At 58.7% G+C, this 115,343-nt stretch carries 79 protein-coding genes and 2 pseudogenes (1 of these 81 running past the window's edge); 34 read left to right on the top strand and 47 right to left on the bottom strand.

Annotated features, from left to right (window positions below; genetic code table 11):
* From HY011_32435 to HY011_32395, 9 genes are all read left to right on the top strand, one after another.
* Nucleotides 1-155 carry the 3' portion of an efflux RND transporter periplasmic adaptor subunit gene (locus HY011_32435; GenBank protein MBI3427655.1) on the top strand. The gene continues 1,141 nt to the left of window position 1, outside the view, so 155 of the gene's 1,296 nt are visible here — the last part of the coding sequence; its start codon lies beyond the left edge, outside the window; the stop codon is at nucleotides 153-155.
* Nucleotides 156-449: 294 nt separating this feature from the next.
* On the top strand, nucleotides 450-3,629 hold the full coding sequence (locus tag HY011_32430) for a multidrug efflux RND transporter permease subunit (GenBank protein MBI3427654.1): 3,180 nt from the start codon (nucleotides 450-452) through the stop codon (nucleotides 3,627-3,629).
* Complete coding sequence (locus HY011_32425; GenBank protein MBI3427653.1) at nucleotides 3,630-5,033, top strand: efflux transporter outer membrane subunit; 1,404 nt, start codon at nucleotides 3,630-3,632, stop codon at nucleotides 5,031-5,033.
* Between the two features lie 230 nt (nucleotides 5,034-5,263).
* Complete coding sequence (locus HY011_32420; protein MBI3427652.1) at nucleotides 5,264-6,295, top strand: alcohol dehydrogenase catalytic domain-containing protein; 1,032 nt, start codon at nucleotides 5,264-5,266, stop codon at nucleotides 6,293-6,295.
* 160 nt (nucleotides 6,296-6,455) lie between these two features.
* A complete protein-coding gene (locus tag HY011_32415; protein MBI3427651.1) occupies nucleotides 6,456-7,208 on the top strand; it encodes a 3-oxoacyl-ACP reductase FabG in 753 nt (250 codons plus the stop codon).
* A gap of 67 nt (nucleotides 7,209-7,275) precedes the next feature.
* A complete protein-coding gene (locus HY011_32410; GenBank protein MBI3427650.1) occupies nucleotides 7,276-7,836 on the top strand; it encodes an NAD(P)H-dependent oxidoreductase in 561 nt (186 codons plus the stop codon).
* A 32-nt stretch (nucleotides 7,837-7,868) separates the two neighbouring features.
* Entirely contained in the window at nucleotides 7,869-8,030 is a 162-nt protein-coding gene (locus HY011_32405; protein MBI3427649.1) for a hypothetical protein, read from the top strand.
* Between the two features lie 86 nt (nucleotides 8,031-8,116).
* Entirely contained in the window at nucleotides 8,117-8,593 is a 477-nt protein-coding gene (locus HY011_32400) for a MaoC family dehydratase (protein MBI3427648.1), read from the top strand.
* Nucleotides 8,594-8,842: 249 nt separating this feature from the next.
* Nucleotides 8,843-9,577: an ankyrin repeat domain-containing protein gene (locus HY011_32395; GenBank protein ID MBI3427647.1), complete on the top strand. Its 735-nt coding sequence runs from the start codon at nucleotides 8,843-8,845 to the stop codon at nucleotides 9,575-9,577.
* 67 nt (nucleotides 9,578-9,644) lie between these two features.
* Here the strand turns inward: HY011_32395 and HY011_32390 are convergent, their stop codons facing one another.
* Together HY011_32390 and HY011_32385 are read right to left on the bottom strand one after the other, a co-directional pair.
* Nucleotides 9,645-11,513 (bottom strand): phospholipid carrier-dependent glycosyltransferase, encoded by a 1,869-nt coding sequence (locus tag HY011_32390; GenBank protein MBI3427646.1) that lies wholly within the window; start codon nucleotides 11,511-11,513, stop codon nucleotides 9,645-9,647.
* A gap of 72 nt (nucleotides 11,514-11,585) precedes the next feature.
* Nucleotides 11,586-12,260 carry a TIGR04283 family arsenosugar biosynthesis glycosyltransferase gene (locus tag HY011_32385; protein ID MBI3427645.1) on the bottom strand — a complete coding sequence of 225 codons (675 nt, stop codon included), beginning with the start codon at nucleotides 12,258-12,260 and terminating at the stop codon, nucleotides 11,586-11,588.
* 88 nt (nucleotides 12,261-12,348) lie between these two features.
* Between HY011_32385 and HY011_32380 the strand changes: the two genes are divergently transcribed.
* The 3 genes from HY011_32380 (at nucleotide 12,349) to HY011_32370 (ending at nucleotide 20,829) form a co-directional block, all read left to right on the top strand.
* Nucleotides 12,349-13,128 (top strand): DUF547 domain-containing protein, encoded by a 780-nt coding sequence (locus tag HY011_32380; protein MBI3427644.1) that lies wholly within the window; start codon nucleotides 12,349-12,351, stop codon nucleotides 13,126-13,128.
* Nucleotides 13,129-13,474: 346 nt separating this feature from the next.
* Nucleotides 13,475-19,762, top strand: a complete 6,288-nt coding sequence (locus HY011_32375) for a hypothetical protein (GenBank protein ID MBI3427643.1) — start codon at nucleotides 13,475-13,477, stop codon at nucleotides 19,760-19,762.
* A 476-nt stretch (nucleotides 19,763-20,238) separates the two neighbouring features.
* Nucleotides 20,239-20,829: a sigma-70 family RNA polymerase sigma factor gene (locus HY011_32370; GenBank protein MBI3427642.1), complete on the top strand. Its 591-nt coding sequence runs from the start codon at nucleotides 20,239-20,241 to the stop codon at nucleotides 20,827-20,829.
* A 57-nt stretch (nucleotides 20,830-20,886) separates the two neighbouring features.
* Here the strand turns inward: HY011_32370 and HY011_32365 are convergent, their stop codons facing one another.
* Nucleotides 20,887-21,081, bottom strand: a complete 195-nt coding sequence (locus HY011_32365; GenBank protein ID MBI3427641.1) for a hypothetical protein — start codon at nucleotides 21,079-21,081, stop codon at nucleotides 20,887-20,889.
* A gap of 423 nt (nucleotides 21,082-21,504) precedes the next feature.
* Here HY011_32365 and HY011_32360 point away from each other — a divergent pair, with 423 nt between their 5' ends.
* From HY011_32360 to HY011_32335, 6 genes are all read left to right on the top strand, one after another.
* A complete protein-coding gene (locus HY011_32360) occupies nucleotides 21,505-24,492 on the top strand; it encodes a CHAT domain-containing protein (protein MBI3427640.1) in 2,988 nt (995 codons plus the stop codon).
* A 222-nt stretch (nucleotides 24,493-24,714) separates the two neighbouring features.
* On the top strand, nucleotides 24,715-25,596 hold the full coding sequence (locus HY011_32355; protein MBI3427639.1) for a hypothetical protein: 882 nt from the start codon (nucleotides 24,715-24,717) through the stop codon (nucleotides 25,594-25,596).
* 87 nt (nucleotides 25,597-25,683) lie between these two features.
* A complete protein-coding gene (locus HY011_32350; GenBank protein MBI3427638.1) occupies nucleotides 25,684-26,952 on the top strand; it encodes a hypothetical protein in 1,269 nt (422 codons plus the stop codon).
* Between the two features lie 89 nt (nucleotides 26,953-27,041).
* A complete protein-coding gene (locus HY011_32345) occupies nucleotides 27,042-27,866 on the top strand; it encodes a hypothetical protein (GenBank protein ID MBI3427637.1) in 825 nt (274 codons plus the stop codon).
* Nucleotides 27,867-27,988: 122 nt separating this feature from the next.
* Nucleotides 27,989-28,549: a hypothetical protein gene (locus tag HY011_32340; GenBank protein ID MBI3427636.1), complete on the top strand. Its 561-nt coding sequence runs from the start codon at nucleotides 27,989-27,991 to the stop codon at nucleotides 28,547-28,549.
* 464 nt (nucleotides 28,550-29,013) lie between these two features.
* Nucleotides 29,014-36,045, top strand: a complete 7,032-nt coding sequence (locus HY011_32335) for a putative Ig domain-containing protein (protein MBI3427635.1) — start codon at nucleotides 29,014-29,016, stop codon at nucleotides 36,043-36,045.
* Between the two features lie 236 nt (nucleotides 36,046-36,281).
* Here HY011_32335 and HY011_32330 read toward each other — a convergent pair whose 3' ends face one another.
* Together HY011_32330 and HY011_32325 are read right to left on the bottom strand one after the other, a co-directional pair.
* Nucleotides 36,282-36,545 carry an integration host factor subunit beta gene (locus tag HY011_32330; GenBank protein MBI3427634.1) on the bottom strand — a complete coding sequence of 88 codons (264 nt, stop codon included), beginning with the start codon at nucleotides 36,543-36,545 and terminating at the stop codon, nucleotides 36,282-36,284.
* A gap of 367 nt (nucleotides 36,546-36,912) precedes the next feature.
* A complete protein-coding gene (locus HY011_32325) occupies nucleotides 36,913-37,719 on the bottom strand; it encodes a carbohydrate-binding family 9-like protein (GenBank protein ID MBI3427633.1) in 807 nt (268 codons plus the stop codon).
* 152 nt (nucleotides 37,720-37,871) lie between these two features.
* Here HY011_32325 and HY011_32320 point away from each other — a divergent pair, with 152 nt between their 5' ends.
* On the top strand, nucleotides 37,872-38,462 hold the full coding sequence (locus HY011_32320) for a dCTP deaminase (GenBank protein MBI3427632.1): 591 nt from the start codon (nucleotides 37,872-37,874) through the stop codon (nucleotides 38,460-38,462).
* 19 nt (nucleotides 38,463-38,481) lie between these two features.
* Here the strand turns inward: HY011_32320 and HY011_32315 are convergent, their stop codons facing one another.
* The 30 genes and pseudogenes from HY011_32315 to HY011_32170 all read right to left on the bottom strand — a co-directional run bounded on the left by HY011_32315 (nucleotide 38,482) and on the right by HY011_32170 (nucleotide 78,583).
* Nucleotides 38,482-40,191, bottom strand: a complete 1,710-nt coding sequence (locus HY011_32315; GenBank protein MBI3427631.1) for a carboxypeptidase regulatory-like domain-containing protein — start codon at nucleotides 40,189-40,191, stop codon at nucleotides 38,482-38,484.
* A gap of 22 nt (nucleotides 40,192-40,213) precedes the next feature.
* Nucleotides 40,214-41,851 carry a carboxypeptidase regulatory-like domain-containing protein gene (locus tag HY011_32310; GenBank protein ID MBI3427630.1) on the bottom strand — a complete coding sequence of 546 codons (1,638 nt, stop codon included), beginning with the start codon at nucleotides 41,849-41,851 and terminating at the stop codon, nucleotides 40,214-40,216.
* Nucleotides 41,852-42,068: 217 nt separating this feature from the next.
* On the bottom strand, nucleotides 42,069-45,314 hold the full coding sequence (locus tag HY011_32305; protein MBI3427629.1) for a hypothetical protein: 3,246 nt from the start codon (nucleotides 45,312-45,314) through the stop codon (nucleotides 42,069-42,071).
* Nucleotides 45,315-45,506: 192 nt separating this feature from the next.
* On the bottom strand, nucleotides 45,507-46,052 hold the full coding sequence (locus HY011_32300) for a class I SAM-dependent methyltransferase (GenBank protein MBI3427628.1): 546 nt from the start codon (nucleotides 46,050-46,052) through the stop codon (nucleotides 45,507-45,509).
* Nucleotides 46,053-46,294: 242 nt separating this feature from the next.
* Complete coding sequence (gene iolG / locus HY011_32295; protein ID MBI3427627.1) at nucleotides 46,295-47,299, bottom strand: inositol 2-dehydrogenase; 1,005 nt, start codon at nucleotides 47,297-47,299, stop codon at nucleotides 46,295-46,297.
* Between the two features lie 156 nt (nucleotides 47,300-47,455).
* Nucleotides 47,456-48,307, bottom strand: a complete 852-nt coding sequence (locus HY011_32290; GenBank protein MBI3427626.1) for a sugar ABC transporter substrate-binding protein — start codon at nucleotides 48,305-48,307, stop codon at nucleotides 47,456-47,458.
* A gap of 123 nt (nucleotides 48,308-48,430) precedes the next feature.
* Entirely contained in the window at nucleotides 48,431-49,378 is a 948-nt protein-coding gene (locus HY011_32285) for a ribose ABC transporter permease (protein MBI3427625.1), read from the bottom strand.
* A gap of 1 nt (nucleotide 49,379) precedes the next feature.
* Entirely contained in the window at nucleotides 49,380-50,876 is a 1,497-nt protein-coding gene (locus HY011_32280) for a sugar ABC transporter ATP-binding protein (GenBank protein MBI3427624.1), read from the bottom strand.
* A gap of 147 nt (nucleotides 50,877-51,023) precedes the next feature.
* Complete coding sequence (locus tag HY011_32275) at nucleotides 51,024-51,917, bottom strand: TIM barrel protein (protein MBI3427623.1); 894 nt, start codon at nucleotides 51,915-51,917, stop codon at nucleotides 51,024-51,026.
* A gap of 18 nt (nucleotides 51,918-51,935) precedes the next feature.
* Nucleotides 51,936-52,952, bottom strand: coding sequence for an alcohol dehydrogenase catalytic domain-containing protein (locus tag HY011_32270; protein MBI3427622.1), 1,017 nt, complete (start codon nucleotides 52,950-52,952; stop codon nucleotides 51,936-51,938).
* Between the two features lie 115 nt (nucleotides 52,953-53,067).
* Nucleotides 53,068-53,853 carry a TIM barrel protein gene (locus tag HY011_32265; GenBank protein ID MBI3427621.1) on the bottom strand — a complete coding sequence of 262 codons (786 nt, stop codon included), beginning with the start codon at nucleotides 53,851-53,853 and terminating at the stop codon, nucleotides 53,068-53,070.
* A gap of 6 nt (nucleotides 53,854-53,859) precedes the next feature.
* Complete coding sequence (locus HY011_32260) at nucleotides 53,860-54,642, bottom strand: hypothetical protein (GenBank protein ID MBI3427620.1); 783 nt, start codon at nucleotides 54,640-54,642, stop codon at nucleotides 53,860-53,862.
* A 136-nt stretch (nucleotides 54,643-54,778) separates the two neighbouring features.
* Nucleotides 54,779-58,063 carry a TonB-dependent receptor gene (locus HY011_32255; GenBank protein MBI3427619.1) on the bottom strand — a complete coding sequence of 1,095 codons (3,285 nt, stop codon included), beginning with the start codon at nucleotides 58,061-58,063 and terminating at the stop codon, nucleotides 54,779-54,781.
* Between the two features lie 356 nt (nucleotides 58,064-58,419).
* On the bottom strand, nucleotides 58,420-60,282 hold the full coding sequence (iolD, locus tag HY011_32250; GenBank protein ID MBI3427618.1) for a 3D-(3,5/4)-trihydroxycyclohexane-1,2-dione acylhydrolase (decyclizing): 1,863 nt from the start codon (nucleotides 60,280-60,282) through the stop codon (nucleotides 58,420-58,422).
* Between the two features lie 298 nt (nucleotides 60,283-60,580).
* A complete protein-coding gene (locus HY011_32245; GenBank protein ID MBI3427617.1) occupies nucleotides 60,581-61,597 on the bottom strand; it encodes a deoxyribose-phosphate aldolase in 1,017 nt (338 codons plus the stop codon).
* The gene (gene iolC, locus HY011_32240) at nucleotides 61,598-62,608 is read right to left on the bottom strand and encodes a 5-dehydro-2-deoxygluconokinase (protein ID MBI3427616.1); all 1,011 of its coding nucleotides are present in this window, start codon (nucleotides 62,606-62,608) and stop codon (nucleotides 61,598-61,600) included.
* Nucleotides 62,605-64,347, bottom strand: a complete 1,743-nt coding sequence (locus tag HY011_32235) for a DUF885 domain-containing protein (protein MBI3427615.1) — start codon at nucleotides 64,345-64,347, stop codon at nucleotides 62,605-62,607. Before HY011_32235 ends, iolC begins: the two co-directional genes overlap by 4 nt.
* Nucleotides 64,348-64,349: 2 nt before the next feature.
* Complete coding sequence (iolB, locus tag HY011_32230; protein MBI3427614.1) at nucleotides 64,350-65,189, bottom strand: 5-deoxy-glucuronate isomerase; 840 nt, start codon at nucleotides 65,187-65,189, stop codon at nucleotides 64,350-64,352.
* Between the two features lie 142 nt (nucleotides 65,190-65,331).
* Nucleotides 65,332-66,276, bottom strand: a complete 945-nt coding sequence (locus tag HY011_32225; protein ID MBI3427613.1) for an MBL fold metallo-hydrolase — start codon at nucleotides 66,274-66,276, stop codon at nucleotides 65,332-65,334.
* 2 nt (nucleotides 66,277-66,278) lie between these two features.
* On the bottom strand, nucleotides 66,279-67,115 hold the full coding sequence (locus HY011_32220; GenBank protein ID MBI3427612.1) for an amidohydrolase: 837 nt from the start codon (nucleotides 67,113-67,115) through the stop codon (nucleotides 66,279-66,281).
* Between the two features lie 118 nt (nucleotides 67,116-67,233).
* On the bottom strand, nucleotides 67,234-69,006 hold the full coding sequence (locus tag HY011_32215) for an acyl-CoA dehydrogenase family protein (protein ID MBI3427611.1): 1,773 nt from the start codon (nucleotides 69,004-69,006) through the stop codon (nucleotides 67,234-67,236).
* 118 nt (nucleotides 69,007-69,124) lie between these two features.
* Entirely contained in the window at nucleotides 69,125-70,321 is a 1,197-nt protein-coding gene (locus HY011_32210) for an acetyl-CoA C-acyltransferase (GenBank protein MBI3427610.1), read from the bottom strand.
* A 32-nt stretch (nucleotides 70,322-70,353) separates the two neighbouring features.
* Complete coding sequence (locus tag HY011_32205) at nucleotides 70,354-70,635, bottom strand: hypothetical protein (GenBank protein ID MBI3427609.1); 282 nt, start codon at nucleotides 70,633-70,635, stop codon at nucleotides 70,354-70,356.
* A gap of 492 nt (nucleotides 70,636-71,127) precedes the next feature.
* On the bottom strand, nucleotides 71,128-71,427 hold the full coding sequence (locus HY011_32200; GenBank protein ID MBI3427608.1) for a DUF2442 domain-containing protein: 300 nt from the start codon (nucleotides 71,425-71,427) through the stop codon (nucleotides 71,128-71,130).
* Nucleotides 71,408-71,642, bottom strand: a pseudogene (locus HY011_32195) (DUF4160 domain-containing protein). Before HY011_32195 ends, HY011_32200 begins: the two are co-directional and overlap by 20 nt.
* Nucleotides 71,643-71,644: 2 nt before the next feature.
* Nucleotides 71,645-74,035: a 3-hydroxyacyl-CoA dehydrogenase/enoyl-CoA hydratase family protein gene (locus HY011_32190; protein ID MBI3427607.1), complete on the bottom strand. Its 2,391-nt coding sequence runs from the start codon at nucleotides 74,033-74,035 to the stop codon at nucleotides 71,645-71,647.
* 39 nt (nucleotides 74,036-74,074) lie between these two features.
* Entirely contained in the window at nucleotides 74,075-74,965 is an 891-nt protein-coding gene (locus tag HY011_32185; GenBank protein ID MBI3427606.1) for an Rpn family recombination-promoting nuclease/putative transposase, read from the bottom strand.
* Between the two features lie 6 nt (nucleotides 74,966-74,971).
* Nucleotides 74,972-75,670 (bottom strand): hypothetical protein, encoded by a 699-nt coding sequence (locus tag HY011_32180; GenBank protein ID MBI3427605.1) that lies wholly within the window; start codon nucleotides 75,668-75,670, stop codon nucleotides 74,972-74,974.
* A 227-nt stretch (nucleotides 75,671-75,897) separates the two neighbouring features.
* Nucleotides 75,898-77,733 carry a long-chain fatty acid--CoA ligase gene (locus HY011_32175; GenBank protein MBI3427604.1) on the bottom strand — a complete coding sequence of 612 codons (1,836 nt, stop codon included), beginning with the start codon at nucleotides 77,731-77,733 and terminating at the stop codon, nucleotides 75,898-75,900.
* Nucleotides 77,734-77,878: 145 nt separating this feature from the next.
* Entirely contained in the window at nucleotides 77,879-78,583 is a 705-nt protein-coding gene (locus HY011_32170; protein ID MBI3427603.1) for a TetR/AcrR family transcriptional regulator, read from the bottom strand.
* Between the two features lie 749 nt (nucleotides 78,584-79,332).
* Here HY011_32170 and HY011_32165 point away from each other — a divergent pair.
* The 5 genes from HY011_32165 (at nucleotide 79,333) to HY011_32145 (ending at nucleotide 86,424) form a co-directional block, all read left to right on the top strand.
* Nucleotides 79,333-80,088 carry a Crp/Fnr family transcriptional regulator gene (locus tag HY011_32165; protein ID MBI3427602.1) on the top strand — a complete coding sequence of 252 codons (756 nt, stop codon included), beginning with the start codon at nucleotides 79,333-79,335 and terminating at the stop codon, nucleotides 80,086-80,088.
* Nucleotides 80,089-80,095: 7 nt separating this feature from the next.
* Entirely contained in the window at nucleotides 80,096-80,314 is a 219-nt protein-coding gene (locus HY011_32160; protein ID MBI3427601.1) for a hypothetical protein, read from the top strand.
* A complete protein-coding gene (locus HY011_32155) occupies nucleotides 80,304-81,434 on the top strand; it encodes an ATP-dependent 6-phosphofructokinase (GenBank protein MBI3427600.1) in 1,131 nt (376 codons plus the stop codon). Before HY011_32160 ends, HY011_32155 begins: the two co-directional genes overlap by 11 nt.
* A 213-nt stretch (nucleotides 81,435-81,647) precedes the next feature.
* Nucleotides 81,648-84,773, top strand: coding sequence for a TIR domain-containing protein (locus HY011_32150; GenBank protein ID MBI3427599.1), 3,126 nt, complete (start codon nucleotides 81,648-81,650; stop codon nucleotides 84,771-84,773).
* Between the two features lie 346 nt (nucleotides 84,774-85,119).
* Nucleotides 85,120-86,424: a hypothetical protein gene (locus HY011_32145; protein MBI3427598.1), complete on the top strand. Its 1,305-nt coding sequence runs from the start codon at nucleotides 85,120-85,122 to the stop codon at nucleotides 86,422-86,424.
* Nucleotides 86,425-86,550: 126 nt separating this feature from the next.
* Here HY011_32145 and HY011_32140 read toward each other — a convergent pair whose 3' ends face one another.
* The gene (locus HY011_32140; GenBank protein MBI3427597.1) at nucleotides 86,551-89,802 is read right to left on the bottom strand and encodes a TonB-dependent receptor; all 3,252 of its coding nucleotides are present in this window, start codon (nucleotides 89,800-89,802) and stop codon (nucleotides 86,551-86,553) included.
* A 470-nt stretch (nucleotides 89,803-90,272) separates the two neighbouring features.
* Here HY011_32140 and HY011_32135 point away from each other — a divergent pair, with 470 nt between their 5' ends.
* The 5 genes from HY011_32135 to HY011_32115 all read left to right on the top strand — a co-directional run bounded on the left by HY011_32135 (nucleotide 90,273) and on the right by HY011_32115 (nucleotide 100,436).
* On the top strand, nucleotides 90,273-92,123 hold the full coding sequence (locus HY011_32135; protein MBI3427596.1) for a bifunctional homocysteine S-methyltransferase/methylenetetrahydrofolate reductase: 1,851 nt from the start codon (nucleotides 90,273-90,275) through the stop codon (nucleotides 92,121-92,123).
* Between the two features lie 4 nt (nucleotides 92,124-92,127).
* Complete coding sequence (locus HY011_32130; protein ID MBI3427595.1) at nucleotides 92,128-92,373, top strand: hypothetical protein; 246 nt, start codon at nucleotides 92,128-92,130, stop codon at nucleotides 92,371-92,373.
* A 922-nt stretch (nucleotides 92,374-93,295) separates the two neighbouring features.
* Nucleotides 93,296-96,664 (top strand): DUF1553 domain-containing protein, encoded by a 3,369-nt coding sequence (locus HY011_32125; GenBank protein ID MBI3427594.1) that lies wholly within the window; start codon nucleotides 93,296-93,298, stop codon nucleotides 96,662-96,664.
* Between the two features lie 147 nt (nucleotides 96,665-96,811).
* Nucleotides 96,812-98,248, top strand: a complete 1,437-nt coding sequence (locus HY011_32120) for a DUF1501 domain-containing protein (GenBank protein MBI3427593.1) — start codon at nucleotides 96,812-96,814, stop codon at nucleotides 98,246-98,248.
* 250 nt (nucleotides 98,249-98,498) lie between these two features.
* Nucleotides 98,499-100,436 (top strand): hypothetical protein, encoded by a 1,938-nt coding sequence (locus tag HY011_32115; protein ID MBI3427592.1) that lies wholly within the window; start codon nucleotides 98,499-98,501, stop codon nucleotides 100,434-100,436.
* 14 nt (nucleotides 100,437-100,450) lie between these two features.
* On the opposite strand, the gene HY011_32110 is transcribed toward HY011_32115, so the two are convergent.
* The 5 genes from HY011_32110 to HY011_32090 form a co-directional block, all read right to left on the bottom strand.
* Nucleotides 100,451-101,113, bottom strand: coding sequence for a hypothetical protein (locus HY011_32110; GenBank protein ID MBI3427591.1), 663 nt, complete (start codon nucleotides 101,111-101,113; stop codon nucleotides 100,451-100,453).
* Nucleotides 101,114-101,117: 4 nt separating this feature from the next.
* Nucleotides 101,118-102,446: a sulfatase-like hydrolase/transferase gene (locus tag HY011_32105; protein MBI3427590.1), complete on the bottom strand. Its 1,329-nt coding sequence runs from the start codon at nucleotides 102,444-102,446 to the stop codon at nucleotides 101,118-101,120.
* A gap of 2 nt (nucleotides 102,447-102,448) precedes the next feature.
* Nucleotides 102,449-103,855: a sulfatase gene (locus HY011_32100; protein ID MBI3427589.1), complete on the bottom strand. Its 1,407-nt coding sequence runs from the start codon at nucleotides 103,853-103,855 to the stop codon at nucleotides 102,449-102,451.
* A 136-nt stretch (nucleotides 103,856-103,991) separates the two neighbouring features.
* Entirely contained in the window at nucleotides 103,992-104,174 is a 183-nt protein-coding gene (locus tag HY011_32095) for a hypothetical protein (GenBank protein MBI3427588.1), read from the bottom strand.
* A gap of 128 nt (nucleotides 104,175-104,302) precedes the next feature.
* Nucleotides 104,303-104,560 (bottom strand): hypothetical protein, encoded by a 258-nt coding sequence (locus tag HY011_32090; protein MBI3427587.1) that lies wholly within the window; start codon nucleotides 104,558-104,560, stop codon nucleotides 104,303-104,305.
* Between the two features lie 230 nt (nucleotides 104,561-104,790).
* On the opposite strand from HY011_32090, the gene HY011_32085 reads away from it, so the two are divergent.
* Nucleotides 104,791-106,317 carry a hypothetical protein gene (locus HY011_32085; protein MBI3427586.1) on the top strand — a complete coding sequence of 509 codons (1,527 nt, stop codon included), beginning with the start codon at nucleotides 104,791-104,793 and terminating at the stop codon, nucleotides 106,315-106,317.
* 28 nt (nucleotides 106,318-106,345) lie between these two features.
* Here HY011_32085 and vsr read toward each other — a convergent pair whose 3' ends face one another.
* The 5 genes and pseudogenes from vsr to HY011_32060 all read right to left on the bottom strand — a co-directional run bounded on the left by vsr (nucleotide 106,346) and on the right by HY011_32060 (nucleotide 110,297).
* On the bottom strand, nucleotides 106,346-106,768 hold the full coding sequence (vsr, locus tag HY011_32080) for a DNA mismatch endonuclease Vsr (protein MBI3427585.1): 423 nt from the start codon (nucleotides 106,766-106,768) through the stop codon (nucleotides 106,346-106,348).
* Nucleotides 106,769-106,789: 21 nt separating this feature from the next.
* On the bottom strand, nucleotides 106,790-107,452 hold the full coding sequence (locus HY011_32075) for a hypothetical protein (GenBank protein MBI3427584.1): 663 nt from the start codon (nucleotides 107,450-107,452) through the stop codon (nucleotides 106,790-106,792).
* Nucleotide 107,453: 1 nt separating this feature from the next.
* The gene (locus HY011_32070) at nucleotides 107,454-108,542 is read right to left on the bottom strand and encodes a DUF262 domain-containing protein (GenBank protein MBI3427583.1); all 1,089 of its coding nucleotides are present in this window, start codon (nucleotides 108,540-108,542) and stop codon (nucleotides 107,454-107,456) included.
* 31 nt (nucleotides 108,543-108,573) lie between these two features.
* Entirely contained in the window at nucleotides 108,574-109,623 is a 1,050-nt protein-coding gene (locus HY011_32065; GenBank protein ID MBI3427582.1) for a DNA cytosine methyltransferase, read from the bottom strand.
* A gap of 107 nt (nucleotides 109,624-109,730) precedes the next feature.
* Nucleotides 109,731-110,297: pseudogene (locus HY011_32060) on the bottom strand (Fic family protein).
* Nucleotides 110,298-110,492: 195 nt separating this feature from the next.
* Between HY011_32060 and HY011_32055 the strand changes: the two are divergent.
* Complete coding sequence (locus HY011_32055; GenBank protein ID MBI3427581.1) at nucleotides 110,493-111,158, top strand: hypothetical protein; 666 nt, start codon at nucleotides 110,493-110,495, stop codon at nucleotides 111,156-111,158.
* 105 nt (nucleotides 111,159-111,263) lie between these two features.
* Complete coding sequence (locus HY011_32050) at nucleotides 111,264-111,464, top strand: hypothetical protein (protein MBI3427580.1); 201 nt, start codon at nucleotides 111,264-111,266, stop codon at nucleotides 111,462-111,464.
* A 13-nt stretch (nucleotides 111,465-111,477) separates the two neighbouring features.
* On the opposite strand, the gene HY011_32045 is transcribed toward HY011_32050, so the two are convergent.
* On the bottom strand, nucleotides 111,478-111,678 hold the full coding sequence (locus HY011_32045) for a hypothetical protein (protein ID MBI3427579.1): 201 nt from the start codon (nucleotides 111,676-111,678) through the stop codon (nucleotides 111,478-111,480).
* A gap of 129 nt (nucleotides 111,679-111,807) precedes the next feature.
* On the opposite strand from HY011_32045, the gene HY011_32040 reads away from it, so the two are divergent.
* A complete protein-coding gene (locus HY011_32040) occupies nucleotides 111,808-114,087 on the top strand; it encodes a PQQ-binding-like beta-propeller repeat protein (protein MBI3427578.1) in 2,280 nt (759 codons plus the stop codon).
* Between the two features lie 99 nt (nucleotides 114,088-114,186).
* Complete coding sequence (locus tag HY011_32035; protein ID MBI3427577.1) at nucleotides 114,187-115,149, top strand: amidohydrolase family protein; 963 nt, start codon at nucleotides 114,187-114,189, stop codon at nucleotides 115,147-115,149.
* The last annotated feature ends 194 nt before the right edge of the window (nucleotides 115,150-115,343 follow it).

Genomic DNA, 115,343 nt, shown 5'->3' with positions numbered 1-115,343 from the left:
CGCGCAGTGTCGTCACGGGCGAGCGCGTGGGCGAGCGGCGCATCATCATGCAGGGACTCAAACCCGGCGACCGCGTGATTGTCGAAGGCTTGCAGAAAGCGCGGCCCGGCGCAGTCGTACAGCCGAAACCGTATCAGGCGTCCGCGCCGCAATAGCCCCAGCGGAACAGACGAGATTAACTGGATGTTCAGAACTGACAGGATGCGGCAAAAGTTAAAACGCGAATGACGATTGACTAGAGCGATTTGCAGTTGCGTATCTGGTAGGGCGTGCGGGTGCTGGTACGGTACCGCGCGCGTCAGCAAGCGGGGACGCCGCTGTTGTACCAGTCCGCCTTAGTTGACGCGCCGCTTGCTGACGCGCGCGGTACTGTACTTCCCGTATACCGTGGTGAAAACCGATCTAATCCTGTCAATCCTGAAAATCCTGTCCGATTCAGCGAGTGAATTATGGCGAAGTTTTTCATCCACCATCCCGTGTTTGCGATGGTCATCGCCGCCGTCGTCGTTATCATCGGCGGCGTGGCGATTCCGAGTTTGCCCATCGCGTCGTATCCGCCCGTTGTGCCGCCCGTCGTGCAGATCATCGCCAGCTATCGCGGCGGCAACGCGCTTGATTTGGAAAAGACCGTGGCGCAACCCATCGAGCAGCAGTTGGTCGGCCTCGACGGCATGCTCTATTTCTTTTCGCGCAGCTCGAACGACGGCGTGCTGACGATTGACGTGACCTACCAACTCGGCACCGACATAGACCTGGCCGTCGTCAAAACGCAGAACAAGGTCAGCCTGGCCGCGCCATCGCTGCCGCCCGAAGTCACACGTGAGGGCGTGACAGTCAAAAAAGTCTCTTCGGTCTTTTTGCAGGCCGTGTTGTTGACGGCGTCGGACGGGCGCTACGACGATTTGTTTTTGAACAACTACGCGACGATCAATTTGCTCGATGCGATGGGCAGCCTGCCTGGCGTGGGCGATGTGCGACTGGTGGCGCGCAAAGATTACGGCATGCGCATCTGGATCAACCCGGACAAGATGGCGAAGCTGGGCTTGACGGCGACCGATATGGCAACTGCCATCAGCGCGCAGAACCGGCAGAACCCGGCGGGTTCCATCGGCCAGCCGCCGATGCCCGCGGGCGTGGACTTTCAGTACCCGGTCAATGCCAGCGGTCGTTTGCTGGAACCGGAACAGTTCGGCGACATCGTGGTGCGCGCGCAACCAGACAGTTCGCTGCTGCGCGTCAAAGACGTGGCGCGCGTCGAGTTGGGCGCGCAGGATTACAAATCGTTCAGCCGGCTCGACGGCAAACCGGCGGCGTTGATGGTGGTCTATCTTGCGCCCGGCGCGAACGCGGTCGAGACCGGCAAGCGCGTGCGCGCCTACATGGCCGAAGCGCAGCAGCGGTTTCCTGCTGGCGTCGAATATGCCATTCCCTATGATTCGACGATGTTCGTCACGACTTCGATTGAAGAGGTCGTGCAAACGCTCATCGAAGCCGTGCTGCTGGTGATTCTGGTGGTCTTTATTTTTTTGCAAAGCTGGCGCGCGACGTTGATTCCGCTGCTAACAGTGCCGGTCTCGATCATCGGCACGTTCGCGCTATTTCCCGCGCTCGGCTTCTCGATCAATATGACGAGCATGTTCGGGCTGGTGCTGGCGATTGGTATTGTCGTGGACGACGCCATCGTCGTCGTCGAAGCCGTGCAGCAGGGCATTGATGCCGGCCTCGCGCCGCGCGCAGCCACACTGCGCGCGATGGAAGAAGTTTCGGGGCCGGTCGTCGCTATCGCGTTTATTCTGGCGGCGGTCTTTATTCCCGTCGCGTTTCTGGGCGGCATCACCGGACAAATCTATCGGCAGTTAGCGCTGACCATCGCCGTGTCGGTGTTGATTTCGGCGTTCAGTGCGCTGTCGCTCAGTCCGGCGCTCAGCGCGCTCATCCTCAAACCGCAACGGCCTGACGCCGCCAAAGGCCGTATGACGCGCCTCTTGGACAAATTCTTCGCGGGCTTCAATCGCGCCTTTGAGTGGACAACGCAGCGTTATCTTTCCGGCGTGAGTTTGCTCATCCGCCGGGCGGCGCTGGCAATCCTCGCGCTCGTGATTTTCTTCGTGCTGGCCGGCGGATTGTTCAGAGCGTTGCCGACAGGCTTTTTGCCCGACGAAGATCAGGGCGCGATCTTCACCGCGATTCGGTTGCCCGATGGTGCGTCACTCGAACGCAATCAGAAGCTCACCGCGCGCGTCGAAGAGATCATCAAAGCCACGCCCGGTGTGCAGAACGTGACGACGCTGGGCGGCTTTGACATCACCAGTTCGACTAGCAATTCCAATGTCTCAACGATCATCATCACGCTCGACCCGTGGGACAAGCGCAAGCGCGCAGATCTGCAACTCGACGGGGTGCTGGGCAGATTGCAGCGTCAGTTCAATCAAGTCGAAGGCGCGATCATCTTCGGTTTCGGATTGCCGCCGATTCTGGGCTTGAGCCCGTCAGGCGGCTTTGAATTCATGCTCGAAGACCGCGCGGGCAACGACATCGGGCAATTGGCTGAAGCGACGCAGAGCTTGATCAGTGCGGCCAATCAGCGGCCCGAACTGACACGCGTTAGCACCGGCTTCCGCGACAGCGTGCCGCAGATTTCCGTCCAGCTTGACCGTGACAAAGCGCAAACGCTGGGCATTCCCGTGACTGACGTTTACAACACGCTGCAAACATTTTTGGGCGGCCTTTACGTCAACGACTTCAACCGCTTCAACCGCACCTGGCGCGTGCTGGTGCAGGGCGAACCGGAGTTCCGCACCCGGCCTGAAGAGATCAATCGTTTTTATGTGCGTTCGGCGCAGGGGGTGATGGTGCCGTTGAGCACGTTGGTCAGCAGCCAATCGGTCAGCGGGCCGGAGGTGATCTACCGGTACAACCGTTATCGCACAGCGAAGATCAACGGGGCGGGCGCGCCCGGTTACAGTTCGGGCCAGGCCGCCGCGGCGATGGAAGACCTAGCGCGCACGACTTTGCCGCAAGGCTACGGCTACGAATGGACGGGTACGACCTATCAGCAAAAACAATCCGAAGGCCGCGAAATCTACATCTTCGGCTTTGCGGCGCTGTTAGTGTTTCTCTTTTTGGCGGCGCTCTATGAAAGCTGGTCCATTCCCTTCGCTGTGCTGCTGGCCGTGCCGCTCGGCTTGTTCGGCGCGCTGCTGGCGGTCTTCCTGCGCTCGTATCCCTACGATGTCTACACGCAAATCGGCATTGTCACGTTGATTGGGCTGGCCGCCAAAAACGCCATCCTGATCGTCGAATTCGCCAAGCTAAAACATGAAGAGGGCCAGCCGATTCTCGCTGCCGCGATGGACGCCGCGCGGCTGCGGTTGCGTCCGATTTTGATGACGTCATTTGCGTTCATTCTCGGCGTTGTGCCGCTGGTGGTCGCCTCGGGCGCGGGCGCGGCGTCGCGGCGCGCGTTGGGCACGGCAGTCTTCGGCGGCATGCTGGCGGCGACGCTGCTGGCGATTTTCATCGTGCCGGTGCTCTACGTCGTGATTCAAGGCTTTGCCGAACGCCAGACGCGCGGGCAGCAGGCCGTGCCCGTTGTACCTGCACACGCCGCATCAAAAGGAGAGGATTGAATGAAGCTGCGCATCCTGCTGGTTATGTTGCTGGCGACGGCGTTGAGCGCTTGCCTGACGGGCAAGAATTATAAACGGCCCACCGCGCCCGCGCCGCCGCAATATCGCGGCGCACCGGAAACGACCGAGCCAGCCATTTCACTCGCCGACACGAACTGGCCGGCGTTGTTTCAGGACGAGAGGCTGACCGCACTCGTCACCGCTGCGCTCGCGCAAAATTATGATTTGCGGATCGCCGCCGCGCGTGTCTTGCAAGCGCGCGCGCAACTAGGCGTCACGCGCGCCAGCCAGTTGCCGACGTTCGACGCCAACGGCCAGCCCACCTCCAATCGCACCTCCGCCATTGGCGCGAACAAATTCGTGCCGCGCGACGCCGATACCGCAGTGGAGTTCACGCAAACCGGTTTCGCGCTGGCTTGGGAACTCGACGTGTGGGGCCGGCTGCGTCGTTTGACCGAAGCGGCGCGCGCGCAATATCTGGCGAGCGAAGAAGTGCGTCGCGGCGTCGTCACGACGCTGATCAGCGACGTGACGAGCAATTACCTGAGCCTGCGCGAACTCGATGCGGAACTGGAGATCGCTCGTCAGACCAAGGCCATTGCCGAAGCAGGCTTGGAACTCACCACGCTGCGCTTACGGCAAGGCGTCACCACACGGCTGGACGTGCGGCAGGCGGAGCAGTTTCTTTACACGACGACGCGGCAGCTCGCTTCAGTAACGCGACAGATCGAACAAACCGAAAATCTGCTTAGCCTGCTTGCCGCGCGCAATCCCGGTGACATCGCGCGCGGCAAGACGCTGGCCGAACTCGCTGCGCCTGCGTCCATACCCGCCGGGCTGCCGTCGTCGTTGCTCGAACGCCGCCCGGACATTCGCGCGGCGGAACAACAACTGATCGCCGCCAACGCGCGTATCGGCGCAGCCCGGGCAGCGTATTTTCCGCAGATCGGCTTGACGGCGCTTTTCGGCGTGCAGAGCCGCGCGCTCTCGGACTTGTTTACCGGCCCTGCGCGCACCTGGACATTCGCGCCGGTGACGACCGTGCCGATTTTCAATGCCAACCGCCTTCGCTCCAACGTGCAACTGATCGAAGCCTTGCAACAGGAAGCGCTCATCAGCTACGAGCGCGCGATTCAAAGCGCCTTCCGCGAGGTTTCTGACGCGCTCGTCGCCAATCGCCAGACCGTCGAAGAGCGCAGGCAGCAAGAGCAGTTGGTCAAAGCTTTGCAGGACACGGTCAATCTCTCGACGCTGCGTTATCGCGGGGGCCTCGACAGCTATCTGCAAGTGCTCGACGCGCAGCGCAATCTGTTTCAGGGTGAACTGCTGCTAGCGCAACTGCGCCGCAACGAATTGCTTTCGGTCGTGCAGCTTTACCGCGCGCTGGGGGGTGGCTGGCGGTAAATCAAAGACCGCGCGGCATACACGCACCGCAGTACCACGATAGTGGGATGTCTCCATACTCTTGAAAGTGGTAGCGAAAAACCATTCGATTTCGTGATGTATCGCTTGTTCCGAAAGTTCATAGTCTGAAGTCGCAGAAGCGGTGAAAGAGCCGCCGATTAGTAGATAAAGCAGCACAAAGGTAGCAACGTGTGCTTTTCAACAATGGCTGGAAATTCATAGGAGGAGTTATGGCAACGGCAAAAGTCGCAACAGCGCCAATGAAGGTGGCGCAGGTTCCTAAGGCGGGAGCCGATTTTCAAATCGTCGAACGCGAGATTCCCACCCCCGAGGCAGGGCAGGTGCGCATCAAGGTGCAGGCCTGTGGCGTCTGCCACAGCGATGTGCTCACAAAAGACGGCTGGCCTGGCATTCAGTATCCCCGTGTTCCAGGACACGAGGTGGTAGGCATCATTGATGAAGTGGGGGCTGGTGTTTCCGCGTGGACAATGGGACAGCGCGTCGGCGTCGGCTGGCACGGCGGCCACGCCGGCACGTGCACAGCGTGCCGGCGCGGAGATTTTGGCAATTGCCGGAATATGAAAATAGCGGGCATCAGCTATGACGGCGGCTACCAGCAATACATGGTGGCTCCAGCGGAGGCACTGGTCGCGGTGCCAGAGAGTCTAAGTGATGTCGAAGCAGCACCGCTGCTCTGCGCTGGAATTACCACCTTCAACGCGCTGCGGCACAGCGGAGCGTTCCCCGGCGACCTTGTCGCGGTGCAGGGGATCGGCGGTCTGGGTCACCTCGGAATTCAATTCGCGAACAAGTCTGGTTATAAAGTCGCGGCCATCGGGCGTGGGCCTGAGAATGCGGCGCTCGCCAAGCAACTCGGAGCGCACGTGTACATAGACAGCAAAGCGACGAACGCTGCCGAGGAATTGCAAAAGCTGGGCGGCGCACAGGTCATTCTAGCCACCGCCCCAAGCTCAAAAGCGATGTCCGAGTTGATTGATGGTCTGGGGCCGAACGGCAAGCTCATGGTCGTCGGCGCGGATCTGGCCCCCATCGAGGTCACGCCGGTACAGCTCATTTTCGGAAGTCGAACGATTCAAGGCTGGGCCTCGGGAACACCGATTGATGCCGAGGACACACTGCGCTTCGCCGAACTCACCGGCGTGCGCCCCATGATTGAAACCTATCCGCTCGAAAAAGCGGCGGAGGCTTACGCGCGTATGCTGAGCGGCGACGCCGAGTTCCGCGTCGTGCTGACAATGTGAAGCCGTTGCCGCAAGAAGCCCCGCAGGCCTTTGCCAAATGCTGTCATTGAAGTCGCCGGTTATTGATTGGCGTTCGTCCTGCGCAAGCTTTGCGCATAGTATAGGCGTAGTGGGAAAGCCGTTTGAAACGCGCGAATATCGCAAAAACAAAAGGAGCAGTATGACTACAGAGCCAAAGAAACTCGCGGGCAAGGTGGCCGTCGTGACGGGCGGCTCAAAAGGTATCGGCGCGGCCATCGCGCAACGCCTGGCTGCCGATGGCGCGGCGGTCGCGTTCACTTACGCCAGTTCGCCGCAAAAGGCCGAGGAAGTCGTGCGCGCCATTGAAACGGCGGGCGGCAAGGCCCGCGCCATCCACGCCGACGGCGCCGATGCCGAAGCCGTGCAACGGGCCATCGCCGCAACGGTGGAGACGTTCGGGCGGCTCGACATTCTGGTGAATAACGCGGGCATCGCCACGCTCGCGCCGATTGACCAGTTTTCGATTGAAGAGTTCGACCGGATCGTCGCCATCAATATCAAAGGCGTGTTTCTGATGACGCGCGCAGCCGTTGCTCATCTGCGCGACGGCGGACGCATTATCAACATCGGCAGCGTCAACAGCGATCTGATGCCGTTTGTGGGCGGTTCGGTTTATGCCCTGACCAAAGGCGCGGTGGCCGGATTCACGCGCGGCCTGGCTCGTGATCTTGGCCCGCGCGGCATCACGGTCAATAACATTCAGCCTGGCCCGGTGGACACCGAAATGAACCCGGCGGATGGCCCCTTTGCCGACACGTTGAAAGGAATCATGGCGTTGCATCGTTACGGACAGCCGGAGGAAATCGCCGGGCTGGTGGCATATCTGGCGAGCGCCGAGGCTGGCTACATCACGGGGGCAAACCTTAAGATTGATGGCGGCTTTGCGGCCTGATCATCACGACCGCCGCGCAACACCATGGGCGGCGGTCATTGCATCACAACCAAAAGGAGAACCTCTGATGAAGCAACCCATTCACATTCTCGGTATCGCGGGCAGTTTGCGGCGCGCCTCGTACAATCGCGCCGCGCTGCGCGCTGCCGCCCAACTGGTGCCCGAAGGCGCAGTCCTCGAAATCTTCGAACTGGACGGCATCCCCCTTTTCAATCAGGACGAAGACCAAAATCCGCCCGCCAAAGTCGTCGAACTAAAGCGGCGGATACGCGCGGCGGACGCGATTCTCTTCGTGACGCCCGAATACAACTACTCCATTCCCGGTGTGCTGAAAAACGCGATTGACTGGGCGTCGCGGCCTTATGGCGACAGCGCCTGGAACGGGAAACCGGCGGCGCTGATGGGCGCATCGGTCGGGACGTTCGGCACGGTGCGGGCGCAATACCATCTGCGCCAGATCATGGTGTTCCTGAACATGTTTCCCATCAATCAACCCGAAGTGATGATCGGCAGCGCTCACACGCGCTTCGATCAGGAAGGAAATCTGACGGATGAGCCGACGCAAGAGTTCATTCGGCAGTTGTTACAGAATCTCGTGGCGTGGACGCAACGCCACGGAAAAGCTTGAGTTCACTACCGCTGGCAGAAGGAGGGAGAAAAATGCAACGACAAGCGCCGGCCTTGCAGGCGCTGGCGCCGACGCAATCCGAATCGCCGTTCGTCTTCACGCAACTCGTCGTGCTGGCGCTTTTCGTCATGCTTGGCATTGTCACGACCGATCAAATCCCGCGGCGCTCATGCATAATCATCACCGAGGGCTGATGAAGACCCAAACAAAGCAGGCGGCTTGTGAAAGGCCCATTGAGAAGAGTATGAAGACGCTGGAAAGGAGTTATCGTTAAAGCAGGATGATGGATTCAAACCAATTACTCTTTCTTGAAGACTTGCAACCCGGTCAGCGCTTCACCAGCGGCACGCATACGCTGGACGCAGCGCAGATCAAAGCCTTTGCCCAGCAGTTCGACCCGCAACCCTTCCATCTGGATGACGATGCGGCGAAAGACAGTTTGTTCGCCGGGCTGGCGGCGAGCGGCTGGCATACGGCGGCGCTCACCATGCGCTTGCAGGTCGAGAGCGGGTTGCCGATCCGCGGCGGCATTATCGGCGCGGGCGGGGAACTGAGTTGGCCGCGTCCGACCCGGCCCGGCGACACGTTGCACGTCGAGAACGAAATTCTGGAAGTCACTCCTTCGCGCTCACGGCCTGACCGTGGAATGGTCACCGTGCGCAGCGAGACGCTGAATCAGCGCGGCGAAGTGGTGCAAAGCCTGACCGTCAAATGCGTCGTCTCGCGCCGCCCGGACGCGACCGATCAAGCACAATGAGCTTAGCGCGAAATCGGTCTTATTAGCTGTGAATGATGACACCACAAGACTAAACATCCATTGATTCGTTTGCTTGAACCCGGTGAAGCTTGGTGCGTGGACGAACTGTATTGGCAATGTTTAGATCGGTTTTCACTTCGGTGTATGGCAAAAGCCGCGCAGCGGGACAGTACCGCGCGCGTGAGCAAGCGGCGCTTCGGCGTTTCACTTCGGTGTATGGCAAAAGCCGCGCGCCTACCGTACACGCAAATGAAAACCGATCTAGTTTTGCGACCTGGTAACGTAAAGTTCCCAAAGAATCCAATTATGGACACACTCCTTGACGCCATACTTGATGACGACCGCGCAGTCGTCCAAGCCATGTTGAAAGCCGATCCTGCGCTTGTGACTGCAAGCGTCCGCCAAGCGATACTGCATGAGGCCAAGATTTTTCACTGGCTATACGTCGGTGATACCGCGCTGCATTTGGCTGCCGCCGGGTATCGCGTCGAGATCGTGCGCATGCTGCTGGCGGCGGGAGCGGATCCGAACTCGGCAAAGAACCAGCGCTGGAGCGGCCCGCTCCACTATGCGGCGGACGGTTATCTAGCCAGCGCTGTGTGGGATCCAATGCAGCAAGTCGAGACTCTCAAATGCCTGCTTGAGGCAGGGGCGGACTTGCAGGCGCAGGACAAGAACGGCGCGACCCCCTTGCACCGCGCCGTCCGGACGCGCTGCGCCGCCGCGACGCGCTTCCTGCTCGAGGCGGGCAGCGACGCGACACGCCAGAACAAGCCCGGTTCGACGCCCTTTCACCTGGCGGTACAGGATACCGGTCGCGGTGGTTCCGGAACGGCAGCGGCGCGCGCTGCACAGCGCCAGATCATCCGAGATTTTCTTTCGTTTGGGGTAAGCACTGCGCTCAAGGATGGCAAAGGCAAAACGGTGCTGGCATGTGCGAAGAGCGATTGGATTCGAGAACTACTCCAAACGGAAACAGCGTAATTGCGAGACGCCGAACGCTGCATGAGGCGGTGGCGCTCAAATCCAACAATGGTTATCAAGCGCGCCATTACGGGAGAAGCTGATATAACACCACCGCGCCTTGTTGAAAGACCGGCTTGAAATGCGCCGCGAAAAATTCATCGCGCGCCAGCGGCTGAAGCTGCGGGTTCTCATCCACCAAAAAATACTCCGCGCCCAGGCGCGTCAAGACCTGGAATAAAGCCGCGCTGTCGCGCTGATTTTCGAGGATGCGGCGATACGCCGCCGGCCCAAAAAAATCTCCCATCACCGTCCCATCGGCAAAATAGGTCAGCCGATCCTGTCCAAAGGCGTAAAGAACATAGTTGCTGCCGCGCGTGCGGTTGAGCCATTGATAGGCGCCGTAAGCCGGATGCAAGGCGCTGAGATAAGCGGCGCGCTGTCCCGTCGTGACGGGCAGTTGTGCGGCGGGCCAGGCTTGTTGCAAACGCCGCGCGGCGAAAGGCCAACTGATCACACATAGCAGCGCAACCACGCCGCCCAGCCAGCGCTGGCGCGGGCGCAACCACGGCGAATGCCAAAGCCAATCGGTGGTCTGTCCCGCCATTAACGCCACCAGTGGAAGGATCACCAACAAGTAGCGCATTTGCGGCGCCAGCAAATACACAAAGACCAAGTAAGCGTACACCAGCCACCACAGCCAGGTGATTTGTTTGCGGCATACGGCAAGGCACAGCAACAGCGGGATCAAGCAGAAAAACGGCAGCGATAGGCGGGCTTCGATAAAAAAACTGCTGGGCTGAAAGGCGAGTTTCCACGGCGCTTCCCAGAAGGCCGCGAACCAGTGGTAAGGGATGCCGGACGGGGCGGCAAGGCCTAAATCAATTTTGTCTTCGACCCGCCAGCGCGCTGGGCCAAACCAGGCGAGAAAGGTTGAATTGAGAAAAGGGAAGATCGGATTATGCGTGTAGTAAAAATTCCTGAGATACCAGGGCGCACCCACCAACGCCGCCACAACAGCAAATTTCCCGGCGCATTGCCAAAGCGCGGCACGTCCGAATTTCTGCCAGCCAAACCAACTCACCGCGAGCGTCAGCGCCAGGACGATAAATAACGCCGTGTATTTTGTCCCCGCCGCAAGTCCCGCAAAAGTTCCAGCCAGCATTAACCAGCGTGCTTCGAAGGTGCGCCGCCAGACTTCAACCGCGTAACAAGCCAGGAAGCAAAACGCCATCAAGCCCAAATCAATGTAGGCCGCACCCGCCAGCCAGATCAGCAACGGATTGAATAACAGGTAAGCGCAGGCCCAAACGCCGGCGGAGAAACTCAAAAAACGTTTGCCCCACGCCAATAATCCACACGCCACCAGACCGAGCATTAACGTCTCAATCAACTGCGCGAAAACATCGTCATACAGTAACAAGGCCAGGGTAAATAACATTTCCACGTTTTGCGGAAACACTGGCACGCGCAGATACGTGCCATAAACCAATTGATGTTCACGCGCATAGAGCTTCGCCAACGGCAAGTGATAGACCGTGGCGTCAAAGGCCGTGGGCGGATATAACGGAATCTGCCAGAGTTGCTGAAACCACCAGCCCAAAAACAGTGCCAGCCCAAGCCACGCCAGCCAGCGCCACGACGCTTTGGCGACCAGCGGCTTGATGCCAGCCGCGATTTCCCGCAGCCACGTGCGCCAGACGGAATGACAAAGAACCAGTCCTGCCAACAACGCGCCCGTTAACAAGGCCGGATAAAGCCCGCGCAGCAAGCCCAATAAAAACACCCCCTGCGCGCTCAGCCCCAGCCCCAGCGTGGTTGAAAAGGCGATGCGTTCCGCAGCATTCGCAAATTGAAAATGGCGCAACGCGCGGCGTCCGAAGGCGTAAGCGCACAACGCCAAACCAGCCAGCGCGCCGTAATGTGAGAAGGCAAAAAGCAATTCAGCTTTACGCATAAGTCAGCGTGAAAATCTTTATCGAAGAAATTCGGGCGTTGAAAAAAAACTTCGCGACGGGTAGCGGCGGAGTTAGCGCGCCACGCGATAAAGTTGCGCCAAGCGTTGCGGCGGTGCCCCTAACCAATACAACACCTGCAAACACGACCACAACGCAAAGGTGCGGGCGAACCTCCCTTCAAAGCGGCGTGAGGAAGTCGTGGCGCGGGCGGGCAAGTGCACAAAGCGGCCCGCGCGTTTGAGCCGTTTGAACAAATCCACGTCTTCAAACAGCGGCATGTCGCGATAGCCGCCCAGTCTTTCAAAGACGGCGCGCCGCGCGAAGATGGCCGAATCGCCGTAACACATCCCGCCCAACCGCAAGCAAGGATACAGCCAGGTCAGCCACTGGGCCGCGCGCGTGCCGCCGTCAAATTGCAAACTGAAATGGCCGCCGTTGACGGCAGGATCGGCGAGAGCCGTTGCGATCAACGCCGGGGCTTCGTCCGGCAAGCGCGTGTCGGCGTGCAGGAAGAGCAGGATGTCGCCGCGCGCGACTTGTGCCCCGGCGTTCATCTGCGTGCCGCGTCCACGTGGCGCGGTCAGCACGGACAAGCCACAGCCCTGTGCGCGGGCGACGGTCTCGTCGGTGCTGCCGCCGTCAACGATGATGATTTCGATTTGGTCGCGCCAGGGGGCGAGCGCGGCGGCGGCGGCGCGAATGATGGCGGCTTCGTTGAGCGTCGGGATGATAATCGAGAGGCACATGGGATGGTCGTCAACGTAGCTTGCGATACGGTATGCTTCAGGCGCGGCCATTATCTTTGCCGCCGCGAATTTTGCAGGAGGAGCATAGATGATTTACAGATTGACTCAAGCAGTTTTGTGCGGGTTCTTATTGCTGGTTAGCGTGCCAGTGGCCCGCGCCCAGAATTACACCGAGTATGACCGACTGCTGCGCACCTATGTGGACGCGCGCGGTCTGGTCAATTATGCGGGTTTGAAAAAAGAACTCGGGGCGTTGAAAGGCTTTGTAGACCAATTGGGCGCGGCTGACCCGCTGGCAATCAGCGAGCCGGACGAACGGCTGCGGTATTACCTGACCGCCTATAACGCCTGGGTGCTCTATCACGCGGCCAATGCTTATCCGGCCAAAAACGAAATGTGGAATTTCATCGGGCAGTTCAAAAATCACGAGATCATAATGGGCGGCAAAAAATCTTCGCTAGAGTATCTGGAGCATCAGATTATCCGCCCGCAGTTCAAAGACCCGCGCGCGCATTTTTATTTGAATTGCGCGGCGCGCAGTTGCCCGGGCTTGTGGCAGGGGGCGATTCCAGCGGGCCAAACATTAGCGGTGTTGGAACGGGCGGCCAAACGTTTTCTGAATGATTCACGCAACGTGCAATATGACGCGGCGGCCAAGCGGCTGACCATCTCGAAAATTTTTGACTGGTTCGCCGACGATTTTTTGAATTACCTGAAGACGCAGAAGGGCCTCACCCAGCCGCACATCGCGCAATACATCTTGCTATACCTGGACGCCCCGCAGCGCGAGGCGTTGGCGAAAGCGCCGTTGCATGAGATCAGCGTGAAGTATTTCAGCTATGACAAAAGCCTGAACGAGCAGCGTTGATTTGGCGGGCGCAAGCCTGCACGTGTGGACGTGTGCGAGCGCGGATTAATCTTTCAAAGACAGAAACTTCGCGGCCGGATGTTCCACATTAATTCGTTAGCATCACTTCAGGTTTCGGGGTATATTCCCAACAGCCCAAAATCGCCCGTGTCCCATTAAATAAATTTCCAGTCGGTTCTTTTAGAGCAGTCATCGTTTACCCTACCCCCAGTACGCCCTGAGTATGGCTGTTAAATTCCGCGCTGCCCCAGTGCGGTCAATGCTGATTGTTAGTTCAATCCTTGAATTCATTTTTCGCCCTTGAGTTGTTTATTTTTGAGATTGATTGAGGAAGGAGTGGCCTCTTATGTTTAACGTGGTAAAGCACACGCGGCCAGCGGTGTCGTCAAAATCACGCCTTGTCCTGGTGGCGGGGTTGTTTAGCGTCTTGGCGCTGGCCAGCGGCGCGCAAATATCCGGCATTCATCCTACGGCCTTTGCGGCGGCGACCGTCACGCACGCTATGCAAGAGTTTCAAACTTTCGTGGCGCGCACGTCCGCGCCTTTCAGGCTGGCGATAGCGCCCACACGGCGTGCCGCGCCGCAAGCGCAACGCCAAATGCGTTTGGTTTCGACCAGTGCCGCGCCGGGCAGTCAGGTGACCGTGCCGGTCGAATACAACGCCGCAGGCAACGAACATAGTCTGGCGTTCAGCTTGCGGTTTGACGCCACCGCGCTCGGCAAACCCCAAGTCAGCGTAACCGCCGAAACGCAGGGCGCGACGCTCACGGTCAATACAGACGAGATCAAAGCGGGCCGCCTGGGTGTGCAACTGGTGTTGGCGGAGGGGCAACAACTCGCCGCCGGGTTGCGCACGCTGGTCAACATTGAATTCAGCATCTCGCCGAAACTAAATGTGGCGACCTTGCCGCTCGAATTCGATGATCAGCCTGTCGCGCGGTACGTGGCGGATGTGCGTGCGAATGCCATCTCGACCGGCTTCGTCAACGGGCTGGTCGCGGTGCAGGCGGGTTTGGAAGCCGATGTGGCCCCGCGCGAAGCGGGCGGCAATGCCGTGTTGTCGGTGGCGGATTGGGCCTTGTTGGGGCGCTTTGCCGCGCAGTTGGAGACGCCCGCCAACGGCGTTGAATTTCAACGCGCCGATTGCGCGCCGCGTGCGACCTTGGGCGATGGACAAGTGACGCTGGCCGATTGGGTGCAGGCTGGTCGTTATGCGGCGGGGCTGGACGCGCCAATGGCCGCCGGTGGGCCGAGTGCGCCCGTGGTTTTATTGAATGGCGCGGGCGCATTGCTCGCGCAAACCGTGTCGCCGGATCAGACGCGCGCCGTGCGCATTCTGCCCGCCACGTTTCAACGCGGGCAAAATGGTTCGACCCAGGTTGAACTGACGGCGCTGGGCACCGAATTCGCGGTCGGCTTCACGCTCAATTTCGATCCCACGCAATTAACCTTTGTGGGCGCGGTGGCGGGCGCGGATGCGGCGGGCGCGACAGTGGTTGTGAATGCCAACGATGCCGCCAATGGCCGCGTGATCGTCAATCTGTCATTGCCCTTCGGCCAAAAATTCGCCGCTGGCGTGCGGCAATTTCTGACCTTGACCTTTAACGTGCCCGGCGCGAGCACGCTCAATTCGACGACGGTTGGGTTTAGCAATGGCGCGGTCGTGGATGACCAGGCGGCCACCTTGCCTGCGTCGTTTATGGCAGGCGTGATTACGCTCAATCCGCCGGTCACTGGGCAGGCGCCCGTCCTCACGTCCCTCAATCCGCTCAATGTGCTGGTGGGCGGGAACAATTTCACGCTGACGGTCAACGGCACGAATTTTACGAATGGTTCGACGGTGCGTGTGAACGGTTCGGAGCGCTTCACCGAATTCGTCAGTGCCACGCAATTGCGCGCGACGCTGCTGGCGGTGGACATACTCGAAACCGGCACGCTCAGCATCACGGTGCGCACGCCCGAAGCCCTGACCAGCAATGCGCTGACACTGAACGTCAACAACCCTGCGCCGACGCTGACCGGTTTGACTCCGGCTTCGGTGGCGACCAACACGCCGGGCGTGACCCTGACGGTGACGGGCACGAATTTCGTGCCGGGCGCGGTCATCAAATTCAACAACGTTGACCGCATTACTTTCTATGTCAGCAGCACGCAATTGACGACGAATTTGCCGGCTTCGGCATTGAACACGGCGGGCAGCTTCAATGTGATCGTGACCAATCCCGCGCCGGGCGGTGGCGCGTCGAATGTGCTGACGTTTGCGGTCAATGCGCCCAAACCAATTCCGCGCGTCACCAGCATCAGTCCGACCACAACACAGGCGGGTGGCGCGGCCTTCACGTTGACGGTTAACGGTTCAGGATTTGTGAGTGAATCAGTGGTGCGCTGGAATGGCGAAGCGCGCCCGACGACCTTTGTCAGCGGCACGCAACTTACAGCGCAGATCACGGCGGCGGACATCGCCAACGCGGGCACGGCTTCGGTGACAGTCTTCAACTCACCGCCCGGCGGCGGCGTTTCGAGCGCGCAGCTTTTCACCATCACGCAACCGCCCAATCCCGTGCCGACGGTGACGGCGTTGAATCCGGCCAGCGTGACGGCGGGCGGGGCAGCTTTCTCGCTGACGGTGACGGGCACGAATTTCGTGCAGACCTCGGTGGTGCGCGTGAATGGGCAGGATCGGCCCACGACGTATGTGTCAGCCACCGAATTGCGCGCGGCTCTGACGGCAGCCGACATCGCCAATGGCGGCACGGCGACGATTCGCGTGTTTAATCCCGCGCCGGGCGGCGGCCTTTCAACCGAATTGCCGCTGACGATTACGTTCGCGCCGCCGACGATCACGCTGGTGAGTCCGAGTTCGGCTGTGGCGGGCGGCCCGGCCTTTACGCTGTCGGTGACGGGCACGAATTTCTCTGCCAATTCGGTCTTGCGCTGGAATGGCGAAGCCCGCCCGACCACGTTGGTCAGCGTGACCGAACTCACGGCGCAGATCACGGCGGCGGACATTGCCAACGTGGGTACGGCCAAACTTACTGTGTTCAGCCCGGCGGCCAACGCGGCTTCAAACGAAATCAGTTTCACGATCAATCAGGGCGCGCGGCCCTTGCCGCGCATCACGGCGCTTAGCCCCGATGGCACAACGGCGGGCGGTGCGGCCTTCACGCTGACCGTGACGGGCGTCAATTTCGTCAGCGATTCGGTGGTGCGCTGGAATGGGCAGGCGCGCCCGACCGCGTTCACCAACAGCACGCAAGTGACGGCGCAAATCACGGCGGCGGACATCGCCAGTCTGGGCACGGCTGCGGTGACGGTGTTTACGCCACCGGCGGGCGGCGGCGAATCCAATCCGCTGACCTTTAACATCACGCAGGCGCCCAACCCTGTGCCCGCGATTACGTCGCTCAATCCGCCCAACGCGACGGCGGGTGCGAATGGGCTGGCCCTCACGATCAACGGCAGCGGCTTCGTCGCAGGCTCGTTTGTGCGGGTGAACGGCAATAGCGAAACGCGGCCCACCACGTTCGTCAACGCCAATCAACTGACCGTGCAATTGACGGCCAATGACATTGCTTCGGCTGGCACGTTGGCGATTACCGTCGTCAATCCCGCGCCGGGCGGCGGCACGTCCAACAGCGTGACGCTCAACATCATCAACGCGGTGCCGGTGCTGACCAGCCTGACGCCGAATATCGTTGGCGAAGGCACGACCGGCGTGACGCTGGCCGTGACCGGCACCGGGTTCATTCGCGGTTCGCAGATCATCATCAATGGCAATGCGCGCCAGACGACTTATATCAGCGCGACGCAATTGACGACGGCGCTGACATCCAATGACGTCGCCGTCGCTGCGACCTTGCAAGTGCAGGTTTCCAATCCCGCGCCGGGTGGCGGATTGTCGAATGTCTTGCCGCTTGAAGTGCGCAAACGCAATCCGTTGCCGCGCATTACCTCGATCAATCCGACCTCCGCGCTCGCCGGGACGGGTGGCTTCACCTTGATCGTCAGCGGTACAGGCTTCGTGCAAGGTTCGGTCGTGCGTTGGAACGGGCAGGATCGCCCGACCGACTTCGGTTCGGAAACCTTGCTCGTCGCGCAAATCCCAGCCACCGACATCGTGGCCGGCGGGAATGCGCAAGTCGCCATCTTTAACCCCGCACCGGGCGGCGGCACTTCTGGTGGAGTCGCCTTCACCATCACCAACCCCGCGCCGCGCATCAGCAGCAGCAATCCCGATACTGTCGTGGCAGGTAGCGGGCCGGTGGCTTTGGTCGTCAACGGTTCCGGCTTTGCCGCTAATTCGCAAGTGCGCTTTAACGGCAATGACGTGCCGACGACCTTTGTGACCAACTCGCAATTGAACGCGCAACTGCCTGCCGCCGCCGTCATCACGGGCGGCGCTTTCGCCATCACTGTCTTTAACCCCGCGCCGGGCGGCGGACTTTCGAGCGGGGTGAATTTCACCGTGACGAACCCCGCGCCGGTCTTGGCGCAACTGGTGCCCAACTCGGTGGCGGCGGGCAGTCCGGGCTTCGTGCTGACCTTGATCGGCACCGGCTTCACGCCCGCGTCGGTCGTGCGTTGGAACGGGCAGGATCGGTTAACGACGTTTGTCGGGCAGACGCAATTGACGGCAGTCGTGAATGCGCAGGACGTGGCGCAAGTCGCCACCGCGCAAGTGACCGTCTTTACGCCCGCACCGGGTGGCGGCACGTCGGCGGCCCTGGCCTTCACGGTCAAAAATGAACCCAATCCCGTGCCGGCGCTGACCGCGCTCAATCCGAATCAGGCATTCGCGGGCGGCCCGGCCTTTACGTTGACGATCACGGGCACCAACTTCGTCGCTGGTTCGCGCGTGCAGTGGAATGGCGAAGCGCGCGCCACGACGTATATCAGCGCCACCCAGATTGTCGCGCAGATTGCGGCGGCGGATGTCGCCAACGCGGCCACGGCCAACGTGACCGTCGTCAACCCCGCGCCCGGTGGTGGCACCTCGAATGCGCTGCCTTTCAACATCGTCCCGCCGCCCAATCCGGCGCCGGTTATCAGCAACATCAGCCCGAACGCTTCGTTTGCAGGCGCGGCGAGCATCACGCTGACGGTGAATGGCACGGGCTTCATCACCGAATCGGTCGTGCGCTGGAACGGCACGGATCGTCAGACCACGCGCCTCAGCGCCACGCAGCTCACCGCGCAAATTCCGGCGGCGGATTTGGCGCAAGGCGGCACGGCACAGGTCACGGTTTTTACGCCGCCTTCGGTCAGCGGCGGCGGCGGCACCTCAAACAGCGCCGCGTTCACCATTCGCCAATTACCGGCGGCGCAAATCGCGCTGACGCCGAACGCGCCCACGACCAACGACACGCTCACCGCGCAACTTTCCGGCGTCTGGCCGGATGGCTGCGTCCCGCAAAATCCGCAGGTTTCCATCGCCGGCAACGAAGTGCGCATCAGCACTTCCAACCCGGGGCAGGCTTGCACAGCGGCGCTGACGCCGTGGAATCTGAGCAGCAGCTTTGGCCCGCTGCCCGCCGCAGGGAATTACTTGCTGCGCGTGTTTTATACTTCACCAGTAGGCACGGCGGAAATTGGCCAAGCCAGCTTTGCGGTCGTCAATGGCCGCCCCACGCTGATCTCGCTAGGCCCCAATCAGGCGCTGGTGGGCAGCGCGGGTCTGGCGTTGACGGTGAACGGCACGGGCTTTTTTAACGGCGCGGTCGTGAACGTCAACGGCGTCGCGCACGAGACGGCCTTTGTCAGCCCGACGCAAGTCACCACGCAACTGACCGACACCGATTTGGTGACGGGCGGCGTGCTCAGCATCACGGTCGTCAATCCCGCGCCCGGCGGCGGCGCGTCCAATGCGCTGCCCTTTGCGGTGAACAATCCGTCCCCGCAGATCGGCGCGATCAACCCAGCCGCCGTGCAAGCGGGCAGCGGGGCTTTTGCGCTGACGGTGACTGGCGCTGGCTTCGTGCCCGGCGCGGTCGTGCGTTGGAACGGGGCCGACCGGCTGACGACGTTTATCAGCAATACCTCGGTGATTGCGGCGATTCCGGCCTCTGACATCGCCAATACGGGCGCGGCGAATATCACTGTTTTCAACCCCGGCCCTGGCGGCGGATCATCCACCGCCGTGAGCCTGACGATTGATAGCGCGCCGCCGTGTCAGGCGATCTGTTTCCAATCGCCGGTCTATTACGTGCTGAACATGAGCCGCTTGCCGAGCGGTTCGGTGCTGATCGCGGGCGTGAATTTCAACCAGCCGGTTTCGATTCAAGACAATCTGGCTGATGTCAAACGCGCTTTGCAGGGGGGCCGCTCGACGCTCGCACAACTCAACGCCGAATACGTCGCGGCGCAAATCAGCCTGCTGGCGGTTTCAGGTCCCTTCCCCTCGGCGGGGGTGCTGAGTGGTCAGTTGCGCTGTTACGGTGTCAATATCACGTCCGTGCAGTTGTCGAACGGCTTCACGGTCAACGTCAGCACGACCATCGGCGATCTGCTGAATCAGGCGCGGTCGGCGCTGACCGAAAACCGCGCGGATGACATGGGCAAACTGGCGGTCATCCTCGATCTGATCAACGGCAATGAACCGAACAGCCGTTGCGGTGGCTTCACGGCCGGGAATTAAACACGGCCGCTTTGAACGGCGGAAAAGAAAAGGACGCGGGAGGCCGAAAGGCTTGCCGCGTCCTTTTTTATGGGCGGGCTTTTCAAAATAGGCATAAGAAGCCTACTGTCTTGTCAACTTGAAATTGCTGGACATCAGAGCGGGGACAACTAACAGCGTAGGGGCAGACCTGCGTGTCTGCCCCGGTCGGGGAAGACCTCCTCGAGTAGGTTTGACGCCACCGGGACAGACACGCAGGTCTGCCCCTACGCTGTCGTATCCCTCATTTTTAGCTTGATGGGGTCACTGGTCAGGCGCAACATTCATCCGCCTCAGTGACCGCCAGCACTAACGAAAGGGCAAGCGTGTGGAAACTCTGGACTAAAATTTCAGCTTCCCCTACACTCCCGCCCGTCTGATTTGGGTTTCCTTCATATTCATCAAGCACATAGACGAATTTCTTTAAGATCGGCTAGTTCTGGCCGTGGTTGGCCATTATGACCAGACGAACCCGCGAGAGTGATGTCATTGAAATCAACGCGGCGGATTTGCGCGCCTTTCTCGCATGGCTGACGCCGGAGCAGGCGGCGAATGGCGAAGCGTATGAATCCGCCCGGCGGCGGTTAATGCTCTTTTTTGCCGGACGCACCTGTTCTGACCCCGAGTCGTTGGCTGACCAAACGATTGATTGCGCCATCCGCAAATTGCCCGACATTCCGCCCGAAGCCACACCCTTGGCCTATCTGCTGGGCATCGCCAAAAACATTTACCGCGACCATTTGCGGGCCACGCAAAAAGCCGAACCCCTGCGTCCCGTGCACGATGTGGCGCTCAGCGCAGAGGCGCATCAGCATGAAACGGAACAGCGCCATCAGTGCCTGGAACAGTGTTTGGCCCAATTGCCCGCCGAAGACCGGGCGCTGGTGCTGGGCTATTACCGCGAGGCCAAACAGCAAAAGATTGATTTGCGGCGGCACTTGGCCGCGCAGTTCGGCCTGACCCAAAACGCCTTGCGCAATCGCATTTTCCGGCTCAATCAACGGCTCGCACTCTGTCTTAATTCCTGTCTTGAACATTCTTTGGCGTGATGTTTTGTCCTGTCTCGCCATTCATCAGCGAGCGGGAAAGTAAGGTTTGCTGAAATGTCATTGATTGCTGACAGTCAAATCAAAGCGTATCTGCTCGGAACTCTGGCAGACGCATCCCGCGCAGACATTGAGGAAACGTTGCTCGTCACTGACGAGGGCCTCGCGCAACTCGAATTGGTCGAAGAGGAATTGCTGGACGATTACCTCACCGGCCAACTCGACCCGGCGGAACTCGCCGCCTTTGAGCAGCATTTCCTGTGCACGGCGGCGCGCAACTCCAAACTGGCATACTTGCGCGCCGTGCGGGCCGTGGCCGCAAAAACTGCGGTCACTGAACCCGCGACACCAACAAACGCACACACGCAACCCAATAACGTCGTCCCGTTTCCGGCCCGCCCGGCGCGGCGACAAATGTTCAGCAGTATGACTCGTTCCCCTTATCTCAAACTGGCTGCCGCATTGTTGCTGGTCAGCGCCGCTACCTTCCTGCTTTGGCGCTTTACCGGACAACCACGGCCAAGCGAAGGCATGTTGGCGCTCAACCGCGCCTACGCCAGCGGACGCACGCTCGACGTGCGCATCGGTGGACTGGATTACGCGCCTTATGCCCCCACGCGTGGCGCGAATGACACCGACACCAACGCCCGCATCCTGCGCCAACGTGCCGAACGCGTCTTGCTCGATGCTTATGCCGACCAGCCCACCGCCGCGAATAAGCACGCGCTGGGCAAATACTATCTGGCCGGCAAAAGCTTCGATAAGGCCATCGAACAATTCAACGCCGCGCTCAAAGACACGCCCCCCTCTGTATCCAATGCCGCCGAGTTGCACAACGACCTCGGCGCGGCCCTGCTCGAAAAAGCCAAGCTCGAAAAACGCAGCAACCAGCCCGGCGACAGCCTGCAACACCTGGCCGCCAGCCTCGAATCCATTGAACAAGCTCTGAAGCTGCACCCCAATTATCCCGCTGCTGTCTTTAACCGAGCGCTCTGCTTGCAGGAAATGTACCTGCCGCGCCAAGCCATCGAAGAGTGGAAGAAATACCTGCAACTCGACCCCAAATCCCCCTGGGCCGACGAAGCGCGCCGCCGCCTGGCCGAACTCGAAAAAACGCCATCCAACATTTCAAAGAGCGAAGACGAGCTTTATCAGGATTACCTCAAAGACCCGGCCAACGACGAACGCACCTTCGACCTGTTCTGCCAGTCCTATTCGACCACCGGCAACGGCATCACCGAACGCCTGCTTGACGAATTGCTCGCCGCCCGGCAAAACGGCGACACGACCAAGGCCACCCACAGACAACAACTGCTCGAACGTCTCGGCGTGTTGATTTATCAACGAACGACTGACCCTTATGTGCGTGATGTCGCCCGCTATTACAGGAAGACTACGCGCGCGCAACAATCATTGTTGTTGCGCGCGCGGCAGCATTTGAATGATGGGCGAAATCTACGCACAACTTCGCAACAAAAAGCCGCCGCGAATTACGAGACGGCTATTGCCTTGTTCCGACAGGTGCGGGATGAGTGCGAAGTGAAGATGACAACCTGTTTGCTCGCCCGTTCGCATTTGCGGCAATCGAATTTGCGTAAGAGCCGGGAGTTGTTTGGAGATTTGGCGGCGTCGAGCAATAGCTATCTTTGGTTAAGAGGGGAAAGTTTGAATGGCATTGCTGAGTATTATCAAGAACTAGATTGGCTGGATAAATCTGTTCGCTCCAACCAATTGGCGCTTTCAGTCGCCAAACTGATCAGTAATACAAACCTGATTATCGTCTGTAGGGGGGCTCTGGCTATAGTGTGCAACGATTTGGGTGATTGGGAACAATCGCTTACTTATCAGGAGCAAACGCTTAATGCCATACAGCAACAAAAAAACGGCCGTCAGCAGCATTGGTCTACAGCTAATCGAACTGCCTTAAATTTATTTATCTTGGGGTTTCAATCAGCAGCCATCGCCTACCAGCAAGAGGCACTGAGCATTGAACAAGAAATTGGTCACGCGCTCCAACTATCGCGTACTTATACTCAGCTTGGTGCAATTCTTGGTAAAGAAGCACGATATGCTGAAGCCACCACTATATTGAAACGTGCTGTCAGTATTGGCGCCAGTCTAAAAAACGAAAAGCAGGGAATTAGTATTCAGGCCCATAGCGGTTTGTTTCTAGCTGATTTGCAACGCAAAGCAGATGATTTTGCCGCCGCTTTGCAAAGTTATGAGCGTGTCATCAGCCTCAATAGGCAATTGGAAAATACCGCAGATGACTTTGAGATTTACCGTGGCAAAGCTCTAACCGAGATTGCTTTGGGTCGTACTGAACAGGCAAAACGGGACTTGACGCGCGCCTTGGTTATTTTTGAAAAGAATCACAATCAGACTTTCTCTGAAAAGGAGCGGACAGCTTTCTTCGATAAGGAATACGAAATCTTTGACGTCGCTATTGGTTTTGCTTATGCCGACAATGTACGAACGGCTTTGGACTTATCAGAGAAAGGCCGTGCTCGTTCTTTGCTTGAATTGCTGAAAAGCACTCGCCCTTTACCGTCTGTCGCACCAATACCTGTAGCGGATCGTTCGCAACCATTGAACAGTAGGGCAGTGCAACGGAGGCTTGGCAACAGTACCAGCCTGCTTGAATTTGCCTGTTTGCCAGACCGTTTACTTGTTTGGGGTGTCTCGGCCAGTGAATTAACGCACCACCAGCAAGCGATTTCATTACCTTCACTGGAGCAAAAGGTACACGCTTTTTTACAAGCTTTGACTGAGAAAAACCCTACTGCGCAAAGCCAGGCCGCCGCGCTTTCAGCCGAACTCTATCAAATTCTGCTTGAGCCGCTCGAACCCTTTCTGACCAGGGCTGAGATTGTGTGCATTGTGCCTGACAAAGTGCTGCACCATCTGCCTTTTGCCGCGCTCTTTTCCGCTCGGCAACAAAAATACCTAATTGAAAATCACGCGCTCATCACCGCGCCTAGCGCTTCGGTTTTCCTGCTTTGTACCGAACGTGCTCGCCGCCAGCCAGCCAAGCGCAATGATCGTCTGTTGGCTGTGGGGAACCCGCGTTTCGACCAAACGAGGTATCCGCAGTTAGCTGATTTGGCTGCGGCTGAAAGCGAGACGCGCGACGTGGCGCAAAATTATGCGGACAGTCGAGTACTCAACGCTGAGCAAGCCACTGAGCAAGCCGTCAAAGCGGAACTCAAACGCGCGTCCATTTTACATCTGGCGACGCACGGGGTGATTGACCAACACTCCCCCGCTAATTCGCGGTTGCTGCTAACCAAACCAGCCGAAGGCGATGAAGAGGACGGCGCATTGCGCGCATACGAAATTGCCCAGATGCGGTTGCCGATAACACGCCTGGCCGTGTTATCGGCTTGCCAATCGGGCGTCGAACGGTTTTATCGTGGTGAAGGCCTGATTGGTTTAAGCCGCGCCTTTTTGGCTGCCGGTGTGCCCGCCGTCGTGGCGAGCTTTTGGCCTGTAGATTCCGAAGTCACCGCCGTCTTGATGGCTGACTTTCATCAACAGTTCAAGACACATTCTGCGTCTCAGGCGTTGAGGCGTGCGCAACTCGACTTGTTGCACCACACCAACTCACAGTATCGCCATCCTTATTACTGGGCGGCGTTCAGTACGTTTGGCGGGGATGTCTTATGAACCTCGCGATTGGGATGTACGGGACAGTGCGATGCGGTACAGGGAGCGGTAGCGACCTGGTAACTTCGCGTGTGTACCTTCGGGGTACCAGGTCGCTACCGCTCCCTGTACCGCATCGGGGGCACCGGCGCATTACTTTACATGCAAGTTGTCTTGGGGTGCGTGCAACGAGCACGCCCCCTCATCTGAAAACCCAAAACACGTAACCAGGAGGAACTGACAATGGTCAACACAATTCCAGAAAACCCGGCAGCCAAAATTATCATTGATGGTCTTTTTGCTTTCTGCCTGAACCCGAAAAAACGCCAGATGGAGTTAGGCGTTTATGAGTTTGCCGACGAGCACGTTTTCTCACTTCGCATAACCAAGCGCATGCGGGAAACGGATGAGTTGGTGGGGGAAACGTGGGAGATAAAACCCCCACGCGGGAGCGGCCACTTGCAAAACATCTCGATCAAGGTAAAGAACCGCCCTAGTGATCTTGAGGTATACCAGAACGGTTCACTAGGGGAAGAAGTGTTCCAGAGTGACCCGACGACGTTGGGCGACATCAACCCGGAGGATGATGAGGTCAAACATGATTTCCGCTGGGTGATTGACCTGGAGGGTATGCGCTATCACAACCGCAAACTGGATATGACGCCGGGCACTTTGACGCGCCGCATCAGAATTCCCAACGGCGTGGTTTCGACACACGAAATTGGGCCGCGTGAAGTGAAAAGTGCTTTCCCGGAAGCGGCGCGGCTGGCCAATCGGGCGCTCGCGTTCAAACGCTGCTATGTAGCTTCCCAGATGGCGGTTGACCTGGTTGCTGATTCAGCGGAAGAACAGGTCGTGATTGCTTACAACGCTGGCGCGCCAGACAAGCGCAACCGGCTTACCCTAACGCCCGCTGACGATTTCTATTATGAAATTTTGCTCCACAATAACTGCCAGCGAGATGGTAACACTGACAAGCATTTCAGCGACTTTCAGCATTACTACAATGTTTTTGCCGATGTCGCGGCGGACGAGCGGATTGACTTTGCGCCGTTTGCTAAAGGAACAGGGGACAAAACCTCCCCTTGCGACTTGATCTTTCTAGGGCAACACGAAGAGTTGTAGCCCAGCCGAAGTGTGAGTGGCGCGGGTTGATCTGCCTGACTTGCACCACTCGCGTTACTGAACGATCAACCCAACACAGGAGGAAGCATGCCGACGATCAATAGTTTTCCCTATCACAGACAAGACGAAAAAACGCAGTGCGGCCCGGCTTGTGCGCAGATGGTGTTGAGTTACTTGAGGACGAACCAAACACTACCCAAACAGGTTGACCTCAGACAGGACGCCGATAAGTTAGGCGCTGCCACAAACCCAACTTGGCAAAAATACGATTACGACGCTTGGGCGACCAGACCGGATGAGCTGAAACATACCTTGGGACTACGCCAGCAGTCATTCAACGTTGCGTTTGAGGCCTACTACTACGGTAAGGCCAAGGACTATCTGCCGTGGTTGAGAAACCGCATCAATAACACTACCTATCAGACTTACCCCATCGTGCCGGTGCACGGCACGTTTTACTATAAGAAGCAACTCAGCAGCGTCATCGAGGCCAAGGGGTACAGCAATCTTGTGACTTACGATGCGAAAAGCGATTACGATGCGCATTGGATCGTGTTGTTCAAGCACGATAGTAACGGCTTTGTGGGCAACGATCCTTACTTCCCGCTGACCAAAGGGGCAGACGTGCACGCCAACCCCGATGTCTGTAAAACAGTGCTGATCCACATCAATGGCAGTGACACGGCTATCGGCGACTACAATTTTCCGGTCATCAACCGGGCAGCGGTCTCGTGGGCTTCTTCCCCTGGCGGCATTCCTGGGGGACGTATCGGCTGGCAACCACCCAGCGAAGCTTCCCCGATACAGCCGCCGTTGCTGCCGCCTCCGCCGTTGCCCATGATGTCTTTCGACGCGCCAAATAGAGCTTTCGATGAAACATCTGTGCGCAGGCAAATGGACAGCTTCGGTTTGTTCACCAATCCGCCTTGCAATGCCTACCTGAGCGGAACGAGTTTCGGCACGCCGCGCCTGGTGCGCCGGTTGGATGTGATTGGGCGCGATTATTATTTAGTGCCTATGTTAAAGCCGAGTGGCAACAGCAGCGCAATGGTGCGCGTTGATGCGCCGACGGGAATATACCTGGATTCGCTGTATTACTCAGAAAATCCCTTCATTTTCGATAAGGGCCAGCTTCGGCAAATGCGCTGGGAAGCTACGCTCAAGCAAATAGCTCAGTTTGATAACCGGTTGCTGAACCCCTTTATCACGCAAATCAACGAACCAGCGACAGAAATGGTTTGGCTGCCTTGCAAAGAGTCACGCTCGGCCTTTTTCCCTTTTTACGTCATCAAGGTACTTGATCGGCGTGTGCTGGTGCGCGTTGACTGGATACTTTTTATGGGCCTTACTTATTGAACTCAAAGGTGTAGAATCCCGGCTCCGCAAATCCCAACGCGCGTAACGCATACGCGCATCATCAACCCTTACCCATAAGGAGAAACCAGATGAGCACCATTCGCATTCTCTTCGACGATCTTTGCGCGTTCTTCACGAAGTATCCTGACCATCTGATGGTTGGCATGATTCCTACGGACGACGCCGCGCCGGAGCATCGGCATCAACCGCACATCGTCATTCGCCAGGCGGGCGTGGTGTTGCGGGAATACCAGGGCTTCGACGCGGTCAATGGCGACATTTCGTTACGCGTCTTTCCGCAGGGCGGCCCACTCGTCCGGCTCGACGCGGTGAGCGCGGATGACCGCCGCAAACCCGCTGCCTTGCTGGTGGACATCGAAAACGATCTTTACCCAGATCAGCCGCTGGCTGTCGAGCCGCAGCGTTGCCGCGCGCGGTTTCATTTTGAGAGCGGCACGCTTTACACCACGAAGCATTTGACCGGCGTGCAATTTGTGGACATGGAAACCGCCGAGCCTTGCCCGCACGCGCCCTCCGACATTTCGCTCGACGCCGGATTGGATGTCGAAGTGCCCGCTGATGGCTACGCGGTCTTGCACTTTCGCAATGGCACCGAAGATTTCATCTTTCGCGGCGGACGGGATTATGAAGTCGAAATCGTCAATCGTGCCGAAGCCGTTTATGCCGACCACTTCAAGTACTATTACAACCTCGTGCCGCAAACGCTGGCCCATCATTGGGTGCCGAACGGTGGTGTGATAACAGGTCAACCAATGCCAGCAGGGTCAAGAGCCTACCCTTGTGATTCGGCAGCGTTTGGCAATGTGGATTATGCCTTCCCGGATGAGGCTGCTGAGTTTGCTGGTTGGCCCGCGTTCTGGAATCTGCTCAATTGGTTGGGTGGGCAGAAATAACTTGTACAAGGTGGCGACGAAGGAAACCGGAACCGCAGGCTGCTGGCTATGAGCGTTTCCGGTTTTCTTGTTGATGCAATGCCAACCGGTTCGCTCCAATCTCTTTTGTAACTGAATTTCTCGTGACTACATCTGGAACCGAGTTTGTCTATCAAGCCCGTCTGGCAATCAAAGGCCGACCCGATTTCCTCCGTCAAACCCGCGAAGCCCTCGCCATTATTACTGGCATCAACATTGGCAACCAGCTTCTGCAAAGTTTGGCTGCCAGCCGACGGACAGTAGTCATCCTGGAATCCACCGCACACAATCTCGCGGTGCCCGATGATTTCAGCGCAGCCATCGCCTCTGGGCAGAAGCTGGAATGGAAGGAGCTTTACGGCAAAGCGAGCTGTTTGATCGGCACCGGCGCTGGCTCTGATACGCAAATTCATTTCAACCCCAGTTACTTCCGAATCGGCACAGCCGAAAGCTGGCAAACTGCACCTGCCGCACTTTGGCTCGCACACGAACTGATTCACGCCGATGATGCCGCTTGGGGGCGAATGAACCCTACCAAAGTTGATGGTTTGTTCAATTACGAACGCCAAGCCATTGGCTTAGCGCCATACGAGTTGAAAGAATTTACTGAAAACCGCTTCCGGAGTAACTGGACGCTGCTACAACCTCTCCGCACAAGTTATTGACGCTCGCCTGCTTGTGCTCAACATACATGATATTCCGTCCAGCCAAGCCTTCCTCAACTTCCCGCCTAAAAAAATAACACTCGCCCGCGTGATGTTTCGCCGCGCAATAACATCTCTCAGTGAAACCAATAGCAGCGCGAATAACACGAAAGTTATCGTGGGTGATGGTGACTTGAGCGGACTCGACAACAGCAAACATCAGCGTGTCCGAGTTTATCCCACCGCCTGCGGCTTCAATTAACCAAGCGAATCAAATTCGCAACATTTGGCGCGCAACGCTGAGTGAGGGGTTGGCTATGCGAGCCAACGACTTCACCCAACCGCGCGCGCGCTGGTGGCGCTGTGTGCGCTGCCCGGACGCTCAACGGCAAAATTGGCGGCGCGATCATGCTGCGAGCCTGTTCAACCCGCGCAACAACAGTTCAGTCAAATAACCACAACCTGACTCATTCACGGAGGAAATTATGTTTCGGCCATTCACGCAATCCCAAGCTTTACGCAAACTCTTCACTTCGACCCTCACGGTGGCTTGCCTGTTGACAGCCTCCCTGCTCATCAAAGGCTGGCAGCCGGGCAATTTGGCGGCGGCGTTTAAGGCCGGCGCCGGGTCTGGCACTGCTGGCAAAGTCGGTGCGGCTTTGGCAACGGCGGCGGCGCCGAATTGGCAGTGGGCCGCGAAGGCCGGCGGCAGTAATCCGGAGATCGGCAACGGCGTGGCGCAGGATCATCTGGGCAACGTTTATGTCACGGGCGATTTCTCCCTCACGGCCAACTTCGGCTCGCTGACTGTGACTTCAAACGGTGGCGATGACGTCTTCATCGCCAAATACAACAGCGCGGGCGCGCCGCAGTGGGTCAGAAACGTCGGCGGCAGCGGATTCGACGACGGCAGCGACATTGCCGTGGATGCAGTGGGCAATGTTTACGTGTCAGGCGGGTTCAGCGGAACGGCCACCTTTGGCAGCGTCCAACTGACGAGCGGCGGAGCGCGCGACGGTTTCGTGGTGAAATACGACACTGCGGGCACCTTCCAATGGGCGCAAAAGATCGGCGGCACTTTAGACGATTTTGCGCAGGGCCTTGGCGCTGATCCGGCGGGCAACACTTACGTGACCGGCAAGTTCACCGGCACGATGACGGTTGGCAGCACGACGCTGACCAGCAATGGCGGTGCGGATGTCTTCATCGCCAAATTCAATGCCGCTGGCATTCCGCAATGGGCGCAGAAGGGCGGCGGCGTCAGTGACGATCTGGGCTGGGACGTGGCGGCGGACGCGGCGGGCAATGCGTTCGTGAGCGGGCGTTTCCTCTTTGCGGCGACCTTCGGCGCGACCACGCTGATCAGCGCGGGGCAGGATGACATCTTCGCCGCCAAGTACGACACCGCAGGCACGCTGCAATGGGCGAAGCAGGCGGGCAGCCCGAGCGGCGATGATGGGTATGCCATCGGCGCGGACGGCAAGGGCGGTTGTTACGTTACCGGACGTTTCGGCGGGTCGTCGGGATCGAACGGGACTTTTGGCAGCATCACGCTGACCGGCAGCGGCGGTTCTGACATCTTCGTGGCGAAATACGATGCGGCGGGCAATGTGCTCTGGGCCGAGCGCGGCGGCGGTACGTCAAATGACGAAGGGCGCGGCATCGAAGCCGATGACGCCGGAAATTGCTATATCACCGGCGAATTCGCGGGCCTGTCCACGTTCGGCAGCGCGACGACGATACTCGCCAGCGGCGGCTCCGATCTGTTCATCGCCAAATACAGCGCGACCGGCGTCTTTCAATGGGTGCAGCAAACGGGCAACATCGGCGGCGACGAAGGGCAGGCGATCTCGGTTGATCCGCTGACGGCCTGCATCGCGGTGACGGGCCGGTTCAACGGCACAGTCTCGTTCGGCGCGACTGCGCTGACGGCGAGCAACACGGATGCGGTGGTTGCCAGAACAGTCTGTCCGTGTGCGCGCCAACCCTTGGCGTTGTTCAACACCAGCTATAGCGCCGATGGCCTGAGCATCCTGGCGCCGGGTCAGGTTGATCCGCATTACGTCTTGCAAAACACCAGCCCGCTCTTTCCCAATGCCATCGTGCTCGGCCAGAGTCAGATTCCGAGTGCCTGGCTGCCCAACGGCCCGAACTCGCAATGGATCGGGCCGAATATCAGTCCGATAAGCAACAGCCCCGTGGGGTTCTACACCTATCGCACGACCTTCAATGTGCCGGAGAGTTGCGAGCTGGGCACCGCCGTCATCGCCGGCCAATGGGCGACCGACAACGAGGCTGAAATCTTCCTCAACGGTACGAGCACCGGCTTGGTCACCGGCCCGGCTGATTTCGCGGCCTTCAAGCCATTCGTCATCACCACCGGTTTTGTGAAGGGCGCGAACACGCTCGATTTTCGCGTCCGCAATCGTGGAGTCGGCGGTGGTACCACGCCGACTGAAACCGGCTTGCGCGTCGAGTTGAGCGGCTCGATCGTGTGCTGTTTGTGTGTGTCGCCGCCCGCCGGCATGGTGGATTGGTGGCCGTTCGATGAAACCAGCGGGACGACGGCGCAAGACATCCGGGGCTTTGCCAACAACGCCGGTACGCACCTCAACGGGCCGAGTCCAAGCGCGGGCAAAGTCGGCGGCGCGCTCTGCTTCGATGGCGTGAATGATTATGTCGAAGTCGCGGATCAGGCCGAGATTAACTTCCCCAGCAATTGCGCTGCCGGTAGCGATGGGCCATTAACCATAGATACCTGGGTCAAGACGAGCGCGAGTGCCGGAGTCCAAACGATCCTCGATAAGCGCGCCAATTCAGACCAGCCGGTCGGTTATAGCCTTTTCCTGGTTGATGGCCGCCTCGGTTTCCAAATGGCCGACGGCAGCGCGCCAGGTGGCACGTGTGGCACTGGTACGGCTTTCCCTTGCACCAACTTTGTAGCGCCCGGGCCGCCGTCACCACAGTTTATCAACGTGGCGTCCGGCGACTGGCACCTCATTGCCGTGACGGTGACGAGATGCCCCGTCGCCGCTGGCAAATTGTATGTTGACGGGAACCTGGTGCTGAGCTTTACGCCGCGCATCGGCAACATCAACAACAATGCCGCCCTGCAAATCGGACGGCGCGCTCCGGCGTTCAGCGACACCTATCTCAACGGCTGTCTTGATGAACTGGAGTTTTTCAAACGCGCGCTCAGTGAAGACGAAATCCGCGCCATCTTCGAGGCGCGCAGCGGCGGCAAATGCTTCCGCCAGCCTTGTCCGATACCGGCGATCACGATCAGTCCGGCCACGCTGCTTCATCCAATGTGGGGAGCCAACGTGGTGTATCCGTCGGTGAACCTTACAGCGTCGGGCGGCACCGGGCCATACACTTTCGCGGTGAGTGGCAACGTGCCGCCAGGGCTGAGCGTTGATGCCGATGGGACGCTGCACGGCACGCCCACCACGCCGGGCACCTACAACTTCACCGTGACGGTGGCGGATGTGAACGGCTGTCTCGGCCTGCGCGAGTATCAGATCGTCATCGTCGGTTGCACGCTCACTTTGAATCCGGCGGCGCTCGCCAGCGGCTTGGTGGGCGCGAACTACGCGCAGAACCTGACGGCCTCCGGCGGTTGTGCGCCCTATACGTTCAGCGTGAGCGGCGGCGTCTTGCCGTCCGGTTTGACGCTCTCAGCGGCAGGCGTCATTAGCGGGACGCCGACGGCGGGCGGCAGCTTCATGGTGACGATCAAAGTCACCGATAACTGCGGCTGTATGCTCGAGCGCAGCTACCCGCTGACGATCTGTCCAATGTCGTCGAAGCCACGCACCTATCGCGCCGGCAATATGGACAACTTCGACAATATCACGTTGCCTGCCGATGCGGCCCCCGCGCCGCGTGCCGCGTTAGTGGCGCAGTTCGGCAATCCCGCCCGCAAAAATTTCGATGATCCGACAATTAACAAATGGGTGATGCACTCTTTCACAGGCTTGCCCGCCAACATCGTTAAAGCCGAACTCGAAGTTCGCATGCAACCGGGAGGTGTTGCGTCGAACGATTCCATCAACTTCATCTTCCCGCCCAACACATCTGTTACCTGGGGGCAACAGATGAGCGTGCTCAACCCACCGTGGAATTCTCCACAAGTCCCTGTTACGTACAATTTCGATCTGAGCAATCTGCCGGTTGCTGGAACCCAGCAGACCAATCTGCTCGCACTCCTGAACACCCATCACTTACTTGACATCGCGATCCAGGACGACACGACGGTGGATTACATCAAGCTGCGTGTCTGGACTTGCCCGCCTCGGCCGCACTTCTTTGGCTTGCCGCACGATGTGTTGGGGCAAGCGCAACTCGCCCAGGACGCCAATGGCAATCTCGTCGTCTCCAACATAGGCCCAAGCGGCCAGGATGGTGTGCGCATCGATTTGGGAGAGGCCGGGGGATTGGGTTTCACGATCCACAGTATTGATATTGCGACGGCTCCGGTGGGCGCGTTCAAGCAATGGAGGATGCGTGGCGTAGTGGATGGAGTGCCAGACCAGCCAGCGTGGATCGAACGACATGAGGTGGCGACGCGAAATGGCGGCACAGTGTATCAAGTGTCGTTAGACTCCAGTCCGCTCGGGGCAACCATGAATGAGGTCGAGGTTTTCCTCAACGGCATTGAGGTATTCAGCGGGACGTTCCCGAACGGCGATGTTTACCACTTCCTCCCAGACGGCCCGAATCCACCGATCCTGACCCTCACGGAGCGGTGGGATAAGACATGTACCGTCCATGGGACCGACCCCAAATGGACTATCAAACTGCCAAACGCCAGGACCTTCACGCCAACGGAATACGATGCGATTGTCATCTATGCCCAGAACCCGACCAAGGTTCTCTCGTTCCGGACAGCCGTCGAGAGCACTGCGGCAGGCATCTCGCAGACCACGTTGATGAATGAAGAGCTACCTGTATTTGGGCTTTGGAACAAAGTTCTAGGCCAAGCCACCTTTGAAGCTTTCGGCGGCAATCTCACCATCGCCAACATTGGCTCTAGCGGCCAGGATGGCGTGATGGTTGATTTGGGCAAGGCCGACAGCTTCGACTTCGGGCTTGATCCGATTGATTTGATGGGTGCGGCTCCGGTCGGTGCGTTCCTGCAAGCCGAAGCCTTCGGCTCGCGCAACGGCACGCTCAATCAATCGCTCGGCAAGCTGCAAGCCACCAAGACCGCCACCGATTATCTGTTCACGGCGGACTTCTCAAATATCGGTTCGACCACGCAACACATTCAAATCTTCAACGGCAATACGCAAGTGCTCGATCTGCCCATGCACACCGGGCCGGTCGGCAATGCGTCAGCCTGGCCGCGCAGGATCGGCAAGCTGGGGGGGCAGCTTGAATGTTTCACCTCGGACTTCGACGCGGGCGCGACCTTCCGCATCGGCGGAACGTCTTACCCCATCACGCAACTGCGTGTACTGGCCGAAGGCGCAACGGGCACGATTGAATTCAAATCAGGCTTGGCGCTGCGCGGCAGCGGGATCGGTGAATTCACACTGACGAGCGGCAACATCTTCTGCCCGCCGGTGATTAACGTCCTGCCGCAGACGCTCCAGCCGGGCATTATTGGCGTGTCCTATCCGCTGGTGCAGTTTTCGACATCGAGCAGTTTGGATCCGTTCACCTACTCCGTGACCGGCACGCTGCCCAACGGAATGACCTTAACGCCGGATGGCAAACTCGCCGGTGTGCCGTCGCAAACCGGGTCATTCAACTTCGTCATCAGGGCTGAAAACCAGCAAGGTTGTTTCGGAGAACAGTCATACACGCTGGTCATCAATTGCCCGACGATCACCATCAATCCGCCAACGCTGCCTGGGGGCTTGGCCGGCACTCCCTACAATCAGCCACTCACGCAAACGGGCGGCGCGGCTCCGGTCACCTGGAGCATCAGTGCGGGTGCGTTGCCGGCTGGCGTGACGCTCAGCGCGACCGGCGTCTTGGCGGGCACGCCCACCGGCTTCGGCTCATTCACCTTCACCGTCAAAGTGACTGACGCCAACGGCTGTATGGGCACGCGCCAATACATTGTGATCGTGTGCGGCAATATCGTCATCAATCCGGCGACGCTGCCGTCAGGGCAGGTGGGGGCGGCTTACAACCAACCTCTCACCCAAACGAGCGGCGCGGGCACGGTCACTTGGAGTGTCAGCGCAGGGGCGTTGCCGAATGGCTTGACGTTGAATGCCGCGACCGGTGTGCTGGCTGGCACGCCGACGACGGGGGGCAGTTTCACCTTCACCGTCAAAGTGACTGACGCCAACGGCTGTATGGGCACGCGCCAATACACCGTGATCGTGTGCGGCAATATCGTCATCAGTCCCGCGACGCTGCTGTTAGGGCGGGTGGGGACGGCTTACAATCAACCACTCACCCAAACTGGCGGCGTGGGCACGATCACTTGGAGCGTCAGCGCAGGCACGTTGCCCAATGGCTTGACGTTGAATGCCACGACCGGTGTGCTCACTGGCACGCCGACGACGGGCGGCAGTTTCACCTTCACCGTCAAAGTGACCGATGTGAATGGCTGCATGGGCACGCGGGCTTACAGCTTGACTGTCAAGGCCAACGTCGTCAAAGCCGATTTCGACGGCGATGGCAAGACCGATCTGAGCATCTTCAGTCCCACCGCCGCGCCGCCTTTGCCGAATTGGACGGTGTTCAACAGCGGCAACAGCGCGACTGTCACGCAGCAATGGGGTGCGGGTTATGCGCCGTACTTCGACGACATCGTGCCGGGCGATTACGATGGCGATGGCAAGGCCGATCACGCCATCTGGCGCGGAGCCGATTCGATCTGGTACATCCGCAAGAGCAGCGACGGACAAGCCATCCTGCAATTCTGGGGCGCGAACTATTTCCCGTATTTCGACATCCCGACGCCGGGCGATTACGACGGCGACGGCAAGACGGACATTGGCGTCTTCCGCCGCAGCGGCACCTGGTTCGTGCGGCGCAGCAGCGACGGGCAAAACATGATCGTCAACCACGGGCAACAGGACGACATCCCTGTGCCTGCTGACTATGACGGTGATGGCAAGTGCGACCTGGCCGTCTTCCGGCCCGGCGCGATTGCGCCCGCGCCGAACTGGATCATCCTGAACAGTTCGACGAACACCATCACCAGCATTCAATGGGGTGCGGGCTATGCGCCGTACTTCGACACGCCGGTGCCGGCGGATTATGACGGCGATGGCAAGGTGGATTTGGCGATCTGGCGCGGGGCGGATTCGATCTGGTACATCCGCAAATCGTCGGACGGGCAGGCCCTCCTGCAATACTGGGGGGCGAACTATGCGCCGTACTTCGACATCCCCGCGCCGGGCGATTACGACGGCGATGGCAAGGCGGATGTTGCGGTGTGGCGGCGCTCCGGCACCTGGTTCATCATACGCAGCAGCGATGGCAACTTCCTGATCCAGGGGCAGGGACAAAGCGGTGATATACCTGTGCCCGCTTACGGCGTCAGGCGCTGACAGGCAGCGCAGGGCTGTGACGATCAACCCGTTAGGTGTTGTGCGGGTTTGCAAACGAAGCCGGGAGGAGCGGGGAAAGTTTCCCGCTCCTCCCGGCTTTGTTGTGTCCGCAAATTAGTCGCGCTGTTGCTGAGGGGACGCCACCGCCGCAAACAAAACGGCGGCTCCCGCAAGGGAAACCGCCGAAAGGTCAAGGAGGTGAAAGTGAGATGGAGGCGCTAGTAATTCGTGAGAACTTAAGCTTGCAACTCTTTGCCCGGTTTGAAGCGAATCGTTTTGCCTTCCGGGATGGCGACCTGGGTGCCGGTGCGCGGATTGCGCCCGATGCCGCGTTTGCGGGGTTTGACGACAAAGACGCCGAAGCCGCGCAATTCGATGCGCTCGCCGCGTTTCATCGCGTCTTTCATGGCTTCAAACAAGGCTTCGACGGCCACTTCGGCTTTCATTTTGGGCACGCCAGTTTTATCGGCTACGTTATTGATGATGTCGAGTTTGATCACGATTCCTCCGCGTCCCAGGCGGGACAACCATTTTTATTTTGTTCGATTTAGTATTGGTAAGACGGGGCGCATTATAGGAATGCATTCCCGAAAGTGTCAAGGAAGGCGCTAAGTCACATGGCTTTTGCAAAGTCGGGAACCAACCCTGGTACGCCGCGCTACTGATTCCTGATTCCTGACTCCTGATTCCGGCTGTCTGAAAATCATCAGCATTTTTGCGTATCAGGAATCAGGAGTCAGGAATCAGGGGTCAGTTCGTGCGCAATTTGGTAGGTCAAGCCGCGCTTGGGCGCGACAGCCTCAACCTCTTCCAGCAAAGCTTCTTCGTGCAAGAAGTCGTCAAAGTTACTGCCCAAATGTTTTTTGTTCATTGCCTCTCCTTCTTACTTTTGCTTGTTGATGCAGTGGTAAAGCGCACGTAGCCCCACTTTTCAGGCCGATGCATATCAATCACGCCTTGCGGCGACCACACCCAATTGTCCTCTTTGGTATTGGCGACCTTGCGGTATTTGCCGTCCACGATTTCATGTTGCCATTCGACGCGCGAGAAATTGATGCGCCATTGATCGCCCTCTGCCGGCGGCGCGGGTTTGTGCGCGTATTCGCCCAACGCCTGCCAGGGCAGCGCCATCTCGACCGTCCAGCCTTTATCGGTGTCGCGCGGATGGTTGAGCGTGCCGCGTATTTGCACGGCTGTTTTCAAGCCCACGATGTCCCAACCGTCTTGGGCCTTGCCGCCGTCACGGTAGGGTTTGGGCAGGAACAAATCCCAGACGGTGTTGAGCGCGTTGATTTCCAATTCGTAGTACTCGTCGCGGTCACCGTTTGGGTCAATGAAAACCTCGAAGTCGTTATCCTGAAAGATGACGGAATCGCGTTTGGTCAGCGTGCCCCACACATGCGGTTCGTCGAGTTCAGCGCTGATGTAAAAGTATTGATCGTCCCACAACATCTTGGCGCGCGTGGCAAAACGCGGGCGCGGTTTGGTGTCGCCTTCGATGTCTACGAAAAGGTCAGTGGCCGGGGCTTTGCGCCAGGCTGCTTCGTTGAGTTTGCCGTCAATGGTGATTTTGCCGGTGGCGTGTTGGCAAACGTATTCTTTGGGCGCGACCTGCGCGGTCAAGGCGATGCTGAAAGTGGTGAGTAGTGCCAGTGACAAGAGCGCTCTTCGCATTCTCAAATTCTCCTTTGTTGAAATAGGGCGGCGAACAACAGCGTGAAGCTGGTTGTGGGGCAGCTTGCAGGAAAGTGGAGTGTGAAGCTAGACTCCGCGCTTGTTTTTCCGCCCGTATTTTTCAGTATCGTAAACAGAGGAGACTTGTATTCGTGAGCGTCAAATCAGATCGCTGGATTACCCGGATGTGCCGCGAACAGGAGATGATCGCGCCGTTTGAAGAGCGGCTCGTCCGCGATATTGATGGCCGCCGCATCATTTCGGCAGGCGTGTCGAGTTACGGTTACGACTTGCGGCTGGCCGAAGACGGCTTCCGCGTTTTCTCGCCGATTGTCGGGGCGGAGATTGACCCGAAGAACTTCGACGAAAGCACGTTGATCGAAGCGCCGTTGCGTTCAGCGCCCGACGGCTCGCGCTATTGGCTGTTGCCACCACATTCTTATGCGCTGGGCGTAACGGTCGAAACGTTCAGCATTCCGCGCAATGTGATCGGCTTGTGCATGGGCAAGTCAACGTATGCGCGCAGCGGCCTGATCGTGAATACGACGCCGCTCGAACCGGGCTGGCGTGGGCGCTTGGTGCTGGAGTTTTCCAATTCGGCGGACTTGCCGATTCGCATCTACGCCAACGAAGGCATCGCGCAGGTGACGTTTTTTGAATCGGATGAAGATTGCGAAACCACCTATGCCGACCGGCAAGGGAAGTACCAGAATCAGATTGGGCTGGTGACGCCGCGCTTGTAACGCGGATAAACCGCGCCATTTATTGCGGCGCGTATTTCAGCACGTAGTCTTTCATCTGCTGGCAAGGCTGCAATTCAATCACGACGTTGGCAACCTCAGCCGCGCGCCGCAATTTGAGGTGTTCTGCTTGGTTCCACGCAAGCGGCAACGGGCGTTCATGCGCCGCCTCACTGGCGCGCGCGATGATCCAGTATTTGCCCGGCGCGAGTTGGCGCAGGGTGAATGCGCCGTCAGGCCCGGCTTCCGTTTCGGCATAACGCAACACGTCCTCGGCGGCCTCTTTTTCGACGGGCACCAGATGCACGCGCAAGGGCGCGGTGAATTTTTCAGGCGCTTTCACGCGGCCCGTCAGGCGTGCAGCGCCAGTGCCGATGACGATACTGACCCCGCTGAGTTTTTCGCCCGCCTTCAACGCCAATCCTGTGCGGCCTAAATCAACCGAATGCTTCGTGCGCGCATCCGGCAGCGTGATGGTGCGCAGGTACCAGTCTTCGTTGGGCCATTGCGATTGGAAGCGATAGCGCCCGGCGGTTAGGTAACGGATGGTGAACTCGCCTTGGCGCGTGGAGAAGGCCACGCGCAGGCTTTCGTTGCGCAAGAACTTTTCTTCGGGATGGATACCGATAGTTGTTTCTTCAAAAAGGGAATTGCGTTTTGGCGTGCTAGCACAAGCGTCAGCGGCTGAGGGTTTAATTGAATTCGATTGCGGCGGTTTGTCTTCCGCGAGTTGCAGCTTACCGGTAAGCGAGCCGTAGGGGATGAGGCGTAACTCAACACCGGTGACATCAGCGCCGCGCACCGCAATGCGGCGCGGGTTGGCGAAGCCGCCTTCGTCATCGCCGTTGCGCCGATCAGCCGTCAAATCGTATTCGCCATCGGCCACGCCGCGAAATTGAAACGCGATGCCCTCTTCGACTTTTCGATCCCGTACCTGAAGCCAATCAGCGGCCAGGATGATTTCGCTACCGGCGGGTTTGAGATAAAGGTTGATGCCGTAACCACCGCTGGCGCCAATCACTTTGCCGCTGACGAGCCGCCCGCGTTCGGCGCGATAGCGGATGTCTATGTTCGCCAGTTCATCGCCGCTGGCGAGCGTGAGTTCCGTTGCCGTTTCGCGTGTGCTTGCAGGGTAATAAGTCGGCGCGTCTTCGATCTGGTCATCGGCGTCAAATGACCACGGAACGTCCGTGCCATCGGTGCAGACGATGTATGTGCCGGAGGGCAGACCAAACAAACGATAGCTGCCGCGATCATCGGTGCGGCGGTGATAGGTTGACGGGCTGAGCGATTTGCCCGCCGCGTCGCGCAGGCGAATCGCCTTGATCGTCAAGCCAGGCACCGGTTCGTCGTTGGCGGTGGTGGCTTTGCCGGTGATAACGCCGCCTTTGATCAATTGAATGGTGGCGCTGTCGCCGATGTGAAAGAACTGCGGCTCGCCCGTAGCCGTGGTGAGTGGCGTCATCACGTAAGCGGGCAATTGCGCGGTCAGCGCGTATGGCGCGGGCGGCAGGCCCGATAGTTTGAATTCGCCTTCGGCATTGGTCACGGCTGTGCGCGCGGCTCTGCTCTGCAACGTAGCGGAGACGGTTGCGCCCACGGCAGGCTGGCCGTTGTCGAGCACGACACGTCCGGTGATGACGCCGGTTGGTTCGGTGGTCGTAACGGTTTGCGCCAAGGTGGAAATGCAAGCGCAGACGGCGAGCAGGCAAAGCAGAACGAATTGTTTCATGTTGTCCCTCCACGCTGTTTCTTCAGCGCAAATCAACCGTCACCACAACTTCGGTGGCAGCGCGTTCTTGCACGGTGACGCGCAGGCGGATGGGGTCGCGCACGGGCACGAGGCTGCCATCAACGCCCGTTGGAACCTTCACCGTCACACTGATTTCGTATTCACCCACCACCAGCGACGGCTCGTCGAAACTCAAATCGGGATTGATCTCCAGCGGTATGGAGATAAGCACATTGTTGCCGAGGGGTTGTAGCGTGGCGCTGAGCATGTAGCCAGCGGGCAGCGGGCCACCGGGCAATACGATGCGGCCCCGCAAACCGCCTGCCGCTTCTTTCAACACGACACGCACACCGTTGACTTGCTCGGCCGGTTTGAGATCGAAAGTTTCTTGCACTTCGGCACCGTTGCGCTCAATGCGCAGGATGGAAAATTGGCGCCCTTCGCCGCCTACACGCAATCCGACTTTGCCTGCTGGCAGTGCGCGGAGTTGGAAGCGCCCATCCAGTTGGGCATATCCGCCCGGCAAACGTCTGGCAAAACCCGGATCAGTGCTGGTCGCGCCGACAAAAACACGAATGTTTTGCAAAGCTGCCGGGTCTGGATTGTTTTCGAGAACGAGAGTGCCGTTGATGATCGCGCCGCGTTTCATGCGGATGGTGAGGTCTTCGACATCCTGATCGGTAATCTCGAAGGTCACGAGGTCGCCGTAATGATTGTATTCGGGAAGTGCCGTACCACTGAGGCCATAACGTCCCGGCGGTAAATTTTCGTAATAGAACGTGCCGCGTTCATTGATTGGTGTGCCTGCACTCTGCTGTCGCAATTCGCTTTGCGGTGTCTCGGCCAGCCAGAAATCCAGGCCGGCTTTGGTTACGAGTTGCCCAGTGGCATCGTCAACCACGCGGCCCGAAACCGAGAAGGTCTTTTCGCCCGTGCCTAGCCGCAAATCAATGTTGGTGGCTTCGCTGCCCGGTTTGACTTCGATGGGCGTGGCTTGCGCGCTGTTGCGGACGCCGGGGTAATACACGCGGCGATAAAACGGGCCAGGGCTGCCCATCGCGGGGCCAGTCTTGCCCGCGCTGATCAGATAGCGGCCTGGCGCGAGGCCGAACAGGCGATAAATGCCGCGATCATCGGTGCGCAGCATCTCGTTGCTGTAGTCTAGAAAAGGTTGCTGTTTGCCCTGTTCATCCACATAGGTGAATCGCACGGCTTCGGCAATCAGCGGTCTGCCATCGGCGTCGGTGATGCGCCCGGTGATGACGCCGCCGCGCACGAGCGTGAGGTTTTGGTTCGTGAGCTTTTCGCCGTTGAGCACGGTGCAAAGCTTGAAAGGCTTCACGCTCGATTGCCAGTATTCGACGCTGGTGTGAACGTAAGAAGCGGCGACCAACCCATAACGGCCTGCGGCGAGGCCGGTGAATTCATAACGCCCTGCGTCATCGGTGCGCACACTCTCGTGTTTGACTCCGGCATACGGCCCCGGCACGAGCGCAACCTTGATGCCGCGCGCGGGCTTGCCGTTGAGCGTCACGCGCCCGCTGATGGTGGCCGTGTCCGCTGCGGGATTGGCAGTTTGTGCGCGCAAGGCGGCAGGGGAGTGGCAGAACGTCAACCACAAGGCAGCGGCGAATAAGCGTAAATGGCATTGGTAGCGCATATAGCCTCGGTGAATTGTCTGGATGGATTTAGGGTTGAACGCGGGTTGCGGCTTCGAGCTTTCACCACCAAACGTTCAAGTATGAATACTTGCTGCGTTGTATGAACGCTGCGGCTGGCTGCGTACATGCAGAATTTTTGTGGCTGGAAAAGTTGAAGCCTGCCTGTGACATCACAACGTGCAAGGTCACAGGCAGGCTTTAGGAGTTCGGCAATGGTTATTTGTTTGCCGGATCAGCTTCGATCACAACTTTGGTGGTCAGCTCTTTGCCATCCACCGAAAGTTTGACCAGATAGGTGCCGGGTTCGAGCGCCGGGCCGAAATTGGCCCCTCCGCGCCCACCGAAACCGCCGCCACCGCCAAATCCGCCTTGCCTGCCGCCCGGCCCGCCTTGTCCGGCAGGTTGACCCGCCGGTGGGGTTTGCCCTGGCGCAGCCGCTCCGCCAGCGGGAGGGGTGGCAGCCGGTGGATTGGCAGCCGGTGGATTGGTTGCTGGTTGTCCGCCGCCAGCCCCTCCGCCAGGGCCGAAACCTGCCGGACGTTGGGGCGCATCGCCGCGCAGATTCCATTGCACGCGATTCAGGCCGACTTGTTTTGTGGCCGTCACCGTGCGCACAACTTTGCCGGTGATGTCAGTGACGGTCAGCTTGACGTCGCCTGTCGGCTCGGCTTTCAGGTAGTAGCTGATCGCTGTGCCCTGCGGGGCGTTTTCACCGCGGAAGCCTTTCTGACCGCCGCCCGCCCGGCTGTAGGTGATGTCATTCAGCCAGTTCGTGCCAGGGCGAATGTCGAAAAGATGCGTGTCGGCGGCGAGCGTCTTTTCATTCATCTGCTGCAAGGCTGAAATGTCATCGCAAATCCAGATGCCGCGTCCGTGTGTGCCGACAATCAGGTCGTTGTCGCGTGGGTGGATCAGCAAGTCGTCTACGCGTACGGTCGGCAGGTTGGTCATAAACGGCTTCCATTCCGTGCCGCCATTGAGCGAGACGAACAGGCCATATTCCGTGCCGGCGAAAAGCAGGTTCTTGTTCTTCGGGTCTTCGCGAATGACGTTGACGTTGCCGACGGCGGGCAGATTGTTGCTGAGCGACTGCCACGTCGTCCCATAATCTTTAGTGAGATAGACATACGGTTTGTGATCGTCGCTGCGGTGGCCGTCCACCGTGACGTAGCACGTGCCGGCGTCGAAGTGCGAAGCTTCTACGCGCGAAACGTGATGGTTTTGCGTGGCGAGCACGGGGACGTTCTTGGATACATCCGTCCACGTCGCGCCGCCGTCTTTGCTGACTTGCACGTTGCCGTCGTTGGTGCCGACCCACAGCACGCCTGGCATCACAGGCGATTCGGCAATCGTGACGACGTTTGAATAGCTGGCCGCGCCGTCGTTCTTGGACGCCATCGGTTTGTCGCCGGGCACATCCATGATCGAAAGTTTGGTGCGGTCAACTTTCTTGGTCAGATCAATCGTCGCCGTCCAGGTGTCGCCGCGATCAAACGATTTGAAGAGCTTGTTCCCGCCGACATACACGATGCGCGGATTGTGTGGCGAAAGCAGAATCGGCGTGTTCCAGTAAAAACGGAACTGCTCATTGGGTGGCGGAGCCGGCACGACATTTGGCCCGCCGCCAAAGCCTGCCTGCTGCATCATGGCAAGCATCTGCGGGTCAGGTTGACCGCCTTGTCCACCAGGGCCGCCTTGTCCACCTTGTCCACCTTGTCCGCCACCGCCAAAGCCACCGCCGCCACCACCACGCCCACGACCGGCTGCGCCACGCGGACGAATCGAACGCGTCTGCCCTGTGCGCAAATCAAGCCGATTGACTGCGCCATCCTGTGATTCGGCATAAACGATGTTGTGGTCAGTCGGGTCTTGTTGCGTATAAAACCCGTCGCCGCCGCCAACGCGGAACCACTCGGCGTTGGTGATGGCAACACCGCCGCCACCACCGCCGCCACCACCGCCACCGAAGCCCCCGCCGCCCGTGCGAATGGCGCTCGGCGCACACCAACTGCCGTTGTCCTGCAAGCCGCCACAGACGTAATACGGCTTCCGCATATCCGCCGAGACGGCATAGAACTGCGCCGCCGCGATCGCGTTGACGAACTCAAACGTCTCGCCTTGATCGTAGCTGACGTCCAAGCCGCCATCGTTGCCGACCATCACGTTGTTGCCGTTTTTCGGATTGATCCAAATGGCGTGGTGATCACTGTGTGCGACGCCTGCGAGATTCTTGAAGGTCTTGCCGCCATCGAGAGATTTCGAGAAGTTCAAACCACCAGTGAAAACGATTTCGGGGTTGGAGGGGTCAACGCGAATCTGGCTGTAATACATCGGGCGATTGTTTTCGTTGCTGACAAAGCGCCACGTTTTGCCTTTGTCGTCAGAGCGCCAGATGCCAGGCTTCTTCGGATCGGGCGGTTGATTGGCCTGTTGCCCAAAGCCGCCGCCGCCGCCGCGACCACCGCCACCGGGTCCTGCTTGGCCGGGCTGTCCAGGTTGGCCACCCGCTTCATTGGGCTGCTCTTCGCCGCCGCCCGCGCCGGTGCTGGCACCGACTTCGATCTGGGCGTAAAGGATATTCGGATTGGAGCGCGCGATGTCAATGCCGATGCGGCCTAGTAAGCCTTCCGGCAAGCCGTTGCCTTCGAGTTTCGTCCACGTCTTGCCCGCGTCCGTCGTTTTCCATAAACCGCAGCCGGGGCCACCGCCATTGAAGCCCCACGCTACACGACGGCGCTGAAAGGAGGCGGCGTAAAGTGTTTTGCTATCTACTGGGTCAATCACCAGGTCGGTGAAGCCGGTGTTTTCGTCAATAAATTTGACGTTCGCCCAGGTCTTGCCGCCATCCGTCGTTTTGAAAATCCCGCGCTCTTTGTTGGGGCCGAACAGATGGCCGAGCGCTGCGACATAAACGATATTCGGGTCTTTCGGATCAATCACGACGCGGGCAATAGACTGCGTGTCTTTCAGCCCCATATTGGTGAAGGTCTTGCCCGCATCGGTGGATTTGTAGATGCCGTCGCCGAAGCTGGAACTCTGGCGATTATTGGCTTCGCCTGTGCCAACCCAAACAATGTTCGGATCGGCTTGGCAAATCGCAATGTCGCCAATCGAAGAGGTCGGATAAATATCAAAGATCGGCTCCCACGTCGTGCCGTTATTGACCGACTTCCACAGGCCACCAGTCGCAAAGCCGACATAAATGACATACGGATTGCTCTCAACTACCGCAATGTCGTCAATCCGTCCGCCCATGCTGGCCGGGCCAATCGAGCGCCAACGAAAGCCGCGTAATAGTGGGTCTTTCGATTCATTGATGGGCGTTGGTGTGGGCGTCGGAGTTGGTCGTCCGCCGCCTTGCCCGCCACCCGGGCCTTGTGCGCGTGAGGCCATATTGGAAAGGCCGTAAAGGGCCAATGTTAGCAGCGCTAAAACACGCAGTGTGCGCAGATTCTTTTGCATAGCAGCAATCCTTTCCTGTCCTAATTGTTGGTAAGAATTCGCGAGGTGAAACCATGTGAGCCTTCGACAAAAGCTCGTAGAGTATTGATTAGGACGCCAAGCTGGTCAGTTTGGTCACAGTAATCTTGGGCACAGAGACGTTCAATCGTCCCCCAACCTTTTTTACCATCACCGGCAGTGCTGGGATTGAACTCATCCATCCCCGTCGAGACGCTGATAGAGCCGCGCCCGCACCCGTTCCAGCACCATTTCCCGCGTCAATTCCCACCCCCAAGCTCGTTTGATCTCCGGGCGTTTGTGCGGCGTCAGGATCAGCAGGTGCGGAGCCAGTTCGGCCAGCCGAAAGAGCAGCGCGGGCAGCCGCGACACCGGCAGTAAATGCATGGCGAAGCTGCACACCAGCAGTGAATAATTGCGTCCGGCCAACACCCCTTCGGCCATCTGCTCAAAGCCGATGGCTTCCGCCGTTTGCCCGGTGCGCGCCAGATAGGCTGCGCCGGTGTAAGGGTCTACGCCGTCAATTTGCCCCGCGCCTAGGTCGCGCAAGATCAGCGTCGCTTCGCCGCTGCCACAGGCCAGATCGAGCACGCGCGTCAGGTCGAGTGGCCATTCGGACGCGACCGCGCGCAACACCGCGCCGATGGCCGCTTCGTGCGGATTGCGGTAATCCGCGCCGTGCTGTTCATAAAAGGCTTGCGCGCCGAGTTGCTCGTATTGATGGCGAATCGCTTCCGTCATCACAAATCAGTGCCGGTTAGTTTTTGAGCTTGAAAGGCTTTGTGGTGAGAATCCACTTGTTGTTTTAGATCGGTTTTCACTTCAGTTTATGGGAAAAGCCGCGCCGCGCGACAGTACCGCGCGCGTGAGCAAGCGGAGCCTGGGCGATTCGGCCAAGGGCCTCAGCTTGACGCGCCGCTTGCTCACGCGCGCGGTACTGTCCCAGCGTCAACTGCTTCCCGTAAATGCAATAGCAAACCGCTCTAGAGGGTGACGGGGCGTTGCTCGTGCAACGATTGCGTCGCCGCCAGGCTCACGCGCAAGGCTGCAATGCCATCGTCGCAAGTGATCGCGGGCGGTTGACCGCCGCGCACGTGATCCACGAAATTCTGTAACTGATCCACATACGCCTGGCCAAAACGCTCCATGAAATATGGCACGGTATCGTGCGCGACGTTGTTTTTGGTCAACACCAACAACGGCGTCTCGCGCAGATAGCCGATCTGCAACGTGCCCTGCGTGCCCAGAATTTCCGTCCGAATGTCGTAACCAAACACGCCGCTACGGCTCAGATCAATCACGCCCAACGCGCCGCTCGCAAAGGTCAGCGTCGCCACGGCATTGTCTACGTCACCGATGGGTTTCATTTCAGGATAGGCCAGCACGTCGCCGATGCTGTATACGCTGCGCACTTCGCCCATCAGCCAGCGCGCCAAATCCATATCGTGAATGCCGCAATCCACCAGCAAGCCGCCGCTGTGTTCGGGTGCCAAGTATTCCAGACTCGGACGAAACGGATCGCGCGAGGTGGATTTGAAGACGATGGGCGTTCCGATTTCGCCCGCCGCGATTTTCTGCTGTGCCGCCGCGTAGCCTTTGTCATAGCGCCGCATAAAACCCAGATGAAAGAAAATGCCCGTCTGCGCGACGGCTGCTTTGATGGCCAGGGATTCATCCAGCGAAATCGAGAGCGGCTTTTCGCAAAAGACCGCCTTGTCTGCTTGCGCCGCCGCGATGGCGACGTCTTTGTGCGAACTGGTCGGCGTGACGATGACCACCGCGTCCACTTCTTTGTCGGCCAGCAAATCCTGATAGTGCTGATACCAACGCGGCACATCGTGTTCGCTGGCGAATTTCTCTGCGGTTTCTGCTACCACATCCGAAACCGCAACCAAGCGGGCATTCGCAATTCGTCCCAAAAAGTAACTGGCATAAAGCGCGCCCAAGCGGCCCAAGCCGACGACGCCGATATTTAGTTTGTTGCTCATAACCCAAGCCTCCTGATATTACTCACTATATTGAGCGAATCCTGGGTACGCATCGCTTCCAGCGTGCTCTCGGCAAGAGACGCATTCCTACCGGAAGGAATTAGCCTAATGCCGAAAGCACGCTGGAAGCGATGCGTACCCAGAGCCGCCTTTATGTTACTTTTCCGCCGCACTGGCATTCTCTTTGGTAATCAGCGTAACGCCGAGCGAAACGTCATTTTTGAATGCCTCACCTTTTAGCGTCTTCCAAGCGTTCTCGACCGCTGTACGGCCCATCTCGGCAGGTGATTGCGCCACAGTCGCACTCATCGTTCCTTTGGTCACGGCCTCGCGCGCCTCTGAAAAGGCGTCAAAGCCGACCACGATGATCTTGCCTGTTTTGCCCGCCGCCGCGATGGCTTCGACCGCGCCGAGCGCCATCAGATCGCTGCAAGCAAAGAGCGCCTGAATTTCGGGATGTGCCTGTAACATATTCTGAAAGACGTTGTAGCCCTGATCGCGCTCCCAATTGGCCGTTTGCGAAGAGACGATTTGCATGCCCGGATTTTTCGCAACGATTTCGCGGAAACCTTTTAAGCGCGAATCGCCGGTTTCGTGACCGGGGATGCCTTCGAGAATGGCGACCTTGCCTTTGCCGCCAAGTTGCTTAGCGATGAATTCACCTGCGACGCGCCCGCCTTCGAGATTGTCAGAACCAATGAAGCCAGCGGTCTTGCCGTTGGCTGCTTGCAAGGTTTCAGCGTGCACGCGCGTGTCCACGATGATGACCGGAATGCCAGCCTGATTGGCTTTGACAATGGCGGGCACAACCTCTTTGGAACCGCTGGGCGTGATGCAGAGTGCGGCGACCTTGCTTTGAATCAGGTTCTCGATGATCTGCATTTGCTTCTCGACATCCACCTCGCGCTCGGCAGCTTGCACTTGCAGATTAACGCCCAACCTTTGCGCGGCTTCCTGCGCGCCCTTTTGCATGTCGATGAAGAACGGGTTGTTGAGTGTTTTTAGCACCAGCGCAATTGTGGGTCGGCCGTTAGTCGTTTGAGCGCCGCGTTGACAACTGTCGGCGAACAGCAATGCGCAAGTGGCAAGGACGCAAGCAAGCATTTTTTTTGTCATCAAGTTACCTTTCTGTTACTTTCGATTCGTTCTCAAAGCCGTGTCGAATAACACAGCCACAATAATTACCGCGCCGATGACGATCTGTTGCACGAACGAAGAAATATCCAGCAGGTTCAGTCCATTGCGCAGCATGCCAATAATCAACGCACCGATCAATGTGCCAAAGATTTTGCCTTCGCCGCCGCTTAGGCTGGTACCGCCGATAACCGTGGCGGCGATGGCGTCCAATTCATACATCATCCCGGCAATGGGTTGCGCTGAATTTAACCGTGCCGTCAGAATAAGCGCCGTCAATCCGCTGAGCATGCCGCACAAACCATACACCAGCGTTTTGTATAAACGCACGTTGACGCCGGAAAGCAGTGTTGCTTCTTCGTTGCCGCCGATGGCGTAGGTATAACGGCCCAGCTTGGTTTTGGTCAGGACGAAATGCGCGAGCATGTACACGACCAGCATCAGGATGACCGGCACAGGAATGTGTAACACTTCGCCCACCGCCAGCCAGCGGAAGTTGTCGGCAAAGCCGGAAATGGGTCGTCCACCAGTGAAGACTAAGGCCGCGCCACGCGCCACACTCATCATTCCTAACGTAGCGATAAACGGCGGCAACCTACCGATAGTAATCAGCAATCCATTGAGTAGACCGCACAGTAACCCCGCGCCTAATCCGGCGAGTAACGCGAGTAACAACGGCCAGCCTCGTTGTAACAAGCTCGCCATCACAACCCCGGCAAAGGCAAGTACAGAGCCGACTGAAAGATCAATCCCGCCGGTGATGATCACAAACGTCATGCCGACGGCAATGATAGCAACTAGCGTTGTTTGTTGAGCGACATTGAGTAGGTTCGAGACAGTCAGAAAGTGGGGCGTCAATGCCCAGAGAACGAATGCCAGTACAATCAGACCCGCCAAGGTGCCGAATTGCCTGCCGTATTGAAAAAGTAACTCGCGGGTTTTCATCTTATATCTCTGGCGTTTCTCCTAACGCGCAATGTAACAACTTTTCCTGTGTCGCTTCGGCTGCGGTGAATTCTCCCGCAATGCGACCTTGATGCATCACCAGAATGCGGTCACTCATCCCAAGAATTTCCGGCAGCTCCGACGAGATCATGATGATTGCCACCCCTGCCGCCGTGAGCTGATTCATCAATTGATAAATTTCGGCTTTCGATCCGACGTCAATCCCGCGCGTCGGCTCATCAAAAATGAAAATGTCGGCTGCGCTGCAAAGCCATTTGCCGAGCACGACCTTTTGCTGATTGCCGCCACTCAGGTTGATGACTTGCTGTTGCAGATGCGGCGTTTTGATGCGCAACTCGTTGACGAAGCGGCTGGTGGCTTGTTGCTCTTTGCCGCCGTTGACGACCCCTAGGCGGGAGAATTTTTCGACGCTGGGCAGGCAGACGTTTTCTTTAACCGAAAGCGCCAGCACCAACCCCTGTGTTTTGCGGTCTTCGGTTAAAAACCCGATCCCTGCGTTGATGGCCCGGCGTGGCGAATTGCTCAAAAGTAACTTACCTTTGAGTGTGATGTTACCTGCGTCAATTTTGTCTACGCCAAAAATAACGCGCGCTAACTCGGTGCGGCCCGACCCGAGTAGGCCCGCAAGGCCTAGAATCTCACCGCGATACAGCGAGAAGTTGATGTCGCGCAGCTTGTTGTTACTCAGGGCCGTAACACGCAATATCTCAGCGCCACGTTGGGCAGTTATTTTAGGAAACTGGTTGGTCAACTCACGATTGACCATCAGGCGGATCAATTCGGCTTTGGTAATGTCGCGAATCGCATGTGTGCCGACGTTGCGGCCATCGCGCAAGACAGTGACGCGGTCGCCGATTTCGAACAGTTCCTCCATCCGGTGCGAGATGTACACAATCGAAACGCCGCTGGCTTTGAGTTGGCGAATGCGGGCGAACAGCTCAACGATTTCTTTTTCGGTCAGCGCCGAAGTCGGCTCATCCATAATCAGGATGCGCGCGTTGAGCGAGATGGCTTTGGCGACTTCGACCATTTGCTGTTGGGCGATGCTCAGTTCGCGGACGGGTTTGCGCACGTCCAATGCGACGCCGAGGCCGGTCAGCAATTCGGCGGCGGCCTGTTGCATGGCGCGTTGGTCTACTAGGCCGTAGCGCAGCGGTTCGCGCCCCAGAAAGATGTTTTCGGCTGCATTGAGTTGCGGCACCAGGTTGAGTTCCTGATAGATGATGCCGATGCCGAGTTCCTGTGCGTGTTTGGGGTTTTTGATTTCGACGGGTTGACCGTTGAGCAGGATTTGGCCGCTGGTTTTCTGATAAGCCCCGCTCAGGATTTTCATCAGTGTGGATTTGCCCGCGCCGTTTTCGCCGAGTAACACGTGCACTTCGCCCGGCTGTAACACAAAGCTGACCTCATCCAGCGCGACGACGCCGGGGAAGGTCTTGCGGATGCGTTCCATTTGCAGGGCGGGTTGGTCGCTCATGTTTGAGTTCAAGCGGGCGGCAATCATGCTTCATTCTCAATTCTACACGATCACATCCTGGCAGAAAGGTTTGCTTATCGAGGCCGCCGCTGCGAAAGAATTGAGAATGCAGAATAGAGAATGAAAGATGCCGAGTAACAAAACGGATCAAATGCCGATCACTTCGCGCAAGTATTGGCGGCTGCGCACGGCGCTGGCATAAGGCTCAACGCCCGGTTGGCTGACATCGGTGTCCTGCTCGACGATGGCCCAGCCGTCATAACCGCTGGCTTGCAAGCCCTGGATGATTTGCGGGAAGGGAATCGCGCCCTGGCCCAGTTCGCAAAACACGCCGCGCCGCACCGCTGCCAAAAAATCCACGCCGTCACGGCGCACCGCGTCCAGCACAGCGGGTTGCACGTCTTTCAAATGCAGATGCCGGATGCGCGGGCCATATTGTTGTACCGCCGTGAGCGGGTCGCCGCCGCCATAAAAATAATGGCCGGTGTCGAGACAAAGACCGAGTAACGCAGCGTCCGTACTTTCCAACAAGCGCGCGATTTCAGCCGGCGTTTCGATATACGTGCCCGCGTGGTGATGAAACGAAACGGCCAAGCCAAGTTCGCGGCAAGCCTGGGCGACGCGCATGACGATGGCGGCGGCGTGTTCCCATTGCGCATCGGTCAGGCCGTCGCGCACGGCGTCGGCTCGGCCCGCGATGGACATGCGTTCTTTGCTCATCGCATCGGCCAGCAGCATTGAACGTGCACCTGCGGCGGCCAGCAGCTTGGCGGTTTTGAGCGCTTCCTCGAATCCGGCTTCGTGCGCCGAGAGATCAGCCAAGGGAATCGGCACGAAGGCCGTCACCAAGTTCAAATTGCGCGTTGCCATTTCGTGCCGCAACGCTGCAGGCTCGGTCGGGAAATACCCATACGGGCCAAGCTCTGTGCCTGTGTAACCGGCCTTGACCAGTTCATCGAGCATCGCGCCATAAGCTTGCTGGCCGCCCCAGCCTTCGATTTCCATAATGCCCCAACTCACGGGGGCGTTGCCGATACGGATTGCCATGTTGATCTCCGGTTAAGGTTGCACCAGCACTTTGATTGCGCGGCCATTGCGCAAGGCTTCCAGGCCCGCGCCGAGTTCACCCAAACCGATGCGGTGGGTGATGAGTTTTTCGACCGGCACGATGTTGGATTCGAGCGCGCGCACGACTTTGGGGAACGCGGTGCGCTGGATGAACGAGCCGATGATCGTGATTTCGTAGCGCGTCGGGTGATATTGGTTCAGCGTGCGTTCGGCGTGCAGATTCATGCCGAACAAAATTACGCGCCCGCCGAAGCGCACCAACTGCAAGGCTTCGGGCAAGAGCGAACCAACCGCATCCACGACGATGTCCGCGCCCAATCCGGTCGCGGCTTTGATCGCTTCGACGCTGTCTGCGGGTGTGAACGCGCCGTCCGCGCCCAACTCTTCGGCGGTTTGGCGGCGGTAATCAGCGGGTTCGACGAGGAAGACTTTGCCCGCGCCCGCTGCTTTGAACAGCAATTGAAACAGCAAGCCAATCGGCCCCGCGCCCAGAATGGCTACGCTCTCGCCGGGCGTGAGTTGCGCTTTCTCAAAGGCGTGCCAGACGCAGGCCAGCGGTTCGGCCAGCGCGGCGCGTTCGACCGGCACGTCATTGCTGATGCGGTGCAGGGCTTTGGCGGGCGCGACGTTGTATTCGGCCAGACCGCCGTGGCGAAAGATGCCGAGCGTGGTCATGCGTTCGCACACGTTGGTCATCCCGGCGCGGCAGTATTGGCAGAGGCCGCAGGTGATGTTCGGGTCAATCACCACGTGGTCGCCGCGTTGCAGATGCGTCACGCCGTCACCCGCGTCCACGACGGTGGCGACGTATTCGTGGCCCAGGATGCTGCCGGGCGTGGCCGGATGACCTGGCGGTGTCGAAAGGATGTGCAAATCGGTGCCGCAGATTCCGGCGCGGTCTACGCGCAGCAATACGTCGTCGTGGGCGGCCAGTTGCGGTTGCGGGGCCGATTCCAAACCCCATTTGCCGTCGCCGTGAAAGACGATGGCTTGCATTGTGGATGCCATTCAATTCCTCCGATACAGGGTGTTGCCACAGAGGCACGGAGGCACAGAGAGGAAGAGAAAGTGTGCGGCGGGCAAGCTATTCTCTCTGTGGCTCTGTGGCTCTGTGGCAGTCTTCTTAAACGCCAAAGACTAATTGCGGCGCGCGCGCGGCCTGTTCATCGCTGGCTTGTGCCGAAAATTCCATGCCGATGAAACCGTCGTAATTAACCCGCTTGAGCAGCGCCGCAAGCGCGCGGTAATCAATCGTGCCGCTGCCGGGTTCGTGTCGTCCGGGCATGTCGGCGACGTGCAGATAGCCGATCCACGGCAGGTTGGCTTCGATGGTGGCGAGCGCGTTTTCGCCCATCATGCTCATGTGGTAAATGTCGTAAAGCAGCCGCACGTTGGGTTGATTGACTTGCTGCACAATTTGAAAACCCAGCGCCGAATTGTCGAGAAAACAGCCGCGATGATCGAGCCTGGTGTTGAGCGGTTCGAGCAACAGCGTCACGCCCGCGTCAGCGGCCCAGCCCGCCAATTCGCGCAAACCATCCACAATGCTGTTGGTCTTTTCCTCGGCAGATAACGGCGGGATGGGCGCGGCGCTGCCATCGCTTTCGAGCACATCGCTGAGCAGCATGACGTTGGGACAATGCAGGCGGCGCGCGACGCCGAAGACCTGCATCATCTCTTCGATTAGGCCCGCGCGTTCGGACGGATCAATCAGCGAGTGGCGGCGATTGCCGCTGATGGCCGCGATGGTTAGGCAGCGGCGCAAGGCCATGTCTTCGAGGGCGGGCAGGTCTTTGTCGCGCCAGTCCCAGAATTCGACCGCGCGATACCCCAAGCGCGCCGCCGTTTTCATGCGTTCGGTGAACGGTTGCTCGGTGAACAGCATTTCCAGACAAAGTGAAAGTTGCATAGGTCGTTAGCGTTTCGGCCCCAGCACGACCATGCCGATGCGTAGCGTATTGCGGTCGCCCGACCTGGCCGGATAGTTGAATTGTTGCACAGTGAATTTGTTTTTGAGCGCAGCGACGCTGCCGACTTCGCGCTGTTCCCAGTCTTCAAAGCGCACAGTCTCACCGCGAATCTTGCCGGTCAAGAGCAACTCCAGGCCCAATGGGTCATGCACCAATTCGACCAGATTGCCTTTAAGGTCTTGGTATTCGCCCGTGCGCCCGCAAATCGGGCAGCTTTCGACATCGGCGTGATTGGGATTGGTGTGCTCGACTTCGTAATGCACGCTGGCGGCGAGGCGATAATACGCGCGGCCTTGCAGCTTGATTTGCTCCTGCTGCTGTTGCGCCAGCGCTGAGTAGTAATAGCGCAGGTGGAAGCAATGCGAATGTTGCAGCGCGCGCTGTTCGCGCACTTCCCACGGTTGCAGGTGTTCCAGCCGCGCCTCGAAATCGCAGCCTTCAGGATTGGAAAACGGCCCGAAGTATTCCGGCAACCGCAGCGCTGTGCGTAAATTGCTGGTCACCAGCTTGACCGCTGCGCTGTAGTTCGGCGCGAGCCGGGCATCCACATAAAACCAGACGTTCGGATAGCGCGGCATCGTGCGATCAAAGACGGATTTGGGCGGTAGGTTGAAGTCGTCGAGCGCATTGGCCTGGATGATTGATTTTAGATTTGGATTTCGCGGTTGGGCGTAACCGTTGCTACAGGCTACCAACAGCAAGAAAAACGAAAAGAGTAGACGTGTCATTGGTTGATATAACGATGCTGGTTAAGACGAGATTACGGAACAGACGGAAATAACGGAACAGACTGAAAACTTGAACAGCAATGAAGGTCTTCCGTTTGTTCTGTTATTTCCGTTTGTTCCGTAATCTCTTTACCGCTTAGAAATAGAACTTCAACGCAAACTGAATAATGCGCGCATTGGCAGCGGACAGAATCTGGCCGAAGCCCGTGCTTTCACGCGCGATATTCGGCGGGCCGAAATTGGCGTGATTGAACGCATTGAACAGTTCAGTCCGAAATTGGAAGCGCTTCCGTTCCGTCAGGTGGAAGTCCTTGGCCAGCGTGTAATCGAAATTCACGAGGCCAGGGCCACGCATGACGCCGACGCCGGCGGTGCCAAAGGCTTGCGGCGAAGGCGTGAACGCGGGCTGGAAGGCGTCAACGTTGAACCAGCGATTGAGTGTGCGTTGTGAATCGGAAAGTTCCGGGTTGCCGACCAGATTGGGGCGCGCGCGCCGTTCGCCGCCGATGTTCAACACGCTGCCGCCGCCCAACGTGGCCGTCAGCCCCAGACCGCCTTGCAGCGCGTGGATGCCGGTCACTTGCCAGCCACCCAGCACAAAGTCAGTTGCCTTGTGCCAGTCATTGCCGAACTTGCGGCCCTTGCCAAACGGCAGTTCCCACACATAACTCGCCACGAAACGCTGCTTGACATCGAATTCGGCCAGGCCACGATCGGCGCGTGTGTTGTTGCCGTCCTGCGGTTCGCGGAAGGTGCCGGTGTCGAAGCCCGCGCCGCCGCCGCTGGTCGAGATGTGATCGGGCGAACCGGTCAGCGCCTTGCCCCAGGTGTAACTGACCAAGCCCGTCAACCCGTGTGAGAAACGTTTTTCCAAGCGCGCCTGCAACGAGTTGTAGGTCGCGCCGACGCGATTCTCCATCCACTGAATGTCGCCGAAGGCCGGATAAGGGCGATTGCCTGCGGCTTGCGAGCCATTGGCGTTGGTGATCACCGCGCGTTGATTCAGGTTGCGGAAGCCGTTCAGCTTCGTCCCTTTGTTGCCGACGTAGGCCACATCGAACAGCAAATCCTTCAGCAGTTCGTATTGAATGCCGAAATTGAATTGCTGAATGTAAGCCGTGCGTTGATTGGCGTCCTGCGCGCGGCGTCCGATGGTGGGCGCGAGCGAAGCCGGATTGAGCAGGCCCGCTGGATAGCCGTCCACTAAACGGAAGACCGCCGCCGAGACCACCGCCGCCGCGCCGGTCACGCTGGTTTGCAATAGGTTGTCCACCAGGAAAGGTGGATTGAAGCCGAGCAACCCTTCGCGCCCCTGCCGCACGGTGTGGTTGTAGAAAATGCCGTAAGCTCCGCGCACGACCCAGCGCGAGGTGGGCGAATAAGCGAAGCCGAAGCGCGGCGCGACATTGTTACGGTCGGGGTGAATCAGCGCACGCTCAAAGATGCCACCGTCCTTGGCGAAGACATCCTTGCCCGTGACGGGATCGAAGTTGGCGAAGCGGTTCTCTTTCTCGACCGGCGGCGTCGCGTATTCGTAGCGCAGGCCAACATTCAAGGTCAGTTTCGACGTGACTTTGTAATCGTCCTGGAAGAAATAGAACTGCATCCGCTGGCCCTGATCCATCACGGTGAAGCTGGTCAGCGCCAGTTGCGACGGCAGGCCCAACAGCAGATCGCCCACCGCGCGGTTGGTAAAGCGGTTCTCGAAATTCATGCGCCCGATGGTCGCGTTCAGATCGTTGATCTTGGTTTGGACTTTCAGGAACTCGCCGCCGAATTTGAACAGGTGCGCGCCGCGCGTCCAACTGAACGTGGCGCGCGGATTCCACGAACGCGGCGTTTGGAATTGCGGTGTCGAAGTGTGACGACCCACCGCGTCAAAGCCCTGGATGTTGATCTTCGGAATGCCGCCGACGATGGCGGGATCGTTGGGCACGTTCTTCAAACCAATTTGTCCCGGCCCATCCACGCCAAAGTTTGGCGGCATAGTGAAGTAATTGCCGCGCGCCCAGCCGAAGCGGAAATCGCCGACCAGCGCTGGCGAAACCGTCCACGTCAGGCCCAGCGCCAGCCCTTGTGAGCGGTTCAGGTTCGCGCCGAACGCATCATTAAATGAGCCTTCGCCCAAGCCCGGCAGCGGCGCGGGGCGGAAGGTGTTGGTATCCACAAAACTGTAGCGCCCAAACAAGGTCAGGTTCGTGGCGAATTGATGATCCACACGCACGTCGAATTGATCCTGGCGCGTGCGTGTGATCGGTGTCGAAGCGTAGATCGGCACACCGCCAACGATGTTCGTGGGATCGGGAATCAACGGAATGACTTTGGCGGCCACGGGGTCCCAGCGGTTTTGTGGAATCACCCATTGCCCCGCAGCATTTTTGCCGAATTCGGGCCGTCCGGCGGTGAAGGGATCAACCACCGCTGAGCTAAACAAGCCCGCTTTTTCTGCCGCCGTCGGCACCAACCGCGTGCGGGGCACGCCTTCGCGTTCGCGCAAGCCTTCGTAATCGGCAAACCAGAAGGTGCGGTTTTTGACCAGCGGCCCGCCCACCGCCGCGCCGTACTGATTGCGTTTGCGCACGGGTTTGGCCTGGCCCAGCGCGTTCGAGAAAAAGTTGTTGGCATCGAGTTTCTCATTGCGCAGGAATTCGTAAAGGCTGCCGTGAATCGCGTTCGTGCCCGATTTGATCGTCGCGTTGATCACCGCGCCGCTGCTGCGCCCGTATTCGGCGGAGTAGGCGTTGGTCTGAATCTTGAACTCCTGCAAGGCTTCGATGGAAGGCTGCACGAGTTGCACGTTCTCGCCGCGAAACGAATTCGAGTACGAGATGTTGTCTACGCCGTCGAGCAGGAAGACGTTGTTAAAGGTGCGGTTGCCGTTGACGTTCATCGCGCCTTTGAAATTGACGCTCGCCAAACGCGGCGTCGTCGGCAAGACGCCCGGCGAGAGCAGCGCCAGTTGGTTGTAATCGCGGCCATTGAGCGGCAGGTCATTAATCTTCTTCTGGTCAATCACCGAGCCGCGCGAAGAGGTCTCGGTTTCGAGCAAGGCGACGGCTGCGGTGACTTCGACCGTGTTGGTCAGATCGCCGACCTGCAAGCTGACATCCACGCGCGCGACCTGGGCGACCTGCAAGACGAGGCCGCTGCGCACGAATTTCTTGAAGCCGGGCTTTTCAACCGTGATGGAATAGGGGCCGGGTTTCAAGCTGGGCACGGTATAGAGGCCCTGCTCATTGGTTACGCTTTTCAGCGCGACGCCGGTGGCGGTGTTGGTGATGGTGAGCGAAACGCCCGGCACGACGGCGCCGGAAGCGTCTTTGACTTCGCCCGTGAGGGTGGCGGTTTCCTGCTGCGCAACGGCCTGGCAGGCCAGCAACAGCGTGAATGCAAGCGTAAAACCTAATCGTCGGAAGTGCATAGCTCAGTCCTCCTTGAGAGTTGAAGAGAGTGACGTCCGCCACAGCGCGTGGTGAACGCTGATGGATTCGATCCCAGCCTTGTCCGAAGAGGATTTTGCCTGTCTGGTATCAGCGGCAGATCAGTGATTCGTTATGTTTATGTAAAACGAGAATTAACCGACGAAACTGCCATAGCTACCAGATTTCCGCGTTTGCAATTGTAATGTACCGGCGGTGCGGTTGGGACGCTACCGCGCGCGTGAGCAAGCGGCGCGTCAAGTCTGGCGGAATACGGTACATCCCAAGTCCCGCTTGCTCACGCGCGCGGTACCGTCCCGGGGTGCGCTTTTCCCCAGATATTGACCTGAAATCCGAGCTAGAAAAAGTACCGCTCCTGTTTCACTGCCTTTTCATATTCCGCTCGAATGCGTTGTACTGCTGCTTCGGTTGAGACTTCCGCAATCGGCACGTCCCACCACGATTCATAACCGGGCACGCGGCATTCCTTGTCGGTCTCGACTACGATGACGGTGGTGACGGTTTGCCGTTTGGCTTCTGCCAACGCGCGCTGCAACTCTTCGCGCGTCGTGGCGCGAATCGCGTGTGCGCCCAGGCTGGCCGCATTCGCCAAGAAATCTACTGGCAGGTTATCGCCGTCAAAACGGCCCGTGTCGGTGTGGCGGTATTTGTAATCGGTGCCGTAACCGCCCGAGCCGACCGCTTGCGACAATCCGCCAATGCTGGAAAAGCCGTGGTTGTCGTGGATGATGATGGTGAGCTTTACGCCTTCAGCCACGGCGGTGATGATCTCTTGCGACATCATCAGGTACGAGCCGTCACCGATCATCACGTAGACCTCGCGCGAAGGATCAGCCAGCTTCACGCCCAAACCGCCCGCGATTTCGTAGCCCATGCATGAATTGCCGTATTCCAGGTGATAGCCCTTGGGGTCGCGCGTGCGCCAGAGTTTATGCAAATCACCGGGCAAGCTGCCCGCCGCGCACAGCGCCACATCGCGCGGTTCAGAGAACGCGTTGACGATGCCGATGACTTCGCTTTGGGCGATGGGCGGGCCGTGATGCAAATTGAACAGCCGCTCGACTTCGGCTTCCCAGCGTTGTTTTAGTTCAGCGATGTGCGTGGCGTACTCATCGGCGACGCGATAGCCGGTCAAAGCCTTGCCCAAAGCTTCCAACCCGGCGCGCGCATCGGCGACCAGCGGCAGTGCGCTGTGTTTGTGTGCGTCGAATGCCGCGATGTTCAAATTGATGAAGCGCACATCGGGATGTTGGAACGCAGTCTTTGACGCCGTGGTGAAATCGGCCAGCCGCGTGCCGATGGCGATGACTAGATCGGCTTCGCGCGCGACGATGTTGGCGCAGGGCGTGCCCGTGACACCGATGGCTTCCAGGTTTTGCGGATGGTCGAAGCTGAGCGAGCCTTTGCCCGCCTGGGTTTCGCCGACAGGAATGCCGGTTTGCGCGGCGAATGCGGCGAGCGCCTCGGTTGCTTCGCTGTAAATCACGCCGCCGCCCGCCACGATCATGGGGCGTTTGGCGGCCCGAATCAGTTGCACGGCGCGTTCGAGCAAAGTGTGATCGGGTTGCGGACGTGGGATGTACCAAACGCGTTTGTCGAACAACTCCACCGGATAATCCCAGGCTTCGGTTTGCACGTCTTGCGGCAAGGCCAGCGTCACCGCGCCCGTTTCAACCGGCGACGTCAACACGCGCATGGCTTCGAGCAAGGCGAAGGGCAGTTGATCGGCACGGTTGAGGCGATCCCAATAGCGCGAGACCGGTTTGAAACAATCGTTGACCGAGATGTCCTGCGAGTGTTCGGATTCGAGTTGTTGCAACACGGGCGCGACATTTCGCCGCGCAAAGATGTCGCCTGGCAACAACAGCACCGGCAGCCGGTTGATCGTCGCCGTCGCCGCGCCCGTAATCATATTGGTCGCGCCCGGCCCAATCGAAGACGTGCAGGCAAACGCGCGCAGCCGATTGTGATGCTTCGCAAACGCCGTTGCCGTATGCACCATCGCCTGTTCGTTGCGCGTCAAGTAATACCGAAAGTCGGGCGACTGATGCAGCGCCTGCCCGATGCCCGCGACGTTGCCGTGCCCGAAGATGCCCCAGATACCGGCAAAGAATTGGTGCTCGTGGCCGTCGCGTTCGACATACTGTTGTTCCAGAAACGCGATGAGCGCCTGCGCTGTTGTTAGACACCTTGGTTGCATGCTTTCTCCACAAAAGCGGATCAGATTGATTGGAGTAAAGCCAGTTACCTTGTGAAGCCCCGAAAGGGCGGAATTGAATAGCCCAGGGCAACGCCCTGGGTACAGGTGAGCGAGTGTTCAAGCCCTGAAAGGGCGCAATAAGCACAAGCATTTCGCCCTTTCAGGGCTTGGTGAACATTTTGATCTGCAACCAGGGGCAACGCCCCTGGCTATTCAATTTCGCCCCGTTGGGGCTTTGTGGCTTTACACCTTGTATTTCAACGACGATCAAAATTACTGCTTCACACGAATGTTTCTCTCAATCAAAGAATGGCTTGCCGCTGTCTGCGCGGCTTAGTTCGGCGTTTGCATTCTCGATTGCCGCTGCAACCGTCCAATTGTTATGAATGATGCCACCGATGGCAGTCGCTACGATCAATGGGTCTGTTGCGCCCGGATAGAGCACGTTGCGCCCGACCAACGCGCCGCGCACATTCGCGCCTGCGGCCAAGCCACCTGCAATCTCACGCAACAGCGGCGTGGCAGCGCCGACCGCTTCGCCGCCCAATAACAGAATCGGTAAGGTTGTGGCGCGCGCGACCGCCTCGTAGCCGTCGCAATAGGGCAGCTTCAACCACAGATAGCGGCTACTGTCGCCCAAAGCCGAGGCGACACCCACGATTTTTGCCAATGCCTCAGCCGTCTTGACGACTTTGTAACCCGCTTCAGTTTTGACGACGGGCAGCGGTTCCAAAAACATCGGCAGGCGCAGCGCATTGGTTTCATTGATCGCCTGCGCGCTCGCCATCAATGTATTCAGCGAAGCCGGTTCGTCATCGCAGAGCCGCAACAAAAGCTTCGCGCCATCCAGATTCCAATCCAGACAAGTCTGCGCATTGGCGCCGGTCAACGGGTCATCCATTTCCCAAGCTACGCCCGCCAGGCCGCCACGGTTGAAACTGGCGATGAGCAATTTGCCGTCGAGCAAGACGGGCCGGCCTGCCTGACGCAAAAAATCATCAAGCACCAGCAGGTCTTCCAGAACGTCCATCGTCGCCATCACGCCGTCCACCTGCGTGCACTGCAACACGCGCATGATGCGCGCCAGGTAATCGTGCCGGTTGGTCAACGCTAGCGAATCATTGCCAATGCCCGTCACGCGCCGCGCCGGATGATCGGCGGCGAGGATGTTCAAGCGGCCATCCGTCGTCAGTGGCGCGCGTTGTGGCCGTGTTTGCGCCAGGCGCCAGGCGGTTTCAGGATCGTTGACGCGCGCGTCGGTGAGGCGCGCCAGCACGGACGCGGGCAGAAATGCTTTGGCTTGAAACGCGCTCAACTAAAATCCTCCGTGCGACGCGATGAAATCAAGCGCCTCCTGTTCGTATGGCATGAACTTCGAGCAACCGTGCCGCGTCACGACAATCGCGCCGCAGGCATTGCCCATCCGTGCCGCGCGTTGCCAGTCCCAACCTTGCAGATAACCGTAAATGAAACCGCCCGCAAAAGCATCGCCCGCACCCAGCGTGTTGTAAATCTCGACCGGAAAAGCAGCGGCATCTACGGTTGAATCGCGCGTGAACACCGTCGTGCGTTCAGCCCCGCGTTTCAACGCGACGACGCTTGGCCCGGCGGCGAGCAATGCCGCGATGGCCGCTTGCACATCGCCTTGCAAATGCGTGTCGGCCACGTGCGTCTGTGTGACCGAAAAGTTCGCGGCCTGGATGAGCATTGCGGCTTTGATTTCGTCTTCGGTGCCAATGACCACGTCTACCAACCGTAAAGCTGAGCGCACCGTCACGCCGTAAGCCCGTGCGTCATGCCATTGGTTGGCGCGCAAATCCAAATCGAGAAAGACCGTCGTGCCCGCTTGTTTGGCAAGCTCTGCCGCGCACAACGTCGCGCTGCGCGATGGTTCGCGGCTCAGGCCCGTGCCCGACAGCAACAGCGCGCGGCTCGCGGCCAGCGGCGCGGCCAGCACGTCGTCAATCGTGAGTTCGATGTCGGCGCAATTATCGCGGTAATAGACCAGCGGAAATTTATCGGGCGGCTGAATGCTGACGACGGCGGCGCTGGTGCGATGGCCGGGTTTGCGCGTGATGAAGTCAGTTACCACGCCTTCTTGCTGCATGAAATTGAGCACGAAATCGCCCACCAGATCATCGCCGACCGCCGACAACATTGCCGCGCGCAAGCCCAAGCGCCGCGCGCTGACGCAGATGTTCGCCGGACAGCCGCCGACATAGGCCGCGAAGTTTTGCACTTCGGCAAAGGGCACGCCGACTTCATTCGCGTACAGATCAAGCAGCGCGCGGCCCATGCACAAAATGTCGAACTTGTGTTGGCTCATTTCAGTGCTTGCTCCAGTGTCGTCGCATCATCGAGCAACAACCATTCGATGACCGACAATGGCAGACTGCCGTGCTTTAACAGATCATCGTGGAATTTTCCCAACTGGAACTGCGCGCCTTGCCGGTCACGATAACGGCCCAGCAAGCGCATGATTTGCCACTTGCCGACCATGTAGGTGATCTTCTGCGAGGGTGTCGCAGCCGCGCCCGCCGCTTCGCCTTCCGCCGCTTCGCGATCCAGCCCGCCTGCTTCTTGAAAGTATTTGACGGCCTGTTCAAACGTCCATTTGCCGGTTTGCAGATTGACGTCGACGCCGATGCGCGCCGCGCGGTAGCGCGACAAACGCAGCACCTGGCCTTGCGCCGCAGAGTTGTCGGGATAAAGGCCCGTGCGCGTCAGCATCTCTTCGGTATACAGCGCCCAGCCTTCGGCCGTTACACCATCGCCGTGCTGCCGCCGAATCTCGTCAGTGAGATGATTGGCAATCGAAGCTTGCAGAAAGTGGCCGGGAATCCCTTCGTGTCCAAGTAGCGGGCGCGGGTCTTCAATTGCGGCGCGAATGTAGAAGTTCTGGCTCTTTGGATTGTAGGTTGGGATGAAATAGAAACCGCTGCTGTCTTTATCGTACACGCCCGGCGCATTCATAAAGCCGCCCGGGCTGGTCGGTTTGAAAGCTTCAGGCAACTGGCGGATGTAGAACTGACCGAGATACGCGGGCAGCGTAACCAGCTTGTGCTCTTGCAAAAACTTGATCATCTCGGTTTGCCGGCTTTCGTAGGCTTTCAGGAAAGCGGCTTGATCCGGCGGGACATTGCGGCTGCGCGCCGGATCGGGATCCGCCAGCTTTGGATCCGCCAGCAGTGATTCCAACGCACGATAACGCGCCAATTCCGCTTGGCCGAGCATCTCCACTTGGTTGGCGTCGAGCGGCAGCAGATACAAATGCTTCAGCAGATAGTTGTAGTTCTCTTCGCCCATCGGCGCCCACGCCGGCATTTTTGGCAAGCCCTGCTCCAGCCAATCGGCGAACATGTGAATCGCCAGCAACGCTTCAGAGCGTGCTTGCATTAACTCAACGGTTTCATTCGTCGTCAGGCCTTTGGCAATAACCGCCAAGCTATCGTTAAAGAGCGGGTCAATCGCGCGCGCCGAATCAATTGCCAGTTTTGCGTAAAGCTGCACGGGGCGTTGCAAATTCTGTTGCCCCTGCTTGAGCAGCGCTGGCATCTGGCGCAACCGCGCAGTCGCGGCCACGGCGCGTGTGCGCGGAGCGTCATACTCTTTTTTGAGCAGCGAAAAGATCGCGTTACTGCATTCGTCAACATAAACCTGCGGGTTGGTCTCTTCATACTGCATGACCCGGTCAAAGAAGACCGGCCATTCCAATTGGACGCGCAAGAGCAACCAATCCACGCGCTCATCACGGCCCCAGTTGGCCGTATTCATGGCCTGCACTTGGGCCAGCAGTTGTTTGACGTATGCGCGGCGCGCTTTGACGGCTGGCTCAGAAAAATCAGTCAGCTTGCCATCCCAGTCGTGCAGCCCCATATCGCTACTCGCCACGGGATAGTTTTCGTTACGCCACTTGTAATACTCCGTTGCCATCTGGCCTAGCGTCGCAGGCAAGGCATTCGATGGGGCGGGGCTGGGTGTTGGCGGAGTTTGGCAAGCCGTCGCCAATAAAGCGCAAAGGCCCAACCAGCAACCAGGAAGCATAATTTGTTTTTTGATGCTCATTGTTACTTTACCAGTGGAACGCGTGGGTCTGTCTCTCGCCATTCCGCCCGCACCCACGCATAGTCTGGATCATCCGACGCCGCCATCGAACGCGCACTCCCGGCGAGGGCATTCAGGTAATAGACGTTGTAACCGTGTGCCGCGACGACCGGGTGGTAGCCTTCGGGGATGAGCACCAATTCGCCGTCGCGCACCGACAACGTCGCGTCAATACGGCGATCGGGCGTGTAGACCTTTTGAATCGCGTAGCCTTCCGGCTTGTCAATGCGGTAGTAGTAGACCTCTTCCAAATCCACTTCGGCGGGCGGATTGTGCACGTCATGTTTGTGCGGCGGATAGCTCGACCAGTTGCCGCTGGGCGTATAGACCTCGACAACCAACAAACGCTGGGCCGGGAATTCGGGTTTGATGATGTGGTTGATCTGCCGCGTAGCGTTCGCGCCGCCGCGTACTTCGACCTCGACATCTTCCGGGCGAATCAGGCGCGCGGGGAAGCTCTCTTCGGCGCGGCAATAACAAAACGCCAGGTCGCAAGCGCGCTCGGCGGTGATGGTGAATTCGGTGTGGATGGGCAGATACAGCGCCGCCGGCATGCCGCTAAAAACATTCGCGCGACTGCCTAGGTGTGGCCACGAACCGGCGGGCGATTCCACCGAACACGTGCCGCCCAGCACCACCAGGCCGAGTTCGTTGCCATCGGTGTAGCCCGGATATGTTTCGCCTTGGGCCAGCGTGCGGGCACGGAAGTTCAGATACTCAAACCCCGTCTGGGCAGGTGTGACGTTGAGCGTCTCGCCCGAAAGGCCATTGAGCGTTGCAGGTCGAACGAGTAAGTCAGACATCGCGCTACTCCTGCGGGTGGTTGGATTGTTAGGTTGAGAGCGGTTCGGTTACGACGAAACTTCGATTGCAAAAGATGGCGGCACGCTAACGCAGGTGTGGAAGGCTGTCAATTCGCACACGGGGGTTGCGCCGCTTAACGGATCAAGCTGGAAAATAAGCGTCAGCCATTGCGCCACCTTCCATCCGCAAACGCCCCTCAGCGACGGCGAAATCCAGATGCGCTACCGTTTCAGAAACAGCCAGGAAGCGGTTGATGTCTTTGACGTGCGGGAACAGCAGCTTGGACATTTCCCAAGCGGTCGTGCCGCTGGCGGGCACCAGGCTGATGACTTTGGTTTGGCGCTGTTGCGTGTGGCGCACGAGGCCGTGGAAATACTCTTCGTAATCGGTGACGTCGCCGCCGTGTGCCGTGCGGATCAATGTCGGCGCGAGCGTCCGAATGCGCGCCAACGAAACCAGGTATTCACCCAGGGCAGGGAAGCGGCGTTCGGGCGCGAGCGGGTTGGCGTTGAGCACCGGATTGGGCGTGATGTTTTTGAGGATCGTATCGCCCGCGAGCAGCAGGCGGTTGCTCTCGCGCAGCAAACAGCAACTGCCCGGCGTGTGCCCTGGCGTATGCACGACGCGCAACGCGCCGCTGGCAAAACTGAATTCGTGTTCGTCGCGGTAAGCCACAACATCGGGCACGGCGTCGGCGAAATGGTGAATCAAATCGTAACGCCCCGCGATGTGCTCCAGGTCTTCTGCCGGAACCCCCGTGCGCCGCAGCAAGTCGCGGTTGACGCGCGTCTGGCGGTGTTCGCTGATGTTGTGGAACTCCCATTCGTGCACGTGCACGCGCGCGCCGGATTCCTGCTGAATCACCCCCGCCAACCCGCAATGATCTTCGTGCGTGTGCGTGAGGATGACACGCTGAATGTCGGCGAGTTTGAAGCTCAAGGCGCGCAACTGTTCGCGCAGGGCGGCCAGCGCTGCGGGCGTTTTGGGGCCGGTGTCAATCAGCGTGAGCGGATCGTCCATCACCAGATAAATGTTGATGGGGCCGACGGGGAAGGGGGTGGGGATGGTGAGTTGTTCGATGCGCATAATTACAGCTTGAAGACTCGCTGAGCATTTTGAAACAGAAACTTCGCTTGCACTGCTTCTGGCAAACCAAGCTCCTGCACCTGCTGCACGCATTTCTCCAACGACAACTGCGGGAAGTTCGTGCCAAACAGCACCTTGTCCTGTCCGTAACTTTTCAGGTAATGCAGCAACTGCGGCGGATAGTAGCGCGGCAGGTACGCCGAGGTGTCAATGAAGACATTCTCGTGCTTCCACGCCACGCCAATCATTTCGTCCGTCCAGGGGAAGCCGATGTGCCCGGCGACGATTTTGAGTTCGGGAAAGACGAGCGCGACTTCGTCAAGGTAGGGCACGGGCCGTCCGGTTTCCGAAGGCATCAACGGGCCGGTGTGGCCGACCTGCGTGCAGAAGGGAATGTCCAACTCGATGCATTTGACGTAGAGCGGAAAGTAAAACTTGTCATTCGGCGGACGCTGCCACAGCCAGGGGATTACGCGGAGTGCTTTGAAGCCCAGTTCTTTGACAGCGCGTTCCAACTCGCGCACAGCCTCGACGGGCTTTTCCAGATTGACGGCGGCAACGCCACAGAACCGGTCAGGGAATTGCGCGACCATCTCGGCGACGACATCGTTGTGCGTGATCCATTGGCCGGGGCGGTGCCACGCCGACAGCATCAGCATTTGAATGCCCGCGCGATCCATCGCTTCGACAACTTGCGCGGCGCTCAATTCGGTTTCGAGCAGATGCGCCGTGCCGGATTGTTGAAACAGGCGGACGACTTCAGGCAGCTTGGCGGCGGCTTCGTGGCGGGCGGGTTGCGCCCAGGCATCAATGATGGGGAGGTTGGGATTGACGGGCATTGCTTGTGCTGCCTTGAACAGTACCGCGCGCGTGAGCAAGCGGTTGGTGGAGGTCACGCCCATTAAGCGGCAAGTGACGGCTCCGCTTGCTCACGCGCGCGGTACTGTCTTGATCCATTTAGAAAATGTAGCCGCCCGCTGCGACGACCTTATCCGCCAGCCGTTCACGAATCGCAGCAGTGTTGATGGGTTCCTGTTTGGTGAACCGTTTCAACGCGCCCAGCGCCATCCGCAAATCGTCGCCGTCAAAGATCGCAGCCAGAGCGTTTTTGGCGGAGACCTCGATGCGGTTGAGCGCGTCGTGCGTGTAAAGCTGGGTCGCGTCAATCGCGGCCTGGTGTTTGTCCGCGCCATCGCGTCCGATCAGCTTGGCGGTGCGGCCGATGGCGCTGTCAATCAGGAAGGTTTCGATGATGACATCCGCCGCCCAGCACAGCACCATTTGCTGTTCGGGCAGGGCCGCCTGGAATTTTTGCGCGGCGGAACCGACCAGCATCAGCGCGACTTTCTTGGCGTTGGCCGCTGACTTGCGCTCTTTGGCGAGCGGCGCGTCGTCTTCGTCAGTGTCAAAGGAAGGCCCGGCCAGCAACTCTTCCTGTAACTTCATTGCAGCGGCAAACAGCGGCAGTCCGCCTTTCATCGCACGTTTGATGAGTTGGCCGGGAATCAGCAGGCGGTTGATTTCATTGGTGCCTTCGTAGATGCGGTTGACGCGGCAGTCGCGGTAAACGCCTTCCGCCGGGTAATCTTCGGTGAAGCCGTTGCCGCCGTGAATCTGGACGTTTTCGTCCGCGCAATAGAACAGAATCTCGGTGCCCGCGACTTTGATGATGGCGCATTCGATGGCGTATTCCTCGATGGCCTTCATAAATTCGGCGGGGTTCTTTTTGTCAATCGTTTCTTCTTTGGTTTCGATCATCCCAGCGGTGCGATAGACCGCCGATTCGGCAGCGTAGATTTTCGCCGCCATCTCAGCCAGCTTGTATTTGATCGCGCCGAAGGTGGCGATGGCACGTCCGAATTGATGGCGTTCGGCGGCATATCTCGCGGACTGACCCAGCACGCGCTTGCTGCCGCCAATCGCGCCCGCGCCCATCTTGATGCGGCCAAAGTTCAGCACGTTGAAGGCGATCAGGTGACCTTTGCCGATTTCACCCAGCAAGCGGTCTTTCGGAATCTTGGCGTCCTGCATCAGGATCGGCGTGGTCGAAGAGCCGCGCTGACCCAGCTTGTGCTCTTCGTTGCCGTGGCTGACGCCGGGGTCGTTGCGTTCGAGAATAAAGCCGGTGAATTTCTCGCCGTCCACTTTGGCGAAGACCGTCAGCACATCGGCAAACGCGCCGTTGGTGATCCACATCTTCTCGCCATTCAAAATCCAATGCTCGCCATCCTCGCTCAACCGCGCCGTGGATTTCGCGCCCAACGCGTCAGAGCCAGAACCCGACTCGCTCAGGCAATAGGCGCCGACCCATTCGCCGCTGCCGATTTTGGGCAGGTACTTTTCTTTCTGTACAGCCGTGCCGAATAAAACAATCGGCAGCAATCCGATGCTGGTGGTCGCGCCAAAGCCGGTCGAGAACGAAGCTTGGCCAGACATGTATTCGGCGATCAGCATGTTTGAGACGTGATCGAGTTCCAACCCGCCATACTCTTCGGGAATGTGTGCATTGATCAGGCCCAGATCGGCGGCCTCTTTGATCAACTGGCGCTGGACTTCGTAATCCTTGCTCTCGATCAAGTCGTGTTTGGGAATGACTTCTTTGTCAAAGAATTCCTGCGTCGTTTGCCCGATCATCCGCTGTTCGTCGCTGAAATCTTCGGGCGAATAGACGGTGCCGGGTTGGGTCTCTTGCAGTAAGAACCCGCCGCCTTTGATGATCTCTTTTTCCATTGCCGCTGCTGCCATTGGTATTGTCTCCTTAAGAAATTCTCCCACGAAGCCACACGAAGAGGACACGAAGACAGCGAATCACTTCGTGTCCTCTTCGTGTGGCTTCGTGGGAGGTGTTTTATCTCATCAAGTTCTCAAAAATGCCCGCCGCGCCCATGCCGCCGCCCACACACATCGTGACCATGCCGTAACGTGCGCCGCGCCGCTTCATTTCGTACAGCAACGTCGCCGTCAGTTTCGCGCCCGTACAGCCCAGCGGATGGCCCAGCGCAATCGCGCCGCCGTTGACGTTGGTGTGTTCCAGATCGAGGCCGAGCACTTTCATCACCGCGAGCGCCTGCGCGGCAAAGGCTTCGTTCAGTTCGATCAAGTCAATGTCGGCCAGCGTGAGACCGGCAATCTTCAGCGCCTTCGGAATCGCCACGACTGGGCCGATGCCCATTTCTTCGGGCGCGACGCCGCCGGTGGCATAAGCGACAAAGCGCGCCAGCGGTTGCAAGCCCAACGCCTCGGCCTTTTCGCGCGACATCACCAGCGCCGCCGCCGCGCCGTCCGACATCTGGGACGAAGTGCCCGCCGTCACCGAGCCTTTGGCGTGAAAGGCCGGACGCAGTTTCGCCAGTCCTTCCAGCGTCGTATCGCGGCGCACGCCTTCGTCAATTTCAAAAACCAGTTCGCGTTCACGAATGCGCCCGCGCCCTTTGGCATCGGTTTCGAGTTCGCGCGCGCGCACGATGAAGGGCACGACTTCGTCTTTGAACTTGCCCGCGTCAATCGCCGCCGCCGCGTTGTTGTGCGAACGCACGGCGAATTCGTCCTGCTGTTCACGCGAGATTTCGTATTTGCGCGCCAGGTTTTCCGCCGTCAGGCCCATGTTCAAATAGGTGTCGGGATAGCTATCCACCAACGTTGGATTGGGCGATAGGTTGTGCCCGCCCATCGGCAACAGCGACATGGACTCCGCGCCCGCGCCAATCGCCACGTCAGCGAAGCCGCACATAATGTGTTCGGCGGCTTGCGCGATGGCTTGCAGGCCGGATGAGCAGAAACGGTTGATCGTGACCGCCGAGGCCGTGTTGGGAATGCCCGCGAGCAACGCCGCTTGCCGCGCCATATTCATGCCCTGTTGCGCCTCGGGCGTGGCGCAGCCGATGACGACGTCTTCGATCTCGGCGGGCGCGACTTCTGGATGCCGCGCCAGCAGGTCTTTCATGACGGCGGCGGCCAGATCATCCGGGCGTTGGTCTTTCAAAATGCCGCGCGGCGCTTTGCCGACGGCAGTGCGCAGGGCGTTGACGATAACTGCTTCACGCATTGGTGTTTCTCCTCAAATCAAAACGACAAAGCTTACTTGAACGAAACGCTTGTCGGGTGTTTTCCCAAATTGCGATAAAGATAGCGGTCAATGTGGGACGAAGCGTCAGATGGAACTTCATCCCACGCTTCCGGCGGCACGTCTTGCGCCGCTTTTTCAAACAAGGCGCGGAATTTGGATGGCTTGGCCTCAGCCTGCGCCATCTCTTCCGCAAAGGTCAACACTTCTTTCTGCCTTTCCAGCGAGAGCCATGCCAGTTTTTCAATCACGGCTTGTTGAATTGTTTGTTGACTGACAGCTTCATTCGTTTGCATACGACCTCCTTGCTATACCTCAGCGCGCCAGCAGGCGCGCGATGATGGCGATCAGCACGGCCAGCAACGGCAAGACGACGTTGACGAAGGAATTCCACATGCCTTCGTGCTGGTACGTGTAGCGGTAGCTTTTTCATATTCTTTCTCCTTGTTCCGCCTTTGTGCAGACGTTGCTTCAACGCGCGAGCTAGAGAATGATTACCGCAGCCAGAATGCAATTAACGGCACAACCAAGCTGAAGACCAAAATTCAGATTGGTTCGCGCTTGAATGAAAACTGGTAGAGCCATTGCGGCAATTTCATTGTGACTTCCTCTCTTAGATCGGTTTGCAGTTGCGTGTATGGGACGAAGTGTTGAGACGGTACCGCGCGCGTCAGTAAGCGGCGTAGCGACGTTGCGTCATTGTTCAACTGCTCAAGCACCGCTTGCTGACGCGCGCGGTACCGTCTCGCCGCTCAGTGGTTTTCCCGTACACCGAAGTGAAAACCGAGCTAGTTTGCTTCTCGCGCTATCAGCCAGCGTTCCAACGAGCGTTGGCTTTCGCCGCTCGGTCTGCCTGCCAGTAAGCCTTCGATCCCGATGTGTTCGTCGAGTTCGGGCCACTCAATCGCGTAACCCTCGCCCAATAATTGCCAGGCCTGCCGCTCTGCCGGTGATCCGTGCAGCAAGCGCGGATACCACGCCAGCGGCACCGTGAGCGAGCGCCCATCTGCCAACTCGACCGTTAGCTTTTCGTTGGTGACTGACACCGCAACGGCGGTGGGGATTGTTTCAAGCGCCAAAGAAGTCATGCCAAGCCTCCACAAGTGCCGGTTGATGTTCGCGCACGAGCCACTCAATTTGTTTCAGTTCGTGTTCCGCGAAGCCGCGATTATAGGCAACCGTGACCGGGTCTAACCAGAACTTGGCAAGCTGCTTGTCGCGTTTCACGTGAATATGCACCGGCTCGCCCCGGTCAGAGCTAAAGAAGATAAAACTGTACGGCCCGACGTAACACCGTCGGCATAATCAATTCCTCAGCGGTTTGCCCGTCTTCAACATAAACGCCAAACGCTCTTGCGAAGCCTTCGTTCCGCACAAACTCACAAAGGCTTCGCGTTCGATGTCGAGCAGGTATTGTTCGCTGACTTTGCTCGGACGCGAGAGATTGCCGCCTGACATGACATACGCGATCTTCGTCCCGATCAGCGCATCGTGGTCGGAGATGTAGCCGCCACGTTTCATCATGTGCATGCCCAGCTTGAATTTGGTCAGCGCCGCATCGCCCAGCACCAAGACATCCTGGCGCGGTTGCGGTGCGCGGTAGCCTTCGCGGGCCAGCGTTAGTACGGCTTGCTTGGCCTCTTCGATGACGCGCGAGCGGTGCATCACGATGCGGTCGGTATTGCGCAGGATGCCCCAGTTGCGGGCTTCGGCGGCGCTCGTGGCGACTTTGCCCATGGCGGTCAGTTCAAAGTTGCGCTTGAGCAATTCGAAATGATCGGCGCCAGGATTGGCTGCCGCCGCATCGCCCGCGCGCAGGGCCATTTCTTTGGTGCCGCCGCCACCGGGCAACAGGCCGACGCCGACTTCGACCAGCCCGATGTAGGTTTCCGCATTTGCCACGGCGCGTGTCGAGTGCATGGTCATTTCGCAACCGCCGCCGAGCGTCAGACCGTGCGGCGCAACGACGACGGGGACGGGCGCATAGCGCAGGCTTACGACGGTGTTTTGGAACTGGCGGACAGCCATTGAGAGTTCATCCCAATCGCCTTCCTGCGCGCCCAGCAGGATCATCATGATGTTTGCGCCCGCCGAGAAATTCTCGCCTTGATTGCCGATGACCAGGCCCTCAAAATTCTGCACGGCCTCTTTGATGCCCGCTTGAATCATGCCCAGTTGATCGCCGCCCAGCGCGTTCATCTTCGCGTGGAATTCAACGCAAAGCACGCCGTCGCCCAGATCAATCAGGCTTGCGCCAGAGTTTTTCTTGACGACTTTGCTCTGGTCTTTGAGCGATTTGAGAATCGTGATGCCCGCAGGTGTCGGCACCGGCTGGTACGAATTGCTGGTGAAATCGAAGTATTGCCGCACGCCATTTTCGCTTTTGTAAAAACTGGTCGCGCCGCTCGCGAGCATGGCTTCGATGTTGGCCGGAAGCGCGCGGCCTTCGGCTTTTAGCCGTTCGACGGATTTGACTAGGCCGATGGCGTCCCACTTTTCAAACACACCCAGTTCGTGCGCGAAGCCCCATTTCATCGCGTTATCAATCTCGACGATGTTGTCGGCGATTTCGGGGATGCGGTTGGCAGCGTAAATAGCCGTCTCCGACAGCGTGCGCCAGAGGAATTCACCGGCTTTGTCCTGCGCGTAAACCAGCGCGGACAGCCGTTCGGTCAGCTTTTCGATTTGCTTGGCCGCACCGAGCGAAGCGAATTGGGCTTTCTGTTGCGGGCGATATTCAAACGTCGCGGTGTCGAGCGTCAGAATGTCGTTGCCGACTTTCTTGTAAAAGCCGCCCTTGGTTTTGTTGCCGAGCAACTTGCGCTCGACCATCGCTTGCATAAACGCAGGCACCTTGAACGCCTCGCGCTTCTCGTCGTTGACCAGCGCGGCGTAAAGGTTGCGCGCCACGTTGTAAGCCGTATCCAAGCCTACGATGTCCAGCGTGCGGAACGAAGCGCTCTTGGCGTGGCCGATGGCGGTGCCGCTCAGCGCGTCCACTTCCTCAAAGGTCAGGCCCAAATCCTGCATCACGCCGAAGGTATTCAACATCGAAAAATTGCCGATGCGATTGGCGACGAAGCCGGGCGTATCCTTGGCGTAAACGATGCCTTTGCCCAGCGTGCGGTCGCAGAAATCCGCCATGAAGGCAGTCACCGCCGGGTCTGTTTCAGGCGTCGTGATGATTTCGAGCAAGTGCAAATAGCGCGGCGGATTGAAAAAGTGCGTGCCCAGAAAACGCTGGCGGAAATTGTCTGAACGCCCTTCGGCCAACGAGGCGAGCGGAATCCCCGACGTATTCGAGGTGATGATTGCGGTCGGATTCAGATGCGGTTCGATGCGCTCATACAGCGAACGTTTGATGTCGAGCTTTTCGATGATGGCTTCGATGATCCAGTCGCACTCTTTGAGCCGGGACAGGTCGTCTTCAAAGTTGCCGACGCCGACCAGACTGGCCAGTTCAGGCACAAAGAAGGCGGCGGGCTTGGCTTTGATCGCCGCCTCCAGCCCGGTCTGCGCGATGCGATTGCGGACGGCGCGGGATTCAATCGTCAATTTCCTGGTCTCTTCTTCGGGCGTCAGTACGGCGGGCGCAATGTCGAGCAACAAACAGGGAACGCCGGCGTTGGCGAGGTGCGCGGCGATCTGTGCACCCATGACACCCGCGCCCAACACGGCGGCTTTTCGGATTTGCATAATGAATAGTCTCCGCAAATAAACCTGGCGCAGCTTGCCTTAGACCGCGCCGTTTTTGGGTTGGTGCTGTTCGAGCCAGGTGGTCAGCTCGTCAGCGGATTTGAAGTCAAAGAGCGCGTGACTCAATTGAACTTGTCCGAGCAAGTCGAGTTCGTTCAGCGCCTTTTGCACGGCCTCAGAGAGCGTGCCAAAGCGATAACTCAATTGCTCCTTCAGCAATTCCAGCCGGCCCAGATTCAAGCCGCGTTGCTCGCCGCGTTGCTCGCCGCGTTGCTCGCCGCGTTGCTCGCTTCTTTCCACGACATCCAGGTACGATGAAGATTGAATCATGATTTCCTCCCTGAATAGGCTGCGCAGCAGCGTTTTGTTGAAACGCAAGCCGCCCAGCATGAACGCGGCGGCGGTCAAATCCGCGCGTGTGTCTGCTTGCGCGATGTTTTGCACCCGTTCGGCAACTTCGTGCAAGAGCTTTTCTGGCTCCGGCGTGCGTGCCAGCACGGCCAAAGGTAACAGGCCCTCCGCAGTCAGCAACGGCGCGGGGTCTTGTTCCCACAGCTTGACGACCCGGTACCGGTGATAGGTGTCGCCGACGTGGAATTCGTCGGGAATCGGCGCGCCGGTTTCAGCCAACACGATGACTACCTGGCGCACCGGTTTGCCTTCGCGGCGATAGGTGCGCACGAAATAATCAAGCATCCGCAAAGGTAATGGCACATCGCTCTTGGCCGGGTCGGTCTCAAATTCGACGTGTAGGATTTCTTCGTCCAGATCGAATTGCGCCAGCCAATCGGCGCGGATCGGTTGCAACGACAATTCGGATTTGAGCAGGCGGATGTGCGCGCCGATGGGCCGCCCCAACAACCACGAAGCCAGCGCCGCGCCGTGGTGTTCGGTCAGATACTTCAACAGGTTGTCGTATTCGGCAGCCATCTGGGTTTAATAGTTCGTCAAAATCTTGTCCGGCGCAAAGCCGAGCGCCAGCAGCCGCTCTTTCGTCTCCGCCATCATCTTCGGCGAACCGCAGACCAGCGCGACCGGCTGTTGCAATTCGGGGATGATGTGATCAAGCAGGCTTTGCACATAACCCGTCGGCCCGCTCCATTCGTTGTCGGGCTGGCTCAGCACCTGGCGTAGCTCGACGCCGTGGGCGCGCCATTCGGTCGTCATCTCGTCTTCAAAGCAAAAATCGTCGAGCGTGCGTGCGCCGTAAAGCACGATCAGTCGGTCATAGTTCTCGCGTTGGTGAAACAAGTGCCGCAGCGCGGAACGCAGCGGCGCGAGGCCCGTGCCCATGGCGACGAAAACCAGATCGTGACCATTGTAATCTTCGACGGGAAAACCGCGCCCGATGATTTGTTGCAGCCGGACTGGCTCGGCAATTTGCGGTTCAAAGAGCGCGCTGCTGATATTCGGGGCGGCGCTGCGTTTGATCAAAAACTCGTATTCGGCTTCTTCCGGTGAAGAGGCGAAGGCAATGTAGGTCGGTTGATGATCCACCATTTCAAGCACCGCGACTTGCCCAGCTTGAAAGCTGGGCAGCGTGCCATCCGCTGCCCGCATAAAAAAGCTCCAGATGCCGGGGGTATGTTTGGCGATGCGCGTGATCTTCAATTGGACGGGCAAGTGTTCGCTCATTGGTTCAGCGTAACTGCTCAGCCCCAGCGGGGCGACGTAAAGAAGCCCAGGGCAACGCCCTGGGAACAAACCATCATATCAAGTAAGCCCCAACGGGGCAGAATAACTATTGCTATTGCGCCCTGTTGGGGCTTGGCAAATATCCGCCTGCTCACCCGGTACAAAGCACCGGGCTTCTTTATGTCGCCCCGTTGGGGCTGAGCAGTTACGATTCAAGCTCATAAGATTCAAGCACGCGCTGCATGTTGCGCTTCTTTTTCAGCGTAAAGCCGATCAATCACCGCGCGATACTTTTCATTGACGACGCGCCGTTTGACCTTCAGCGTGGGTGTCAATTCGCCGCTCTCGATGGTCAGTTCTTTCTCTAGCAGCGCGATGCCTTTGAGCTTTTCGTATTGCGCCAACTCGCCGCTGAACTTGGCAACCTGGCGCTCGAACAGGTCAATGATTTGCGGCTGCGTCAGCAATTCGCGCGGATCGGCGTATTTGATGTGCTTCAGTTCGGCGTAACTTTTCAGCATCTCCATCTGCGGCACGATCAGCGCGGCAGGGAATTTGCGGTCATCGCCGATGACGACGACTTGATTGATGAAGCGGCTGCGTTTGAGCGCGTTCTCAATCGGTTGCGGCGCGATGTATTTGCCGCCCGAAGTCTTCAGCAAATCCTTCTTGCGGTCGGTGATGTACAAGAACCCGTCCGCATCCAGATGGCCGATGTCGCCGGTGTGCAACCAGACGCGGCCCTCAGCATGGGTTTCCAACGCGGCGGCGGTTTCGTCGGGGCGGTTGTAATAGCCCTGCATGATATTCGGCCCGGCGGCCAGAATTTCGCCGTCCTCGGCAATGCGCACGCTGACGCCAGGGCGCGGGCGACCGACCGAACCGATGCGGTTTTCGCGCGGGTTGTTGCAGGAAATCGTCGGCGAGCTTTCTGACAAACCGTAGCCCTGATAAATCGGCAGGCCCGCGCCATAAAAGACATAGGCCAAATCTTCGGGCAAGGCCGCGCCACCCGCGACCAGCACGCGGATGCGTCCGCCCAGCGCCGCGCGCCATTTCGACAAAATCAGTTTATCGGCAAGTTTGTGTTTGAAACCGAGCAGCGCCGGGATGGGTTTGTTCTCACTGGCCAACCGCGCCCATTGGCGGGCTAAGTCAAAAGACCACTCGGCCAATGCGGCGGTCAGCTTGCCGCTGGCTTCGGCCTTTTCGAGCGTCTTGGCATACATCTTTTCAAACAGACGCGGGACGCTGGTGAAAAAATGCGGGCGCGCTTCCCGTAAATTGGCCGCGACGGTCTCAATGCTTTCGGCCAGGTAAGTCGTGACGCGGGCGTGCAGGTAAAGATAGATCGTGCTACGTTCAAAGATGTGCGAGAAGGGCAGGAAGCTCAGCGCGGTTTCGCTTTCTTTTAGTTCGGCGTCGCGGTGATTGATGAGCACGCTCGCCAGCAAATTGCCGTGCGAGAGCATGACGCCTTTGGGATCGCCGGTGGTGCCCGATGTATAAATCAATGTTGCGAGCGAATCGGCGGTGACGCTGTGGCTGAGGCTTTCGTAAAGCTCCGGTTCGGTGCTGGCGGCGGCACGGCCCCAGTTCAGAAACTCTTCAAAGGGCAACACACGCCCGCTGGCTTGAATTGGTTCAAAGGCGATGAGCGCGCGCAGTTTAGTGGCGGGCAGCACGTCACGCACGCGGTCATATTGGGCTTGATTAGAGATGAAGAGCACTTCGACGCCCGCGTCTTGCAGGATGTATTGCACCTGTTTGGGCGCTTGGGTGGCGTAAATCGGCACATCCGCCGCGCCGCAATTCAACACACCCAGGTCGGCAATGATCCATTCGACGCTGTTTTCCGCCAGAATGCCGACGCGGTCACCCGCACGCACGTCCAGCGCATACAAGCCCATTGCAGCGGCGTGCACGCATTCCGCCAGTTCGTGCGCGGAGAGCGTTTGCCACTGGCCGCCTTTTTTGAAATTGAGCAAGCCTGATTTGTCCGCCGCCGTGGCTTGGCGGAAGAGATCGTTGAGCGTGGTGATAGGGGCTTCGGTTAATGCCATTTTCAATGGGAAGAGGAGAGAGATAACGGAACAGACGGAGATAACGGAACAGACGGAAGTCTCAAACTGATTGTCAGGTCAGGTTCAGTTTGTTCCGTTGTTTCCGTCTGTTCCGTTATCTCTCTCCTCTTTATTCCGGCGCAGCCTAACGGTTCACGGGCGACGGCGCACCGCTCACGCCATTCAGCAAAATATCCAGCACCGGCTCGACCATCGCGGTCAACGTGTACTGGTTGTGGCTCAGAATCCAATTGGTCGCCATTTCGTCGAGCGCGCCGAAAATGACTTTGGCGACGACTTGCGGATTGAGTTGAGCGCGAAAGAGGCCGCGCCGCTGGCCGTCTTCGATAATCTCGCGGATGACCTTGAAATAGTCGGCCAGATAGGTCGTTGAGAACTGCTCCATGAATTTGGTGGACTGGCGCAATTCAACCTGAAAGACGACTGCCATGTCGCGCTCCTGTTCGAGCAGGGTCAAATGCAAATGGGCGAAGCGCCGCAACCGTTCGCATGGATCAAACACCTCGGCCAATTCGGCGCGGGCGCGGCTCAGAAACTCTTCCATCGCCGTGCTGAAGATAGACCCGAGCAAATCGTCTTTGTTTTTGAAATACAGATAAACCGTGCCATCAGCCACACCCGCCGCGCGCGCTACGTCAGAGACTTTGGCGTTGAAATAACCCGACTGGGCGAAAACCTTGGCGGCGGCGCGCAAGATGGCGCGGGCTTTTTCGGCCCGGCCATTCTGTTCTTTGGTTTCGGGTTCGGTTTGTTCCGCTGACGCTAGCGAGGCGCTAGTGTCAATCCCGTGGTCAACGTGACTGGCGATTTTACTGCGGGCGTGCGTCATCAGCGTGGTGCTTGAAGCGGAAAAGATTGCGTTGGGAGAAACTGAATGAGCATTCATTCAGCGGCGCGCATCTTAAACGACGCTTGCGTCTGCGCGCAAGATGTTCCGTGTGTCAGGGCTTTTGCAAAGTCCTCAAAACGTCAGCCAAAGACCTTTGGCTGACGCCTGATTCCCGGTTCCTGATTCCTGATAAGCTAAAAATATCGGCCATTTTCAATTTGTCAGGCGTCAGGAATCGGGAGTCAGCCAAACCGTTCGCACGCTCTCGCCGGCGACTTTGCAAAAGTCCTGTCCGTGTGGGCGTGCCGGGAACGCCGGTTGAGGGAAGGCCCTCGCCCAAATTTTATTCGAAATTCTGGCCGGAAAATTTGCTGCCTAGTGTTTGCCGCGTTCGCTGGTGGCTCGGCCCAACAGGGCGAACCTTGTTGGAAGCGACGGAAACCCTAGAAAATAAAGGCAAAACCATCTTGCGTGGAGAAAAACGTTCGTGCTATCGTGCGCGCCGTTGTATGCGCCTCTCCCCACTTTCCGACGCTGCGACACCTTTCAGCTAGCTAATACAAGCGGGCAACAGCGGGTGGCAAACAATCTGTTCAGCTTTTTTGTGCGGAAACGTTTGCCGCGTCACGCCGCCTGCTATCGCGTTTCCAGGGGGCGGCTTCTGGATGGTTTGGTTTGCCTGAAATTCACGTGCGAGATTGGCGGTGCCGATTTTCTCCTTGCCGCTTCACCGACGGATTCATACACCCATGAGACCAACTACATCTTATCTGCGCGAAACCGAAGCGCTGGCCCAATTGGAATTCAGCCGTTATTTTGACCGGGCCACCTTGCAACAACTGGCGGGTTTTGTCGCGCTCAGCACGCACACGCGCCGGGGCATCATTTATCGCACGGGCGACGACCGCGACGCCGTTTATGGCCTGGTCAATGGCCACATCAAGCTCACCCGCGAAGACGCCCACGGCAACCGCGTGTTGCTCGAAATCCTGCCGCCTGGCACCGTGTTTGGCGAAGACGCCCTGTTTGCCGTCGGCAAACGCATCCGCACCGCGCTGGCGCACGACATGGTCTCGATTGTGCGGCTGGGGCGCGCGGACGTAATCCGCCTGATGGCCGAATTTCCGCGCTTGAACGAATACTTCTTCCGCCTGATTGGCGAACGCTTGTTGCGCGCCGAAGAGCGCATTTGCGACCTCTCGCTGGATGGCATCGCCAGCCGCCTGGCCAAGGTGTTGCTCGATTTAGCCACGCGCTACGGTGTGGCGCAGGAAGGCGGGCGGCGTTTGATCAGTTTGCGCATTCCGCATCGCGAACTGGCCGATCTGGTCGGCAGCACCCGCGAATCCGTGACCATGCACCTCAACGACCTGCGCCGCCGCGAAGTGGTCGAGTTCAGCAATCGCCGCATTCTCATTCACGACATCGCCGCGCTCACCGCCCAGGCCCAATCACAACCGCGCCGCCCGGAACCGGCGGAAGCCGATGAAGGCGAAGACGAATGAATGCGGAATGCGGAATGCGGAAGGCGGAATAGGTGGATTGCAGCGCAATGAATTTCGGTTGCGCAATCAAAAAAACAAAGGCTGGGAAGTTCGCTACGCGCTTTCCGGCCTTTTGGCTTTATGTGCAGACGTGGAAAAGAAATTCCGCATTCCGTATTCCGCATTCCGCATTCAAATCGCTTGGCACTTGCCGCCCGCCTGCATACACTGCGAGTATGGTTCGTAAACGTCAGGCCGCCGCGCAATCAACGAAACTCATTGGCAAACCCAAAAAAATCGCCGTCGTCACGGGCGGCGGAGATTGTCCCGGGCTGAACGCCGTCATCCGCGCGGTCGTGCTCGGCGCCCTCAATCGTGGCTGGGAGGTCTATGGCATCGAGCGCGGCTTTGAAGGCCTCTTGCACAAAAAGCGCGTCATTCGTATGGACGCGCAAACCGTGCGCGGCATCATCCACACGGGCGGCACGATTCTCGGCACCACCAATCGCGGCAATCCCTTTCAATGGAACGTCAAGGAAAACGGCAAGACCAAAGTCGTGGACGTTTCGGAAAAAGTCATCAAACGGTTCAAGCGCCTGGGCCTCGACGCCATGATCGTCATCGGCGGTGACGGCACGTTGCGCATCGCCGCGCGGCTGGCCGAACGCGGCATCCCCGTCGTCGGTGTGCCCAAAACGATTGATAACGACCTGGCCGATACCGAATTGACCTTCGGCTTCAGCACCGCCATCACCACGGCCACCGAAGCGATTGACAAGCTGCACGCCACCGCCGCCTCGCACGAACGCGTGATGGTGGTCGAAGTCATGGGCCGCAACGCCGGTTGGATCGCCCTTTACGCCGGTGTCGCGGGCGGTGCCGATGTGATCTTGCTGCCCGAAATTCCTTTCGCTTACGCGGCCATCGCTAAAAAGATTCACGACCGTTGGCGGCACAAACGCAATTTCGCCATTATCGTTGCCGCCGAAGGCGCCCGTCCCACTGGCGGCGAATTGACCTATCAGCAAACCGAAGTCGGCCAGGAACCGCGTTTGGGCGGCATCGCCGAACTGGTCGCGCGCGAATTGCACCGCCTGACCAAACACGAAACGCGCGCCCTGGTGCTGGGCCATCTGCAACGCGGCGGCATGCCCACGCCCGCCGACCGCCTGCTCTCGACGCGCTTTGGCGCGGCGGCGGTGCGTGCCGTGGCACGCGGCGAAAAGAATTGCATGGTCGCCCTGCAAGCCTCGTCCATCGTCACCGTCCCGCTGGAAGAAGCCATCAGCAAAACCAAATTTGTGCCGCTGGAATCTGACGTGATCAAGTCGGCGCGCGAGTTGGGCATTTCATTCGGCGACGAATGACACGCAATCCTAGATCGGTTTTCATTTGCGTGTACGGTAGGCGCGCCGCGCCGGGACAGTACCGCGCGCGTGAGCAAGCGGCGCGTCAAGCATGGCTGACTGACGCAACGCCGAAGCGCCGCTTGCTCAGTACTGTCCCGCTGCGCGGCTTTTTGCCATACACCGAAGTGAAAACCGATCTAAGAGACCACAAGCAAGATAGGAGCAGCGCCAATGCCCGAATTACCGAGTGTTTTCATCAGCTACAGTCACAAAGACGAACTCTGGAAAGACCGCCTGTTGCCACAGCTCAAGGCGCTGGAGCAGGCCGGTGTGCTCGACGTGTGGGAAGACCGCCGGATTGACGCGGGCGATCAGTGGTATCCCGAAATCCGCGCCGCGATGGAAAAGGCCGCCGTCTCGGTCTGTTTGATCTCGCCCGATTATCTGGCCTCAGACTTTTGCGCCAAAGAAGAAGTCCCGTTCATGCTCAAGCGTTGCGAGCAGGAAGGCATGGTCTTGCTGCCCGTCCTGCTGCGCCCGTGCGTGTGGAAAGTGCATCGCTGGTTGAAAGACACACAGATGTGGCCGCGCGATGGCAAGACCGTCGCAGTGGATTTCGAGAACAAGTGGGATGTGCCGTTTGCGCAAGTGGCCGAGCAGATTTGCGACCGCGTGCTCGCGGGCATCGAATTGAAACAATCGGCTGAACGTTCCACCGGCAAGCTGATTGGCTTAATCGAAAAAAGCCTGCCCGGCGATCTGTCCGGTTTGCTCGCGGGCATCCTGGGCACGCCAGCCGCAACCGGCGCGGCTCTGCCCATAGAAGGCATCCTGGGCGGCTCGCGCGGTGGCGACCAAACATCGCTGCCACCGCCATCACCTGCACCAGCGCCGCCCGCGCCACGTTGGCCCGCGCCCGAAAAAATAGACATCACGCGGCTGCCCAGCACCGGCATGGATGTTTTCGGACGCGACAAGGAATTGAACCTGCTCGACGAGGTTTGGGAAAAGCAGGAGGTCAAGGTCATCAGCTTCGTCGCCTGGGGTGGCGTCGGCAAATCAACGCTCGTCAACAAGTGGCTCGAAGCCATGCAAGCCGACAACTATCGCGGCGCGCGGCGCGTTTACGCCTGGTCGTTTTACAGCCAGGGCACGAGCAGCATCAATCAAGGGGCGGCTTCGGCGGATTTGTTCATAGACCAGGCGCTGCGCTGGTTTGGCGACGCCGACCCGACCGCCGGTACGCCGTGGGACAAGGGCGAACGCCTGGCCGCGCTGATTCGTCAGCAGCGCACGTTGCTGTTGCTGGACGGCCTAGAGCCGTTGCAATCGCCCCACGCCCACGAACGCGGCAAGCTCAAAGACCCGGCCTTGCTGACGCTGCTCGAAGAGTTGGCGCGCGACAACAGTCCGGGGCCGGGGCTGTGTGTGATCACGACGCGCGAACGGCTGCCTGCGCTGGAAGACGGAACGGGGAGCTACGGAACGGGGAGCGTCAGCGACCTGAGCATTGACAGTGGACGCATGGATGCCAGCGGGCTAATTGCCGAGGCGCAGGTCGCTAACGCTCCCCGTTCCGTACCAAGCGCTGCCTTCATCCAACTCAATCTCGAAACCCTTTCGCCCGCCGCGGCGCGAGCGTTCCTGCGCGTAGGCGGTGTGCGCGGCACCGACGAAGAGTTGACGGCGGCGGCGGAATCGTTCGGCAGTCACGCGCTGGCGTTGAAGCTGCTGGCCGAATACCTGCGCGACATCACCGGCCATTCGATTACGGAGGCGGCGCGCATTCCCGATTTGGACATTTCTGTTGACGCGGGCAAACACCCGCGCCGCGTGATCGCCGCACTGGCTGCGCGTTTCGGCGCGGGTGCCGAAAGCGAAGTGCTGCGGCTGCTCGGCCTGTTTGACCGCACGGCGGATGGAGCATCGCTGGCTGCGTTGCGTAAAGCGCCGAAGATTGCGGGACTGACCGATCACATCGGCGCAACGGACGAGGCCAACTGGTTGCGGGCGCTGCAACGGCTGCGCAAATACAAGCTGCTCGACGCTGAGAGCCACCACGCGCCGGACGAGTTAGAAGCTCATCCGCTGGTGCGCGAACACTTCCGCGACGTGCTGCAACAGACAGCGCCCGACGCCTGGCGCGCCGCCAACGACCGGCTTTACGAACACCTCACGCGCACGGCCAAAGACCTGCCCGATACGCTGGCCGAAATGGAACCGCTGTTCGCCGCCATCGCGCACGGTTGCGCGGCGGGGCGGTTGAATGATGCGTATTGGGATGTGCATTGGCGGCGGATTCACAGAGAGAATGAAGGGTTCGTTATCAAAAAGCTCGGCGCGATTGGCGCTGATCTGGGCGCGCTGCGCAATTTTTTTGCCACGCCCTGGCGGCAACCGTTGGCGGAACTCAAGCCAGCGCAGCAAGGTTTCATCCTAAATCAAGCGGGCTTTGACCTGCGCGCTCTGGGGCAATTGCCGGCAGCGGCGCAACCCATGCTGGCGGGGTTGGAAATGCGTCTTGCGCAGGAAGACTGGAAAAACGCCGCCATCAACGCCCGCAACCTCAGCGAACTCTCGCTGACGCTGGGCGAGTTGCCGCAAGCGCTTGCTTACGCGCAGCAATGCATCGAGTTGGCCGACCGCAGCGGCGACAGCTTTGAGCGAATGGTGGAGCGCACCAAATTGGCGGATGCCCTGCATCAGGCAGGCCGGTTAGCGGAATCCGCCGCCGCCTTTCGTGAGGCCGAAACGCTGCAAAAGGAATATGACCCCACTTATCCGCTCCTTTACTCATTGCGGGGATTTCAATACTGCGACCTATTGCTGACCCAAGGCCACGGGCAGGAAATGCGCACCCGCGCGGCGAAGTTCTTTGAATGGCGTGTGCCATCAGATTCGCTGCTCGACATCGCGCTGGATCAGCTTGCGCTGGGGCGCGCCTGGCTGTGGGAAGCGCAGCAACCCGCCGCGCCCGCCGCCGCCCCGGCCTTTGCCGAAGCCGGGCCATGGTTGCAACGCGCGGTGGACGGTTTGCGGCAGGCCGGACGGCTTGATTACTTGCCGCTTGGTCTGCTCGCCCGCGCCGCGTGGCAGCGGCTGGCGGGTGCGGGTTCAGACGCCGGGCTGGCGGCACGGGCGTGGCGGGACGTGAACGAAGCCTTGCGCATCGCCCAGCGCGGCTCCATGCGCTTGCACCTCGCGGACGCCCATCTCGAAGCGGCCCGCCTCTGCCTGGCTCAGCGGGATGCAACACAAGCGCGCTCGCATTGGGAACAGGCCCGCGACCTGGTTGCACAAACCGGCTACCACCGGCGCGACGGTGAGGTTGAGGAATTGCGGCAGGCGTTGGGCTGAGCAATCGCGGTTTACCCGCCCTGAAAGGGCGCAATTCAATAGCCGTGGGCAACGCCCACGGACAGGCGCGGGTAAATTCTCCGGCCCTGAAGGGGCCGTATTCGACTTCAAATGCGGCCCCTTCGGGGCCGCTAGACTTCGTCGCGCGCTCCGTGGGCATTGCCCACGGCTATTGAATTGCGCCCTTTCAGGGCGTTTGAGCAGTTCATTAATCCCCCGCCCGCCGCCGCCCAGCTATGCTAAGCTTTCGCCCGCGAGACAACATACAATCATCCACTCACCCAACCCCGTATCCACCCGCTGCTGTCGCAAACAGCAAGGTTCCTTTTCAAACCGGAGGCAGTTTATGAAGCGCATTGATCCGTCTGTCTTCAGCGTGGCGCTGGCGTTCAGCTTGACGCTGTGTGCACAGGCGCAATCCAACAATCTGATTCTTTCCAAAGACACGGGTGGCCCGCTCACGCGCACGGCGCTGGGCTGGACGTTGCGCGCCAATCCGAGTTGCGATCAGACAGGCGAGGCCTTCCCCGATGGCAGCCGGCTGATTTCGGAAGACCTGACGTTCGCCACCGACGCCAACGGCTTGGGGACGGTGCAGGGCACGGTGCAAATCTTCGCGCCCGATGGCCGGATCCTACAGGTAATGACGCTGCGCGGAATCGTTGGCTTGAACGTGCGCCGCGATGCCGACAAGGAATGCCGCTCCGCACACATCGAAGCGCAGTTGGAACCGGTGCCGACCTTTGCCGCGCCGACGATTCCGCAAATCGCGCTGGCGACGCTCTCGGCGGACCTTGATCCGCGCGTGGCTGGGCCGTTGCCGACCTATCGCGCCAAACTGGATGGCGTGGTGACGTTGCCGACAGTGCTTGTGCCGGGCAAGGGCGTCACGCTCAATCCCGACAAGAACAATTACGGCGAGGCCGAGGCGATCACAGCGACGATCTTCAACGGCGCGGCGCAGCCCATCACGGCCTTTGATCTGAAATCGTATTGCTCCATCGTCAGATTGCAGCGGCAGGCAGGCGAAGATTGGCGGGACATCGGCGAATGCTTTCTGAAACGCATGTCATTGCCGGTGACGATTGGCGCAGGGGAAACGCTGCGCGTCGTGTTGCAGCCGGGCGAAAACGCCAATCCGCTCAAAGAACCGGGGGCGTATCGGTTGCTCTTCGAATACTTTCTCGGTACGGCGGGCGCGCCTGCGACTCCCAGCGGCGAGATGCTCAGCACCCTTTCGCCCGCTTTCCGCGTCACGGCCATGCCCACACGCCAGAGCGTCAAGCTGCTGTTGGATGCAGTGCCGCAATTCGTCGGGCAGGTGTTTGTCGCGCGCATCCTCAACGACACTGATTTGCCGTTACAGACCGCCGATCACAAAAGCCAATGCACCGTCTTTGACGTGCAACGCCGCGATGCCAGCGGCGACTGGAAAAACATGGCGACTTGTTTGCTCGCCTCGCCGACCAAGCTGATTCGCATCGCGCCGCATCAAAGCTATGAGGTGAAGTTGGGAGATGACCAGAGCGGCCTCTATCCGGCGGGCACCTACCGGCTGGAATTGAATTATCAAACCATCAACAGCGATCAGACGCTGGGCGCGAATACGTTGCTGCATACGCCTGAATTCACGTTGCGTGTGCGGCAGTGAACACCTGGGTACGCACCGCTGCCGGCGTGCAGGTTTGGCGGCAGACCGCTGGATGCTGAAAGGCATCCCTTCGGCATTGAACGGTCTTTCATCACGACTGCACGCTGGCAGCGGTGCGTACCCAGGTCAAAATTCAAACCGCAAGCCCAGCCGCAATGTGCGCGGTTTGACGGTGCGCGGCGGCACCATGAAATTGCCCAAACTGCTCGGATTGAAATTGACGAACTCCGCGCCGAAGCTGAAGACCGTCGCGTTGAGCGGGTTGAAAGCTTCGAGTTGCCAGGTCAGGCGGCGCTTCTCGGCCACTTGGAACTCGCGCGCGAGCCGCAGATTCAACGTGTACGTGTTCGGCCCGCGCCCCGCATTGCGCGGCAAATTGCCCGACGTGCCCAGCGTCGGCAACGTCAGCGCCTCGGCCACGCCATTCGCCAACGGCTCATTCGCGCGCCGCCATTTCAACACTTCACTATTGCCGCTGAAATTGGGCCGGTCGGTATTCACGTCATCCAAATTGCGGTCGTTGCCGCTGGAACCGAGGCTGATGTTGAAGGGCCGCGCCGAACTGAATTGCAACGTTCCCGCCAGCGTCAAGCGCGCCAGCCAGTTCGGCAATTGATAGTAACTGCTCAACACAACGCGGTGCCGCGTATCCAACGCGCTCAAGGCCCGCTCGCGCCGAAAATCACCGACCACTAGCGGCGATGAAGTGTTGAGTGTGCCGTCGTCAATCAGCTTGCTCAGCGTGTATGACGCGCGCAACGAACCGCGCTTGCTGAGGCGTTGCAGCACTTCAACACTGACGCCGTGATACGCGCTGTTGCCCAGCGCCTGCAACTCTTCGACCTGCGTCAAGGCCGGGTCGGGACGCAAATTGCGCAACGCCGCCAGCGCTGAGCGATAACTGCCCGCCGCGTTGCTGGTCGAAGGATTGTTCAAGCCGAAGAGCACAAACGAGCGGCCCGCCTCAGTGAAAGTGCGGCTGGTCGTCGTGCTCAGATCGAAGCGCACGTTGTCGGCATTGCCTGTCGTCGTGATGGGCCGCAAACCGGTTTGGGTGTTGACGCGGTTGTCGAAATCGCGCGCGGTCAGATAAGCCGCAAAATCACGAAAGCCTGCTGGCAAGCGCGCCGCATTCGCATTGATCTCGCGCCAGAGGTGCGCGCCGCGATTGAAGACGTAGCTGACCTCCAGTTTTGTCCCGCGCCGCAACTCGCGTTCGATGCCGAGCGAAGCCTGATAGCTTTCAGGGATGCGAAAGTCCTTGCCCAGCCGTCGCAAAAAGCCCGCCTCGCGCACACCCAACTGCATCACCCGCGCATCGTTGGCCGCGAGCACGGCGGGGAATCTCAATTCAGTCAACAAACGCGCCGCCGCCGCGTTGTTCGTATCCACCAGCAACGCATTCGAGGTCAGCGTGTAATCGTCCAGCGTGCGCAACAACGCGCGGTTGTAAAAGATGCCGTAGCCCGCGCGCACCGCCATCCGATGCGAGCCGCGCGGCGCCCAGGCCACGGCTAGGCGCGGCCCGATGTTGTTGCGGTCTTTCAAAATCGTCTCATTGTCCCAACGCACGCCGAATGAAAAGGTCAACTGCCGCCGCACGCGCCAATCATCCTGCGCAAACACGCCCGCGTAGGTGTTGCGCAACTCCGACGTGGTGTTGAAACGATGTTCGTAGCGCGCCGGTTTGTTCGCCAGAAAATCGCCGACCGAGGCGAAGCGGAACGTGCCGGACGCATCGCTCAGATCAACGAAGCGCGAACGAATCGCCTGCACGTCCACGCCCGCGCGCACGTTGTGGCCGCCGCGTGAATAACTGAGCGTGTCTTGCGCCTGCCAGCGCATCTCGCGCCGTTCGAGGCCGCCCGTGTTGCTGGAACCAGCCAGCAGGCTGCCAGTGCGCGTGAGCGCGTTGTCGCTGGTGTCGCCGATCACATCGCGCGGATCGTCAATGTCTATCAGCACGACGGGCTGATCACCCGGCGGCGCATCGTGCGGCAACAGGCGCGAGAACTGAAAGCGCGCGTTGTTGACCAGCCGGGGCGAGAAGATGAAATCATCGCCAAAGGCAAGGCCAACGCTGTTGCGCCCCGTCGCGCGCAAAGTGTCGAGCGTGCGCCGTTCACCGGGGAAGCCGCGTTCGTCACGATTGCGCGCCAGCGTCAGCAAACCGAACGCGCTGTGCGTGCCAGTGAAATGCGCGTCGGTGCGCCATTGCAGCGTGTGGGCGCGACGCGGCGTCGTGATGCGTTCGTCATACAAGCCCACCGCCGCGCCGTCATTGACGACGATGCTTTTGCCCGTGCGGTCTTTGGCGGTGAAGCCCAGATTCGCGCCGTTCGGTTGGGGCAACGCAAACGCCGGGTTCGCCGCGACAGGCACGAGCGCCGCGATGTCCGCGCGGTCATACACGTTGTCGTATTCGTAGGTGGCAAAGAAAAACAGCTTGTCTTTCTTAAGCGGCCCGCCAAAGCTCGCGCCCGGATTGTGATTTTGAAAGGGCAAGCGGAAGCCGCGCGCAGGATCGGCGTTGCGCCGATAGGCATTGGCATTCAAGCTCTCATCGCGGAAGTAGTAAAAGCCGCGCCCGCGCCACTGATTCGCGCCGCCGCGCAAACGCAGGTTGATGCGCCCGCCCGACGCGCGGCCATACTCCGCCGAAAATTGATTGGTGACGATCTGCACTTCTTCGACGGCGTCCATTGTCGGAACGAAGCGTTCGCGCGCGCTGCGGTCGTCGTTGTTGTCGAGACCCTCTATCGTCAGGTTGTTTGAAAACGCGGTGCCGCCGTTCAGGCTGAACATACCCGACTCTTCGGGCGTGCGGCCAAAGCTATCTTTGCGGTCGCCCTCGGCCAAATCGCGGTCGGTGAAGGCGGGCGCGCCGACGCCCGGCAGCAAGTAAATCAGATCGAAGACATTGCGCGTCTCGACGGGCAATTCGTCAACGTGCGCGCGATTGAGCGTGCCGCCGACGATGGTGCGCGTCGTGTCCACCTGCGTTTCGCCCGCCGTCGCGCTGATGGTGAGTTCCTCGGCGACCTGCGCCGGATTGAGCGCGAAGTCGCGCCGCAAGGTTTGACCCGCGCTGGTTTGAACGTCTTGGTAAACGACGGTCTGAAAACCCTGCGCGACGATGCGCAATTCATAAACACTGGGCAGCAACGCACTGAACCGGAAGCTGCCATCGGCCTTGCTGACGGCGCGGCGTTGCTGGCCGGTGTTGATTTGTTTGAGCGTGACGGCGGCGGCTGGAATTGCGCCGCCATTGGCGTCGGTGAGACGGCCTTCGATCACGGCGTGATCCAGGTCGTCAAGATGATGAGCAAAAATGGACGACGCGCAAAGCAGTAGCGCAAGAGACAACAGGCGGAGCATAAACACCTCGCTGGGTTGGTGTCGGCTGTAAACAGTCGGCTATGTGTTGAGTGCTTGATGAATGCTGAATGTGCCGGCGTCGCCATCGTCAAGCGCGGTTGCGACGGGGCGGATGATAGCGCAGTGCGTGGTCAGCGTGAAGAGCAGAAAGGAGATTACCGAACACACAGAAATAACAGAATGCACGGATCGTGACCGATTGGTTTTCGTTCCTCTTCTGTCTGTTCTGTTATTTCCGTCTGTTCCGTAATCGCTCTCTTTAACCAGCAAAAATTGCGGTTGACACTACCCCGAAGCGCACGCTAGATTCGCCTTTCATTTTCGACTCGACAATTCAACGCGTGGCGATTTCCGGCGAATTGCTCCACCCTAAAAACTGCTAAAGAGCCTGTTCTGGAGCCGCCCAAATCGAAATTGGCAACCGCCTCGCGTGAACCTAACGTGAGGCGTTTTCATTTGGAAACATCACCATGAAAAACTTTCGAGACTTTATTCAAGCCGACCGTGTGCGTGTCTTTGACGGCGCGATGGGCACGATGATTTACAGCAAGGGCGTTTACATCAACCGCAGCTATGACGAGTTGAATCTGTCCGCGCCTGACCTGATCGCCAACATCCACCGCGAATACATCAAGGCGGGCGCGGAAATCATCGAGACCAATACTTATGGCGCGTCGCGGTTGCGGCTGGCGAAACAAGGGCTGGATGACAAGCTGGCCGAGATCAATGCCGCCGCCGTCAAGCTCGCGCGCAACGCCATTGAGTCCGCCAAACAAGACGTGTTTATCGCGGGCGCGATTTCGCCCATCGGCGTGCGCATCGAACCTTACGGCCCGACTTCGGTGGACGAGGCGCGTGCTCTCTTCAAAGAGCAGGCGCAGGTGTTGCTGGAAAATGGTGTGGATTGCTTCGTGCTCGAAACCTTCCACGACTTGGCCGAGATGCGGCAAGCCATTCTGGCCGTGCGCGAACTGTGCGACCACGTCATCTTCGCGCAGATGACCATCAACGAACGCGGCGAGACGGCCTTTGGCACCGCGCCCGAAGTTTTCACCGAACGCCTGGACGCCTGGCTCGGCCCCGATGACATCATCGGCTTGAACTGTTCGGTCGGCCCGCAAACGATTTTGGAAGCCGTCGAAAAGATGCGCCCGCACACGACGCGCCGCCTGTCCGCACAACCGAACGCTGGCAATCCGCGCGACGTCGGTGGGCGGCGCATGTACATGGCCTCGCCCGATTACTTGGGTGAATACGCCAAACGCTTGATCAGCGCGGGCGTGCGCTTCGTCGGCGGTTGTTGCGGCACGACGCCCGAACACATCAAGCTGATGGTGGACGCAGCGCGCGCGCTCAGTCCAGGCCGCACCTCCATCGCCGCCGTCACGCACGAAGAGAGCGCCTCTCAAGCCGTGCCGCCCACGCCGTTTGCCGAACGTTCGCGTTGGGCGAAGAAGATCGCCAACAATGAATTCGTCACCAGCGTCGAAATCGTCCCGCCCAAAGGCTGCGATCCGTCCGCCATGCTCAAGAGCGTGCGGCTGCTCAAAGACAACGGCGTGGACGCGGTCAACGTGCCCGATGGCCCGCGCGCGCAATCGCGCATGGGCGCGCTGGCGGTGTCCTTGATCATCGAACAACAAGTCGGCCTCGAAGCCGTCACGCATTACGCCTGCCGCGATAGAAATCTGTTGGGCATGTTTTCTGACTTGCTGGGCGCGGCGGCGCTGGGCTTGCGCAACTTCCTGCTCGTCACGGGCGACCCGCCGAAGATGGGGCCGTATCCCGATGCTACGGCTGTCTTCGACATTGACGCCATCGGCCTGTGCAATCTGGTCAACCGCCTGAACCACGGCATAGACCCCGGCGGCAACTCCATCGGCGAACCGACCAAATTCGTCATCGGCGTCGGCGTCAACCCGGGCGCGCAGGATTTGGATTACGAGCTGCGCCGCTTTGAATACAAGGTCGAAGCGGGCGCCGAATACGCCATCACGCAACCGGTCTTTGACACCGATCAGCTTAAGACGTTCTTGAAACGCATCGAACACTGCCGCATCCCCATCATCCCCGGCATCTGGCCGCTGGTCAGTTTCCGCAACGCCGAGTTCCTGAACAACGAAGTCCCCGGCGTCACCGTCCCCGACAACATTCTCGAACGCATGCGCAACTGCGAGGATGGCGCGGCTGCGCTCAAAGAAGGCATCAAGATTGCACAAGAGATGCTGGCCGAAGTGCGGCCTTACGTACAGGGCGTACAAGTTTCCGCCCCGTTCGGGCGGGTGCCGTTTGCCTTGGAAGTGTTTGAGGCCTTGCGTTAAAGCTATGATGACCAAAGCGGATTTTTACATTGGGTTGGAGTTTTATCTCGCCGCTAGCAGATGGCGTCGTACTGACATCGGTACACGCGTGATCGTTGCAATTCGACTTGATCAAGAAGACGACCGCAGGCATGACGGTCCGCCTTACATCGTGGAGGAAGTTGTTTTTGATGAACTGGCTCAAGGTCGCTGCCTTCTTGAGATGCTGGGTTCGCTGAAAGCCTCCAGTGAACATTCGTTGTGTGCTTAAGAAAACAGATTGATTGCGCCACGATGAGGGTAAACCGGACGAAGAAGGCAAAGCCGTTACGCGCTTACCTGAAGCCGTGATCGAAACCAATCAGCAAAGGCTACGAAGCCAAAGACCTGGAAATCGGCCCGCGCTTTTACCTTTCGCAAGGCGTGAAGGATGTAGTGGTCTTCGATCCGTATACACTGGTGGTTCCGCACGTGCGGCGTGACGGGGCGACGCGGCAGGTGTCGCCGGTCGAGATTGGTGCGGAGGCTAATAACCGCGTCACTTGATCATGACTCAACTGCCCATCCAGCAAGGAAGACAAGCCCGTCGCCGTAGTTGGCCCAAGCGAGCTAATCAAATAGTCGGTGTAAAGGTCGAAATGTTCAGCATTGCGCGTCGCGTCAGCGACGCTTGAAACACGCGACCATTCAAGCGTCGCTGACGCGACGCGGGTTTGTGGCGCGGATACCGTGGGTTGAAAACCCACGGCTAAATTCAACCGCCGCTAACGCGGCAAAAACAATTTTCAAAACACGAGATAACTTAGTTTCTCGTGTAATGAGTTACTAAAGTGCAGAGGTCTGACCCGTGAGCGCGTGCGCGCAACTAGAGCGGTTTTCAATTGCGTTTACGGGAGTCAGTTGACGCTGGGACAGTACCGCGCGCGTGAGCAAGCGGCGCGTCAGGCTTGCACCCAGGGTTGAACTGTCAACGTGCCGCTTACTCACGCGCGCGGTACTGTCCCGCTGCGCGGGTTTCCCGTACACCGAAGTGAAAACCGATCTAAGTTTAGCAAAGTGGCGGTGAAAATCTGTCCGGGCAGCCTGACAGCACTTGACGCCAACGGGATTTGCCATCCCAATAGCAGCGGACGCTTGCATCACCCGGACGTCTCACCAAACAAGTTCATCTGACTTTGAGGGCTATTCCTGCAATGCACACCTTCCTGCGGCGCCAGTCTTTGCGCAGTTTCTGTGTGCTGTTTGTGGCAATCAGCGCGGTTGCGCAACAAACGGCCACGTACTCCCCGTCCGCCATTCAATTCAATCGCGACGTGCGCCCGATCCTGGCGGAGAAATGTTTTGTTTGCCACGGGCCGGATGCCACCGCGAAAAAGATCAGGCTGCGGCTGGATACAGAAGCCGCCGCGAAAGCGGAACTAAGTCGTGGGCGGCGCGCCATCGTGCCGGGCCAGCCGGAGCAAAGCGAACTCGTCAAACGCATCACGCACGCTAACGCGGCCATGCGCATGCCCCCGGCGGATGCAGGCCGCACGCTGACGCCCCGCGAAATCGCAACGCTGACCGAATGGACCAGGCAAGGCGCGCATTGGGAAACGCATTGGGCCTTTGTCCCGCCCATCCGCCCGGCCTTGCCCGCCGTCAAAAACAGCGCGTGGCCGAAAAATGCCATTGATTATTTTGTGCTCGCCCGGCTTGAGCGTGAGGGCGTGCAACCCGCGCCCGCAGCAGAGCGCGCGACCTTGCTGCGGCGGCTTTCTTTCGATCTGACCGGCTTGCCACCGACCGTTCCGGAACTGGATGCCTTTCTGAACGACACGGCGCCGAATGCATACGAGACGATCGTGGATCGTTTGCTAGCCTCGCCGCGATATGGCGAGCGGATGGCGTTCAAATGGCTGGATGCCGCGCGCTATGCCGACACGAACGGGTATCAAAACGATGGCGACCGCGAGATGTGGCGCTGGCGCGATTGGGTGATCGAAGCCTTCAATCAAAACATGCCGTTCGATCAATTCACCATCGAACAACTCGGCGGCGATCTGTTGCCCAACCCGACTTTGAATCAACGCCTCGCCACCGGCTTCAACCGCAATCATCGCCAGAATTCGGAAGACGGGTTGGTGCCGGAAGAATACGCAGTCGAATACGTCGTGGATCGCGTGGATACCACCTCCACCGTCTTTCTGGGCCTGACCCTGGGTTGCGCGCGTTGCCACAATCACAAGTACGATCCGTTCACGCAACAGGAGTATTACCGGCTTTACGCCTACTTCAACAGCATCCGCGAAGACGGGCGCTCGGCCTATCACAACTCGCCGCCGTTCCTGTACGCGCCGACGCGTGAGCAACAGGCGCAGGCGAAAAAATTGCAAGCACAGCTTGCGCAGGCCGAACAGAACTTACAGCAATTGACCCAACAGCACGCCGCCACGCGCCGGCATTGGGAGCGTTCATTGTCCGCTGTCAGCACGCCGCAACAATGGTTTCCGTCAGAAAACCTGTTGTTCCGTCACTCGCTAGGCGCGCAGGCGCAAGGCGAAATCCTGTTGCAAGAAAAAGCGCGCGTCACGGCGGGTTACGCGGCTATCCCAATTGCCACCGCCAACACACCGCCAGTGCTCGCGTTTCGCGCAGGCACGCCCACGCACACGACAGTGCCCGCAGGCGAAGCAACGATCTTCGACGGCCAGCTCTTTTATGAAGCCGGGCGCATCGGCAATTTTGATTACCAAGACCGCTTGGTCGAGCACCGCGATCAATTTGCCGTTTCGCTGTGGTTTTATGCCGAATCCGAAAACGCGGGCGCGTTGCTGACAAAGATGCAAGAAGTGGCAGGCGAAACGGAAAACGGCGTGCCCAAAACGCGCGGCTACGGTTTGTTCCTGCTCAATGACAAGTTGCACTGGAACGCCGTGAGCGCCTTTCCCGACGATGCCTGGCGCGTCGAAACCGCTGAGGCGATCCCCCTCAAACAATGGCACCACGTCGTCGCGCTGTTTGACGGGCGCGAAAATTACGAACGCGCGCAAATCTATCTCGACGGACGCAAACAAACGCTCAAGCCCAATCTCACGCGCATCTTTCGCACCTTTGCCGACAGCAGCGCGACCTTAAAAATCGGCGCGGGCGGCGGGCCGGAACTCCGTTTCAAAGGACAGCTCAGCGAAGTGCGTTTGTATCAGGCGCTGCCAGGCGCCGACGACATCGCTGTGCTGGCGTGTGCCGAGGCCTTGCCCAAAATTGCCGCGCTGCCAACCGCGCAACGCAGCACGGCGCAGCGGCTGAAACTGCTCAATGCCTGGCAGTCGAGTTATGCGCCTGCTGAAGTGCGGCAAGCCTATCGTCAACGCGCGGCTGCCCGGCTGGCGTTGCTGCAACACGAACGCACCTATCCGCTGGTGATGGTGATGGACGAAACCGCCGCGCCGCGTCCCGCGCACATTTTGCGACGCGGCGCTTACGACGCGCCCGGCGAAATCGTGCCGCGCGGGTTACCCGCTGCCTTGTGCGCGCCCTCGACAACGCCGCCGGCCAATCGGCTCGAATTCGCCCGCTGGCTGGTGAGCGCCGCAAACCCGCTAACGGCGCGTGTGACGGTCAATCGCTTTTGGCAAATGCTCTTTGGCACGGGCCTCGTCAAAACGATCGAAGATTTTGGCGCGCAAGGCGAACTGCCCTCGCATCCGGAATTGTTGGATTGGCTGGCGGTGGAATTGCGGATGGCGGATTGCGGATGGCGGATTGCAGACTGTAGTCAACGGCAACCGAATGCCTGGAACATTAAACGACTGCTCAAAACCATCGTGATGAGCGCAACCTATCGTCAATCATCCAAACGAGCCGAGCTTACTAATCCGCAATCATCCACACTGCAAGGCCGCAATCCGCAATCCGATGATCCTGACAATCGCCTGTTGGCGCGCGGGCCGCGTTTGCGGCTGCCGGCAGAAATGATCCGCGATCAGGCCCTCTTTGTTGCCGGGCTGCTGGTCGAAAAACAAGGTGGGCCTTCGGTGAAGCCGTATCAACCGGCGGGTCTGCTGAAGGACATGGTCTTTTCCAACATGACTGATTATGCGCAAGCCCAAGGCGCGGATTTGTGGCGGCGCAGTTTGTACACTTACTGGAAGCGCACCGTCCTCAATCCCAGTATGCAGGTCTTTGACGCCACGGCGCGCGAACAATGCACCGTCCGCGAAACGCGCACCAACACGCCCTTGCAGGCGCTGAACCTGATGAACGATGTGACCTATGTCGAAGCCGCCCGCCTGCTGGCCGAACGCATGTTGCTGGCGGGCGGCGCGACGCCGCAACAACGGTTGGCGTGGGCCTTTCGCGCCGTGACTTCGCGGCAGCCTGACGCCGATGAATTGCAGATGCTGCAAAAAAGTCTGGGTTCTCAACTCGACTATTTTCGCCAGCAACCACAGGCTGCCGAAAAGCTGTTGCTGATCGGCCAAAAGCGCAACAATGCTACGTTGAACGCGGCAGAGTTGGCGGCATACACAATGACCGCCAGCCTGCTGTTGAATCTGGACGAAGCGATCACGAAACCATAAGGAATGACGGGCCAATACCGCTGCTAATGCGCTGATTCCTGATTCCCGATTCCTGATTCCTGAACGGGGAAAATATGACCAGGTTCGGTAATCAGGAGTCAGGAACCGGGAATCAGGAATCAGGTAGGCTGGTAGCCGAGTTGAACTATGAACCCAATCGCTGATTTCAACACACAACTCACGCGGCGCGCCTTTCTCAATCGCTGCACGCTGGGCACGGCGGCGCTCGCGACTTTGTTGAACGAAAGCGGCTCGGCGCAGACCAACGCCGCAAGCCAAGTCGCGCCGCATTTCGCGCCCACGGCCAAGCGCGTGATTTATTTGTTTCAATCGGGCGCGCCCTCGCAACTTGACTTGTTCGATCCGAAACCGGGCCTGGAAAAATTGCGCGGCCAGAACCTGCCCGAATCCATTCGCCAGGGACAGCGGTTGACCGGGATGACGGCGTTTCAATCCAGCTTTCCGACCGCGCCCTCGCTGTTCAAATTCGCGCCACACGGCCAGTCGGGCGCGACCTTGAGCGAGTTGCTGCCGCACACGGCCAAGCTGGTGGACGAACTCTGTTTCATCAAATCCATGTACACCGAGCAGATCAATCACGACCCGGCGATCACAGCGGCGTTGACCGGCTTTCAACTCGCGGGCCGTCCGAGCATGGGCGCGTGGATTTCGTATGGCCTCGGCAGCGAGAACAAAGACCTGCCCGCTTTTGTCGTGATGGTGTCGCTGGGCACGGGCAACACCGGCGATCAACCGCTGTATGACCGGCTGTGGGGCAGCGGCTTTTTGCCCTCGCAGTATCAGGGCGTGAAATTTCAAAATGGCCCTGACCCCGTGCTGTTCCTGTCAAACCCGGCGGGCGTGGACGCGCAGGCGCGGCGGCGCTTTTTGGATGCTCTGGCGCAGTTGAATCAGAAAAACGCCGCGCGCGTCGGCGACCCCGAAATTCTCGCGCGCGTGGCGCAATACGAAATGGCCTATCGCATGCAAGCCAGCGTGCCCGAGCTGACCGACCTGTCAACGGAGCCGGAACGCACGTTTGAACGCTATGGTCCCGACGCGCGCAAGCCGGGCACGTATGCGGCGAATTGCATTTTGGCGCGGCGGCTGGCCAAACGCGGCGTGCGGTTCATTCAACTCTTTCATCGCGGCTGGGATCAACACAACAACTGTCCGAAGCAAATCCGCAACCAGGCGCGCGACACCGATCAGCCGACCGCCGCCTTATTGCTGGATTTGAAAGAACGCGGGATGCTCGCCGACACACTGGTCGTTTGGGGCGGGGAATTCGGGCGCACCGTGTATTCGCAGGGCACGCTGACGGCGGACAATTACGGGCGCGATCATCACCCGCGCTGCTTCACCGTCTGGCTGGCGGGCGGCGGCGTCAAACCCGGCCAGACCATCGGTGAGACGGATGATTTCAGCTACAACATCACGCGCGATCCGGTCAGCCTCTTTGATCTGAACGCCACCATCCTGCATTGCCTGGGCATTGATCACACGCGCCTGACCTATAAGTATCAGGGCCGCAACTTCCGCCTGACCGATGTGCACGGCGAAGTGTTGCGGCGGATTTTATAGAGCAAGAAAAATTTCCGTATTGAACCCGCGCAGCGGGTGACAGAATGTAGCCCAGGGTGAAGGCGCAGCCGCGACCCTGGGTAAAAAGCACGATAGATTTTAAGCCTGTGAACCGGGCGGCAGGGCGTGCGCTGTCGCCCACTTCGTGGGCTTATGCCTCAATGCGATTGCCACGCCCTGGGCTTTATGCTGTCGCCCGCGTTCGCGGGCTGATGCATAAACCCTGCTGTAATGAGAGGTGACATAGAGAATGCTCACGACAATCAAACGTGTAGCCGTCGGCCTGTTGTTGTGCGTCGCCCCCTTGCTGGCGCAATCCAACAACGCCGTCACGGCGGGTGAATTCATCGTCGAACCCGCCACCCTGCACAACCTGGGCTTTGAATGGAAGATCAGCGGCGACGACAACCGCAACGCCACTGTCGCCGTGCATTATCGTAAAGCGGGCGAAACCCAATGGCGCGAAGCAATGCCGCTCTTGCGCCTCGGCGATGAAAAAGTCTGGCGCGCGCGCGAGTTCCTTGAATACTGGACGCCGCGCCTGTTCGCGGGCAGCATCCTCGATGTTGAAGAAGCCACGACGTATGAATGCCGCTTCACGCTGAGCGACCCTGACGGCGTGAATGGCAAGGCCGCACAACAGGTTTCTGTCACGACACGCGGCACACCGAAGATTTATGCCGGCGGACGCACGCTGCACGTTTATCCGCCCGATTACGACGGCCCGAAACAAGAGCCTTCGTTCAAAGGGCTGAAAGAAGCCTATTACGGCCCCGGCCTCGGTGATTGGGACGTCGTGCATACGCGGCCTGTGCAACCGGGCGATGTGATTCTGGTGCACGCGGGCTTGTACAAAGCCGACCGGCTCGATTACGTCACTCCGTATGGGATTCCTTTTGACGGCGCGTATGTCCTCACGCGCGACGGCACGCCCGACAAACCCATCGTCATTAAAGGCGCGGGCGATGGCGAAGCGATTTTTGACGGCAATGGCTGCTTTCGCCTATTCGATGTGATGGCGGCGGATTACAACTACTTTGAGAATCTCACGATTCGCAATACAGATGTGGCGTTTTATTCCGGCCTCAAAGATGTGTTGGGAAACAGCGGCCTGGTCGTGCGCAATTGCCGCATCGAAGACGTAGGCGTCGCGCTGATGAACGAATACGGTGGCTCGAAGAATTTCTATATCGCCGACAATGTCGTGCTAGGCCGCGACGACCGCAACCGCCTCATCGGCTGGTCAAACTTCGGCAAATACAAACCGGCGCAGTTGAAATCGTATTACGCCATCAAAGTCTACGGGCAGGGGCACGTCATCTGTCACAACTACATTGCCTATTTTCACGACGGCGTATGCATCAGCACCTACGGCATCCCGCCTGAAGCGCAAGATCAGCAAGCCGTCGCGATAGACATTTACAACAACGACATTCACTTGATGGCGGATGATTTTATCGAGACCGACGGCGGCGTGCACAACATCCGCGTGGCCCGCAATCGCGGCTTCAATGCGGCGCAGCATGGCTTGAGCGGCCAACCCGTCTTCGGCGGCCCGGCCTATTTCTATCGCAACATCCTTTACAACGTGGCGCCCATCACTGTGGGAGGCGGCGCGATCAAAACCGGCGGCGCGAACCCGTCAGGCGTGCTCGTTTATCACAACACCTTCATCGCCGAAAACAGCAACGTGCGCGGCTACTCCAATTCGCACTATCGCAACAATCTGTTCATCGGCACCAATCATCCTGACAAGCCGGTGTTGGGCAGCCTGACGTATACGGCCTACACCTCGTTCGATTACAACGGCTGGCGGCTGAACGCGAGCGACAAACCGCAGATTGTTTGGCAAGCGCCTGCGGCGGGCGTGCTGCGTGATTACGCGCTGACGACAGTAGGCTCGCAAAACTTCCGCACGCTGGCTGACTTCCAACGCGCGACAGGCCAGGAGGCGCATGGCGTGCTGGTGGATTACGACATCTTCAAAAACGTGCGCCCGCCCGATCCCACGCAGCCGCACAAGGTCTATGAGATTGGCGACATGGATTTTAGTTTGAAGCCGAACGGTAAGGCGGTGGATGCCGGTTGCAGGCTGCCGAATCTGAATGATGCTTTTACGGGCAAAGCGCCGGATTTGGGCGCGCTGGAAGTGGGCCAGCCGCCACCGGTGTATGGGCCGCGACATTGATGTTTAGGGGACTCTCAACGGTTATCGAAACATTCCACCAGAAATTCACGATCCGGTTTCAGCAATCCGAATTCCAGGAAAGAAGGACGGGCCATCTGGTCAGTGTAAATGGGGCGACTGAAGCAAAATGTGCCAGGCTGTGAAGCGCAGAAGCGCTCCATCGCTCGATAGCGTTTCCCAGCTTCCGACCACCCGCGATTGAAATCTCGCCGCTGGACAAAGACGTTGATTTCCAAACCGTCCACCACCCCGCCGATAGAGTGGGCAATAAAGTGCCCCTTGTCCCACCGGTTGCCGAAACTGTCGCCAGTTTTCCCCGCCCATCCCCGCAGCCGAAAATCATCACGCCTGGTCTTTTGGGGCTGGGATTGACCGAGCACGGCAACAAGTCTGGCCTCAGAAATGGGAAGGAAGGGTGTTTGAACAATCGGCTCGCTGCTGGTGTGCCAATCGAAGATGTAATTGAACTGCTCATACTGCATCTGGGTGATATTCATTTGCCGCGGCATCATTTCCTTGTAACAGTCGCGCCAGATGTAGGGAAGTTCCTGTTTCAAGATGTCAATCAGTTCCTGTAGCGGGCAGTCGCCAACTTCATTCAGAATGTCAGCGACCAAAGCGTTGTAATCCACTCGGACCAAGCTTGAAATTTCCATTGCCCAATCAAGAAACCTCATGCGGTCACTTTACACTGAAACGCGGCTTGCTCTGATTCATTTCCTTGTCCCATTCCGCCAGCTTCACGCGCAAGGCTTTCGCTTTGTCCTGCTGTTCGTAAAACAAATTGCGCCGCTCGCCGGGGTCATGGTCGAGGTCGAAAAGCAGCAAATCCACGCTGGTCGGTTGCGTGACCAGTTTCCATTTGCCGGAGCGGATCGCCTGTTGCCGAAAGCCCGCGCGATCAATGCGCCAGCACAGCGTGCGCTCCTGCTCTGGCTGTTGGCCTTGCAATATCGGCAGCAGGTTAATGCCGTCGAGTTGGCGTTCTGGTTTGACGCCTGCGGCAGCCAGGATCGTGGCTGTCCAATCCATCGTGATGGCGGTTTGCTGCGACACTTTGCCTTTGGGCAGCGCGGCGGGCCAGCGCGCCAGTCCCGGCACGTGAATGCCGCCTTCCCACAGCGTGCCTTTGGTATTGAAATACGGCCTCACATCCGACAGTCGCTCGCCGCCGTTATCGCTGGTGAAAATGACGAGCGTATCTTTGGCGCTTCCTTGTTGATCGAGCGTATTCAGGACTTGTCCGACGGCGGCGTCCACGCTTTGCATCATGGCGATGTAATCGGCGCGCGTGCCGTCCAGCCAGGTTTCGCGCGTGCGCACGGTGTCGGGGCGATTCGGGCGCTGAAACGGCCAATGCACGGCATTGAAGGCAAGGTACAAAAAGAACGGTTGGTTTTTTTGCCGCTTGATGAAATCCACCGAACGCCGTGCGAGATGTTCGGTGAGATAGCCCGCGACTTCGGTTGGGTTTTCACCTTCATACAACACGGTTGCGCCTGGCAGGTCGCGGTGGGAATACATATCGGCATTGCCGCCCGTGATGCCGAAAAACTCGTCGAAGCCGTGCCGCGTTGGCAGAAATTCCGGCTTTGAACCGAGATGCCATTTGCCCAGCAGCGCCGTCGCATAGCCGTTGTTTTTCAGCATCCGCGCGACAGATGTTTCTTCGACGGGCAAGCCGGGGTCTTTCTCATTCGCGTTGATTGCCCATTCCAAGCCGACCCGTTGCTGATAGCGTCCGGTGATGAAGGCCGCGCGCGTCGGCGTGCAAACGGGGCCGTTGGAATAGGCTTGCGTGAACTTGATGCCTTCTTTCGCCAGCCGGTCAATGTTGGGCGTGCGAATGTCTTTGGAACCGAAGCTGCTCAAATCGGCATAACCCATGTCGTCCACGAGAATGAAGATGACGTTGGGCTTGCGCCTCGCTTGCGCGAATGAGGGTTGCGCAAAGACGGAAAGCGGCAAGACCACCAACAAGACAAAATAGGTGCGCAGGATGGTTTCCATAGTTAGCGGGTTGCGGTGATGCGTTTATCGAGATGGTTTTCAACCGGCGGAATCGCCTGTTTATGCGCTTCGGCCAGGCGGCGGATTTCGGCAATCACCTCCGGATGTTTTGCCGCGATGTCCCATTTTTCCGACGGGTCCTGGTCGAGGTTGTAAAGCTCCGGCGTGTCGTGCGTCACCGCCGCTTCGCCGCCGTATTCCGATTGCGTGATGAAATGCGCTTTGAACGCGCCGTGTCGCACGGCATACAGCTTTGAGCCACGCCAATAAAACATCGTCTGGCGCGGGCTGCGACCTTTGCCGAGCAGGGGCGCGCTGAGATCGTAACCATCCAGCACGCGCTCCGTCGGCGCTTGTGCTCCGGCCAAATTGCAAAACGTCGGCAGCAAATCCAGGGTCGAGCCGATATCCGTTACGACACCGGGTTTGATCGTGCCGGGTTGCCAGAAGATTGTCGGTTCGCGCATCCCGCCCTCATACGTGCCGCCTTTTGCGCCGCGCAACAATCCGGCGGAACCGCCTTGCTCATCAAACAAGGCCCACGGCCCGTTGTCGCTGGTGAAAACGACCAGCGTGTTACGGTCGAGTTTCAATTGCCGCAACGTGTCCAGCACACGCCCGACGTTGGCGTCCAACTCTTCGATCACATCGCCGTACAAGCCGCGTGCGCTCTTGTGCTCGAAGTCTTTTGAGCGGAACAGCGGCATGTGCGGCATCGAATGCGCGAGGTATAGGAAGAAGGGTTTGTGCTTGTTCGCGTTGATGAATTTGAGCGCTTCGTCGGTGTAGCGTCTCGTGATCGTCGTTTGATCCGCCGGGCGTTCCAGAATCGTTGCGTTGCGTTGCAGCGGCACGTTCCAGTATTCGCGCTGCGGATTTTTCATGAAGCGGATGTATTCATCGCGCGTGCTGAATTTGAACGTGGCGTCCATGTCGTTCGAGTACGGAATGCCGAAATACGAATCGAAACCCTGCTTCGTGGGCAGGTATTCCGGCTGCCAGCCGAGATGCCATTTGCCGATGGCTGCGGTTGCATAGCCGCGCGGTTTGAGCAATTCGGCAATCGTGATTTCGCTGGCGGGCAAGCCTCCCGCCGAATCAGGAAACAACACCCGGCGCGTGTCGGAAAACATGCCGGTACGAATCGGCAAGCGTCCCGTCAGCAACCCAGCGCGGCTCGGCGTGCAAACCGAATCCGCCACATAAAAGCTCGTCCAGCGTTGGCCTTCCGCCGCCATGCGGTCGAGCTGCGGTGTGCGAATCGTCGGGTTGCCAAAGCTGCCCACATCGCCGTAGCCCAGATCATCGCAAAGGATGATTACGAAATTTTGCGGACGTTGACTGGCCTGTGCGTAGGCGAGCGAAGTAAGGAAGAGTAAGGCAATGAGATGACGAGTGATCGTTTTCATAGTGGTCTCAAAAGCAAAGCAGGAAGAGAGAATACGGAACAGACGGAAATAACGGAAGAGACGGAAAACGATAAGAGCGTTGAGCCAATTCCGTGTGTTCCGTTATTTCCGTCTGTTCCGTACTCTCCGCATTGCCTCAATAAATTAACTTCAGTGCGAATTGCACGACGCGCGGTTGATTCGATTGCGCTCTGACCTGTCCAAAGGCCGCGCTGCCGAACGTCGTATTCGGCGGCGCAAAGCGCGCGGTGTTCGTCAGGTTGAAAAACTCCGCGCTGAATTGTAGCGCCACACTTTCATAAAGCTTCGTATTTTTCATGCCGGTGTTTCATAGAGCCTCCTGTGAAAAGGTAGCGCGACCCTGCCGAGGTTGCGTTGTTCCCGGCAAGCAATGATTCAAGAGACCGCCGCAACCCCGGCACACTTGCGCTACTGTCGCCAGTTATTTCAATTCTCTTCGAGCGCGGTCAAGGCGGCTTCAAGGCGCGCCAATTCCAGCAACAATGCCCGCGCCGTTTGTGGCAGCGTAGCGGCGGCGTTGCCAGCAATCAGGTGGTCGGTCAGACGGCTGACCTGTTCGACGGTGCGAAAAACCGCCAGGATTTGCGCCGCAGAAAATTTCTTCCTGTAAAAAAATCCGGTGATGACAATGTAGGGGCAGACCTGGGTGTCTGCCCCGGTCGCTTTTGCGGCCTTTGATGCCATCTGCTGCCACCGGGGCAACACCCAGGTCTGCCCCTACATTGTCACCGAAAAATTTACAGCAACGAAAATTTTCTGCGGTCTGAACACTGCTTCGAATTAGGACTTACGCAAAAGAGCATGGGGTTCAGGCTTCAGCCCGTTTTGGAGATCACGAACACAGGCTGAAGCCTGAACTCCATTGCCCGCGACGCTCTATCGCAGCGCGGCGGATTGCTTTATCTTGCGCCCCTATGCCACACACAATTTCAACCCTTCGTCTTGCCGTGCTGGCCGCGCTTTCGATGTCGGTCGGCTGGGGCCTGCGCGGCGATTACGGTCACGAAGCGGGCGCCATGATGCCCGGCGCGTTGCTGGGGCTGGCGCTGTGTCTGGCCGCCGGGCGCGCCGATTGGCTCAGTCGCGCTCTGACTATCGCCGCGGCATGTGCCATCGGCTGGGCGTTCGGCGGACAGATGAGTTACGGCATCGTGATTGGCTACACGGCTGATTCTGCGTGGGCGAATGTGCTGTATGGCTACGCCAACCTGTTCGTCATCGGCGCGCTGTGGGGCGCGGTCGGCGCAGGGATTTTGGGCTTGAGTTTGACGCTGCGCCGCACGGAACTCGACGCTATCGTAGCGCCGCTGCTCGCCGTCTATGCCGTCTGGAAGCTGCTCGATTTCAGCGGCGCGACCGCGTGGCTCGAAGCGCGCTGGAACCCTTACGACACCGACTGGGTTGCCGCGAGTTCGGCCTTGCTGATCGCTGCTATATGCGCCGCACTCATACCAAAAGCACGCGCCGCTTGCCGTTTCATCATCACATTGGCCGCCGGCTGGTTGATCGGCTTCGGCCTGCTGACCGTCACGCTCCACTTGCGCATGACGCCGCCACGCAGCGACAACTGGGCCGGTTGCGTGGGCCTTTGCGCCGCGCTCTGCCTTTATCTCTGGCGCACTCATCAGCGCGCAGCCCTTTCGCTCGTCGCGTATGGCGCACTGGCGGGCGGCGCGGGTTTTGCCATCGGCGCTTTCGTGCAGATGCTGGGCCGCGCCAACTGGGGCCTCATCGGACGCTTCCCGGCCTTGCAAGGGCTGGGTTACTGGAAATGGATGGAGCAGCTTTTCGGCCTGCTGATGGGCGCGGGCGTCGCCCTCGGCCTCGCGCGCCTCGCCTCGCTCAACCTGGCTCCGCCTGAAGAGGACGCCACCAAAGGCTGCTCGCACGACGCTGCACTGTTGTTTTTGCTGGTGGTGATCCCCTGGGAAAACTTCCCCCGCAACGTCTCGCGTTGGGTCGCCGATGGACACCTCGGCGACCCGCTCTTCGGCCTCACGCCCGCGCGCTGGTTCGCACTGATCGCCGTGTTGTTGACGCTGCTGGTCATCGCCGCGCTGCGCCGCTATCGCGCCGGAGCCTTGCCCCTCATTCCCGCCGCTCCCTTCCCGCGCGTGCAAGCGTTGTATCTGTCGCTGCTCTGGTTTTTCCTTGCCGTAGATTTCACGCAAGCCTTCCCGACGATGAAAGAGCGCGCCGTCTTGCTGGTACACGTCAGTTTCTGGCTGACGGCGCTGGCCTGCACCTGGCTGACGATTGCGCTGCCCGCGCCTGCGGATGTGCTGGAAGGCGAACCGCGTAATGCTGAAGACGCAGTGTGGACGCGCGGGCGTTTTTTCTGGTTGGCGTGGGCGTTGGCACCGTTGCTGATTTTTGCGCTGGCGTGGCTGACGTTGGGAACGCACGACGCGCTATTGCCGGGGAGTCAGCAGCGGTTTTAGCGATGATTGAGTACTCGCTTTAGCTGCGTTAAGAATTGAACTTTGACAATGGCAGGATAGCGAATTTACGAGATAGCGTTTTGAGGTTTTGCGTTTCGCACTCCCAAACAACAACGACTTGCCAGCCGAGAGTTTTCAATTCACGAATTTTTCTTTTGTCTCGTACAACATTCGCATCCAGTTTTGGGTTCCAGTAATCCGTATTGCTCGTTGGTCTACGGGACTTTCGGCAGCCACGATGCTGATGCCAAAAGCATCCGTGAACGAAGACCGCAATGCGGTGTTTGGGAAGCACAATGTCGGGGCTACCTGGAAGGTCACGACGATGAAGACGAAACCGATAGCCAAGCTGATGTAGAAATGATCTGACGAGACGCTCTGGGCTGGTATGCCGCTGAGGGACATTCGACATAATCCAGCTTCGGACTTTCGCGTCAACCGTATCAGTCATAATGATTGTTGGCCTTCGCGATCATTTCCTGAAATCGTCATTCGCCAGGAAATGCTCAATATCATTCAGCGTGGCTTGTAAGTATGCTTTGGCGTCATCTTTGTACTTCGTCAATTCGACAATATCGTAATCCCTGCCACATTCGGTAAATGAAACTGTTCCGTGCGCAAGCGCGTTCCGCTGCGCCTTTATCGTCAATAAGCAATCTCCATTCACTCCATGCTTGCGAATAATGCCGTAGGTTTGCATAGTTTCACGAATTTCCCTGGCATCCAGATTCCCGCTGAAAAGCTCTTCTTTTCTGAAGGTATGTTCGATGATATCCAATCCTATTTGGCTGAGGTGCGGTTCTAGCTTCTCCGGGCTGCACGCCTTCGCATTCTTCAGAACAACGACTTTCACTTTGCTGCTCAAATCATCGAAGCCGACTCTATGCGCTAAAAGATGGAGGATTATCGCTTCCAACGCATTTTTCATAGTCGACTCGACAAGGTTGTAAACCAAGAGAAACCCGGTTGCCTTTAGCGTCTTTTGCAAATCGGAGGAAACCTTGTACGCACAGACGACACCAAAGTTATCTGTGTAAGCCAATTCTGAATCAGCAGAAAGAATGGCTTTGACGAAATCGAAATACTCGTCAACTTCCTTTGCTCTGGCATCGAAGTCAGCCTGCACAACCTGCATCTCAAAGCCTCAATAATTTGTTTTTTACGAATTCGATTCTAGCGATGACCTTTGGCCTGGAATTGCTCGCATCGGATACCGTGTGGAACTTGAACTCATCCGACTCAAGCCAGCCACTTACATCTTGCGGTACTAATCCAGAGCGTTCTCGCAGCGCCAATGTAACCCCTACTGAAATGGCCTCGAACCTCACTCTAGGGACAGATTGATTTTTATCGGTTTTCCTAAAGCCAAACGGGAAATACTTCTCGACAAAAGCGAGCATGGAAAGGAACTCTTCCTGCATCCTCACTTTATCAAATGAACTGCGTTTTTCTTTAATGAAGTCATTCAAGAAATCCGTTACGCTTTTCTGAAATTTTTCATACCGGTCGGCATAGGCAAAATAACGAAGCACCATTTCTGCCGCCTCTTCTCGTTTTCGTCTGACCGCTGAGATAGGAGTCAAGTTGTCGAAGAGCGGATTGGCCGCACATTCAGCAATGAAATCGTAGAACGGCCCTTCAAAAATCCCTTTGCGCTTCTCCATCGGGGAAAGCTCGTCACTACCCGTATTGATGCGCTCGAAAATATCCCGTCTGATTTGATCATCAGCCTTCTCAGAAAGCTCGATCACTCTGATTGGGCGACGCTTGAATTTTCTTTGTCGAGAAATATCGAAGTCTTTGAACTTGAACCCATTCAGTCTTGTCAACTTTTCAAGCCCTTTGAGTTCCAATTCGTCATTTAGAAATGCGTCGAGTGTTCGGATACGCTGAGACCCATCCACGATTTCTATTCGCCCTTCATCCTCTGAAATTTCTTTATGTAAAGCTGCCGTAAAGATGTACGGAATCGGGAGGTCTAACATCACCGATTCGATAAATTTGCTTTGCCGCTTTTCGTCCCAAACGAATTCACGCTGGTATTCAGGGATAAAAAGTTCATTTTCATCCTCATCCTTTCCATTACGATATTTGCTGACAATTAACTCGACAGTATATTCCTTGGTATCGTAGTCAACGACTTTTCGCTCCTCTCTAATTTGCTCTTCCGCTGCCAGCTTTTCTTGCTCGCTCACCACTCGCGGTTCTTTGTTTCGCTGAGCCATACAGTAGTCCTTCGGTTGGCAAGGCAGTCATTCAACTGCCTTGCATATCAATGTGATTCAAAATGCTATTGGCAATAACTCGGGCAAGTTCGACAGGAACAGCATTGCCAATGAGTCTCCCTGTCTTTTTGAAACTTACCTTTTGTCCTGAAGGAGCAAAAGCATAATGAGCGGGAAAAGTCTGGATCAACGCCGCTTCTCGTAGCGAGATAGCACGATCCTGCTCCGGGTGTCCAAACCGCCCATTCCCAAAGCCATAACACTGAGTCGTCATTGTGGGAGCGGGTTCATCCCAAGTCATTCTTCCATACACGCTCGGATACGTCTTGCCACTCTTTTTGCGATGACACTTCGTGCGTAATTTTCGCTCCCAATCCCGCCAAGTGCCTCCTGGCTTAGAAGCCCGTATTCGTTGGAGGTTCTTTTCCGTCAGTAAACTGGCTCGGTGAAGCGAGTCACCCGTTGACGTTTCGCCGGAGACAATTTTTTCGAGTTTCTCAATAGTCTGCCTAACTGTAACAAACTCATTTTCGCTATGCGTTGGTGGCTGAAGCTTGATTTCGCCATACCGAGACGCAAACAAAACCAATCGTTTCCTGTGTTGCGGGACGCCATAATACCGACAATCAACGACTGAATGAGTGACGTGATAACCTAGCGATTTCAACCTACTGACAAAATCAGCGAATACTTCGTGTTCTTCCAGCTTCGGGACGTTTTCCATTGTCACTACGTCTGGGCACAACTCTTCGGCAAGACGTGCGAACTCACGCAACAATGTCCAACGGTTGTCGGCCTCGTCACGATGGCCTTGCGAATAAGTTGAAAACGGCTGACACGGAGCGCACCCAGCGAGCAAGGTCACCCCATTCTCTGGAATGTAAGTGCGGAGTTGGTCAGCCGTAATTTTCGTGACATCTTTCGGCAAAAAGGCGACGCCAGTGTTGTTATGCTTGAAGGGATATTCGCAGGCAGGGTCTAGGTCTATTCCCACGCGCACATCTATGCCTTCGAGCCTGAGCCCGTGTGTTAAGCCTCCGGCTCCACAAAACAAGTCAATCGCCGATATGGGTCTTCTCATAAGCCGCTGAATCTTTACGCTTCTCCAACTGGAATGTGATGGCAAACAATGGTGAAGGCGAAATGATAGTCAAAAGAATCCGTTTCGTCACGGCAAGTTTGCCAGGTCTACGAAGTTTTAAGCGAGTACCACGTCGCCCGCGCCTGCCCGGGCTTCACAACCCGCCCTGCCTGCGTCAACTCCCGCAACCGCACTTTCAACGTATTCCGATTCGCTTCCGTCAAGCGTTCTAACTCCGCAATCGTCGGCCGTTCGTGTTCGCACGAGCAGCTTCAGAATGGTGACGGAGAGCGGCGGCAGAGCTTCGGCCAGCAGGCGTTCGCGTTGCAGCTTGGCGGCGAGGTTGTCTTTTTGTTTTTTCAGGCAGCGCAAAAGAACAGGAGCCACGCTTCCCAGTTGGGTTTGGCTTGCGCCAGCGTGCTTTGGGTTTTGCGCAGCGCGGCGTAATAGAGTTCTTTGTTTTCTTCGATCACGTTTTCGAGCGGGGCATAAGGCACATAGGCGTAGCCCGCGCGCAACAGCAACAGCGTCGTCACGATGCGCGAGAGTCTGCCGTTGCCGTCCTGGAAAGGATGAATCGCCAGCAGGCGCACGACGAAGACGGCAATGATGAGCAGCGGATGAAGCCGTTGGTCGTCAATGGCCTGGCGCGTCCATTCGATCAGTTCCCGCATGGTTATGTAATCCGAACGCGATAGCGTACAGTAGCAACGGCGGCGGCGGGATGTGATGAAGGGCAGCGAAGCTGAGTACGGTTAACTGTGTTGCTAAAATGATATGAGCTGTTTGTCGCCCATCGCCGCAGCAGATGCGTTATACAGATTTCGCATCCAGCATTGCGTGCTTTTGCGCCACGCTGGCGGATTGGGTTGAAAGGAGCGGCGGGTAATTCATCCGCACGCAAGGTTACAGTCTCAGGAGATTTGAAAAGAAATATGCCTATTCGTTTGTTTGTTGGGAATCTTCCCTATGATACGACTGAAGCGGAGTTGAAAGACCACTTCGCCGCCGTCGCCCCGGTTACTTATTTGACGATCCCGAAAGACAGGGAGACCGGCCGGTCACGCAACTTCGCCTTTGTCGAATTTGGTGAGCGCGCGCAGGCCGAAGAGGCCGTCCGCCGTTTCAATAACCAGTCATTCAACGGCAGGCCGCTGGCCGTTAGTGAAGCCCGTCCGCGCGAGGAGGGCCGCTCAATGAATGCGCCCGCGCGCGCGCCACTCTCTCGTTCCTATTCGACTGGCGAACCAGGGGTTGCGCCTTCACCGCCGTCCGGCGACAAACCAAACCGCAATTTCGGGCCAGATGCCGCGCCGCCGCGCCGCAATAAAGGGAAAGGCGCGCCCAAATCTGAGCGCGGCTCCAAAGGGCCCATGCGTGAAGTTGTCAGCAGTCAGTTCACCGGCGGGGAGGACGACGATGACTATGACGATTTTGACGATGACGGCTATGACTATGAGGACGAGAATGATGAATCAACCGCAGAGGACTTGGCCGATCACGTGAGCGGTGCGGCGCGCGCAGACGAGAAATAGAGTTGGCTGTTAGGTTTGGCTGTTAGATTTGGCTGGCGCTGAATTCGACCGGACGCCGAACCGCTACATTGAAATCAAAATTAACTACATAAGGAAATAACCAAAATGGCGAAAAAATCGCGACCGACTTTTCAAAAGCGAGAGAAGGAGAAAGACCGTTTGCAGAAGCAGAAGGACAAAGAGACACGGCGGCTTGAAACGAAAGAGCGTAAAGCGACCGCCACGACGATGAGCGGCGACGAAGACCCTGACCTCATCGGCATTCGCCCCGGCCCACAGCCTTTACCTGAGCAATGGGATCAATAACACCATATCAGCTCTAATCCCCCCTTTTCTTGTACATGATTTTGGTTTGCCATTTGCCGTTGACGAGCCGTTTGGTGGTGACTTTGACTTTGGTTTCGTCGGGGAGGGTGGCGTCTTCCTCTTCCGCAAAGACTTTGCGCGGGAAGTTATTGACGACGGCGAATGCTTCGAGCAAATACTTCGAGCAGGCCAAAGCAGCCGCCGCTTTGATCAAAGGTGCGCCGGTTTTTTTACCCAGCCAACCCTAGAAATGAGGCCGTGTGTAAGCTGGTAAAGCCGAATGGCTGTGCTTACAATCGCGCTTCACTTCACCTCCACAACGGCGCGTTTACCGCAAAACCTTATGAAACGACGGACACTTTCAATTTTATTGCTGGCAGTGTGCGCCAGCAGCTTCGCCCGCCCCCAGCATCCTGACAACAACGTCAACGAAGGCGCAAAACTGTTCGCCCAAAACTGCTCGGCCTGCCACGGCGAGACGGGCAAAGGCGGACGCGCGCCCGACTTGACCACCGGGCAATGGAAGCACGGCGGCACGGAGTCAGACCTGCTGCGTAACATTGTCAAAGGCATTCCCGGTACCCAGATGCCCGCCATTGCCTTGTCCGAAGCTGACGCGAAACAGATCATCGTCTTCCTGCGTTCGCTTTCCGGCAAAGTCGGCACCGAGGTTGTCACTGGTGATTTCGAAGCCGGACGGCAGCTCTTTTTCGGCGCGGCCCAATGCAGCGCGTGTCACATGTTTGGCGGACGCGGCAATATCTTGGCCGCTGATCTGACTGACATTCGCAGCCGCCAGCGCCTGCCGGAACTCACCAACCGAATGCAAGCGCCGATCAAACAGATCGAGGCGCGCCTGGCTGCGGGCGTGATGGTGCGCGGGTTCAAGAAAAACGAAGACACGTTCACGTTGCATCTGTTGGATGAACGCGGCAAATGGCATTTCCTAAACAAACGCGACATCAGCGTCAAGACTTCCGAACAAACGCATCCGGCCTTGAGCGCCAAAGACCGCGCTGACGTGTTGGCCTTTCTGGTTAATGCGCCACAGGTATACGCGCCAGACGCGAATTGGAAACCGGCGGCGGATTTCAACGTGACTTTTGCCCGACTGAACAACGCCAACGCCGAACCGCAAAACTGGCTGTCGTATTGGGGCGATATGCGCGGCACGCATTATGCGGGTTTGAAACAGGTGACGCCGCTCAATGTGAACGCGCTCAAAGCTGCGTGGACGGCGCAACTGGGCGGTACGACGGTCGAGACGACGCCGCTTGTTGTGGATGGAATGATGTTCGTGACCGGCCCTTTGAGCAACGTGACGGCGCTGGACGCGCGCACCGGCCAAGTGATTTGGAAATACACGCGGCGCTTGCCCGCAGTCGCCAGCCATTGCACGGTGATGACCAATCGCGGCCTGGCGGTGCTGGGTGACCGGCTCTTTCTGGCGACGCTGGATATGCATTTGATCGCGCTCGACGCCAAAAGCGGCAATATCATTTGGGATGTCGAGCAGGACGATTACCGCAAAGGCATTTCCAACACGCACGCGCCGCTGGCAATTGACGGCAAGATCATTGTCGGCGTGACGGCGGGCGAATGCGCGCTGACCGGGTTTGTTGACGCCTTTGACGCGGCGACCGGCAAGAAGCTGTGGCGGACATATACGACGCCGCAAGCGGGCGATCCGAACCGCAGGACATGGGTGCCGGAAAGCGCTGCCGACACGGGCGGTGCGCCGACGTGGATGACGGGCACGTATGACAGCGAGACCAAGACGATCTTTTGGACGACGGGCAATCCGGGGCCGGATTACGACGGCTCAGTGCGGGGCGGCGACAACTTGTATTCGTGTTCGGTCGTCGCGCTCGACGCTGAAACCGGGCGCATGAAATGGTGGTTCCAATTCACGCCGCACGATGTGCACGATTGGGATGCGAACGAAACGCCGGTGCTGATTGACGGCGTCATCAAAGGCCGCCAGCGCAAGCTGTTGGTCACCGCGCAGCGCAATGCATTTTATTATGTGCTGGATCGCGAGACCGGTGAGTTCCTGACGGGGCAAGCCTTCGCCAAACAAACCTGGGCGAAAGGGTTGGACGCCAAAGGCCGTCCGATTGTGTTGCCGAACACGACGCCTACGCCGGCAGGCAATCACGTTTGCCCGGACGCGGCGGGCGCGGCGAACTGGGGTTCGCCGTCTTACGATCCGGCGACCGGATTCTTGCTGGTTTCCGTGCGCGAAGCCTGTGCGACATACACCAGCGTGACCAAGGAGCCTGTGCCCGGCCAGGGGTTCACCGGCGGCGGCGTGGAAGTGGACGCCAACGGCGCGCCCGGTGCGGTGCGCGCGCTCGAGGCGTTGACCGGCGCGGTGAAATGGAGCTTCCCGCTGCAAACGGGCGCGTCTTCGACCGGCGTGCTGGCGACGGCGGGCGGCGTGGCGTTCGCGTCATCCAACGATGGCAATTTGATTGCGCTCGACAGCCGCACGGGCAAATACCTGTGGCATTACTACACCGGCGCGCGCATCGTCGCCTCGCCGATGGCGTATGCGGTGCAGGGTAAGCAGTACGTCACCATCGCCGGGCAATCGGCCATTTTTGTTTTTGCTTTGCCGTAATTCTTTCTCCACGAAGCCACACGAAGAAAACACGAAGGATGGTTGGTGTTTCTTCAGGGCGCTTGATGTGTCTTCGTGGGAAATTTTTCGGAGCGGTTCATGACCCAATCTCGCCGAGAATTTTTGCAAACCGCCGCGCTGACAAATGCGGCGCTGGGCGCGTTCGCGCAACAGAGTGTTGCGCGAACTGCGTTGCCACCGGCCCCACCCGCAATTGACACGCACACGCATTTTTACGATCCCACCCGCAAAGCAGGCGTGCCGTGGCCGCCGCCGAGCGAACCCATCCTGTATAAACCGCATTACCCGTGCGAGTTTCAAACGCTGACCGCGCCTCAACACGTCGTCGGCACCGTCATCGTCGAAGCCAGCCCCTGGGTCGAAGACAATCAATGGATTCTGGAGTTGGCCAAAGACAATCCGTTCATCGTCGGCTTCATCGGTAATTTGAAATTGGGGGAGCCGGGATTTGCCGCGCAGTTGCAACGGTTCGCGGCGAATCCGCTTTGGCGCGGCTTGCGCATCGGCGAAAAGCCTTTGGCCGAAGGCCTGGGGCAAAAGGCGTTTGAAAGCGATTTGCAACGATTGGGCGAACGCGCGTTGACGCTGGATGTAGTCGGCGGCGCAGGCTTGTTGCCGAATGTTGTGCGCGTTACGAAGCTTGCGCCAAAGCTGCGCGTGGTGATTGACCATTTGCCGTTTGCGGCGCGGGACAATGCTCCGGCGGCGATGCGCCAGGCGTTGATCGAAGTGGCCGCGCTGCCGCAAGTCTTCGCCAAAGTCTCCAACGTCGTGCGTCGCGTTGAGAACAGAGTGGTTGAAGACGCCGCTGCTTACCGTCCGGCGTTGGATGTGTTGTGCGAATTGTTCGGCGCGGATCGTGTGATCTTTGGCAGCAACTGGCCGGTCAGCAATCGCGTCGCGCCCTATGCCACGCTGCACAAAATCGTGGCGGACTATTTCGGCGCGCAGGGGCCAGCGGCAGCCGAGAAATACTTCTGGAAAAATTCGCGCGCGGCCTACAGTTGGGTTGCGCGTGGCGAAGCGCGGGGGCTGAAATAATGGGCAATGGTAAAAATGTCAGGCTCATCAGTTTTTGTCGCGTAGCGACAGTTGAGTTTAGCCGTGGTTTTCAAACCACGGGAAAGCTTGGTAGCAGTTCCGCGTCGCGTCAGCGACGCCTAAATTCAGGCGTCGCTGACGCGACGCGGAACTGCTACCAAGCTTTCCCGGCGTTAAAACGCCGGGCTAAACTC

It is taken from the genome of Acidobacteriota bacterium (assembly GCA_016196035.1).
Classification (GTDB): Bacteria; Acidobacteriota; Blastocatellia; order RBC074; family RBC074; genus JACPYM01.
Note: the sequence above shows the minus strand (reverse complement) of the source record. Positions and strands in the feature narration are given on the sequence as shown.

What these genes read in the sequence shown, in the direction of transcription:
- HY011_32260 (MBI3427620.1), bottom strand. Translation starts at nt 54,642, where the DNA reads ATGACACGTCTACTCTTTTCGTTTTTCTTGCTGTTGGTAGCCTGTAGC.
- HY011_32220 (MBI3427612.1), bottom strand. Translation starts at nt 67,115, where the DNA reads ATGCCCGTCAATCCCAACCTCCCCATCATTGATGCCTGGGCGCAACCC.
- HY011_32190 (MBI3427607.1), bottom strand. Translation starts at nt 74,035, where the DNA reads ATGCAAATCCGAAAAGCCGCCGTGTTGGGCGCGGGTGTCATGGGTGCA.
- HY011_32035 (MBI3427577.1), top strand. Translation starts at nt 114,187, where the DNA reads ATGACCCAATCTCGCCGAGAATTTTTGCAAACCGCCGCGCTGACAAAT.
- HY011_32375 (MBI3427643.1), top strand. Translation starts at nt 13,475, where the DNA reads ATGTTTAACGTGGTAAAGCACACGCGGCCAGCGGTGTCGTCAAAATCA.
- HY011_32390 (MBI3427646.1), bottom strand. Translation starts at nt 11,513, where the DNA reads ATGCGTAAAGCTGAATTGCTTTTTGCCTTCTCACATTACGGCGCGCTG.
- HY011_32305 (MBI3427629.1), bottom strand. Translation starts at nt 45,314, where the DNA reads ATGCAAAAGAATCTGCGCACACTGCGTGTTTTAGCGCTGCTAACATTG.
- HY011_32115 (MBI3427592.1), top strand. Translation starts at nt 98,499, where the DNA reads ATGCTCACGACAATCAAACGTGTAGCCGTCGGCCTGTTGTTGTGCGTC.
- iolC (MBI3427616.1), bottom strand. Translation starts at nt 62,608, where the DNA reads ATGAGCCAACACAAGTTCGACATTTTGTGCATGGGCCGCGCGCTGCTT.
- HY011_32095 (MBI3427588.1), bottom strand. Translation starts at nt 104,174, where the DNA reads ATGAAAAATACGAAGCTTTATGAAAGTGTGGCGCTACAATTCAGCGCG.
- HY011_32355 (MBI3427639.1), top strand. Translation starts at nt 24,715, where the DNA reads ATGGTCAACACAATTCCAGAAAACCCGGCAGCCAAAATTATCATTGAT.
- HY011_32185 (MBI3427606.1), bottom strand. Translation starts at nt 74,965, where the DNA reads ATGGCTGCCGAATACGACAACCTGTTGAAGTATCTGACCGAACACCAC.
- HY011_32310 (MBI3427630.1), bottom strand. Translation starts at nt 41,851, where the DNA reads ATGCGCTACCAATGCCATTTACGCTTATTCGCCGCTGCCTTGTGGTTG.
- iolD (MBI3427618.1), bottom strand. Translation starts at nt 60,282, where the DNA reads ATGCAACCAAGGTGTCTAACAACAGCGCAGGCGCTCATCGCGTTTCTG.
- iolG (MBI3427627.1), bottom strand. Translation starts at nt 47,299, where the DNA reads ATGAGCAACAAACTAAATATCGGCGTCGTCGGCTTGGGCCGCTTGGGC.
- HY011_32105 (MBI3427590.1), bottom strand. Translation starts at nt 102,446, where the DNA reads ATGGAAACCATCCTGCGCACCTATTTTGTCTTGTTGGTGGTCTTGCCG.
- HY011_32380 (MBI3427644.1), top strand. Translation starts at nt 12,349, where the DNA reads ATGATTTACAGATTGACTCAAGCAGTTTTGTGCGGGTTCTTATTGCTG.
- HY011_32065 (MBI3427582.1), bottom strand. Translation starts at nt 109,623, where the DNA reads ATGAGAAGACCCATATCGGCGATTGACTTGTTTTGTGGAGCCGGAGGC.
- HY011_32425 (MBI3427653.1), top strand. Translation starts at nt 3,630, where the DNA reads ATGAAGCTGCGCATCCTGCTGGTTATGTTGCTGGCGACGGCGTTGAGC.
- HY011_32325 (MBI3427633.1), bottom strand. Translation starts at nt 37,719, where the DNA reads ATGCGAAGAGCGCTCTTGTCACTGGCACTACTCACCACTTTCAGCATC.
- HY011_32150 (MBI3427599.1), top strand. Translation starts at nt 81,648, where the DNA reads ATGCCCGAATTACCGAGTGTTTTCATCAGCTACAGTCACAAAGACGAA.
- HY011_32385 (MBI3427645.1), bottom strand. Translation starts at nt 12,260, where the DNA reads ATGTGCCTCTCGATTATCATCCCGACGCTCAACGAAGCCGCCATCATT.
- HY011_32365 (MBI3427641.1), bottom strand. Translation starts at nt 21,081, where the DNA reads ATGCTGCTCAAAGGCGGCGAGTTCCGCCGGGTCGAGTTGGCCGGTGAG.
- HY011_32210 (MBI3427610.1), bottom strand. Translation starts at nt 70,321, where the DNA reads ATGCGTGAAGCAGTTATCGTCAACGCCCTGCGCACTGCCGTCGGCAAA.
- HY011_32420 (MBI3427652.1), top strand. Translation starts at nt 5,264, where the DNA reads ATGGCAACGGCAAAAGTCGCAACAGCGCCAATGAAGGTGGCGCAGGTT.
- HY011_32430 (MBI3427654.1), top strand. Translation starts at nt 450, where the DNA reads ATGGCGAAGTTTTTCATCCACCATCCCGTGTTTGCGATGGTCATCGCC.
- HY011_32125 (MBI3427594.1), top strand. Translation starts at nt 93,296, where the DNA reads ATGCACACCTTCCTGCGGCGCCAGTCTTTGCGCAGTTTCTGTGTGCTG.
- HY011_32050 (MBI3427580.1), top strand. Translation starts at nt 111,264, where the DNA reads ATGGCGAAAAAATCGCGACCGACTTTTCAAAAGCGAGAGAAGGAGAAA.
- HY011_32415 (MBI3427651.1), top strand. Translation starts at nt 6,456, where the DNA reads ATGACTACAGAGCCAAAGAAACTCGCGGGCAAGGTGGCCGTCGTGACG.
- HY011_32265 (MBI3427621.1), bottom strand. Translation starts at nt 53,853, where the DNA reads ATGCAACTTTCACTTTGTCTGGAAATGCTGTTCACCGAGCAACCGTTC.
- HY011_32140 (MBI3427597.1), bottom strand. Translation starts at nt 89,802, where the DNA reads ATGCTCCGCCTGTTGTCTCTTGCGCTACTGCTTTGCGCGTCGTCCATT.
- HY011_32130 (MBI3427595.1), top strand. Translation starts at nt 92,128, where the DNA reads ATGATGACCAAAGCGGATTTTTACATTGGGTTGGAGTTTTATCTCGCC.
- HY011_32280 (MBI3427624.1), bottom strand. Translation starts at nt 50,876, where the DNA reads ATGAGCGACCAACCCGCCCTGCAAATGGAACGCATCCGCAAGACCTTC.
- HY011_32135 (MBI3427596.1), top strand. Translation starts at nt 90,273, where the DNA reads ATGAAAAACTTTCGAGACTTTATTCAAGCCGACCGTGTGCGTGTCTTT.
- HY011_32040 (MBI3427578.1), top strand. Translation starts at nt 111,808, where the DNA reads ATGAAACGACGGACACTTTCAATTTTATTGCTGGCAGTGTGCGCCAGC.
- HY011_32255 (MBI3427619.1), bottom strand. Translation starts at nt 58,063, where the DNA reads ATGCACTTCCGACGATTAGGTTTTACGCTTGCATTCACGCTGTTGCTG.
- HY011_32155 (MBI3427600.1), top strand. Translation starts at nt 80,304, where the DNA reads ATGGTTCGTAAACGTCAGGCCGCCGCGCAATCAACGAAACTCATTGGC.
- HY011_32145 (MBI3427598.1), top strand. Translation starts at nt 85,120, where the DNA reads ATGAAGCGCATTGATCCGTCTGTCTTCAGCGTGGCGCTGGCGTTCAGC.
- HY011_32100 (MBI3427589.1), bottom strand. Translation starts at nt 103,855, where the DNA reads ATGAAAACGATCACTCGTCATCTCATTGCCTTACTCTTCCTTACTTCG.
- HY011_32270 (MBI3427622.1), bottom strand. Translation starts at nt 52,952, where the DNA reads ATGGCATCCACAATGCAAGCCATCGTCTTTCACGGCGACGGCAAATGG.
- HY011_32170 (MBI3427603.1), bottom strand. Translation starts at nt 78,583, where the DNA reads ATGACGCACGCCCGCAGTAAAATCGCCAGTCACGTTGACCACGGGATT.
- HY011_32090 (MBI3427587.1), bottom strand. Translation starts at nt 104,560, where the DNA reads ATGGCATCAAAGGCCGCAAAAGCGACCGGGGCAGACACCCAGGTCTGC.
- vsr (MBI3427585.1), bottom strand. Translation starts at nt 106,768, where the DNA reads ATGACTGATACGGTTGACGCGAAAGTCCGAAGCTGGATTATGTCGAAT.
- HY011_32405 (MBI3427649.1), top strand. Translation starts at nt 7,869, where the DNA reads ATGCAACGACAAGCGCCGGCCTTGCAGGCGCTGGCGCCGACGCAATCC.
- iolB (MBI3427614.1), bottom strand. Translation starts at nt 65,189, where the DNA reads ATGTCTGACTTACTCGTTCGACCTGCAACGCTCAATGGCCTTTCGGGC.
- HY011_32300 (MBI3427628.1), bottom strand. Translation starts at nt 46,052, where the DNA reads ATGACGGAAGCGATTCGCCATCAATACGAGCAACTCGGCGCGCAAGCC.
- HY011_32120 (MBI3427593.1), top strand. Translation starts at nt 96,812, where the DNA reads ATGAACCCAATCGCTGATTTCAACACACAACTCACGCGGCGCGCCTTT.
- HY011_32165 (MBI3427602.1), top strand. Translation starts at nt 79,333, where the DNA reads ATGAGACCAACTACATCTTATCTGCGCGAAACCGAAGCGCTGGCCCAA.
- HY011_32400 (MBI3427648.1), top strand. Translation starts at nt 8,117, where the DNA reads ATGATGGATTCAAACCAATTACTCTTTCTTGAAGACTTGCAACCCGGT.
- HY011_32175 (MBI3427604.1), bottom strand. Translation starts at nt 77,733, where the DNA reads ATGGCATTAACCGAAGCCCCTATCACCACGCTCAACGATCTCTTCCGC.
- HY011_32395 (MBI3427647.1), top strand. Translation starts at nt 8,843, where the DNA reads ATGAAAACCGATCTAGTTTTGCGACCTGGTAACGTAAAGTTCCCAAAG.
- HY011_32345 (MBI3427637.1), top strand. Translation starts at nt 27,042, where the DNA reads ATGAGCACCATTCGCATTCTCTTCGACGATCTTTGCGCGTTCTTCACG.
- HY011_32225 (MBI3427613.1), bottom strand. Translation starts at nt 66,276, where the DNA reads ATGCGCATCGAACAACTCACCATCCCCACCCCCTTCCCCGTCGGCCCC.
- HY011_32200 (MBI3427608.1), bottom strand. Translation starts at nt 71,427, where the DNA reads ATGACTTCTTTGGCGCTTGAAACAATCCCCACCGCCGTTGCGGTGTCA.
- HY011_32285 (MBI3427625.1), bottom strand. Translation starts at nt 49,378, where the DNA reads ATGAAAACCCGCGAGTTACTTTTTCAATACGGCAGGCAATTCGGCACC.
- HY011_32110 (MBI3427591.1), bottom strand. Translation starts at nt 101,113, where the DNA reads ATGAGGTTTCTTGATTGGGCAATGGAAATTTCAAGCTTGGTCCGAGTG.
- HY011_32215 (MBI3427611.1), bottom strand. Translation starts at nt 69,006, where the DNA reads ATGGAAAAAGAGATCATCAAAGGCGGCGGGTTCTTACTGCAAGAGACC.
- HY011_32075 (MBI3427584.1), bottom strand. Translation starts at nt 107,452, where the DNA reads ATGCAGGTTGTGCAGGCTGACTTCGATGCCAGAGCAAAGGAAGTTGAC.
- HY011_32180 (MBI3427605.1), bottom strand. Translation starts at nt 75,670, where the DNA reads ATGAGCGAACACTTGCCCGTCCAATTGAAGATCACGCGCATCGCCAAA.
- HY011_32370 (MBI3427642.1), top strand. Translation starts at nt 20,239, where the DNA reads ATGACCAGACGAACCCGCGAGAGTGATGTCATTGAAATCAACGCGGCG.
- HY011_32205 (MBI3427609.1), bottom strand. Translation starts at nt 70,635, where the DNA reads ATGCAAACGAATGAAGCTGTCAGTCAACAAACAATTCAACAAGCCGTG.
- HY011_32350 (MBI3427638.1), top strand. Translation starts at nt 25,684, where the DNA reads ATGCCGACGATCAATAGTTTTCCCTATCACAGACAAGACGAAAAAACG.
- HY011_32315 (MBI3427631.1), bottom strand. Translation starts at nt 40,191, where the DNA reads ATGAAACAATTCGTTCTGCTTTGCCTGCTCGCCGTCTGCGCTTGCATT.
- HY011_32160 (MBI3427601.1), top strand. Translation starts at nt 80,096, where the DNA reads ATGCGGAATGCGGAAGGCGGAATAGGTGGATTGCAGCGCAATGAATTT.
- HY011_32070 (MBI3427583.1), bottom strand. Translation starts at nt 108,542, where the DNA reads ATGGCTCAGCGAAACAAAGAACCGCGAGTGGTGAGCGAGCAAGAAAAG.
- HY011_32235 (MBI3427615.1), bottom strand. Translation starts at nt 64,347, where the DNA reads ATGAGCATCAAAAAACAAATTATGCTTCCTGGTTGCTGGTTGGGCCTT.
- HY011_32335 (MBI3427635.1), top strand. Translation starts at nt 29,014, where the DNA reads ATGTTTCGGCCATTCACGCAATCCCAAGCTTTACGCAAACTCTTCACT.
- HY011_32410 (MBI3427650.1), top strand. Translation starts at nt 7,276, where the DNA reads ATGAAGCAACCCATTCACATTCTCGGTATCGCGGGCAGTTTGCGGCGC.
- HY011_32085 (MBI3427586.1), top strand. Translation starts at nt 104,791, where the DNA reads ATGCCACACACAATTTCAACCCTTCGTCTTGCCGTGCTGGCCGCGCTT.